The sequence below is a fragment of the Acinetobacter sp. ANC 3832 genome, from assembly GCF_002135415.1.
Classification (GTDB): domain Bacteria; phylum Pseudomonadota; class Gammaproteobacteria; order Pseudomonadales; family Moraxellaceae; genus Acinetobacter.
In genome coordinates this window covers 1-115,343 of record NZ_NEGJ01000009.1, presented here as the reverse complement: position 1 = coordinate 115,343, position 115,343 = coordinate 1, and the positions used below count along the sequence as shown (strand labels likewise).

The 115,343-nt window shown below is 36.4% G+C and carries 101 protein-coding genes, 3 tRNA genes and 2 pseudogenes (1 of these 106 running past the window's edge); 54 read left to right on the top strand and 52 right to left on the bottom strand.

Features of this window, described 5'->3' with window-relative positions:
• Positions 1–262 carry the 5' portion of a chromate transporter gene (locus B9T35_RS13055; protein ID WP_086191546.1) on the bottom strand. The gene continues 260 nt to the left of window position 1, outside the view, so 262 of the gene's 522 nt are visible here — the first part of the coding sequence; its start codon is at positions 260–262; its stop codon lies off the left edge, out of view.
• A gap of 4 nt (positions 263–266) precedes the next feature.
• The gene (locus B9T35_RS13050; protein ID WP_086191545.1) at positions 267–848 is read right to left on the bottom strand and encodes a chromate transporter; all 582 of its coding nucleotides are present in this window, start codon (positions 846–848) and stop codon (positions 267–269) included.
• A 139-nt stretch (positions 849–987) separates the two neighbouring features.
• Here B9T35_RS13050 and B9T35_RS13045 point away from each other — a divergent pair, with 139 nt between their 5' ends.
• The 4 genes from B9T35_RS13045 to B9T35_RS13030 all read left to right on the top strand — a co-directional run bounded on the left by B9T35_RS13045 (position 988) and on the right by B9T35_RS13030 (position 5,585).
• Positions 988–1,872: a LysR family transcriptional regulator gene (locus B9T35_RS13045; protein ID WP_086191544.1), complete on the top strand. Its 885-nt coding sequence runs from the start codon at positions 988–990 to the stop codon at positions 1,870–1,872.
• Positions 1,873–2,064: 192 nt separating this feature from the next.
• Positions 2,065–3,051 carry a hypothetical protein gene (locus B9T35_RS13040; RefSeq protein WP_086191543.1) on the top strand — a complete coding sequence of 329 codons (987 nt, stop codon included), beginning with the start codon at positions 2,065–2,067 and terminating at the stop codon, positions 3,049–3,051.
• Positions 3,052–3,184: 133 nt separating this feature from the next.
• Entirely contained in the window at positions 3,185–3,709 is a 525-nt protein-coding gene (locus B9T35_RS13035; protein ID WP_086191542.1) for a hypothetical protein, read from the top strand.
• A gap of 502 nt (positions 3,710–4,211) precedes the next feature.
• Positions 4,212–5,585, top strand: a complete 1,374-nt coding sequence (locus B9T35_RS13030; protein ID WP_086191541.1) for a putative phage abortive infection protein — start codon at positions 4,212–4,214, stop codon at positions 5,583–5,585.
• Between the two features lie 55 nt (positions 5,586–5,640).
• Here the strand turns inward: B9T35_RS13030 and gatB are convergent, their stop codons facing one another.
• From gatB to gatC, 3 genes are read right to left on the bottom strand one after another with little or no spacing between them, the layout of a single operon-like run.
• Complete coding sequence (gatB, locus tag B9T35_RS13025; protein ID WP_086191540.1) at positions 5,641–7,092, bottom strand: Asp-tRNA(Asn)/Glu-tRNA(Gln) amidotransferase subunit GatB; 1,452 nt, start codon at positions 7,090–7,092, stop codon at positions 5,641–5,643.
• A complete protein-coding gene (gene gatA / locus B9T35_RS13020; RefSeq protein WP_086191539.1) occupies positions 7,092–8,570 on the bottom strand; it encodes an Asp-tRNA(Asn)/Glu-tRNA(Gln) amidotransferase subunit GatA in 1,479 nt (492 codons plus the stop codon). The genes gatB and gatA overlap by 1 nt, the downstream gene beginning before the upstream one ends.
• Before the next feature lie 51 nt (positions 8,571–8,621).
• A complete protein-coding gene (gene gatC, locus B9T35_RS13015; protein ID WP_086191538.1) occupies positions 8,622–8,936 on the bottom strand; it encodes an Asp-tRNA(Asn)/Glu-tRNA(Gln) amidotransferase subunit GatC in 315 nt (104 codons plus the stop codon).
• A 133-nt stretch (positions 8,937–9,069) separates the two neighbouring features.
• Between gatC and B9T35_RS13010 the strand changes: the two genes are divergently transcribed.
• The 6 genes from B9T35_RS13010 to B9T35_RS18435 all read left to right on the top strand — a co-directional run bounded on the left by B9T35_RS13010 (position 9,070) and on the right by B9T35_RS18435 (position 13,820).
• Positions 9,070–10,110 (top strand): rod shape-determining protein, encoded by a 1,041-nt coding sequence (locus tag B9T35_RS13010; RefSeq protein WP_086191537.1) that lies wholly within the window; start codon positions 9,070–9,072, stop codon positions 10,108–10,110.
• Positions 10,111–10,125: 15 nt separating this feature from the next.
• Complete coding sequence (gene mreC / locus B9T35_RS13005) at positions 10,126–10,983, top strand: rod shape-determining protein MreC (protein WP_086191536.1); 858 nt, start codon at positions 10,126–10,128, stop codon at positions 10,981–10,983.
• On the top strand, positions 10,970–11,467 hold the full coding sequence (gene mreD, locus B9T35_RS13000; protein WP_086191535.1) for a rod shape-determining protein MreD: 498 nt from the start codon (positions 10,970–10,972) through the stop codon (positions 11,465–11,467). Before mreC ends, mreD begins: the two co-directional genes overlap by 14 nt.
• Positions 11,455–12,021: a Maf-like protein gene (locus tag B9T35_RS12995; RefSeq protein WP_086191534.1), complete on the top strand. Its 567-nt coding sequence runs from the start codon at positions 11,455–11,457 to the stop codon at positions 12,019–12,021. Before mreD ends, B9T35_RS12995 begins: the two co-directional genes overlap by 13 nt.
• A 38-nt stretch (positions 12,022–12,059) precedes the next feature.
• Positions 12,060–13,514: a ribonuclease G gene (rng, locus tag B9T35_RS12990; RefSeq protein WP_086191533.1), complete on the top strand. Its 1,455-nt coding sequence runs from the start codon at positions 12,060–12,062 to the stop codon at positions 13,512–13,514.
• Positions 13,515–13,646: 132 nt separating this feature from the next.
• Complete coding sequence (locus B9T35_RS18435; protein WP_171264281.1) at positions 13,647–13,820, top strand: PA1571 family protein; 174 nt, start codon at positions 13,647–13,649, stop codon at positions 13,818–13,820.
• A gap of 52 nt (positions 13,821–13,872) precedes the next feature.
• On the opposite strand, the gene B9T35_RS12985 is transcribed toward B9T35_RS18435, so the two are convergent.
• On the bottom strand, positions 13,873–15,258 hold the full coding sequence (locus B9T35_RS12985; protein ID WP_086191532.1) for a WS/DGAT/MGAT family O-acyltransferase: 1,386 nt from the start codon (positions 15,256–15,258) through the stop codon (positions 13,873–13,875).
• Positions 15,259–15,431: 173 nt separating this feature from the next.
• Positions 15,432–16,166 carry a phosphoadenylyl-sulfate reductase gene (locus tag B9T35_RS12980; protein WP_086191531.1) on the bottom strand — a complete coding sequence of 245 codons (735 nt, stop codon included), beginning with the start codon at positions 16,164–16,166 and terminating at the stop codon, positions 15,432–15,434.
• 193 nt (positions 16,167–16,359) lie between these two features.
• Between B9T35_RS12980 and thrH the strand changes: the two genes are divergently transcribed.
• Positions 16,360–16,977 carry a bifunctional phosphoserine phosphatase/homoserine phosphotransferase ThrH gene (gene thrH, locus B9T35_RS12975; protein ID WP_086191530.1) on the top strand — a complete coding sequence of 206 codons (618 nt, stop codon included), beginning with the start codon at positions 16,360–16,362 and terminating at the stop codon, positions 16,975–16,977.
• Between the two features lie 103 nt (positions 16,978–17,080).
• The gene (ppk1, locus tag B9T35_RS12970) at positions 17,081–19,159 is read left to right on the top strand and encodes a polyphosphate kinase 1 (protein ID WP_086191529.1); all 2,079 of its coding nucleotides are present in this window, start codon (positions 17,081–17,083) and stop codon (positions 19,157–19,159) included.
• Between the two features lie 212 nt (positions 19,160–19,371).
• Here ppk1 and B9T35_RS12965 read toward each other — a convergent pair whose 3' ends face one another.
• The 5 genes from B9T35_RS12965 to rubA all read right to left on the bottom strand — a co-directional run bounded on the left by B9T35_RS12965 (position 19,372) and on the right by rubA (position 23,837).
• Positions 19,372–20,037 (bottom strand): response regulator transcription factor, encoded by a 666-nt coding sequence (locus tag B9T35_RS12965; protein WP_086191528.1) that lies wholly within the window; start codon positions 20,035–20,037, stop codon positions 19,372–19,374.
• A gap of 459 nt (positions 20,038–20,496) precedes the next feature.
• Positions 20,497–21,396: a LysR family transcriptional regulator OxyR gene (oxyR, locus tag B9T35_RS12960; protein ID WP_086191527.1), complete on the bottom strand. Its 900-nt coding sequence runs from the start codon at positions 21,394–21,396 to the stop codon at positions 20,497–20,499.
• A gap of 13 nt (positions 21,397–21,409) precedes the next feature.
• Entirely contained in the window at positions 21,410–22,348 is a 939-nt protein-coding gene (gene estB / locus B9T35_RS12955; protein WP_086191526.1) for an esterase EstB, read from the bottom strand.
• A gap of 56 nt (positions 22,349–22,404) precedes the next feature.
• Positions 22,405–23,598: an NAD(P)/FAD-dependent oxidoreductase gene (locus B9T35_RS12950; RefSeq protein WP_086191525.1), complete on the bottom strand. Its 1,194-nt coding sequence runs from the start codon at positions 23,596–23,598 to the stop codon at positions 22,405–22,407.
• Between the two features lie 74 nt (positions 23,599–23,672).
• Positions 23,673–23,837, bottom strand: coding sequence for a rubredoxin RubA (gene rubA, locus B9T35_RS12945; protein ID WP_086191524.1), 165 nt, complete (start codon positions 23,835–23,837; stop codon positions 23,673–23,675).
• Between the two features lie 554 nt (positions 23,838–24,391).
• Here rubA and B9T35_RS12940 point away from each other — a divergent pair.
• Complete coding sequence (locus tag B9T35_RS12940) at positions 24,392–24,931, top strand: adenine phosphoribosyltransferase (protein ID WP_086191523.1); 540 nt, start codon at positions 24,392–24,394, stop codon at positions 24,929–24,931.
• Positions 24,932–25,040: 109 nt separating this feature from the next.
• Here B9T35_RS12940 and B9T35_RS12935 read toward each other — a convergent pair whose 3' ends face one another.
• Positions 25,041–25,544 (bottom strand): YqiA/YcfP family alpha/beta fold hydrolase, encoded by a 504-nt coding sequence (locus B9T35_RS12935; protein WP_086191522.1) that lies wholly within the window; start codon positions 25,542–25,544, stop codon positions 25,041–25,043.
• Between the two features lie 130 nt (positions 25,545–25,674).
• Complete coding sequence (locus B9T35_RS12930; protein WP_139842031.1) at positions 25,675–26,436, bottom strand: hypothetical protein; 762 nt, start codon at positions 26,434–26,436, stop codon at positions 25,675–25,677.
• Positions 26,437–26,536: 100 nt separating this feature from the next.
• On the opposite strand from B9T35_RS12930, the gene lysS reads away from it, so the two are divergent.
• The gene (lysS, locus tag B9T35_RS12925; protein ID WP_086191602.1) at positions 26,537–28,066 is read left to right on the top strand and encodes a lysine--tRNA ligase; all 1,530 of its coding nucleotides are present in this window, start codon (positions 26,537–26,539) and stop codon (positions 28,064–28,066) included.
• A 156-nt stretch (positions 28,067–28,222) separates the two neighbouring features.
• Positions 28,223–29,695 carry a capsule assembly Wzi family protein gene (locus B9T35_RS12920; RefSeq protein ID WP_086191520.1) on the top strand — a complete coding sequence of 491 codons (1,473 nt, stop codon included), beginning with the start codon at positions 28,223–28,225 and terminating at the stop codon, positions 29,693–29,695.
• Between the two features lie 334 nt (positions 29,696–30,029).
• On the opposite strand, the gene B9T35_RS12915 is transcribed toward B9T35_RS12920, so the two are convergent.
• The gene (locus B9T35_RS12915; protein WP_086191519.1) at positions 30,030–30,476 is read right to left on the bottom strand and encodes a GNAT family N-acetyltransferase; all 447 of its coding nucleotides are present in this window, start codon (positions 30,474–30,476) and stop codon (positions 30,030–30,032) included.
• Positions 30,477–30,620: 144 nt separating this feature from the next.
• Between B9T35_RS12915 and cysD the strand changes: the two genes are divergently transcribed.
• The 3 genes from cysD to B9T35_RS12895 all read left to right on the top strand — a co-directional run bounded on the left by cysD (position 30,621) and on the right by B9T35_RS12895 (position 36,121).
• Complete coding sequence (gene cysD / locus B9T35_RS12910) at positions 30,621–31,535, top strand: sulfate adenylyltransferase subunit CysD (protein WP_086191518.1); 915 nt, start codon at positions 30,621–30,623, stop codon at positions 31,533–31,535.
• A gap of 144 nt (positions 31,536–31,679) precedes the next feature.
• Positions 31,680–33,296, top strand: a complete 1,617-nt coding sequence (gene cysN, locus B9T35_RS12905) for a sulfate adenylyltransferase subunit CysN (protein WP_086191517.1) — start codon at positions 31,680–31,682, stop codon at positions 33,294–33,296.
• Positions 33,297–33,922: 626 nt separating this feature from the next.
• Entirely contained in the window at positions 33,923–36,121 is a 2,199-nt protein-coding gene (locus B9T35_RS12895) for a TonB-dependent siderophore receptor (RefSeq protein ID WP_086191516.1), read from the top strand.
• A gap of 183 nt (positions 36,122–36,304) precedes the next feature.
• Here the strand turns inward: B9T35_RS12895 and B9T35_RS12890 are convergent, their stop codons facing one another.
• The 3 genes from B9T35_RS12890 to B9T35_RS12880 all read right to left on the bottom strand — a co-directional run bounded on the left by B9T35_RS12890 (position 36,305) and on the right by B9T35_RS12880 (position 38,682).
• Positions 36,305–37,165, bottom strand: a complete 861-nt coding sequence (locus B9T35_RS12890; protein WP_086191515.1) for a DMT family transporter — start codon at positions 37,163–37,165, stop codon at positions 36,305–36,307.
• Between the two features lie 53 nt (positions 37,166–37,218).
• Positions 37,219–37,809, bottom strand: a complete 591-nt coding sequence (locus B9T35_RS12885; RefSeq protein ID WP_086191514.1) for a TetR/AcrR family transcriptional regulator — start codon at positions 37,807–37,809, stop codon at positions 37,219–37,221.
• A 318-nt stretch (positions 37,810–38,127) separates the two neighbouring features.
• Positions 38,128–38,682, bottom strand: coding sequence for a DUF2239 family protein (locus tag B9T35_RS12880; protein ID WP_086191513.1), 555 nt, complete (start codon positions 38,680–38,682; stop codon positions 38,128–38,130).
• Between the two features lie 242 nt (positions 38,683–38,924).
• On the opposite strand from B9T35_RS12880, the gene B9T35_RS12875 reads away from it, so the two are divergent.
• Together B9T35_RS12875 and B9T35_RS12870 are read left to right on the top strand one after the other, a co-directional pair.
• On the top strand, positions 38,925–39,917 hold the full coding sequence (locus B9T35_RS12875; protein WP_086191512.1) for an NAD(P)H-quinone oxidoreductase: 993 nt from the start codon (positions 38,925–38,927) through the stop codon (positions 39,915–39,917).
• Positions 39,918–40,093: 176 nt separating this feature from the next.
• Positions 40,094–41,047: a D-cysteine desulfhydrase family protein gene (locus B9T35_RS12870; protein ID WP_086191511.1), complete on the top strand. Its 954-nt coding sequence runs from the start codon at positions 40,094–40,096 to the stop codon at positions 41,045–41,047.
• Between the two features lie 147 nt (positions 41,048–41,194).
• On the opposite strand, the gene B9T35_RS12865 is transcribed toward B9T35_RS12870, so the two are convergent.
• Both B9T35_RS12865 and B9T35_RS12860 read right to left on the bottom strand, forming a co-directional pair.
• The gene (locus B9T35_RS12865; protein ID WP_086191510.1) at positions 41,195–42,205 is read right to left on the bottom strand and encodes a zinc-binding alcohol dehydrogenase family protein; all 1,011 of its coding nucleotides are present in this window, start codon (positions 42,203–42,205) and stop codon (positions 41,195–41,197) included.
• A 162-nt stretch (positions 42,206–42,367) separates the two neighbouring features.
• Positions 42,368–42,655 carry a hypothetical protein gene (locus B9T35_RS12860; protein ID WP_086191509.1) on the bottom strand — a complete coding sequence of 96 codons (288 nt, stop codon included), beginning with the start codon at positions 42,653–42,655 and terminating at the stop codon, positions 42,368–42,370.
• Positions 42,656–42,800: 145 nt separating this feature from the next.
• Between B9T35_RS12860 and B9T35_RS12855 the strand changes: the two genes are divergently transcribed.
• From B9T35_RS12855 to B9T35_RS12815, 9 genes and pseudogenes are all read left to right on the top strand, one after another.
• Positions 42,801–43,307 carry a hypothetical protein gene (locus B9T35_RS12855; RefSeq protein ID WP_086191508.1) on the top strand — a complete coding sequence of 169 codons (507 nt, stop codon included), beginning with the start codon at positions 42,801–42,803 and terminating at the stop codon, positions 43,305–43,307.
• 469 nt (positions 43,308–43,776) lie between these two features.
• Positions 43,777–43,920: pseudogene (tatA, locus tag B9T35_RS12850) on the top strand (twin-arginine translocase TatA/TatE family subunit); the annotation flags it as partial.
• A 31-nt stretch (positions 43,921–43,951) separates the two neighbouring features.
• A complete protein-coding gene (gene tatB, locus B9T35_RS12845) occupies positions 43,952–44,332 on the top strand; it encodes a Sec-independent protein translocase protein TatB (RefSeq protein WP_086191506.1) in 381 nt (126 codons plus the stop codon).
• A 12-nt stretch (positions 44,333–44,344) separates the two neighbouring features.
• Positions 44,345–45,088: a twin-arginine translocase subunit TatC gene (tatC, locus tag B9T35_RS12840; protein ID WP_086191505.1), complete on the top strand. Its 744-nt coding sequence runs from the start codon at positions 44,345–44,347 to the stop codon at positions 45,086–45,088.
• A gap of 139 nt (positions 45,089–45,227) precedes the next feature.
• Positions 45,228–45,551, top strand: a complete 324-nt coding sequence (locus tag B9T35_RS12835) for a hypothetical protein (protein WP_086191504.1) — start codon at positions 45,228–45,230, stop codon at positions 45,549–45,551.
• Positions 45,552–45,648: 97 nt separating this feature from the next.
• A complete protein-coding gene (locus B9T35_RS12830; RefSeq protein ID WP_086191503.1) occupies positions 45,649–47,439 on the top strand; it encodes a cholesterol oxidase substrate-binding domain-containing protein in 1,791 nt (596 codons plus the stop codon).
• Between the two features lie 174 nt (positions 47,440–47,613).
• A complete protein-coding gene (locus B9T35_RS12825; protein ID WP_086191502.1) occupies positions 47,614–48,882 on the top strand; it encodes an HlyD family secretion protein in 1,269 nt (422 codons plus the stop codon).
• An 11-nt stretch (positions 48,883–48,893) separates the two neighbouring features.
• Positions 48,894–51,026: a peptidase domain-containing ABC transporter gene (locus B9T35_RS12820; RefSeq protein ID WP_086191501.1), complete on the top strand. Its 2,133-nt coding sequence runs from the start codon at positions 48,894–48,896 to the stop codon at positions 51,024–51,026.
• Positions 51,027–51,064: 38 nt separating this feature from the next.
• Positions 51,065–52,582: a TolC family protein gene (locus tag B9T35_RS12815; protein WP_171264279.1), complete on the top strand. Its 1,518-nt coding sequence runs from the start codon at positions 51,065–51,067 to the stop codon at positions 52,580–52,582.
• A gap of 90 nt (positions 52,583–52,672) precedes the next feature.
• Here B9T35_RS12815 and B9T35_RS12810 read toward each other — a convergent pair whose 3' ends face one another.
• The 3 genes from B9T35_RS12810 to B9T35_RS12800 all read right to left on the bottom strand — a co-directional run bounded on the left by B9T35_RS12810 (position 52,673) and on the right by B9T35_RS12800 (position 56,808).
• On the bottom strand, positions 52,673–54,010 hold the full coding sequence (locus B9T35_RS12810) for a CitMHS family transporter (RefSeq protein ID WP_086191499.1): 1,338 nt from the start codon (positions 54,008–54,010) through the stop codon (positions 52,673–52,675).
• 358 nt (positions 54,011–54,368) lie between these two features.
• Positions 54,369–55,691, bottom strand: a complete 1,323-nt coding sequence (locus B9T35_RS12805) for a hemolysin family protein (protein ID WP_086191498.1) — start codon at positions 55,689–55,691, stop codon at positions 54,369–54,371.
• A gap of 127 nt (positions 55,692–55,818) precedes the next feature.
• Positions 55,819–56,808, bottom strand: coding sequence for a LysR family transcriptional regulator (locus tag B9T35_RS12800; RefSeq protein WP_086191497.1), 990 nt, complete (start codon positions 56,806–56,808; stop codon positions 55,819–55,821).
• Positions 56,809–57,435: 627 nt separating this feature from the next.
• Here B9T35_RS12800 and B9T35_RS12795 point away from each other — a divergent pair.
• On the top strand, positions 57,436–59,037 hold the full coding sequence (locus B9T35_RS12795) for an isocitrate lyase (RefSeq protein ID WP_086191496.1): 1,602 nt from the start codon (positions 57,436–57,438) through the stop codon (positions 59,035–59,037).
• A gap of 191 nt (positions 59,038–59,228) precedes the next feature.
• Here the strand turns inward: B9T35_RS12795 and B9T35_RS12790 are convergent, their stop codons facing one another.
• Positions 59,229–59,720, bottom strand: a complete 492-nt coding sequence (locus tag B9T35_RS12790; RefSeq protein ID WP_086191495.1) for a copper resistance protein NlpE — start codon at positions 59,718–59,720, stop codon at positions 59,229–59,231.
• A gap of 159 nt (positions 59,721–59,879) precedes the next feature.
• Between B9T35_RS12790 and B9T35_RS12785 the strand changes: the two genes are divergently transcribed.
• Positions 59,880–60,236: a hypothetical protein gene (locus B9T35_RS12785; protein WP_086191494.1), complete on the top strand. Its 357-nt coding sequence runs from the start codon at positions 59,880–59,882 to the stop codon at positions 60,234–60,236.
• Positions 60,237–60,445: 209 nt separating this feature from the next.
• The gene (locus tag B9T35_RS12780; protein ID WP_228147148.1) at positions 60,446–61,000 is read left to right on the top strand and encodes a 1-acyl-sn-glycerol-3-phosphate acyltransferase; all 555 of its coding nucleotides are present in this window, start codon (positions 60,446–60,448) and stop codon (positions 60,998–61,000) included.
• A gap of 143 nt (positions 61,001–61,143) precedes the next feature.
• Here B9T35_RS12780 and B9T35_RS12775 read toward each other — a convergent pair whose 3' ends face one another.
• The 5 genes from B9T35_RS12775 to trpS form a co-directional block, all read right to left on the bottom strand.
• The gene (locus B9T35_RS12775; protein WP_086191601.1) at positions 61,144–61,515 is read right to left on the bottom strand and encodes a hypothetical protein; all 372 of its coding nucleotides are present in this window, start codon (positions 61,513–61,515) and stop codon (positions 61,144–61,146) included.
• A gap of 210 nt (positions 61,516–61,725) precedes the next feature.
• The gene (locus tag B9T35_RS12770) at positions 61,726–62,457 is read right to left on the bottom strand and encodes a sulfite exporter TauE/SafE family protein (RefSeq protein WP_086191600.1); all 732 of its coding nucleotides are present in this window, start codon (positions 62,455–62,457) and stop codon (positions 61,726–61,728) included.
• 233 nt (positions 62,458–62,690) lie between these two features.
• Entirely contained in the window at positions 62,691–64,400 is a 1,710-nt protein-coding gene (locus B9T35_RS12765; RefSeq protein ID WP_086191492.1) for a flotillin family protein, read from the bottom strand.
• A gap of 35 nt (positions 64,401–64,435) precedes the next feature.
• The gene (locus B9T35_RS12760) at positions 64,436–65,092 is read right to left on the bottom strand and encodes a YqiJ family protein (protein ID WP_086191491.1); all 657 of its coding nucleotides are present in this window, start codon (positions 65,090–65,092) and stop codon (positions 64,436–64,438) included.
• A gap of 644 nt (positions 65,093–65,736) precedes the next feature.
• Positions 65,737–66,750 (bottom strand): tryptophan--tRNA ligase, encoded by a 1,014-nt coding sequence (gene trpS / locus B9T35_RS12755; RefSeq protein WP_086191490.1) that lies wholly within the window; start codon positions 66,748–66,750, stop codon positions 65,737–65,739.
• Positions 66,751–66,948: 198 nt separating this feature from the next.
• Between trpS and B9T35_RS12750 the strand changes: the two genes are divergently transcribed.
• Together B9T35_RS12750 and B9T35_RS12745 are read left to right on the top strand one after the other, a co-directional pair.
• Complete coding sequence (locus B9T35_RS12750) at positions 66,949–67,869, top strand: DUF808 domain-containing protein (protein WP_086191489.1); 921 nt, start codon at positions 66,949–66,951, stop codon at positions 67,867–67,869.
• Between the two features lie 53 nt (positions 67,870–67,922).
• Positions 67,923–68,825 (top strand): neutral zinc metallopeptidase, encoded by a 903-nt coding sequence (locus B9T35_RS12745; protein WP_086191488.1) that lies wholly within the window; start codon positions 67,923–67,925, stop codon positions 68,823–68,825.
• 65 nt (positions 68,826–68,890) lie between these two features.
• Here B9T35_RS12745 and B9T35_RS12740 read toward each other — a convergent pair whose 3' ends face one another.
• Positions 68,891–69,436 (bottom strand): hypothetical protein, encoded by a 546-nt coding sequence (locus B9T35_RS12740; RefSeq protein WP_086191487.1) that lies wholly within the window; start codon positions 69,434–69,436, stop codon positions 68,891–68,893.
• A gap of 318 nt (positions 69,437–69,754) precedes the next feature.
• Here B9T35_RS12740 and B9T35_RS12735 point away from each other — a divergent pair, with 318 nt between their 5' ends.
• Positions 69,755–71,254, top strand: a complete 1,500-nt coding sequence (locus B9T35_RS12735) for a cation:proton antiporter (protein WP_086191486.1) — start codon at positions 69,755–69,757, stop codon at positions 71,252–71,254.
• 231 nt (positions 71,255–71,485) lie between these two features.
• On the opposite strand, the gene B9T35_RS12730 is transcribed toward B9T35_RS12735, so the two are convergent.
• The 3 genes from B9T35_RS12730 to B9T35_RS12720 form a co-directional block, all read right to left on the bottom strand.
• Positions 71,486–72,364 carry a histone deacetylase gene (locus B9T35_RS12730; RefSeq protein WP_086191485.1) on the bottom strand — a complete coding sequence of 293 codons (879 nt, stop codon included), beginning with the start codon at positions 72,362–72,364 and terminating at the stop codon, positions 71,486–71,488.
• A 15-nt stretch (positions 72,365–72,379) separates the two neighbouring features.
• Positions 72,380–73,351: a hypothetical protein gene (locus B9T35_RS12725; RefSeq protein WP_086191484.1), complete on the bottom strand. Its 972-nt coding sequence runs from the start codon at positions 73,349–73,351 to the stop codon at positions 72,380–72,382.
• Between the two features lie 273 nt (positions 73,352–73,624).
• A complete protein-coding gene (locus tag B9T35_RS12720; RefSeq protein WP_086191483.1) occupies positions 73,625–74,596 on the bottom strand; it encodes an alpha/beta fold hydrolase in 972 nt (323 codons plus the stop codon).
• 109 nt (positions 74,597–74,705) lie between these two features.
• Between B9T35_RS12720 and B9T35_RS12715 the strand changes: the two genes are divergently transcribed.
• Complete coding sequence (locus B9T35_RS12715; RefSeq protein ID WP_086191482.1) at positions 74,706–75,047, top strand: MGMT family protein; 342 nt, start codon at positions 74,706–74,708, stop codon at positions 75,045–75,047.
• Between the two features lie 147 nt (positions 75,048–75,194).
• On the opposite strand, the gene B9T35_RS12710 is transcribed toward B9T35_RS12715, so the two are convergent.
• Complete coding sequence (locus B9T35_RS12710; RefSeq protein ID WP_086191481.1) at positions 75,195–75,635, bottom strand: universal stress protein; 441 nt, start codon at positions 75,633–75,635, stop codon at positions 75,195–75,197.
• A 361-nt stretch (positions 75,636–75,996) separates the two neighbouring features.
• Here B9T35_RS12710 and B9T35_RS12705 point away from each other — a divergent pair, with 361 nt between their 5' ends.
• The gene (locus tag B9T35_RS12705) at positions 75,997–76,743 is read left to right on the top strand and encodes a hypothetical protein (protein ID WP_086191480.1); all 747 of its coding nucleotides are present in this window, start codon (positions 75,997–75,999) and stop codon (positions 76,741–76,743) included.
• Positions 76,744–76,802: 59 nt separating this feature from the next.
• Positions 76,803–78,251 carry a KAP family P-loop NTPase fold protein gene (locus B9T35_RS12700; RefSeq protein ID WP_086191479.1) on the top strand — a complete coding sequence of 483 codons (1,449 nt, stop codon included), beginning with the start codon at positions 76,803–76,805 and terminating at the stop codon, positions 78,249–78,251.
• On the opposite strand, the gene B9T35_RS12695 is transcribed toward B9T35_RS12700, so the two are convergent.
• From B9T35_RS12695 to yhbY, 7 genes are all read right to left on the bottom strand, one after another.
• On the bottom strand, positions 78,246–78,866 hold the full coding sequence (locus B9T35_RS12695) for a CatB-related O-acetyltransferase (protein WP_086191599.1): 621 nt from the start codon (positions 78,864–78,866) through the stop codon (positions 78,246–78,248). The genes B9T35_RS12700 and B9T35_RS12695 overlap by 6 nt on opposite strands.
• 65 nt (positions 78,867–78,931) lie before the next feature.
• Positions 78,932–79,804: a class I SAM-dependent methyltransferase gene (locus B9T35_RS12690; protein ID WP_086191478.1), complete on the bottom strand. Its 873-nt coding sequence runs from the start codon at positions 79,802–79,804 to the stop codon at positions 78,932–78,934.
• A gap of 317 nt (positions 79,805–80,121) precedes the next feature.
• Complete coding sequence (gene greA / locus B9T35_RS12685; RefSeq protein WP_086191477.1) at positions 80,122–80,598, bottom strand: transcription elongation factor GreA; 477 nt, start codon at positions 80,596–80,598, stop codon at positions 80,122–80,124.
• 93 nt (positions 80,599–80,691) lie between these two features.
• Positions 80,692–83,922: a carbamoyl-phosphate synthase large subunit gene (gene carB / locus B9T35_RS12680; RefSeq protein WP_086191476.1), complete on the bottom strand. Its 3,231-nt coding sequence runs from the start codon at positions 83,920–83,922 to the stop codon at positions 80,692–80,694.
• A gap of 14 nt (positions 83,923–83,936) precedes the next feature.
• Positions 83,937–85,076 carry a glutamine-hydrolyzing carbamoyl-phosphate synthase small subunit gene (gene carA, locus B9T35_RS12675; RefSeq protein WP_086191475.1) on the bottom strand — a complete coding sequence of 380 codons (1,140 nt, stop codon included), beginning with the start codon at positions 85,074–85,076 and terminating at the stop codon, positions 83,937–83,939.
• Between the two features lie 832 nt (positions 85,077–85,908).
• Positions 85,909–86,448 carry a DOMON-like domain-containing protein gene (locus tag B9T35_RS12670; protein ID WP_086191474.1) on the bottom strand — a complete coding sequence of 180 codons (540 nt, stop codon included), beginning with the start codon at positions 86,446–86,448 and terminating at the stop codon, positions 85,909–85,911.
• 21 nt (positions 86,449–86,469) lie between these two features.
• Entirely contained in the window at positions 86,470–86,793 is a 324-nt protein-coding gene (gene yhbY / locus B9T35_RS12665; protein WP_086191473.1) for a ribosome assembly RNA-binding protein YhbY, read from the bottom strand.
• A 197-nt stretch (positions 86,794–86,990) separates the two neighbouring features.
• Here yhbY and rlmE point away from each other — a divergent pair, with 197 nt between their 5' ends.
• From rlmE to B9T35_RS12645, 4 genes are all read left to right on the top strand, one after another.
• On the top strand, positions 86,991–87,641 hold the full coding sequence (gene rlmE / locus B9T35_RS12660) for a 23S rRNA (uridine(2552)-2'-O)-methyltransferase RlmE (RefSeq protein ID WP_086191472.1): 651 nt from the start codon (positions 86,991–86,993) through the stop codon (positions 87,639–87,641).
• A gap of 132 nt (positions 87,642–87,773) precedes the next feature.
• A complete protein-coding gene (gene ftsH, locus B9T35_RS12655) occupies positions 87,774–89,663 on the top strand; it encodes an ATP-dependent zinc metalloprotease FtsH (protein WP_086191471.1) in 1,890 nt (629 codons plus the stop codon).
• Between the two features lie 158 nt (positions 89,664–89,821).
• Positions 89,822–90,673: a dihydropteroate synthase gene (gene folP, locus B9T35_RS12650; RefSeq protein WP_086191470.1), complete on the top strand. Its 852-nt coding sequence runs from the start codon at positions 89,822–89,824 to the stop codon at positions 90,671–90,673.
• A gap of 278 nt (positions 90,674–90,951) precedes the next feature.
• The gene (locus B9T35_RS12645) at positions 90,952–91,272 is read left to right on the top strand and encodes a DUF5713 family protein (protein ID WP_086191469.1); all 321 of its coding nucleotides are present in this window, start codon (positions 90,952–90,954) and stop codon (positions 91,270–91,272) included.
• A 421-nt stretch (positions 91,273–91,693) separates the two neighbouring features.
• On the opposite strand, the gene B9T35_RS12635 is transcribed toward B9T35_RS12645, so the two are convergent.
• Positions 91,694–91,779: transfer RNA gene (locus tag B9T35_RS12635), tRNA-Leu, on the bottom strand.
• 204 nt (positions 91,780–91,983) lie between these two features.
• Between B9T35_RS12635 and B9T35_RS12630 the strand changes: the two genes are divergently transcribed.
• Positions 91,984–93,750 (top strand): alkaline phosphatase D family protein, encoded by a 1,767-nt coding sequence (locus B9T35_RS12630; protein ID WP_086191467.1) that lies wholly within the window; start codon positions 91,984–91,986, stop codon positions 93,748–93,750.
• 68 nt (positions 93,751–93,818) lie between these two features.
• Here the strand turns inward: B9T35_RS12630 and B9T35_RS12625 are convergent, their stop codons facing one another.
• The 3 genes from B9T35_RS12625 to B9T35_RS12615 form a co-directional block, all read right to left on the bottom strand.
• A complete protein-coding gene (locus B9T35_RS12625; protein ID WP_086191466.1) occupies positions 93,819–94,550 on the bottom strand; it encodes a hypothetical protein in 732 nt (243 codons plus the stop codon).
• 117 nt (positions 94,551–94,667) lie between these two features.
• Positions 94,668–94,753: transfer RNA gene (locus B9T35_RS12620), tRNA-Leu, on the bottom strand.
• Positions 94,754–94,764: 11 nt separating this feature from the next.
• A tRNA-Cys gene (locus B9T35_RS12615) sits at positions 94,765–94,838 on the bottom strand.
• Positions 94,839–94,990: 152 nt separating this feature from the next.
• Between B9T35_RS12615 and folD the strand changes: the two genes are divergently transcribed.
• Both folD and B9T35_RS12605 read left to right on the top strand, forming a co-directional pair.
• Positions 94,991–95,839 carry a bifunctional methylenetetrahydrofolate dehydrogenase/methenyltetrahydrofolate cyclohydrolase FolD gene (folD, locus tag B9T35_RS12610; RefSeq protein WP_086191465.1) on the top strand — a complete coding sequence of 283 codons (849 nt, stop codon included), beginning with the start codon at positions 94,991–94,993 and terminating at the stop codon, positions 95,837–95,839.
• A gap of 81 nt (positions 95,840–95,920) precedes the next feature.
• On the top strand, positions 95,921–96,601 hold the full coding sequence (locus B9T35_RS12605) for a class I SAM-dependent methyltransferase (RefSeq protein WP_086191464.1): 681 nt from the start codon (positions 95,921–95,923) through the stop codon (positions 96,599–96,601).
• A gap of 46 nt (positions 96,602–96,647) precedes the next feature.
• Here the strand turns inward: B9T35_RS12605 and B9T35_RS12600 are convergent, their stop codons facing one another.
• Both B9T35_RS12600 and B9T35_RS12595 read right to left on the bottom strand, forming a co-directional pair.
• Complete coding sequence (locus B9T35_RS12600; RefSeq protein ID WP_086191463.1) at positions 96,648–97,076, bottom strand: hypothetical protein; 429 nt, start codon at positions 97,074–97,076, stop codon at positions 96,648–96,650.
• 137 nt (positions 97,077–97,213) lie between these two features.
• A complete protein-coding gene (locus B9T35_RS12595) occupies positions 97,214–98,533 on the bottom strand; it encodes an MFS transporter (RefSeq protein WP_086191462.1) in 1,320 nt (439 codons plus the stop codon).
• 438 nt (positions 98,534–98,971) lie between these two features.
• On the opposite strand from B9T35_RS12595, the gene B9T35_RS12590 reads away from it, so the two are divergent.
• Both B9T35_RS12590 and glpD read left to right on the top strand, forming a co-directional pair.
• A complete protein-coding gene (locus tag B9T35_RS12590) occupies positions 98,972–99,727 on the top strand; it encodes a DeoR/GlpR family DNA-binding transcription regulator (protein WP_086191461.1) in 756 nt (251 codons plus the stop codon).
• Between the two features lie 169 nt (positions 99,728–99,896).
• On the top strand, positions 99,897–101,426 hold the full coding sequence (gene glpD / locus B9T35_RS12585) for a glycerol-3-phosphate dehydrogenase (RefSeq protein WP_086191460.1): 1,530 nt from the start codon (positions 99,897–99,899) through the stop codon (positions 101,424–101,426).
• A gap of 110 nt (positions 101,427–101,536) precedes the next feature.
• On the opposite strand, the gene B9T35_RS12580 is transcribed toward glpD, so the two are convergent.
• The 3 genes from B9T35_RS12580 to B9T35_RS12570 form a co-directional block, all read right to left on the bottom strand.
• A complete protein-coding gene (locus B9T35_RS12580; RefSeq protein WP_086191459.1) occupies positions 101,537–102,247 on the bottom strand; it encodes a hypothetical protein in 711 nt (236 codons plus the stop codon).
• A gap of 84 nt (positions 102,248–102,331) precedes the next feature.
• Positions 102,332–103,054: a hypothetical protein gene (locus B9T35_RS12575; protein ID WP_086191458.1), complete on the bottom strand. Its 723-nt coding sequence runs from the start codon at positions 103,052–103,054 to the stop codon at positions 102,332–102,334.
• Between the two features lie 118 nt (positions 103,055–103,172).
• Positions 103,173–105,002, bottom strand: coding sequence for a phosphoenolpyruvate carboxykinase (GTP) (locus tag B9T35_RS12570; protein ID WP_086191457.1), 1,830 nt, complete (start codon positions 105,000–105,002; stop codon positions 103,173–103,175).
• Between the two features lie 406 nt (positions 105,003–105,408).
• On the opposite strand from B9T35_RS12570, the gene B9T35_RS12565 reads away from it, so the two are divergent.
• The 4 genes from B9T35_RS12565 (at position 105,409) to groL (ending at position 109,369) form a co-directional block, all read left to right on the top strand.
• Positions 105,409–106,347, top strand: a complete 939-nt coding sequence (locus tag B9T35_RS12565; protein ID WP_086191456.1) for a diacylglycerol/lipid kinase family protein — start codon at positions 105,409–105,411, stop codon at positions 106,345–106,347.
• Positions 106,328–107,089, top strand: a complete 762-nt coding sequence (locus B9T35_RS12560) for a metallophosphoesterase family protein (protein WP_086191455.1) — start codon at positions 106,328–106,330, stop codon at positions 107,087–107,089. Before B9T35_RS12565 ends, B9T35_RS12560 begins: the two co-directional genes overlap by 20 nt.
• Positions 107,090–107,292: 203 nt before the next feature.
• Positions 107,293–107,583, top strand: coding sequence for a co-chaperone GroES (locus tag B9T35_RS12555; protein ID WP_086191454.1), 291 nt, complete (start codon positions 107,293–107,295; stop codon positions 107,581–107,583).
• 151 nt (positions 107,584–107,734) lie between these two features.
• Positions 107,735–109,369 (top strand): chaperonin GroEL, encoded by a 1,635-nt coding sequence (groL, locus tag B9T35_RS12550; RefSeq protein ID WP_086191453.1) that lies wholly within the window; start codon positions 107,735–107,737, stop codon positions 109,367–109,369.
• 366 nt (positions 109,370–109,735) lie between these two features.
• Here the strand turns inward: groL and B9T35_RS12540 are convergent, their stop codons facing one another.
• Positions 109,736–110,107: a hypothetical protein gene (locus B9T35_RS12540; protein ID WP_086191451.1), complete on the bottom strand. Its 372-nt coding sequence runs from the start codon at positions 110,105–110,107 to the stop codon at positions 109,736–109,738.
• A 537-nt stretch (positions 110,108–110,644) separates the two neighbouring features.
• Here B9T35_RS12540 and B9T35_RS18705 point away from each other — a divergent pair.
• Positions 110,645–112,570, top strand: coding sequence for a YadA-like family protein (locus tag B9T35_RS18705; protein WP_228147145.1), 1,926 nt, complete (start codon positions 110,645–110,647; stop codon positions 112,568–112,570).
• A gap of 315 nt (positions 112,571–112,885) precedes the next feature.
• Positions 112,886–113,577, top strand: a pseudogene (locus tag B9T35_RS12530) (IS1 family transposase).
• Between the two features lie 211 nt (positions 113,578–113,788).
• Here the strand turns inward: B9T35_RS12530 and B9T35_RS12525 are convergent.
• On the bottom strand, positions 113,789–114,163 hold the full coding sequence (locus B9T35_RS12525; protein WP_086191450.1) for a diacylglycerol kinase: 375 nt from the start codon (positions 114,161–114,163) through the stop codon (positions 113,789–113,791).
• Positions 114,164–114,328: 165 nt separating this feature from the next.
• Here B9T35_RS12525 and B9T35_RS12520 point away from each other — a divergent pair.
• Positions 114,329–115,343, top strand: a 1,015-nt coding sequence (locus tag B9T35_RS12520) for an MBL fold metallo-hydrolase (protein WP_228147144.1), incomplete at its 3' end; no start/stop codon positions are given.

The window sequence follows — 115,343 nt, the reverse complement described above, 5'->3', positions numbered from 1 at the left end:
ATGGTCCAAACTTCGCTAAAGAGGTGACCAGTAAACCCATTGGTCCTGCGACATGCCAGCCGACCAAGGGCACAATCATCATATTCGGTCCCGGAGCGGCTTGTGCCATGGCAAACATGGAGCTGAATTGCTCAGCTGTCATCCATTGATGTACAGTCACGACCTGATATTGCATCTCGGGTAAAATGGCATTACCACCCCCAAAAGCCAACAATGAAAGTTGAGTAAAAACAAGAGCTAGGGCAACGAGAAGATAAAGCATGTTTTTACTCCTGTGTTTTTTTAGGTTGTTGAGCCATAAGAATCATCATGTTTATGCCCATTAAAATCACTAAAGTCAGTGCCAATGGCAGCTTAATCAACAACATAAAAATGATGGTTAATGCGATAGTGAAGTAGGTCAGCTTTTTTTTCATAATCGGTTTAAGCATTTTTAGACCCGTCGCAAATAACAAACCTGCTGCTGCAGCAGCTAAACCCTCAATCATATGTTTTACAGTTGGAATTGACTGAAATTGTGCATAAAGTTGATATAAGCTAATCACGATAATAGTTGGTGCTAGCATTAATCCAAAGACGGCACTGATTGCGCCTTTAATACCTTGAAAATCATAACCAATTGCTACTGCCATGTTGACAATATTACCGCCAGGGAGGATTTGGCAAACGCCCAATAAATTGGTAAATTCTTCAGCATTAAGCCACTTTTGATCTTCAACAATTAAGCGATGCGCTAAAGGTAATACCCCGCCAAAACCCATTAAGCCAAGTTTCATAAAACCTGAAAATAAAGCTTTGCAATCTGGAATATCTTGTAAGTGTTCCATTGGAATTGCTTCAGTATTCATGCTTCGCCTCATATATGTTTTGCTTGGATGAAAATCGTGTGTTTGATTAAATCTTGAGGCGAGTATGCGCTTGTTTAGATATGTTGAAAAATGCTATTTTTGCTGTGATCCATATCAATAAAGTATGAGTAAGGCAGGAATGATTGATATTCATAAATTGAATGCTTTTGTGGTTGTAGTAGAGGAAAGCAATATTTCCCGTGCTGCTGTCCGTTTAAATATGCAACAACCGCCTTTAACTCGAATGATCAAAAGTTTAGAAGATGAGTTAAAGGCGACTTTACTTAAACGGTTACCTCGTGGAGTTGAGGTAACGGAAGCAGGCAAGGCTTTGTACCAAGAAGCATTAACGATCTTGGCTCATGCTCAAGCAATTCCGAAGCGAGTGCAAAATATCGCGCAAGGTTTAGAAGGGCAGATGAGTATTGGATTCACCAACTCTGTGGGTCTACATCCATTTTTACCTGCATTATTACGTAATTTTCGTGAAGCCTTTTCTGCAGTTTCTATTCATTTGGAAGAGGATGGCAGTAGCTCTCTGATTGACTCTATTATTAATGAAAAGAATGATATTGTTTTTCTACGTAAACCTGCACCCATCGGTTTGGGTTTAACCAGTTTACATGTGTTAGATGAGCCTTTAATTGTGGCTTTACCGAATAACCATCCACTGGCAGTGCAACAAGATGCCATTCATATCTTAGATTTAGAGCCCTATGATTTTGTGTTATATCGCCGTTTAGCAGGTCAGGATTTGTTTGATAATATTTTGGCCAGTTGTTATCAGGCGGGATTTAGTCCGAAAATTGTGCAGGAAGCACCACGTCTAACGTCTAGTTTAAATTTGATTGCAGCAGGCATTGGCTTATCGATTGTTCCTGAGGCGATTCGAGATTTTTGGAATAAGCAAATTATCTATAAAACTTTACATGCAGATACGCCGTGTATAGCCCCAATTTATGCGGTGTATAAACAGGATTTTGATCACATTCGTTTAAGTCATATTTTGAATTTATTGAAATAGTTTAAAGCAAGAAATGTTGTTTAATTCATGCTTTTGACTCTAAGTGTTTTTTAATTGGTGTTTATTGTGGATTTTAAATAATCAGTCATATTTGTCTATGATTAAATAAACAATAAAATCAATATTTTGACTCTGTTCTTTTACTTGTTTTTCATATATTTTCAGAGCTTCAAAAGAATAGAGAATAGAGCTGTGAATTTAAAAACATTCATCCTGATTGGTGGGATTGGCATTGCTTTACATGGTTGTACGAGCCTTGATCATTTGAATGTAGATTCATTTAAAAGTTATGCTTCGCCTCAAGAATTAATTACACAAAAAAAGCTAAATGGTCAAAATGGGGATGCACAAGAATACGTTTATTCTTGGGGGGCGCATGGAGGTGATAAAGAGGTTCAATCTTTATATCCTAAAAAATATTTAAGTGCTTATTGTGCCGCCAAAGGGGGTAAGTTTTCTCCAGTATATAAAAGTTCAATGAGTTTGGTTAAAGATCATTGGGCGAAGAAATTATTGGCAACCTATAGCAGTGTGAAACTAGGTATAGGTGCTTACCGATGTGTACAGAGTGATGGACAGAATTGGATCGTGTCTATTGAGCCTGTTGCAGAGCGAAAATTAGATGAGGCCAATGAAACGCGTGTGGTGAAACTTCAGACTCGAATTATGAGTTTAGATGAAAGTAAAAAATTCTATGAAAATATTGGTTCGGCAAATAATGTTGTCGCTAAAAAGAAGAATAACAATAACCAAGTGGTTAAAGCAGTTACAGCTCCAGTTGTAGAAAAAGTAGTCCCTTTAAAAAATATTGAAGCCAAAAAAGAGACAAAACAAATTCCAGAATTACCGATTAAACAACCTGAGAAAGTGATTGAAACTCCTCAGCAACAACAGCTAAAAGCTTATGTGGTTGCACGTAGAGATTTAGCCAATGGTAAAAATCAGGTCAATGCCTGTAATAATGCGCAATATGCTTATAATCTTGGAAAGTTGCAAAATGCAGGTGGAACCAATGTTTATGCTGAATCAGGTGTACTTGTTGCGCGTTGTTTAATCAATGTTCCAAGTTATAGCAGTCGTTTTGCGAATCCTAAGGTGCGTGCAAAAACGATTTTACAAAGTTTAGCGAGTAATCAAAATCATGCTGGGGCGAAGCATTTGTTGAGCCAGATAAAGTAAATCTAGTGGGATGATTTTGAGTTTTACTCACGTTTAAGTTTCAACTTTGAGATATTCAGTTTACAGAGTCATAACACGTGAATAGTGGGGATGTGTGGTACAAAGAATTTGATTTTGTATGAGTATTCTCCTTATGTCACACCGTATTTCTGTTGTTCTTCGCCAAAGGTTTTCATTGATGAGCCGTTCTGTATTGATGGCTGTGACCTTATTGGGGGCTATGCAATTCGCCAATGCAGGGCAGGCAGTCAATCAGCTCAGTGAATGTTTGGTGAAATCGACCACCGAAGCAGATAAAACCACAGTATTGCAATGGACGTTTACTGCATTGGCACAGCATCCTGAATTGAAAGCTTTTAGCAATGTAACGCCTGAGCAAAAAACCGCTTTAGATAAAAATTTAGCGCAGACGTTACAGCGGATTTTAACGGAACAGTGTTCTACACAAGCGCAAGCTGTGATTAAAGCTGATGGTTTACAAGCTGTTGGTGAGAGTTTTCAGGAGCTTGGTAGTATTACAGGTGAGGAAATTTTGAAAACTCCTGAGATTAAACAGCAGTTAAATGGTGTGGTCAAATATATCGATTTAAATAAGTTGGTAGTGACTTTTTTAACGCCTGATCTTTGGAATAAATTAGGTGTGGTGAGAGGGGAGTGATCCCTCTTGTTTGATTTACAGATTATTAATCTAAAGCAGGTGTTTTGATACAAATACGCTTATAAGTAAACAGCATTGACGCATCTGCTTGAACGGTTTTATCAGGTGGATGGCATTCGTCATAAAAAAGTGCAAACGGGTGGTTTAGGTTTGTCGATTGTGAAGTTGCATGGTGGTTGAGAATAAAGATGAGGGGGGTGTTTAGAGTGGTTTTGGTTGTTTGATTTTTGAAGTAATTTAATAATCATTGATGATTGTAATATGGTAATAGAACCGATAAGAGGAGCGAGGCTTTTGATTTTGGATTGGAAGAGGCTGAAAAATTGAAGAAACTATAAGGAAAATTGGAGTGATTTTTGATTTTAGGGTGATGAATTTAAATATTGAGGATAAAAGAATCAGGTGTTTGAGTGTTTTCTAAGTATTCGTGATAGTTGTGTTTCATTTATAGTGTTAATTAATTTCGTTATAATTAATTTTTCGTATAATCAAATGACTTACTATGTATTTAAATTTAGTATTGCTAGTTTGTGGCGTTATAGTTTTTATCTTTTTTCTTTGGTTAGCTGAGGCTAAGTGGAATTTATTATATAAATTAATTGAAAGTTTGAAAGAGTTTTGTGAAAATTGCAAAAAAAAGACAAAACTAGAAATCAATATTTGTACCATAGTTTGTGGGGTGGTTTTTGGCTTTATAGTTGTTTTTTCAGGATTTATTTTATGGAATAACTTATATTTGCCTTATTTAGATCAAACTGTTAATTTTCAAAATGGCTCGTTAGTCTTAAAAGAATATCCACAATTAAACTCCGAATCAAAGCAGGGGGAAAAAGAAACTAATCCAATCGGAGATTGGGGAACATTTGGTGATTTTATTGGAGGAACACTAAATCCAATCATTGGTTTTTTTAGTATTTTACTTTTATTTGCTACATGGCGTGTCACTTCGAAAACTTTGGAAGTGAGTAGAACAGAATTGAGAAATAGTAATGAAGTTTTACAAGTGCAACAGTTTGATACTGTATTTTGGGGAATGTTACAGCATTTAAAAAACTTAGAAGCACAATTGGTATTTGTACCTAATGAAAAGGATCAACACGGACAAGAGAAATTCTCAAACTTAGATAACTTATATATAGACATTTTTCTAAGAAATGAAGAACAAGATATTACTGATAAAAGAAAATTAATTTTAATAAATGCTGATGTTTCTCAATATTTTATGTGCATGTTCCAAATTTTCAAGAATATTGATGAAAAAATTGATGATAATAAAACTGATCTAAAAAAATCATATACCAATATATTGAGAGCAAATATACCAATCAAAATTCTTCAACTATTATCGGTTAATTGTTACGATGAATTTCCTAAATATAAAAAATATCTAGAAGATTTTAATTTTTTAGAGCATATGCCATTCTATAGCTTAATTAATGAAAAGAATATAAATTTTATCTTGCTAAAGACTTTATTTAAATATGAATTAAAGGTTCTAGATAAATCTGATTACTTTAAAGAATTTAATAATCATACTGCTCTAGCTTTAATTTTTCCTTTAAAAATTGAAAAGGAAAAATGTTTTATTTTTAAATATTTTTTAATGTTTTATAGAAATGATATAGAAATTCCGTATAAAGATAGGAACGGAGGAAATATAACTTTTATCGTAAAAATAGATTTTAAAAACGAAAAAATTATATTTGAAACTAAAGGTAATAAAGTTATACAAAGTAATAATACCTTTGGTAGTGTATTGTATGATGGACAGCCGAAAGAGGCTGAATTTTTTTTAACACAGAAAGGTGTAGAAATAGTTCTTGTAGTTAACAGCGTATCAATTATCAGAGATGTTATCAATCCTTATTCTAACTAATAAGATAGCCCTAAAAAACCCGCTCTAAAGCGGGTTTTTTTTAAGAAAGATCAGATTAACTAATCAATTTCTTCATTAACTCATTCACTTGAGCAGGGTTGGCTTTTCCTTTAGACGCTTTCATCACTTGACCAACAAGACCATTAAAGGCTTTTTCTTTACCTGCTTTAAACTCTTCAACCATCTTCTCGTTGGCAGCAAGAACTTCCTTAATAATTGCTTCAATCGCACCTGTATCAGTTTCCTGTTTCAAGCCTTTTTCCGCAATAATTTCGTCCGCAGTTTTGCCTTCATCCCACATAAAGCCGAACACTTGCTTCGCAATTTTACCGCTAATGGTATTGTCCACAATACGAGCAACCATGCCACCCAATTGCTCAGCAGAAACAGGCGAATTTTGAAGTTCTAAACTAGCTTTATTTAAAGCGGCAGAGAATTCACCCATCACCCAGTTTGCAGCCAATTTTGCTTGCTTCGCACCACCCGCAGCAACCACAACCGCTTCATAAAAATCAGCCATTTCACGTGACAATGTCAAAACATGCGAATCATATTCAGACAATTGATGCTCTGAAACAAAACGAGCACGACGCGCGACTGGAAGCTCAGGAAGTTCCGCACGGATACGTTCAATTTGCTCATCTGTAATAATCACAGGAAGCAAGTCTGGGTCAGGGAAGTAACGATAATCGTTGGCTTCTTCCTTAGAACGCATTGAACGTGTTTCCATTTTCACAGGATCGAACAAACGTGTTTCTTGTTTGATTGAACCACCATTTTCCAAAATATCCATTTGGCGTTCAATTTCAACATTAATCGCTTGCTCAATGAAACGGAAAGAGTTGATGTTTTTCAATTCACAACGTGTACCAAACTCATTGCCCGGACGACGTAAAGACACGTTACAGTCACAACGGAATGAACCTTCCGCCATGTTACCGTCAGAAATGCCCAACCAACGTACCAATGTGTGAATGGTTTTCACATAAGCAACTGCTTCTTCAACGGAACGCATGTCAGGTTCAGAAACAATCTCAAGCAAAGGCGTACATGCACGGTTTAAATCGATACCTGTCATGCCTGCAACAGCACCATGAATCGATTTACCTGCATCTTCCTCTAAGTGTGCACGTGTAACGCCTATGCGCTTCACAGAGCCATCTTCAAGCTGAATATCGACATGACCTAAGCCAACAATCGGATTGTCCATTTGGCTGATTTGGTAGCCTTTCGGAGAGTCTGGATAAAAATAGTTTTTACGTGCAAACACAGAGGCTTGATCGATATAAGCATCAATCCCTAAACCGAAACGAACCGCTAAATCGACAACGGCTTGGTTCAGTACTGGTAAAACACCCGGCATTGCCAAATCAACAAGACTGGCTTGCGTATTTGGGTCTTGACCAAATTCAGTCGAAGAACCTGAGAAAATTTTAGTCTTGGTTTGTAGTTGTGTATGGATTTCTAAACCAATCACCACTTCCCAACCATCAATAAGCTTCGCCATTATGCTTTCTCCTCAGCAATTGCCGCACGTTTGGTATGCCAATCGGTTGCTTGTTGGTACTGATGTACCACAGACAATAATTGAGATTCTGACCAATAGTTACCAATGAGCTGTAAGCCAACAGGTAAGTTGTTTGAATCAAAACCAACAGGCGCATTAATTGCAGGTAGACCTGCCAAGTTAACTGCGATGGTGTAGATATCACCCAAGTACATTTCAACAGGATCTAAAGACGCACCAATTTTATAAGCAGTGGTCGGTGCTGATGGAGCAGCAATTACATCGACATTTTCAAATGCTTTTAAGAAGTCTTGTTGAATTAAACGACGTACTTTTTGTGCTTTCACATAATACGCATCGTAATAACCCGCAGATAACGCATAGGTACCAATCAAGATACGACGTTGAACTTCTGCACCAAAACCTTCTGAACGTGAACGTTTATAAAGGTCTTCTAAATCAACAGGATTTTCACAACGGTAGCCATAACGAACGCCGTCATAACGTGACAAGTTTGAAGATGCTTCAGCAGGGGCAATCAAGTAATAGGTTGGTACATAGCTTTCAACCATGTCGAGATCAATCTCAACTAGAATTGCGCCCATGTCTTGTAATTTTTTCAATGATTCTTCAACACGTGCTTTAACTTCAGCATCTAAGCCTACAACGTTAAAGTATTGTTTCGGAATACCAATGCGTAAGCCTTTAACCGCTGTGTTATTCAACTGAGCAACATAGTTATCAACTTCTTTATTAACTGAAGTTGAATCTTTTTGGTCATGACCTGCAATCACATCCATCAGGTAAGCACAATCTTCAGCAGAACGTGCCAATGGCCCGCCTTGATCGAGTGATGATGCATACGCAATCATACCGAAACGAGACACACGGCCATACGTTGGTTTTAAGCCTGTAAGACCACAAAAAGATGCAGGTTGACGAATTGAACCTCCTGTATCTGTACCTGTTGCAAAAGGTGCAAGATCAGCAGCCACAGCCGCAGCAGAACCACCAGAAGATCCACCCGGAACATGACTTAAGTTCCACGGGTTTGCCGTTGCGCCGTAATAAGAATTTTCAGAGGTTGATCCCATGGCAAATTCGTCCATGTTCACTTTACCTAAAGTTACTAAGCCTGCTTGTTTTGCTTTAGCGACCACTGTTGCATCATAAGGCGAGATAAAATTATCCAGCATTTTTGAACCCGCAGAGGTACGAATACCTTGCGTACAGAAAATATCTTTATGTGCAAGTGGTACACCTGTTAAAGCGCCTGACATGCCAGATTTGAGTAAGCCATCTGCGGCATCTGCTTGGAGGAGTGCTTGTTCGGCAGTAACTGTTACATAAGATTTAACTTGTGCATCAATTTTTGCAATACGGTCTAAATAATGTTGCGTCAATTCACGTGAAGAAAACTGAGCAGTTTTTAGACCTTCAGCCATTTCACGAATCGATAAACGGTGTAAATCAGTCATGAGTACAATTCTTTACGATTAAATTTAAAAATAGGTTCAACTGATTGTAAATTATTCAATCACACGAGGGACAAGGTACAAACCATCCTGAACAGCAGGAGCAATCGCTTGATATTCTTCGCGATGATTACTTTCAGTCACCACGTCTTGGCGTAATGGTTGTGGATGGTCGAAAGGGCTCTTTAATGGCTCAATACCATCGGTATCAATGCCTTTTAAGCTTTCCATCATTCCTAAGATTTTATTTAAACTTTGAGCATATTCAGCAGATTGCGTTTCATTCAATGACAATCGAGCAAGATTGGCAATGCCCGAAACAGTTTGTGCATTTAAGTCTGCAGGATGCTGAGCATCTGATGTTGTCATGATGTCTTACCTAATCAGTATTAAAAAATTTCAAAATATCATGCGTTATAATAAGCGATTGACTTGTTCAAAGCATCACATTTAGTTAAAGTTGCCATCTTGCGTCCACATAAAGTTTAACTGAGAACGACCCGTGATTCTAAAACGACTAATTGGCTTGTTTTCGCCAGATCTTGCCATTGATTTAGGCACTGCTAATACACTTATTTATGCACCAGGACGGGGCATTATATTAAATGAACCGACAGTTGTGGCGATTCGTCACAGTGGTTCACAGAAAATTGTTGCTGCTGTAGGTTTAGATGCTAAGCGCATGCTTGGCCGTACACCAGCAAATATTTCTGCAATCCGTCCAATGAAAGATGGCGTAATCGCAGATTTTGAAGTCACTGAAACCATGTTAAATCAATTTATTGGTAAAGTGCACGAAAAACGTTTATTCCCACCTGCACCCCGTGTTGTGGTCTGTGTACCTTGCAAATCAACTTTAGTTGAACGTCGTGCCATTCGTGAAGCTGTGTTTAATGCAGGTGCACGTGATGTACGCTTAATTGAAGAGCCTATGGCTGCTGCAATTGGTGCGGGTATGCCAGTAGAACAAGCATGTGGTTCAATGGTTGTTGATGTTGGTGGCGGTACCACTGAAATTGCGATTATTTCACTTCAAGGTTGTGTCTACGCAGACTCATTACGTATTGGTGGCGATGTATTTGATGAGCAAATCATTAATTATGTGCGTAAAGCACATGGTTGCGTGATTGGTGAAACCACTGCTGAAATTATTAAAAAAGAAGTGGGTATGGCTCTTCCAGATGGCACAACTTTAGAAATTGAAGTTCGTGGTCGTAATTTGGCTGAAGGTGTACCTCGTGCAATTACTGTCACTTCAGATGAAATTTGCCAAGCAATTTCAGATCCATTACAAAGCATTGTTTCTGCTGTGAAATCTGCATTAGAGCAAACACCTCCTGAATTGTCATCTGATATTGCCGAACGCGGTATTGTATTGACAGGCGGTGGTGCATTGTTACGTAACCTTGATAAATTGCTTGCACAAGAAACGGGCTTGCCTGTGGTTGTTGCTGAAGATCCTTTAACTTGCGTTACTCGCGGTGGCGGTAAAGTATTAGAGTTCTTTGATAATCCTAACCACGATATGCTTTTTGTAGGCTAAGCTAAGGACGAGGCGGTGCAACCGAATCTCTTTTCAAGACAACCGCCATCTTTTCGCTCTTTCATCATTGCAGTGATCACATGTTTTGTTGTGCTTTTTTTCAACTGGCGCATGCCGCATGTGATTCAACCTGCAAGAGATGTCTTGTACGCAGCATATAATCCAATATATGCCCTTGCAAGCTATCCTGTATTGTCGAAAGAATGGCTGAATCAACAAACCAAATCTGAAGCACAGCTTCGTCGTGAAAATACGGCAATGCAAGCTGAACTGCTACAGGCTCAAGTGCGTCTGCAAAAACTTTCTGAACTTTCTGCTGAAAATACGCGTTTACGCGGACTTTTAGACACGCCATTGATTATAGATGGACGAATGGAAATTGCAGAAGTGATTGGTACAGATGCCGATCCTTTACGCCATATTATTGTGATTAATCGCGGTTCTTATAGTCATTTAAAAGTGGGGCAAACTGTTTTAGATGATAAAGGTGTGATGGGTCAACTGATCAGTGTATATCCGCACAGTAGTCGAGTCATGTTGCTGTCAGATAAAGAACATTCATTGTCTGTGCGACTTGAAAACTCAGGTATGCGCGCTATTGTTTCAGGCACAGGTGATTTGGGTCGTCTGAAAATGGAATATGTACCGACCAGCGCCAATATTAAAGTGGGTGATAAAGTATATAGTTCAGGTTTAGGGCAACATTTCCCTGCAGGCTATTTGGTGGGTATGGTGTCGAAAGTCATGCGTCACAATACAGGTGAGTTTGCACAGATTGATGTCAAACCTGCCGCACAATTGGCGGGTGGGCATCATGTCGTTGTATTATTTTCCGATTCTTTAGCGATGGAGCAGCCAAATGTTGATCGCTAAAAAATTATCTTCGGAAAAGCAACGTAAAGATCCATTGATCGTGATTATAATTTCAATCGTGATTGGTTCGATTTTAATGGTATATCCTTTGTCATACCCAATTGCTGGTTGGCGACCCCTTTTTATGATGATGATCATGTTGTTTTGGGTGTTGTGTCAGCCAACATGGTGTGGAGTATGGTTTGCATTTATCATGGGGTTATTTACAGACTTATTGCTTGATGCTCCTTTGGGTTTGAATGCCTTGAGCTATGTCACGATTGCTTTCTTTACACGTTATTTTATTCGTGAAAGAAGGGTGCTCACCTTTAGTAATTTATGGGTGATTGCTTCATTGGCGATTTTTGCACATCTGGTGATTATCTTAATGGCGCAAGTGATGGCAGGCGTTCATTTCTCTATCACAAGGCATTGGCAACCTTTACTGACCAGTATTTTATCTTGGCCAGTTCTTTATTATTTTTTAAGAAAATGGCGAATTTAATACTAGCTTCTAGCTCTCCTCGACGCAAAGAACTGCTTCAGCAGTTGGGATTAGATTTTGATATCTATAGTCCTGATATTGATGAATCAGTTCTAGAGGGTGAGCTTGTAGAAGCCTATGTTAAGCGATTGGCTGAGGTGAAGGCACAGGTTGTTTTAGTGACTCATCCTCAAGCCACGATTATTGCTGCAGATACCAGCTTGGCTTTAGATGATAAAATTATCGGCAAGCCTAAAAATAAACAACACGCTTTTGAAATTTGGTCTATGCTATCCAATCGAAAGCATGATGTGCTCACAGGCGTTTGTGTTGCGCACGCTACAAAAACAATCAGCACGGTGGTTCGAACTCAAGTCGAATTTCAAAAACTCAGCCTCAATGACATGGAAGATTATTGGGCGACTGGAGAACCACTGGGAAAAGCAGGCGCGTATGCGATTCAAGGCATTGCTGCACAATACATCCCTCGAATTGAAGGGAGTTATAGCAATGTAGTAGGTTTACCTTTATATGAAACAATACAGTTATTAAAAGCGGTTAAGGCACTAAATTAACCACTGAAAAGAATTTTTATAATGTTTTGAGTTTTGTTATGTCTGACGAGTTATTGATTAACGTCACGCCTATGGAGTGTCGGGTTGCGTTAATCCAAAATGGCACGGTCAACGAGTTGTTTATTGAGCGTACTGTAAAACGTGGTTTAGTCGGCAATGTTTATAAAGGCAAAGTTGTCCGTGTTCTGCCCGGTATGCAGGCTGCTTTTGTAGATATTGGATTATCTCGCACAGCCTTTTTACATATCAATGATATGGTTTGGCCAAAAAACCAGCCAGTTCCTAATGTTTTTGAATTGTTGCAACCTGGGCAAATTCTGACTGTGCAAGTGATGAAAGACATGTTGGGCACGAAGGGTGCACGTTTAAGTACAGATCTTTCCATTCCTTCGCGTTATTTGGTTCTGATGCCGTTTGGTAGTCACATTGGTGTATCGCAGCGTATAGAGTCGGAACAAGAGCGTGATCGCTTACGTTCTATGATTGAACGTATTCAAGCTGAGCATAAATTACCCGGATCAGTGATTGTTCGTACTGCTGCTGAAGGCATTGAGGAAGCTGCCATTGCTCAAGATATGGCGTATTTGGCTAAACTTTGGGAATATATTCAACGTAAGCAAAAAAATATCATTGTACCTTCATTAATTTTTGAAGAGCTTCCATTACCGCAACGAGTGATTCGTGATTTAGCCAATAATGAAACAGCTAAAATTTCGGTAGATTCTCGTGAAATTCATGCCAAATTAAAAGAATTTGTGGATGAGTTTGTTCCGAATATGCAGAATCGTTTGATTCACTATCCGGGTGAACGGCCAATCTTTGACCTCTATAATGTTGAAGAAGATATTCAAAAGGCTTTGCAAACACGTGTTGCATTAAAGTCGGGTGGGTATTTGATGATTGATCAGACCGAAGCGATGACTACTATTGATGTGAATACAGGTTCATATGTGGGTGGGCGATCATTAGAAGATACGGTATTTAAAACCAATATGGAGGCAACTCAAGTCATTGCTCGTCAATTAAGACTACGCAACTTGGGTGGCATCATTATTATCGACTTTATTGATATGCAGGAAGCAGCGCATCGAAATGAAGTCATGTGTCAGTTTGACAAAATGCTTGAACGCGATCATGCAAAGACCAAAATCACCCAAGTTTCAGAGTTGGGTTTGGTTGAAATGACACGTAAAAGAACACGTGAATCACTTGAGCATTTGTTATGTGAATCATGTCCGACTTGTCAAGGACGCGGATATGTGAAAACAGCGGAGTCAGTATGTTACGAAATTTTTCGAGAAATTTTAAGATATGCTCGTGCTTATGAATCACAGACTGGCTTTACTGTTGTTGCCCATCCATCTGTTATCGATCGCCTATTAACAGCAGAAGCCCCAGCTGTCGCGGATTTAGAGCATTTTATTAGTCGAGTGGTGAAATTCCAAGTCGAAAATTTATATACACAAGAGCAATACGATATCATTCTGAGTTGAAATTGTAACAGAATATCGTTAAACACTTGTTACATCTGAAATTTTACTTTTATTCGCGATTTTACAATACTAATTACAACAAGTAGCCAAAGACAATCTCCCTGTATAAAGTCTTAGCAAGTGAGGTCAAGAATGAATATAAGTGAACAAGTAATCAATAGCGGTTTAAGTCATGTATTAGACGGTAAAAAGAAAAATACATGCGTCATGCTTGATGATAGCGGTAAAGAAGTACAAATTACGAAAGATATGGTGGTTTCAGTATGTCATCAACTTTTGAATAAATGTCGTAATGTAAAAAATTAAGGGACTGTTTTAAAGTCCCCTAATTGATAAAATTGAGCCTATTTTATAGGCTTTATTTGTTTTTAACCGTTGCAGTTTCAGCATCTTTTGTTGCAATGAGTTTTTCAAAACGTTGAATTTCAGTCTCTAAATGAGTCAGTAAGTTCTGCATTTTTGGCAAAGTATTACGACAACCTGTTAAGCCCACTTCAAGTTTATCTAAATAACTGGTCATGGTGATGTTCAGCGCTTGTCCGTCCAATACAATGGATGCAGGGTAGAGTGCATCCAATCTTGCACCATTCCAATACAATGGTTCTTTTGGTCCCGGAACATTCGAGATAATCACATTAAAAGCTTGGCGTTTTGGCATGATGCCCGATGCGATATTTAGTCCTGCTGGCCCATAAACAAACGCACTGTAATTTAAAATTTGATTTGCACTCATGCGTTTAAAGCGATTTTTCGAATTTTGAACACTACGCTTAATAATCTCTAAGCGTTCTATCGGGTCTTCTTTGTGTGTACCTAAGTTGGCAAGAATCATAGTGATTCGATTACTGACTTCAGAATCATCATCGCGGACTGATGCAGGTACCATTGCAATCAGTGGCTTTTTCGGCAATGCATCTTGTGTGATTAAATATTCACGTAATGCACCAGAACATACTGCAAGCACCACGTCATTAATGGTTACACCCAAAGCCTTTGAAATATCACGGAAACGGTCCAAATCAAAAGATTGAGCTGCAAAACGTCGAGAAGAACTCACACGTTGGTTGAATAAACTACTCGGTGCTTGAAAACTCGAAACATAATCAGGGTTTTTGCCCATCTCTTTAAAGACGGTTTGAAACAATTCTTGCGTAACTTTAGGGGTAGCTTCAAGTTGCCCCTTAATCGTGGTTAGAATTTTCTTAATTTTGCTGGCTTTGGTTTCTTTTAAGCGTTTGGCACGAGGACCTTCAACACACCAAGGTGGCACAATGCTTTTATCTTCAAGATTTTTAGAAAGCGATTTTTCAACTAAGCGCATGCCTGCAATACCATCCACCATAGCATGATGGATTTTAAAGTACATGGCAAAACGATTGCCTTCAATGCCTTCAATAATATGGCAAGTCCATAACGGTTTAGCACGGTCAATTAAACTACTGTGTTCTTGTGAAATATAGACCAATAATTCACGAATACGCCCTGGATGAGGGAGGGCAATATGGCGGAAATGATGATCAATATCGAACTCCTCATCTTCATCCCAAAACAGACCACTTAGACGATTGTTAAATGGTGCGATTGGTTTTGATTTTGAACTACGAATATCTGCAACAAGATCTTGAATAAAAGTCGAAGGTGCGTGTTCAGGAATTTGAAATAAAAAAAGACCACCAACATGCATTGGCTGTTGGCGTTTTTCTAATGTAAGAAAGATTAAATCAATTGGGTGTAATGGGCGCATGGTTTTGGTTTGCCTCACTGCAAAATCAACAACAGCTCATGTATGAGTGCTGGCTTTTTAGAATTATAAATCTGAATCTTAAGTATAGTGCTTTTTGTAGAAAAAAATCTAAAAAAATAATGAATTGATAGTTTAGAAAAAAGCCAAAGAATATCAATGGCTTTATTTTACTATTATTTTTTTAAGTTTCCTGCATGTAAGCCACATTCTTTATGTGTAGCTTCTTCCCACCACCAACGACCTTCACGTTCATGTTGATTTGGCAAAACTGGACGAGTGCAGGGTTCACAACCAATTGAAACAAAACCTTTTTCATGTAGTGCATTGTATGGCACTTCCATCATACGAATATAGCTCCATACCTCGTCGCTTGACCAGTTTGCCAGTGGATTGTATTTAATCAATTGCTTGCCTTCACCAGAAAAGCCTACATCCGCTTGAATCACTGGGATTTCATCACGTGTTCCTGGGCTTTGATCTTTACGTTGCCCTGTAATCCAACCGTCTAAAGTGGCAAGTTTTTTACGTAAAGGTTGTACTTTACGAATCCCACAGCATTCCTGATGACCATCTTCAAAAAAACTAAACAAACCTTTATTTTTCACAAATGTTTGTACGGCTTCTGATTCAGGAAAACAAATTTCAATCTCAATATTATAATGTTTGCGAACTTTTTCAATAAATTGATAGGTTTCCGAATGCAAACGTCCTGTGTCTAAGCTAAACACACGAAATGGTTTGCCTAAGTGAGATGCCATATCAATTAAAACGACATCTTCTGCACCAGAAAAGGAAAGTGCAATTTCACCTTCTTGGTTTAAGGCTAAAGCTAAAATTTCAGAAGGCGACTGATCTGCATATTCAGCAGCAAGCGCATCTATAATATCAACGGTTGGTATGGCAGTCATTTCTGCTCCTGGCAACTAGCTTGGAAGCTATTTATATATTGAAATTCATCGTATTTTAAAGTAAATGAAATATTCTGCTTAGCACTTAAAAATAGATACTTATGAATAATATTGATTTAAAAATCTACAGCTACAAAAGTAATTCTTAATGCTATGATAGTGCAAATTTTTTCACCAACATTCGGGAGAACCCATGGAAATCGTTTGTCTAGATCTTGAGGGTGTATTGGTTCCAGAAATCTGGATCAATTTTGCAAAAAAAACAGGTATTAAAGAATTAGAAGCAACCACTCGTGATATTCCAGACTATGATGTGTTAATGACACAACGTCTGAATATTTTAAAAGAACATGGCTTAGGTTTGAATGATATTCAAGCTGTGATTGCAGATATGGGACCCTTTCCTGGTGCAAAAGAATTTGTAGAATGGATTCGTACGCATTTTCAGTTGATTATTCTTTCTGATACTTTTTATGAATTTGCTCATCCTTTAATGAAACAATTGGGCTGGCCAACCATTTTTTGCCATAAGTTAGAAACTGATGATAATGGTATGATCACGGCGTATAAATTACGTCAGCCTGATCAAAAACGTGAAGCGGTAAAAGCTTTACATGGTTTGAATTACCGTGTGATTGCAGCAGGCGATTCGTATAATGATACAACGATGCTTGGTGAAGCAGATGCAGGCTTCTTGTTTGATGCCCCTGCTAATGTGATTGCAGAATTTCCACAATTCCCACCAATTCATGGTTATGAAGCATTAAAGCAAGCAATTCGTAATGCTTCTGTACGAGATATTCCTGCTTAACAATTCGATTAAAAAAAAGCGCATTCTGTTGCGCTTTTTTTTATGAAATTGTCACAAATTTGAAGCATACTTGCGTCATATCACTTGAATGCAGGTTAGTTGCATGAATACCGCAGTTAGCAATACACCCATAGAATATACTTATAACGAACGATACATTAATCGTGAGCTTTCAATTTTAGATTTTCATTTACGTGTACTTGAGCAGGCTGTAGATCCATTACATCCACTGTTAGAGCGTATGAATTTTTTATTAATTTTTTCTCGAAACATGGATGAATTTTTTGAAATTCGTGTTGCAGGTGTGATGGAGGAGTTGACACTGGGGAATGAAAGCCGTACTCCAGATGGTTTGACACCAAAACAAGTATTAGAAGAAATTTCTAAAACAACGCATGAAGCAATAGAACGTCAATATCGTATTTTAAATGAAGAAATTTTTCCAAAGTTGCGTGAAGCAGATATTTGTTTTTTACGCCGTGGAGAGTTAACGCCTGCTCAGTCTGTTTGGATTAAAAAATATTTCCAAGAACAGGTTGCACCCGTTTTAACTCCAATCAGTTTAGATCCTGCTCATCCATTTCCTCGATTAGTAAATAAAAGTTTAAATTTTATTGTGACTTTAGAAGGTAAAGATGCTTTTGGTCGTCAAATCGATTTAGCAGTCGTTCCTGCGCCACGTTCATTACCGCGTGTTGTTCGCTTACCAGATGAATTAACAGGTGGAAAAGAACACTTTGTAATGTTATCTGCAATCATTCATGAACATGTATCAGATTTATTCCCAGGGATGACGGCAACAGGTTGCTATCAATTCCGTGTTACCCGTAATGCCGATTTAGCACTCAATGAAGATGTTGAAGATTTAGCAAAAGCATTAAAAGGTGAATTAAGTTCACGCCGTTTTGGTCGTGCAGTTCGTTTGGAAGTTACTGAAAATTGTCCAAAACATATTTATGAATATCTTTTAGATGAGTTCGATTTAGAAGAAGAGCAATTGTATCGTGTTGATGGCCCAGTGAATTTAGCACGTTTAGTTTCGAATTTTAAACGCCCCCATCTTCGTTATGACTCTCATGTGCCAGCAATTCCAAAAGTACTGAAAAAGACTGAGAATATTTTTTCTGCGATGCAAAAGCAGGATATTTTACTACACCATCCATTTGAATCTTTTGCACCAGTCATTAATCTATTGCGTGAAGCTGCACGAGATCCGCAAGTACTTGCGATTAAGCAGACTTTATATCGTAGTGGTGCAGATTCTGAAATTGTACAAGTATTGGCGGAAGCAGCACGTAATGGCAAAGAAGTTACAGCTGTCATTGAGTTACGTGCTCGCTTTGATGAAGAATCCAATATTGCAGTAGCAAACGTTCTTCAAGAAGCGGGTGCGGTAGTTGTTTACGGCATTGTCGGTTATAAAACCCATGCTAAAATGATTTTGGTTGTACGCCGTGAGAATAATAAATTAGTTCGTTATGTACATTTAGGTACAGGTAACTATCACGCAACCAATGCACGAATCTATACAGATTATGGTTTGCTCACAACTGAAAAAGAGCTATGCGAAGATGTGCATCGTATCTTCCAAGAACTAACAGGTATGGGGAAAATGGCGAAGCTTAAAAAGCTTTTACATGCACCTTTTACTTTACATGCACAATTGATTGCTTTCATTGAAGATGAAATTGCCAATGCCAAAGCAGGCAAACCTGCGCAAATTATTGTGAAGGTTAATGCGTTAACTGAAGTGCAACTGATTAATAAATTATATGAAGCTTCACAGGCAGGTGTGCAAATTGATTTGATTATTCGTTCGATTTGTTGCTTACGTCCAGGGCTACCTAACTTATCTGAAAATATTCGTGTTCGTTCAATTGTCGGACGTTTCCTTGAGCATACACGTGTTTACTATTTTAGTAATGCAGGTAATCCACGTATTTACTGTTCGAGTGCGGATTGGATGGATCGTAATCTATTTAATCGTGTCGAAGTCTGTTTCCCAATTGAAGATCCAGCATTGAAAAAACGTATCTATCAACAAGGTTTGGTCAACTACCTTCAAGATAATCAAAGAGCTTGGTTGTTACAAGGTGATGGGACTTGGATGCGTGTGAAGATGAAAGAAGGGGAAGAACCCCATAATGCTCAGCAGATATTATTAAACACGATTGTTGGCTAATCATTGTGATTTGAATTTCTGAGTTTTCCAAATTTGGGGAGCTCAGAGGGGTTAAATGTATATACAAATTGGATTTTTTTGAATTAAATAAAATATTATAATAAAAAGTAAATGAATAAAATTTAGTAAAATAAGAGTTGAGATAACTGAATTATAATAGTATTTAATTTTAAATCATGTGTTTAAATAAAAGTAAATTAGAAATAAAAACCTCAAATATGATAATGAGGACTTTTTGAAGATGCGCTCTTTTGAGCAAGTTTTTGATAAATATGTTTAATATCACCATCAATATGATGTTTCGATAACGAAAATTGCGTAGAAATTTCTTTATTGCTAAAACCTTGAGAGACTAACGTCAGTATTTTAATTTCATGGGCAGATAAAGTGTGTTGATGATTCATTTGATTTGAATCTTGTGAATTAATCGAATCAGACTGGTCTAGAAAATTTAAGATTTTTTCAGCAATAAAAGGGCTAATCGGCGCTCCACCTCGGAAGATATTCCGAATAGCTAAAGTGACTTCTAAATCATCTCGTTCTTTTAAAACATAGCCAGTTGCACCCATTTTTAAAGCATTGAGAACTGTATCTTCAGTACTCCATGCAGAGATAATGAGAATTGACGTTTGAGGATTATTTTGCTTTAAAAGGGAAATTAACTCTATGCCATTACCATCAGGTAGACCTAAATCAAGCAAAGTAAAATGAGGTGAATTTAATGCAATTCTTAATTTTGCATCTTGAATGCTTGCAGAAATTAAGATCTGATTTATTGAATATCCTAAAGATAAAAGGATTCCTTTTAATCTGATTTGAATCAGTGGGTCATCTTCTACAATAAGCACAGGTATGGCTAGGGTAATTTCATCAGGCATGGTCTTTCTCACAACATATATAATTTTATTTTATAGGATTACATTGTAATACTTGACCACATTTCTCAATCCCTAAAACTGGGTATATTTATACATAAAATTAAATTTAAGTCTTTGTTAGAATTGGTAAAAATAATTATTTTAATTTTAATTATATAAAATTGTTGTTTTTCATAGTACTTGTTGGTTTTAATTTACCAAGTAGTATAATATTGTTGTACCATTTGGGGTGATAATCAATCAATTTTATCTGAATAAAATCATGAATATATCAATTTGTCCTGTAAAATATTTGGTTTTTTGTGATTGATATTGTGTTATTGATTAATAAGAGTACTATTTTATGTTGATCTTATTAGAAGTAAAATTAAAAAATTAGATTAAACATACAAAGTCAGTCCAATGTATAAAGAAAAAAAAGAGTCTGATGACTCCTTTTTTTTCTTTGAATTTATTGATTTACTTTGATGTGATTTTTTGCAAAATTTGCAGTAATACATCAAACTCACTTTGTAGTGGTGTACTTTTTCGTGTAACCAAAGCCAATACGCGAGATGGTGCATTCTCAATTGGTTTGATAATCAATTGCTCATTGTTTTTCAACATATTGGTGTGAATCGCAATTTCAGGCAATAGCGTATAACCTAAATTCGAACTCACCATTTCAACCAATGTCGGCAAAGAGCTGGCTTTTAAACGATGATCATTTTTACGCTCACCAATTGGGCAAACACTCAATGTATGATCACGTAAGCAATGACCTTCTTCCAAAAGCATTAAATGAGACAAATCTAGATCTTCTAAACTTTTCGCATTCACAGCATGATGATCTGCTTTGTTACATACTAGATATAAGCTTTCTTTTGAAACTTCAGCCACTTTCAATCCGCGTGTGTCAAATGGTAGTGCCAACATAATCATGTCTAAATTACCATGCTCAAGTTTTTCTACTATTTTTTCACTTTGCGCTTCATGTAAATGCAATTGAATTTTCGGAAGTTGTTTGTGAACCTCATCTAACAACCGCGACAAAATAAAGGGCGCAATGGTTGGAATAATGCCTAGATGTAAATCACCAGTTAACGGCTCACTCATTTCACGGCTTAAACGCATTAAGTCCTGAGCATCAGCGAGCAGAACACGGGCTCGGGCAACTACTTGTTCGCCTAAAGGGGTTAAACGTACATTTTGGCGATCACGTTCAACGAGTACGCCTCCCAATAAACGTTCAAGCTCCATGATCCCACCCGAAAGTGTAGATTGTGTTACGAATGAACGGCGCGCTGCTTCAGTAAAGTGCAACGTCTCAGACAGTGTCACTAAATATGACAGCTGTCTTAGGGATGGTAATGCAGCCATAGTGTCCTAATGTTTATGATTTAAAGTGGTGAGCAAATAATCCACTAAGTTGAGGAATGAAGTGCGGAGGGATATCATGCCCCATTCCTTCAATTAATTCAAACTTAGCGCCAGATATTGCTTTTGCAACAGCTTTACCATGACTTGGTGGGAGCAAACGATCTTTAGAGCCATGAACAACTAAAGTTGGCTTTTGGATTTGTTTGTCCAGTTGTAGCAATGAGCCTGTACATAATATTGCTAAAAACTGCTGAAGTACACCCGCAGGATGATAACTACGTTGATATAATCTACGCGCAATTTGCATTGCTTCCATTTGGTTGACATAACCAGGGGAACCAATAATCTGAAATAATTTTAAAGAATGATTAATAATGCCTTGCTCATCACGGGATTCAGGCTTACCAATCAAGCTAAAAAGTTGCTTTGGAAAAGGTGGAGGTAACAGAGGTTGATTGTTACTGGTAAAGAGTAAACCGACTTTATCAATTTTCTCTGGATATTTTGCAGAGAGAATTTGAGCAATCATCCCACCCATTGATGCACCAATAATATGGGTTTTTTCTAAACCTAAGCGATCAATGAGTAAGGCGACATCTTCTGCCATATCATAAAGATTATAAGGTGCTCCATCATTTGGGAGGCCTAATGCAAAACGTCCCATCAGTTTATAGGAATTTAGGCGCGGTCCTTTATGGCGAACTTTTGATGACAAGCCAATATCACGATTATCAAAACGAATAACGCGAAAGCCTTGATCAATCAGTGATTTACAAAAAAAATCAGGCCAAAACAGCATTTGAGCACCCAAGCCCATAATTAAGAGAATGGTTGGATTTTCAGGTTTTCCACCAGATTCAACATGGAGTTGAATCCCATTGCCTAAATCAACTTTGGTCTCTTGCATAAAGGATGCATAAGGTGATGTTTGAAACTGAAGTGCGCTATTCATTATTATTTTCCTAAAAAAGGATATTTTGTAGAAAAAATATCCTTTGCATTAAAACCTTAAACAGATACAGGAATCAAGTCCGGAACCAATTTGGTAAGAACTAGACGTTGTTTTCCTGCTGTTGCACCAAGTAAGACAAAACCTCTCAGTGCTCCTTCGGCATCATTGGCTTTAGATAACATACCGTCTTCAAACTCTTCTGTATCCCATGTTACATCCACACCAATAGGTGTCGGGAGTACAGTCAATGGCGCAGCAGGTGTTTTTACAGCTACGGGCATCGCAGGGTAATGTACAGCGGTTGTTTGACCGCTTAATGTTTTTGCCAAAGCACGGGCTTGTTGCATGAGAGGCATCACATAAGGCAATAACATGCCGTTTACTTCTGCACAGTCACCAATTGCATAAATGTCAGTTTGGTTAGTTTCTAATAAACCATTGGTGATAATACCGCGACTGGTTTCGATATGAGCTGTTTTAGCCAAAGCAAGATTTGGCTGTAATCCAATTGCAGACAATACGAGATCTGCCACTAAGCTTTGACCATTTGCTAGAGTGACAATGTAACCACGCTCTGCATGCTTTGATATTTTTTCTACAGTTGTACCCAATGCAAATTGAATACCTGCTTGTTCTAAATTTTCTTGGAAAGCTTGTGCAACATGTGTCGGTAGTAAACGACCCAAAGGTTGTGTTGCTAAGTCAATAACCGTAACTTGATGCCCTGTGTTTTGTAAGTCATTGGCAAATTCACAACCAATTAAACCGGCACCCAGAATCACAACACGCTTGTCTTCGCATTCATTTGAAGTACATGTTGCTAAGTTTTCACGGAAGCTACGATAGTCGATTAAAGAGTTCACCACATGCACATCGTCACTGCCATCACCTGCAATGGCAAGACGAATTGGATTTGCACCCACAGCAAGGATTAGTTTTGAATAGCCTTGTGTAGAAATTTCGCCATTTTTTTCGATGACCAGTTGATGGCGATCTGCTTGGATTTCTTTGACCCAAGTGTGTGCTTCAATTTTCATATTGAGTTGAGCACTCATTTTTTCTGCATCACCTAAGCTAATTTGTTCAGGCGCTTTTTTCCCAACTAAAGCATTGGATAACGTTGGTTTTGCATAATTCACCGCATCATCTGCGCAAATCATGACGAGTTCTTGCTCAGTATTTAATTTACGAAATTCTCGTGCAAGGGTATAACCCGCCATTCCAGAACCAATGATGATGATCGGTTGCATACGATTCTCCAGTATTTTTTAATATTTAAAAGGCGTAAAAAAAGACCATGTTGACATGGTCTTTCATTCTAATTTTAGATTTCTACCATTTCAAAGTCTGCTTTTGAAACACCACAGTCTGGGCATGTCCAATCATCAGGAATATCTTCCCATTTGGTACCTGCTGCGATGCCATCTTGTGGCCAACCTTCTGCTTCGTCATAAATCCATCCACATACGATGCACTGAAATTTTCTCATTCGACTCTCCAAACTCTGACACAGATTTATTCAATAATAATGTCAGAAAAATTCTTTCCACTAAATATGGTGCTATTGATTATGTCTTTAATAGTTACATATTCAACTAAATTTTTACGCAGTTCTATAACTAAAGTAAAGTAATTATCGGAGTTTAACCAACTAAACATAAAGCTGAATGGCTGAGTGTGACAAAAGCAGTGTTGATTAGGCTAATTTAGTTCTTTTTTATTAGACAATAGAATAAGTTGGCTTGAAAAAAACAGTCAATAAATCATTCAATTTAAAATTGGAATCTAATTCAGATGAAATTAAGCTTGGTTTATCAGAGATAAGACTTATTTGACTAAAGTCTAGCTGTGAATTTGAATATTCGTATGTAAAATATGCTCGCCTATAAATATACCCAATATTTAATATAAAAATGGTGCTAATAAATTCAATATCTTACGAGAGTTAATTGACCTCAGAATATTTACTGGCTGTTAAAATAGTCAATTAAGCGTTAAAATTCACACAATTCTTATCTTATACAGCTCTCCCTCCTTATGAATATGTCTACTGCATTGTGGTCGCACATCCGTACTGTCCAAGATTTTCCAAAAGCAGGTATTTGTTTTTATGACTTAACGCCATTGTTTATGACAAAACTTGAAGCATTAACAGATGCACTCATCGCAAGTATTCCTGTTGAAAAATTAGCAGAAGTAGACAGTTTTGTGGCTGTAGAAGCACGTGGTTTTGTATTGGCAAGTTTATTGGCACAACGCACAGGTAAAGGGCTTTTATTGGTGCGCAAGGCAGGTAAATTACCACCTCCAGTGGTTGGTGTTGGCTATAGTCTTGAATACGGCTTAGATCGCTTGGAAATGTCAGCAGATATTAAAGCGCAAAAAGTGATTATTGTAGATGATGTATTGGCGACTGGCGGTACTTTAAAAGCAGTGAAGCAGTTAATGAATAAGTGTCACCATACTATTTTAGGTGCAAGTGTTTTCCTAGACTTACCAGATTTACATTCAGATTTAGGGATGAATATTTGGTCAGTATTGGATGAAACATCTAAGCCTGTCGTTTCAGAAGTTGCTGAGTGATTTAACATCATTGAGTTATTTTGGCTGAAAAGAAAGAGCCTTGTATTTACAAGGCTTTTTTATGAAAATTTTTTAGATGAAGTCATGGTTTCATCAATTTAGTCTCATGTTAGCTCAAAAAAGTATGTTCCATATATTCAATTAAGCGATTTAAATTTTGCGGATGCTCCAGTCGATGATGACCACCTTGCATGGTTTCGACTTGCATATAAGATTCTAATTGCGCCACAGTTGCATACATATCTAGAACTTCATCACCCAGTTCAATATAGGCAATTTGAGGTACATCATGCTCAAGATCATGCTCGTTAATCGGTTGATAGTCATTTCTAAAATCAGGGTTCAGACTTGGATTGGCAATAATCGCGGGTATCCGATGAAGTTGGGACATCTTTAATGCCCAATAGCCACCTAAACTGTGACCAATCAGTAGGTCAGGTTTAAATTTTTCAATGATGTCATGATAAAAACTTTCGACTGTTTTATAGTTTAAATTACGATAATCGATATCGATACAATATTTTTTGACAGCCTCTATGGCATGGTATTTTGTTGATTCTTTAGATGAATCTAAACCATGTAAAAAGAGAATTTTAGATTTGCATAGGTTCATTGTTATAACATTCATACTGTCTTTAATCACAAAGATAGAAGGAGTTGCAGTAATTTCATGCGCAACAACCAGATAGCACCATTCTACGGAGCTCTGAATTTTATCGAACTTAGCTTTTGGTCTTAGAGACTTAAGTAACAGGATTAGAATCGTTGTTCGTATTTTTTGAATTGCATTGAATCATGATGGGTTGAAGTACAGAAAAAGAAGCTGGAGTCCCATATTTATTATAAGAATAAAATCTTATTTTTTTGAATTGAGCATTAAGTATTTCAATCATTTTTGAATTGGGCAAAGGGCTATATTTGATTTGATAAATTGAGCCTTCAGTATTTACAAAGAGTTGTGCATTCAATTGTAAATTACTTTGAGCATTAGGCTTTAATTTACTTTGATTTGTTGTTGAACTTTCATCTAAATGGCAAAAAGGTTCGAGCTGTTGTTGTAAATTTGAAAAATCGGTTTTTGAAGCGTAATGGAAGCCTTTTGGAAATTTAATGATCAGGGTGTATTTTCCATAATAAAAATGAGTTTTTTGCATTTTCTGTTCATCTTGATTGAGTGTGATATTTTTTGAATCAAGATTAATTTGGGGTAATTGAGCCAAAGTGAATTGTCGAGCCAAAGCAAGAGCACGATTATTCAAAATGCTAAGTTCAGAATTTGGATTGAGTAATTTAACCTGTATTTGTTGAGAGTTTTGATTCGGTGTAATTTCAATTTGCCAAACATATCCCTTTGAATCTAAGTTGCTTGTTTCTATTTTAATGGGCAAGTCTTTACGTGTATGACCAAGCACACTCATTTGTTCAGCGTATAGTGATAGAGCAGTTAAATAGAAAACTGTAAGAATGAAGAGTCGCGCTATTCCATGCCGATACTTTTTAAGCATTTTTAGTTTTTACTTATGGGTTTGAATTGTATTCATGCGCATTATGTTGTAAATCTGCTATGCTATGCAACTTCCATTTTTTATTACAATCGAGGCAGAGATGACGCAACATAACGCTCAATCGACTTCTGAACAACCCATTTCCGAAAACGATTTAATCGCACAGCGTCATGCCAAGTTAAAACAAATAGAAGAAAAGGCGAAGGAAACCGGTGTAAGCCCGTGGCCAAATAGCTTTAAACGTGAACACTACGCTCAAGATTTACAAGACCAATTTGAAAATCAATCTAAAGAAGAAATTGAAGCGGGTGAACGTGTCTACGTCAAAGTTGCTGGCCGTGTGATGTTGAACCGTGGTTCATTTATCGTGATTCAGGATATGACAGGTCGTATTCAGTTATATGTTGCACGTAAAGAACTTGCACCTGATGTTTTAGAATCAATCAAAAGTCTTGATCTTGGCGATATTATTGCTGTTGAAGGTTATATTGGTCGCTCAGGTAAAGGTGATCTTTATGTTCATATTGAACATTTTGAATTACTGACTAAATCACTTCGTCCATTACCAGATAAATTCCATGGTTTGAACGATACAGAAGTTAAATACCGTAAACGTTATTTAGATTTAATCGTAAACGAAGAAACACGTAAAACTTTTGAAATTCGTGCAAAAGTAGTGTCAGGCATTCGTAATTATTTGATTAATGAGCGTTTCATGGAAGTTGAAACACCAATGATGCATGTGATTCCAGGTGGTGCATCTGCGCGTCCATTTGAAACACATCATAATGCATTGGATATGCCTTTATATTTGCGTATCGCACCAGAACTTTATTTAAAGCGTTTGGTTGTGGGCGGTTTTGAACGTGTATTCGAAATTAACCGTAACTTCCGTAATGAAGGTGTTTCAACACGTCATAATCCTGAATTCACCATGATTGAATTCTATCAAGCCTATGCCGATTACAAAGACTTAATGGCTTTGACTGAAAACATGCTTGAGAAATTAGCCATCGATATTCTTGGTTCTACAGATGTGCCTTATCAAGGTGAAGTGTATAGCTTTAAAGGTCCATTTAAAAAGATTTCAATGTTCGATGCAATTTTGGAAAATAATCCAGAATTTACAGCAGAGAATGTTGCTGATCGTGACTTTTTGGCGAATTTCGTTAAAGAAACACTAAAAGAACAAGTAAAACCTGGTTTTGGTTTAGGTCGCCTGCAAACGATTGTATTTGAAGAAACTGTTGAAACGACGTTGCGTCAACCAACATTCATTACAGAATATCCTGCTGAGACTTCTCCATTAGCACGTCGTAATGATGATAATCCACATATTACAGACCGTTTTGAATTCTTCATTGGTGGTCGTGAATTGGCGAATGGCTTCTCTGAGTTAAATGACCCAATTGACCAAGCTGAACGCTTCCAAGCGCAAGTTGAAGAAAAAGATGCAGGTGATGATGAAGCAATGCATTATGATGCAGAGTTTGTTGAAGCATTAGAATATGGTTTACCTCCAACTGCGGGTGAAGGTATTGGTATTGATCGTTTAGTCATGCTTTTTGCTGATGCAGCGAGTATTCGTGATGTGATTTTATTTCCACATATGCGCCGTAAAGACGTTTAATTTAAATGATTGAATAGATTTATCAAACAGCTACCCGACAAAGGTGGCTGTTTTTATTTCTAAGATTTAAACTTGTAATAACACAGTTTCACCATTGAAAAAAAATCTTAAAAAATTTAAGGTGGGGTGGTGAATAAATGAGAGAAAATAAAGCATATGTTTTTTAAAAAGTCACTTTATGCTGCGATGTTAGCAACCTTATCGCTTCCTGTTTTTGCACAAGGTTTGGTTTTAAATGACCAAGATCTTCGTACGGATTTAAATTGGTTAAACCAACAGGGTGTGATTCAGATCAGCACATCAACATGGCCGATGAGTGGCGATGAAATACAGCGTGCTTTATCTTCTGCGAAAGTCTCCAATAATACCCAACAGAAAGTGATTGATTCTGTCCAAACTGCATTAAAAGTAGAGAGTAAAACTGCAAAAGTAGGTTTATTTGCAGAAACTGATCAAAAAAATATTCCGCAAGCATTTGGGGATAGTCAAAAAGCGCAGTATGTCGGTTCACTTGAATTGAATGCAGGTGGTGAAAATTGGGATGCTAAATTACGTGTAAACGCAGAAAAAGATCCGCATATTCGTAGTGATCATGATGTGAATGTAGAAGGTTCTTATATTGCGGGAAAATTGTGGAACCAATGGATTGTTGCAGGTCAAATTCCAACCTATTGGGGGCCTGGCCATGACGGTAGCTTAATTCGTGGAGATGCGAGTCGTCCTGTATATGGTTTTACGGCTCAGCGCGCTGAACAGAAAGCATTTGAAACAAAATGGTTATCGTGGATTGGACCTTGGCAATATCAAGCATTTGCAGGTCAATTGAATGATTATACTGCTGTACCAGATACTCGTTTGATGGGAATTCGTTTAACTGCTCAGCCTTTACCTTACCTTGAGTTGGGTGCTTCTCGTACTTTCCAAATTGATGGCGAAGGGCAACCAGGAAGTTTTAAAGCATATTGGAATGCTTTTACAGGTAAAGACAATGAATGTGCTGATGCAACTTGTAGTGGTGTCGGTAATCCATCGAACCAATTGGCTGGATTTGATGCACGTTTAAACTTGCAACCTTTACTTGCAGTTCCTGTCAGCTTGTACGGGCAATATGTTGGTGAAGATGAAGCAGGCTACTTGCCTTCAAAAAAAATGTATTTAGCTGGTGCAGATTACTCATCTAGCTTTAAAAATATGCCTTATCAGATTTATGCAGAATGGGCAGATACACGTACCAATGGTGATGTCAGTGCGATTTCATATAACCATCATATTTATACAGATGGTTATTACCAACAAGGTTTCCCGTTGGGTCATGCCATGGGGGGTGATGGTCAAATGGTTTCTGTAGGTGGTGATATTCGTGTCGATGTAATGAATCGTTTAGGTGGTCGTGTTATTTTTGCAGATGTGAACCAATCGGCTGATCGTTTTGCAGATCATCAGATTAATCTAGCTTTCCCTGAGCAAGATAAAATTAAAGCTTTGGATTTAACGTGGACGCATTATATTAAACCGACTATTCCATTAAAAATTAATGGTTGGGTGAGTGATTCTGATAAGCATGGCAATGATGCAGGGGCATCTATCGGGGTAGAAATACCACTTGATAAAAATATGTTTAAATTCTAAGAGAAGATTTATAGAGCAGGCATATACCTGAAATCAGGTATATGCCTGCTCGTTTTGATTCGTTAAGATGTATTTACTTCTTGAACTGACCTTGTTGAAGAAGTTATTCCTACACTTATAAAATATAAAAGCTGAGGTTGTGCTTTTGTGTCTTATAAAGCTTATCTGTTTTGGATAAGCTTTTTTTATGAACAAATAAATAATAGACCTTCAATTTATGAGTATTCATTGATACTTTAAAAGTATGCGTTGCCTAAATAGATATCTGATCTAACGATTCACTGGTCTTTATTAATTCCTTAGCGAATCAATTAAAAGCTTCGCTATAAAAAATTTAATGAAGCATTTTTTTATATTGAATAAAACCCGTTTGAGTGGCAATTCGATCATATAACAATTGAGCGGTTTGGTTACTTTCATGGGTAAGCCAATACACACGATCAAATTTCTCTTTACAGATAGCATAACTATGTTCAATGAGTTGGGGTGCTAAACCTTGATTACGATAAGAATCTTTCACATATAAATCTTGCAAGTAGCAGTACGGCAATGACGTCCACATACTCATATGTGGAATTAAATGAACAAAGCCAACAATCTTATTATTCACTTGAATCGCAAAACCAAACATATCTGTTTGCTTGGGATTAGTAATACGCTCCCATGAAAGTTTGGTTTGATCATCGCTGAAGGTAGATTGGTAAAATGTCAGGTAGCCTTGCCACAGGGGACACCATTGCTCAAATGAAATGTCTGATAACGCAATAATTCTTGTTGTCATATTTTGATCTTATAGGTTTGGTATATGATGTTTTTATATATGAATATAAAAAAACAAGCAAAAGAAAAGACTTACAAATCACTATAATGAATATAAATTTTCATATGTGTAATAAGTACACGTTTTTGTGAGCTGGTGCTGTCAATGTCATTAAATGAACAAAGACTTACTCATCTTAAACAGCTTGAAGCTGAGAGTATTCATATTATTCGTGAAGTCGCTGCCGAGTTCGAAAACCCGGTGATGCTTTATTCTATTGGTAAAGATTCAGCCGTGATGCTCCATCTTGCCATGAAAGCGTTTTATCCTGCCAAACTTCCTTTCCCACTATTGCATGTCGATACAGGTTGGAAGTTTAAGGAAATGATCAAATTCCGTGACAACATGGCAAAAACCCATGGTTTCGATTTGATCGTACATCAAAATAAAGAAGGTAAAGATGCAGGGATCAATCCATTTGATCACGGCAGTTCTAAATATACCGACATTATGAAAACACAGGGCTTAAAGCAGGCACTGGATAAATATAAATTTGATGCTGCTTTTGGTGGTGCACGCCGTGATGAAGAAAAATCACGTGCTAAAGAACGTGTTTATTCGTTCCGTGATACCAAACACCGTTGGGACCCGAAAAACCAACGTCCTGAACTTTGGAATCTTTACAACGGTAAAGTAAACAAAGGCGAAAGTATTCGTGTATTCCCATTATCAAACTGGACTGAGCTTGATATTTGGCAATATATTTACTTGGAAAGCATTCCATTAGTGCCTTTATATTTGGCTGCAGAACGTCCTGTGGTTGAACGTAGCGGTACGTTAATTATGGTTGATGATGAACGCATGCCTTTAAAAGAAGGTGAAGTTCCACAAATGAAATCGGTACGTTTCCGTACTTTGGGTTGTTATCCACTTACAGGCGCGGTTGAATCAACTGCTGATACCTTGCCTGAAATTATCCAAGAAATGCTTTTGGCAACAAGCTCAGAGCGTCAAGGTCGTATGATTGATCATGATGAAGCTGGCTCGATGGAAAAGAAAAAGCAAGAGGGTTATTTCTAAAAAATCTCCCGCTAACCCCTTTTTGCGAAAGAAGGGGAGCTTCCGAGAAGAACGGAGCAAAGTCCTCCTTGAGTTAAAGGAGGACTTAGGTGGATTTTAAGATTAAAAAATACCGATTTCTAAAGAATTTGTGGAGTTTGAGCGATGTCTCATCAATCAGAACTGATTAGCCAAGATATTTTGGGCTATTTGAAACAACATGAAAATAAAGACCTTCTACGTTTCCTGACCTGCGGTAATGTGGATGATGGTAAATCGACTTTAATCGGTCGCTTACTTTATGATTCAAAATTGATTTATGAAGATCAATTACAAGCGGTTACCCGTGATTCGAAAAAAGTAGGAACAACAGGTGATGCACCTGACTTAGCGCTTCTTGTCGATGGCTTACAAGCGGAACGTGAACAGGGTATTACTATTGATGTCGCGTATCGTTATTTCTCTACTGAAAAGCGTAAGTTCATCATTGCCGATACCCCTGGGCATGAGCAATATACCCGTAACATGGCAACAGGTGCATCAACTTGTGACCTTGCGATTATTTTGATTGATGCACGTTATGGTGTTCAAACTCAGACACGTCGTCATACCTATATTGCAAGTTTATTGGGTATTAAGAACATTATTGTTGCGATCAACAAAATGGACTTGGTTGAATTTTCTGAAGCACGCTTTAATGAAATTCAAGCTGAATATGCGCAATTCGTCAGTCAATTGGGTGACCGTAAGCCAAGCAATATCATCTATACGCCAATCTCTGCATTGAATGGCGATAACGTGGTGAATGTATCTGAAAATATGCCGTGGTATACAGGTCAAACCTTGATGGGTTCACTTGAATCTGTACAGATTAACCGTGATACAGCGAAACATGATTTCCGCTTCCCCGTGCAATATGTGAATCGTCCTAACCTCGATTTCCGTGGTTTTGCAGGAACAGTTGCACTCGGTGAAATTAATGTCGGCGATAAAATTATTGCTTTACCATCAGGTAAATCTTCAACGGTTAAAGAAATTGTGACCTTTGATGGCAACCTTGAGCATGCATTTGCAGGTCAAGCGGTAACACTGACATTGAACGATGAAATTGATGTTTCTCGTGGCAATATGTTGGTTCGTGCAGACCAAGGTGTACCAACCATTTCACGTGCTGTCAAAGCAAGTGTGGTATGGATGGCGGATCAACCGCTTGTGATTGGTAAGTTGTATAACTTAAAAGTGGGTACGCAAACTGTTCCTGCTAAGGTCACTGCCATTAATTACCGTACAAATGTGAATACACTTGAGCAAATGCAAGTGGATCATCTTGATCTGAATGCGATTGCCAATGTCACTGTTGAGTTTGATGCACCTGTTGTATTTGACCGTTATCAAGACAGTCGTTTCACAGGGTCATTTATCTTCATTGATCGTTTAAATAATGTGACGATTGGTGCAGGCATGGTGGAAGAATCTGTTGAGTGGTCTGCGCATAGCAACCCTGTAACAGCAGAAGACCGTGCGGCACGTTTGGGTCAAAAACCTGCGTCGATTACAGTATCTGCAAAAGCTTTGGAAAATGCGCAAGCGCTTGAAAGTTTGTTGATTCAACAAGGTATTGTTGCGATTGCGAAAGCAGATTTAGATGTTGCACAAGTGGCATTGCTTCGTGAAACAGGTATTGCGGTGATTACTTCTGTGACTGAAGGTACAGATGTGACCTTTACGCAAGATGCTGTTGAAGAGTTGGCTGAGAAGATTGTGGAGTTGGTTCGTCTTTAAGAGATTGGATTGATTTAGAAAACCCGTCTTAATGGCGGGTTTTTATTATGATAAAAACTCTGAGTTTGATTGTTGAATATTAATGAAACTGGAAATAGAGAATATTAATGTTGAATTTTATATCGCTTCTATGGCTTTGGGTATTTTAGAAGGAAGGAAGCAAAGCGTTATTCATTCCGAAAGTGGTGGTGTTTGGTCTTCAGGTAGACCTATGTTTTCATAGCAAGTTCAAAACTCTCTTATCCTTAGCGATTCATTGAAGTATGCCGTGGGATGTTTTGATGAAATTAATATGTGGGTAGGTTTTGAAAATAGTGATGAAAAACAATTTGAAAGGATTAATAAGTTGATCCAGATCTATCTAGAATGCTTAAAATTACAGAGTGTTATTAATAATGATAATCAATATCACTATGTTCTTCATTATGATATTATTCCACTGAATTGATATGTTTAAAGTTTAAGTGTGGGGCACTTTTTTGAAACTATTGTAATTACATAGTTGTGTAATTTAATAAAAATACTTCAAGAAAAATCTTCTTATGATGAGGATTATATACAAAGAATATATCAATTCATTTTGGAAATTTTCTGTAATAGCTCATTATCTTATTGGTTGATTTTATATGTCTAGTTTTCTGATTTCTAAGAAGAATACACTTTATTTAGCAATGCAAATTGCTTTTTTTACATCTATTCCCATGTTTACCCAATTAACTTATGCAGTAGAAAATAATCAGGATGGTACAGATCAAACAACTGGTCAGCAATTACCAGTAATCACTTTGACTGCTGATTCTCGTCCTGAAGCTGTTACTGAAAAATCAGGAAGTTATACAACCCAAAGTACAAATACAGCAACGAAAATAGGGTTATCTTTACGCGAAACACCTCAAGCAGTAAAAGTTTATACCCGCGAATATTTAGATGATCGAAATATTGAATCGTTTCAAGATTTAATGAATGCCGTCACAGGTGTTACAGCATCACGAACTGATGAAAGACAAAGTTATTTTGCACGAGGTTTTCAAATTGATTATTTTCTTATCGATGGAATACCCACGACGTTATCTTTATCTGAAGGAGATCTTGATTTAGGTATTTTTGATCGTGTTGAGGTTGTAAAAGGTGCAAATGGTTTGATGACAGGAGCAGGAAATCCTGCGGTTGGACTCAATTTAGTTCGTAAACATGCAAATGCAAAAGAATTAACAGCTAATGTGACTGCATCAGCTGGCTCATGGAATAGTTATTCATCATCAGCTGATATTTCCTCTGCATTGAATGAAGATGGCTCATTAAGGGGGCGTGCTTATGTTAAACATTCAAATGAAGATTCATTCATGGATTTTTACTCAAAAGAACGTAATATCGCTTATGCTGCAATTGATTATGATTTTTCAGATAGCACGACTTTGTCATTGGCTGCAAATTATCAACAATTAGAACGCAAGGGAATCCGTTGGGGAGGATTACCTGCATTTTATACTGACGGAACACGTACAGATTTTAGTAAGTCTTTAACTGTAAGTTCAGATTGGACATATTGGAATGTAGATTCAACAGCATTATTTGCATCCATTAAGCAAAAGCTTTATAACGATGTTGCATTAAATGTTGCTTATAGTTACCGTCGAGATGATACAGATACAGCATTGCTATATGTTGCAGGAAAAGTTGATAAAGCGACCAATAAAAGTGTAGGTGCTGTTTCAGTTTATTCTTCTGATGTGCGAAATGATGAGAACAATGTTGACGTTTATATTTCTGCACCATTTACAATAGCTGGACGTGACCAAGAAATCGTATTGGGAGGGTCTTGGAATAAAAAAGAATTACTTAAAAATAATTACGGAACGATACAGGGTGCAGATAAAGACTTAAATATAAATACACCAAATCAACTCGATTTTTCTAATATCAATACTCAGTTGTTAACACCGATTACTAATCCTAAAAAACTTGCATTAAATCAAACAACTCAAAATGCTGCTTATATTGCAGCTAAGTTTCAGATATTAGACCCTTTAAAGGTCGTTGCAGGTGCTCGTTTATCTAAATGGGAGTTTGAAGCATCTGATCATGTTGGGAATCGTGAGTTTGACAATGAACTGACTCCATATATAGGCGTGGTTTATGATTTTGCTAAGGATCACTCTTGGTATGCTAGCCATACAAGTATTTTTAAACCACAAAGCCGTCGTAATGAGCAAGGTGATTATTTAGATCCGATGGAAGGAAAAAATTATGAAACTGGGATTAAAAGTGAGTTTTTTGGTGGTCATCTAAATACGGCATTATCTGTATTTAGAATTGAGCAAACTAATTTTGCTGAATTAATCACAGATAGTTATGTTCATGTGAATGGAAACATGACAACGGAACAGGCTTATAAAGCAATTGATGGTGTTGTAAGTAAAGGTTTTGAATTCGAAGCAGATGGTGAAATTAATGATAATTGGGGTATTAACTTCGGTGTAGCCAATTTTGAAGCCAAAGATGCAAAAGGTGAAAAGGTAGCAACAACAAGTTCTCGAACAACGTCGAACCTATTTGTTAAGTACAAAATGAATGATCAATTGAATGCAGGTGTCGGTTTAAACTATCGTAGTAAAACTTATTCAGGTACGGGGCTGAATCGTATTGAGCAAGATGATCTTTGGCTTGCAAGTTTAATGTTAGGATATAAAATTGATCAAAATTTTGGTGTTCAGTTAAATGTCGATAATTTATTTGATAAAGAATATTTTGATGGAATTGGAGCAAATAGTATGAACTATGCGGCACCTCGTAATGCAACTTTGACTTTGAGATATAATTTCTAAGTAGATAAATTAGAGCTGAATATAGTCTGTTAAGAGGTGGAAATTCATCTGTATTTTTGCAGTCTTCTTTGGGTAATTATTCAGTTGATTTAGATAAGTAGTCATGACTTCTTTAGTTTTTCCTCAGAGGTGAAATTAAAGAAGTTTTGCAGAAAGTATTGTATTTAGATTATTGATCATTTCTCAAATAACTGTTGTTGGCTTTCTATAAACCAAATAAACTCCGCTCAAAATCGCTATAATTCCTGCATAGTCCAAAGGTGACAGCTCTGTTCTGAAAACTAGAAAATCTAAAATCAATGTAACTAAAGGCACAAGATAAAATAAACTGGTGGTATTCACCAAATTACCTGACTGCAATAAGCGATAGAAAATCAATTGAGCAACAACAGAAATGACAATGCCTTGATATAAAGTCGGAATCCAAAAACCAATATTCATTTCAAAATGGAACGGTTGAAACGGAATAATGAACAGAAAAATAATCAGTGATAATACATATTGCAAAGGTAGAATCTGCCACGGTTTTTCTGCAATTTTTCGCTGTAACATTGCACCAGTGGTAATACAAAACAGACAAAATAATGATGCAAAGGTTGCCCATAAAGACAGTTGATTGACAAAAATATTGTGATAAACCAATAAAATAATGCCCGCAAAACTCAATACCAAACCTGTTAACTTCAATTGAGAATAGGTTTTTTCAGTCACAAAAAAAGTGATGATGGGTTGTAATGCTAGAATAGTTGCAAGCAGACCGGGAGCAATGCCAAGTTTTAAGGACAAATAATAAAATAGGGTATAACCGCTAATCAAAAATAAACCTGATAGTGCAACATATTTCCACGAGGTATTTTGCGGTAAAAAGGGCAATTTTTTCCACACACAAAATGCAAGAATCAACGCAGTTGCAATCAAAAAGCGGAAAAATAAAAAAGGAATAATATCGGAATGCTGTAAACCCCATTTGGTAAAAATGGCGGCACTGCCCCAGAGAAGCACAAATAAACCAATACTGATCAGCGTAGTGTATTTTGCATTCATCTACTTTGTCCTGAAAAAAACATCATGATTTCCTAATCTGCATATTGTTTGAATTATGATGAGGTGCTGTGATTAAGCTGATCTTGAATTAGATTTTCAGCCATCTGTTTAGCTAAAATCAGTTTTTGGCTCGAACTTTCTAAACCTGCACGTGCAATAGAACCTTCTAAAAGAAAAGAAAGGATACTGGCGATATATTGCACTTGTTGCGGATCTGAAAATATATGCTGTAAATGCTCAGATAAAATTTGCTCAACTTCATCTTTATGAAGCTTAACGGCATGGCGTTCTTCACTATGTGCAGGAAATTCGGCAGCAGCATTGAGTAAACCACAACCACGAAAACCATTTTCATATGCATCTTCAGCGTGATCACGATAAGCATCAAATACGGCTAAAACCTTCTCTAAGGGTGTTTTAACTTTGCTTAAGCGTAATTGATACAGCGCAAGCCATTCAGCATGTCTAGATTCAATATAGGCATTTACCAAATCCGCTTTAGACGGGAAGTTGTTATATAGGGACATTTTCGCAACTTCGGCTTTGTCCGTAATCATGTTAATGCCCGTTTGATTAATCCCTTGGTTGTAAAACAAACTTTTAGCAGCTTCTAGAATTTTCTCTTTTGCAGTTTTACTACTCATGGCGATAAATTAATTTATTAGGTAGATCGGTATATATAATCATATATAAAATTGATAAAAACAAGCGCAGTTTAATTTTTCCTTTTATGAGGAATGAATTGAATGAGCTAATAATTTGAATAAATTTAATTTAAATAAGGATTTAGGTAGATAAAATGACGTGTATAAAGTCTTTCTTTTTCTTCATTAAAGGGCAATAAAAAGTCTTAGGTAAGAAGCTTATATTTTGATGATTATGGTTTGAGCTAAAATTTAAATCATATGAATAGATAGGTATAAGATCAAAATCAAAGAACATCTGATTTTGATCTTATACTTTTAGCTTGAAAATACATGTTGAGATAAAGTCAGGACATAGGTTTTTAAATCTGTAGGATAATGCTCAATCAACTGCAAAAATTGATCTTTATTGCCTTGATACAAGGCTCTGGTTGCTTCCTCATAATTGGGCATATTGCCTAACATTGCAGACATAAAACGATCTGTCGCTTGCTTGGCAAGCATGATATTCGATTTAGACAAAGGATTATTCAACTCTTGATCAATCAGCTTACGAATGACTGCCGAAGCACTTGAACTTTGTTGATCTAACCAATCCCAATGTTTTTGTAGCAAGGTAATTTCACGAGAAATGACGCCTAATTTAGGACGTCCTACTTTTTTAATCGCTTCGGGTTCAGCATAACGCAACTCTAAGTCAGTATCTGAGCCTGATAGATCCACATCTAATTGCTGTCCAGTTTGATCGTTAAAAATCAAAATATTGGCATGTGTATCTGTAGTGTTTTTTATTGCCAAAGCGACATTCAACAGCGTATCTGTTATGAAATGTTGATCGCCTGAAAAAGCAGTATAGGTATTTGGGATATTCATTTTCTTTAAACTCTATGTTTATTTTTATACGGGTAAAATTAATCCGCAAAATAATATTATCAGGGTAAAATTAAAATAACAAACAAAAAATAATCAATATTAGGACCTATTCAACGAAGTATTTGAATTAAAAAATAATTTAATTTGCTCATACATAAGTCCACTGTTCTTCAATCGCACCTTCCTTTATGTTCAAATACAAACAGAAATATTGAAAAGTAACGTAAAAGGAAATTTCATCTATGTCACAAGTACAGATGCAACAGGTCATTATCACTGAAGTGGGTGGCCCAGAAAAATTAGCCTATGAAAGTGTCGCTATTCCAACGGCACAAGCAGATGAAGTTTTGGTGAAAGTCCATGCTTTTGGCATTAACCGTCCAGATATTTTGCAACGTCAAGGTTTATATCCAATGCCCAAAGGTGTTACACCTGTACCAGGTTTGGAAGTGGCGGGGATTGTTGAAGCTGTGGGTGCTGATGTCACCAAATTTAAAGTCGGTGATCAAGTTTGTGGCTTAACCAATGGTGGTGGCTATGCTGAATATTGTGTTGTACCTGAAAGCCAAACTTTAAATATCCCTCAAGGCGTAAGCTTTACGCAAGCTGCGGCTATCCCTGAAACATTCTTTACTGTTTGGGCAAATGTATTTCAAATGGCAAAAGCCAAAGCAGGGGAAACCCTTCTTGTACATGGTGGAACCAGCGGTATTGGTACGACAGTGCTAATGTTATGTAAATCTTTGGGTTTAAAAACATTTGCAACTGTAGGTTCTGATGAAAAAGTTCAGGCAATTGCACATTTAACTGATGCAATTAATTATAAAACGCAAAATTTTGAAACTGTCATTAATGAAAAAACTGAGAATGCTGGGGTAGATATCATCTTGGATATGGTTGGTGCACCTTATTTAGATCAAAATTTGAATTTGCTACGTCGTGATGGTCGCTTGGTTTATATCGCTTTTCTAGGCGGTGCTAAAGCCAAAGACGTGAAATTGGGTCAGATTATGATGAAACGATTGACCATTACGGGTTCAACCATGCGTGCACGTACTACTTCTGAAAAAGCTGAAATTGCACAAGGTTTACAAGACACCGTTGCACCGCTTTGGGCAAAAGGTGAATGTTTACCAATGATTTATAAAACATTTAAATTTGATCAAATTGTCGATGCTCATATTGCAATGGACATTGGTGATCATGTCGGAAAAATTGTGGTAGAAGTGATTTAATGTATTCAAAATAAAATTTCTGTTAACCGTAAAGATTAGATCGCAAGATTAAAAAGGCCTAATCTTTACCTTAAATTTTTTAATTTTATCTCAAGTAAATTTTAGCAATATGATCTTAAAAAATCCGTGAAGAATCGTTATATTGTGATTTAAGAATCAATTGTGTTGTATTTAAAATGGAAAAAAAGTTATTAAGCATATGGAATACTCCATTAGAACAAATGCCACGTTTAGCTGTTGCATTGGGCTTAAATGCAGATGATTTATGGATTAAACGTGATGATTTGACTGGATTAGGAGGCGGAGGCAATAAAATACGAAAACTGGAATATACATGTGCTCAAGCTTTAGAAAATCAAGCAACGACAATAATAACGGTAGGTGCAGCACAGAGTAATCATGCACGATTAACTGCGGCAGCAGGTGCAAAATTAGGCTTAAACGTAGAATTAATATTGGTTGGTGAACAACCGACACAAGTCATGGGCAATGTTGTTTTAGATGGTTTATTTGGTGCACAATTACATTGGTTAGGTAATGCAGATGATGCCAAATTGGAGCAAGCGACAAAGCAACGGATTGATGTTTTAGCAGCACAAGGTATTAAGGCATTCTTTATTCCCTTTGGTGGCACGAGTGCTATATCTGCTTTTGGTTATGTAGATTGTGCTGAAGAATTAAAACAACAATTAACGTATTTGGATCATGTGGTTGTGGCTCTGGGTTCGGGTGGAACAATGGCAGGTTTAGTGCATGGCTTGGGTGCAGAAAAGGTCTATGGTGTTCATACGGGCGCAGTGAATGATCCTGAAGTACGTGTACGTCTACTTTTATCAGAGATGCAAGAAGAGTCTTTTCAACAAAATTTACGCATTCGAATGGATCAAGTTGGTACTGGTTATGGCTTTTTAACAAAAGAAGTTGAAGAAGCATTGGCTTTAATTGCGCAATATGAAGGGATTGTTCTAGATCCTATTTATACTGGGCGTGCATTTGCTGGACTTATTGCTGCAGTGAGAGATGGTACCATTCAAAAAGGTCAGCGGACAGTTTTCCTTCATTCAGGTGGTTTACCAGGATTTTTTGGTCATCCTGAAACATTAAGCTATGCCTCATCTTTAGCTAAATAGATTTTTGCTTTAAATAGCATATGGGAATTTGAGTATTCAAAATAATAAGCTATTAAATAAGTGATTTAAGTAGATTATATACGTGTAAGTAACCCCTTTATGTGATTTAAAAAAGGGGTTATGAAAAGACGTATGTAAGGAAAAAGATTAAAACCCTTCCAAAACAATCTTACCAATACTTTTGCCACTTTCAATAAAAGCATGTGCTTTGGTGATGTTCTCAGCATTAATAACACCGAATGTTTTAGACAGTGTTGTCTTAATTTTTCCTTCATCGACCAATTCTGCAATCTTATCCAAAATTTCGCCTTGTCTACTCATATCAGTCGTTTGATAAACAGAACGAGTAAACATTGACTCCCAATGAATAGAAACTGATTTTGCTTTAAACCCATTAATCACAAAATTTTCAGGATCATCAATTAAGCCAAAGTGACCTTGTGGCGCAATTAAATTCTCAATGTTTTTGGTATAGTTTTCTGTACCTGTCACAGCGAAAATGTAAGAGGGTAAACCAATCTTCAAATCCAGCACTTGCTGTTCTAAAGGTTGACGGTGATCGACAATATAATCTGCACCAATTTGTTCTAACCAAGCTTTAGATTCAGGGCGTGAAGCAGTGGCAATGACTTTAAAATCAGTCAACGCTTTAAGCAGTTGTACGGTGATTGAGCCAACACCACCTGCTGCACCAATCACTAAAATCGTGGCATTTTGATTGCTTGCATCTTGGACTTTTAAACGGTCAAATAACATTTCCCATGCGGTGATGGATGTTAGTGGCATTGCGGCTGCTTCAGCATGATTTAATGTAGTGGGTTTATGCCCAACAATTCGTTCATCCACCAATTGGTATTCAGCATAAGAACCATCCCGATTGATGGTACCTGCATAAAAAACTTGATCACCCACTTTAAAGTTTTGTACATTTTCCCCGACGGCTTGTACTGTACCAACCGCATCACGACCTAAAATTTTCCAATCATTATTGCTTTCAGGTGTACGTAATCGAACTTTAATATCCACAGGATTGATTGAAATCGCATGTACGGCAATCAATAAATCACGATCTTTGGCAATCGGTTGTGCAAGCTCAACATCAGTAAAAACATTAGGGTGAGTGATGGGACAGGGTTTTTTATAGGCAACAACTTTCATGGCTTTATCCTTAAAATCCAACTTATTATGAGTAGATCATAGAGATAATCTAAAGCAACGCAAAAAGCTATTGTACGAATGTTTAAGGATGTAAGTTGATGTTTGAATACTTGTATCGATTGCTCAGGTATTTTAAATATTATATTTTTATTATTCAGTAACTTAATATAACATTTTTAACAAGATAAAGCGAATGGGCATGCTAAAGAGTCGCCACCAAGTAAATAATGGATAGGTGAAAAAGTTTTCATGATGGAAAGTGTTGTTAAATGTGCGACGTTTAGATTGCTGGTCTGCGGAAGGAATTAAAATAAAAGATAAAATGAAAAGTATGACTGCAATTATCAGTAAGAAAGGCTGTTGCTGTTGAGCAAAATAATAATAAATAAGATATAAACTTGAATAGAAGCTGATACATGCCAAAATTGCAGGAAGTGAAAAGTTCGTCATTGGTGACCTTATCCTATACATTTTATTGGGTGAGTTGTTGTTATTTTGAGGGTGAAATTTTAGCACAGAATTTTATCTCTGTTTTAAAGCGCAAATTATGCGAAAATAGAACATCTTTATATTTGCTCTTATTTTTAGGACTCCCATGACAGAACAACCTCAGTCAGCTTTAAGCGATATCGAAATTTTAGACATCTTACAGTCAATGAAAAATGACGAATTAAACACTGAAGCAAACGAGATGATTCGTAGTGGGGGCAAAGCAGGTCGTCAGGAAGCACATAAACAAGCTTTGGTTGCTTTACACAATAGCTTTGAAGATAAGTTTGTAGAAGCGGTGGCTTTAGCATTGAATTTAAATGAAGGTCAGGCAAAAAAAATTCGCTATAAAAAAGATCGTATTCGTATTTTAAAAGTACGTGGCATTGACTATATGGCTATTGATGGCGCAGAAACTGCACAAGTTTTGTCTCAAGTTGCACAAGCGATTGTTCGTGAAGATGCGATTGTGACTAAAGATTTGCACAATATTTTTCCATTCTGGAAAGAAGGGTGGCCGATGGTTCAGTTTGACAATGCATATACTATTTTAGAAGATGATATTACGATTCATTACCAAGCAACTTTAGATGCTTTACTTCGCTTGAGATAAGTTATTTAGGATTTTGTAGAACAGATTAAGTTAAGCTTTTAGCTTCTAATTGGTGTTTACTGGTAACTTAGGGCCTCTTTTATTTGTACTTTGATTGATATTATTTCAATTGGATACAATACAAATAAAAGAGGCTTTTTACATCGGCTTTTATTTCAGTTATTGATCAAAATATTGAGAGATCAATCGCTTACTGAATTGAAAGAAAAAGCATTTTAATCTTCCTATAAGTATTGTCATAGATATGAATATACTTTGTCCATATTTAATACATTGAATTCTATGGTTAAATTTTAATTGTTTAATTTTAACGATATAAATCACTTAAAATTATAAAGAAATTCATAAAATTTGATCATCACTCTAAGCGCATATTGAAAATAATATTAAGAATTGTTAAACAATATTGGTTCGATAAAAAAAAAGCTCTGTTATAGTTTGATCAAATTAAAATGAAGAGAAATTAAAAATGATGGGTTTATCTATAGGACATATTATTCTTTTTGCGATTATTATTTTGATTGTTTTCGGTACGTCAAAATTAAAAAACTTTGGTAAAGATGTTGGAGGTGCTGTCAAAGACTTTAAACAAGCAGTAAAAGAAGACAATAAAAATAATGAAATAAAATAAAGTTGAATTGAAAATGTTTGATGTAGGCTTTAGTGAAATTTTATTTTTAGGAATTATTACAGTTATTGTTTTAGGCCCAGAAAAATTGCCTGAAGCAATTCGTTATATTACTAAATTAAAATTAAAAATTACCAGTTTAAAAGCAAGTTTAAATCAGACTTTAGAAAAAGAGTTTGAACTTAATCAGCTTAAAAATGAATTGAATAATGAAATTATACAGGTAAAAAACCTAGAAAAAAGAATGCAAGACTACTTTTTAAAGCTAGAAAATGAAACGATAAAACTAGATATAAAAAGATATTATCCAATAGAAAAAATAAACATAAAAGCACCATATCAGCATGATTTTTTCATTGAAAATTTAATGCATTGGTCTTGTTTTAATTTAAAGTAGATGATTATTCAGATGCAAAAAATACAGAATAATGGGGCATTGGGTCTAAGCAAATTTAATTTTTACTTTTCTGAATTACGAAGAAATTTAATTTATATAATTTTATTTTTTATTTTTGTTTTTATGTGTTTAGCTCCTTTTTCAAAAAAAATATATAACAATCTTGCAGATCCATTACAAAAAATCCTTCCACCAAATGCCCATATGATTGCGACAGATATCACATCGACATTTGTTGCACCATTCAAATTAGTATTTTTTGTGACAGTAACTATTCTTATTCCTTTTATCTTTTTAAGAATATATTTTTTTTTAAGAGAAGCACTATACTTAAAAGAAAAGAAAGTCATTTTTATTTTTTGTAGCATGAGTACCTTATTATTTTATTTTGGAATTTTATTAGGCTATTTTTATATTTTACCCACGGTGCTTAGTTTTTTTGTGAGTATTGCTCCAGATACTGTTATTCCTATGACAGATATTAATCAATATCTCATATTTTGTATAAAATTTTTTTTAGTTCTTGGTTTTATTTTTCAGCTCCCTCTAGTTATTGTAATTTTAATATATTTTAATTTTATAAATGTTGAAAATTTAATTAATAAGAGGTCTTATGCACTTGTTTTAAGCTTTTTTATTGCCATGTTTATAACACCTCCAGATATATTTTCTATGGCTATAGCAGGTATATGTATCTATATTTTATTTGAGCTAGGGTTGCTTATTTCTAGAATAATGCTGAAGTATAAAGAATAAGTGCTAAGGCATTATCAAAAGATAACAATATTGTCAGACACTTCTTTAAGTCTTGTCATTTTAAATCTATATATTAAGTTTTACTTAACAATAGTGTTAGGTTTTTATAGTAATAAATTTAAATAAAGAGGTAACTATTATGAGCTTAGTTGAATTAAAACAGGAAGAAATTGAAGAAGTATCTGGTGCTGGAACTTTTTTAGGTGACAGTATTATCAATGCGGTTAATGGTTTTAATCAAATTTTAAATTCAAAACTAATTTCATCTGTGGGTGTAGTTTTTAGTGGTGTTGGACTGGGTTTAGTGCATCAAGTTGCTGACTCAACAGGTTTGGTTGGTTCAAAAGTAGGTATTGCAATTGGTCGCGCTTTAGGTGGTGATGTGGCTGAAACTCAAAACCACTATGAAAAAGAAAATGGTGAAGGTCAATACACAATTTTACCTAAATTTATATTCAAATAATTGTATGTTTTTTAGTTGAATCTTTATAAATAAACATGGAAGTAGTGCGCTACTTCTATGTTTAATAAAAATAAATATTAAGAATATAGGGCCTATTATGAAAACGAACTCTGATCAAAACGTAGATGTTTCTAAACGTGACTTTATAAAAATGATGGGTGGTTTAGCCACTGTTGGTGTTGTATCAACTTGGATCCCAACGCAGAAAGCAGAAGCTTGGTTTTTTCCTATACAGGAAAGATTGAATAGCTTCCCTTCAGATATTAGTTTATTTAAGCAACTTTATGAAAACTGGTCAGGAGAATCTCACTATGAAAATGCGTGGACTGCTGTTCCTCGTAATCAAGAGCAAATATTAAGAATCATTAATTGGGCAGTCGATAACGGTTATAAAGTACGTCCTAAAGGGATGTCTCATAACTGGTCACCATTAATGCTAGATGATCATGACCAAATCACAAAAGTGTTATTGGTTGATATGCCGTCTTATATTAATAAAATATCAATTGATTCCAATGGGGTCGCCACTGCTGAAGCGGGCATTCAAATGCAAGCTTTAATGACAGCAATGGAAAATAAAGGTAGAGGCTTTGTTGCAACACCTGCACCTGGGGATTTAACCCTTGGCGGTGTTTTAGCTATTGATGGTCACGGAACTTCAGTACCTGCAATTGGTGAAACAAAATTGCAAGGTCAAACGTATGGTTCAGTGAGTAATTTAGTTATTTCGATTACAGCTGCCGTATATGACCCCCAATATAATAAATATGTAGCGAAAACTTTTTATCGCAATGAACCTGAAATTAGTGCTTTTTTGGTGAATTTGGGACGCGCATTTGTCTTATCAGCTCAATTGCAGACAGCGCCAAATCAATTTTTACGTTGCCAGAGTTTCTTAGATATTCATCAGCAAGAATTATTTGCACGTAATAAAGATTCAGGTCGAACTTTTTCAAAATTGCTTGACCAATCTGGTCGAGTGGAAGCAATTTGGTATCCATTTACGGATTATCCATGGGTGAAAGTTTGGAGTGTTACACCTAAGCGTCCATTGACCTCAAAAATGACCTACCAACCCTTTAACTACTGGTTCTCAGATAATTTAATTAAGCCACTAACTGACTTAATACAGAAAATTATTGTGAATAATAGTCGCTATTTAACTCCGACTTTTGGAAAATTACAGTTTGATATTACTAAGTTAGGATTACAAGGTTCAGCTTTATCTGATGTAACAACCATTCTTACAGGTGGTTTGGCTTCAACGCAGATTCATGATATTTGGGGTCCATCAAAAAATCTATTGCTATATGTGAAACCAACAACATTAAGGGTTACAGCAAATGGTTATGCGGTGATTACCAGTCGAGCGAATGTACAAAATGTAATTGCTGATTTCTGTGAAATCTATTCAAGCAAGCTCACGCAATATCAGAATTTGAATAAATTTCCAATGAATGGTCCTGTTGAAATTCGTGTTACTGGCTTGGACAATGCTCAAGACTCAATTGTGCCGAATGCACAGACAGCAGCATTGTCTGCGATTAAACCATGCCCAGATCATCCTGAGTGGGATTGTGCTGTTTGGTTTGATATTTTGACTTTGCCATGTACGCCTTTTGCTGCTGATTTTTATACTGAGATTGAAGGGTGGATGTGTTCACGTTATCAGGGAGATTCACTGATTCGCCCTGAATGGTCTAAAGGTTGGGGATATACCTCAACAAAGGCTTGGGACAATACGAGTTATTTTGAACAAGAAATTCCTCGAGTTCATGCTAAAGGTCAGCCTGAATCATTAACCATTCAAGCTGCTACTAATGTTCTTAAAAAGTATGATCCAAAGGCTTTATTTACTTCACCTTTGTTAGATCGCTTACTGAAATAACAAAATCGATTTTAATCATCTCTTAATTAATTTCTAGAAATACATGCTTTTTGAAAGCGATTAAGGGGTGATGATTCAATTCGTAAAAAAACTAACATGCACATTAAAGATAAAAGAAGATCAAAATTTCAGATCATAACGCTATAACGACACAACATAATTACACATGATTTTATGAATAAAAAATTATTTAGAGATAAAGCGGTAGATGCACAAAAATCAAAATGGATCGGAGAGGTTATCCTCATTAGCCCATTTTCTTTTACTGTGATGACGATTGGTGTTGCCATTTTTACCATTATTATTGTGCTTTTTCTTTTTTTGGGTAGCTATACAAAAAAGACCACAGTACAAGGTCAACTTATGCCTGATACAGGTTTGATTCGTGTTTATGCGGTTGATGGTGGCACAATCAATAAGAAATTTATACAGGAAGGTCAAACGGTTAAAATGGGTGATCCTTTGTATCAATTGCAAATGACGCGATTTAGCAATTCAGGTAATTATAATGAATCACTTGCACAGCAAATACAGGTAAAAAAACAAACTTTAGCGACTGAAAAAGATCAGTTAAAAAATCTACATCAAAATAATTACGAACAAACCATATCTGAAATTCAATCGTTAAAATTAGAATTGGCAAAAGTGGACGGATTGATTCAAGAGCAAAAGCAACGCTTGGCTTTGGCACTCGAAAATATGAATCGTTATCAACAATTAAAAGAAAAAGATTATATTTCTGTTGAAGAATTTCAAACCAAACAAGATATTTATTTTAATCAAAAGCTCACGCTACAAAGTTATGAACGTGATCGAATTGCAAAGAAATCTGAGCTCGCCAATAAAGAACTTATTTTACAAAGTTTACAAAGTAAATTGAACAATGAATTGAATAATGTAGATCGACAATTGGCTTCCAACCAACAAGAACTCATTGAAAATAAAGCACGCGATAGTTTGTTGATCAAAGCCAATGCTTCTGGTGTTGTTACCTCATTAAATGCAGAAGTAGGTCAACAAGTTTCATCTACAACACCTTTATTAAATATTGTTCCAGCCCATTCTCAACTTGAGGCACATCTCTATATTCCCAGTTCGGCAATTGGTTTTGTGAAATTAAATCAGTCTATTCGACTACGTTTTCAAGCCTATCCTTATCAACGCTTTGGGCAGGCTCAGGGCAATATTAGCTCTATTTCAGAAACCACAATGAATACGCAAGAACTGACCAATTTAGGCGAGTTTAATAACAGTTTAGCATTGAATAAAAATGAAGCTGTATATTTGGTAAAAGTGAAACTCCAACAGCAAAGTATGAAGGCCTATGGTGAGAATAAGCGCTTGAAAGTTGGTATGACTTTTGATGCGGATGTATTACAAGAGAAACGTAAATTATATGAATGGGTACTTGAGCCTTTATACAGTATTACTGGCAAATTATAAGAAGAAGAATCATGCAAATATTAGATAAAATTTCATTTGGGTTCTCTCGTCAAGTTCCAACAATTTTGCAAACTGAGGCAACTGAGTGTGGTTTGGCTTGTATTGCGATGGTTGCACATTATTATGGTTTTGAATCTGATTTAATCACATTAAGACGACGTTTTTCTATTTCACAAAAGGGCAGTAATTTAAGTCAACTGATTCAAATTAGTAATCAAGTAAAATTGGTCACTCGTCCTCTCAAATTAGAATTAGAAGATTTAAATCAACTCAGAACCCCTTGTATTTTACATTGGGATTTTAACCATTTTGTAGTTTTGCAGAAAATGTCAGGGAATAAGGCAACGATTTCAGATCCTGCCTTTGGTAAACGTGTTTTAAGTCTAGATGAAATATCAGAGCATTTTACTGGAGTTGCTTTAGAATTATGGCCAGATACTGAATTTGAAAAAAAAGAAGAAAAAAATAAGATTCAATTAAGAAGCCTTATTGGGCATATTCGAGGGTTATGGAAATCTTTAGGGCAAATTCTGATATTGGCTTTGGCATTAGAAGTCTTTTCGCTGACCAGTCCATTTTTTATGCAATGGGTCATTGATCATGTCATTGTCTCGGCTGATCGAGATTTATTAACAGTCTTGGCGATTGGTTTTGCACTGCTCATGTTCTTACAGCAGTTTATTAGTCTTTTAAGATCATGGATTATGATGTACATGAGCACGCATTTGAATGTGCAATGGCGAGCGAATGTATTCAATCATTTGATTAATGTACCTGTTTCATATTTTGAACGACGTTCTTTAGGCGATATTGTTTCGCGTTTTGGTTCAATTGATAGTATTCAGCGCACACTAACATCAACTTTTTTGTCTGCAATTTTAGATGGGCTCATGACAGTTTTCACACTGATATTGATGTTCATTTATAGCCCCAAATTAGCATGGATTGCCATTGGAACCATGTGCCTTTATGCTTTAATTCGTTGGATTTGGTATGCGCCATTAAAGCGTGCGACTGAAGCGCAAATTATTCATGCAGCGAAGCAAAGTAGCCATTTTATGGAAACGGTACGTGGTGCTAAAACCATTAAGCTTTTCCAGAGACAAGATGTAAGACGTTCGACATGGCTGAATCTATTGGTTAATCAAGTCAATGCAGATTTAAGTTCTCAGAAATTAGGTATTGGTTTTTCATTAGCCAATGGCGCTTTATTCGGTTTAGAAAATATTCTCATTATCTGGCTTGGTGCGAGTTTGGTTTTAGATGGAAATTTTACTGTCGGCGTACTGATGGCATTTGTGGCTTATAAAAATCAGTTTGATGGTCGAGTCGCAGGCTTAATTGATAAATATATTGAATTGAAAATGCTGCAAATTGATGTAGAACGACTTTCTGATATTGCATTAACTGAGCCAGAAAAACTCTATGGTGAAGTTGAAATTACGAATATTGAAAATGTTGAGAACGCAATTGAAGTTAAAAATCTATATTTTAAATATTCTGAAAATGACCCTTATATTCTTAAAAATGTCAGTTTCACCATTCCATTGAACCAGTCTGTTGCCATTGTTGGACCAACAGGATGTGGGAAAACAACTTTATTACATGTATTGCTGGGCGTATTTCGGCAAAATGAAGGTGAAATATCCATCATGGGGCGGGATATTGATAAGTTGGGGCTAAATGCAATTCGAAATCAAATTGCAACAGTTTTACAGGATGATATTTTATTCGCAGGTTCAATTGCAGAAAATATTTGTTTCTTTGATGCCAGTCCTCAGCAAGAGTGGCTACAAGAATGTGCTGATCTAGCTGCGATTCATCAAGACATTTTGAAAATGCCCATGGGTTATCAAACCTTAGTCGGTGAGATTGGAAACATACTTTCAGGTGGGCAAAAGCAACGTATCTTGTTGGCTAGGGCTTTGTATAAAAAGCCAAAAATTTTATTCATGGATGAAGCAACCAGTCATTTAGATATACAAAAAGAACATGAAGTAAATGAAAAAATTAAAGGTCTGAATATTACTCGAATTCTCATCGCTCATCGGCCTGAAACGATTGCTTCTGCCGAACGTGTGATTGCATTCCAAGATGGTGTCATTGTGCAAGATATCTTGTTAAAGGATCTGCAAACAGTATGAGAATACATCAAAAAAAAATCATATTCGGAATAGTATTCATGACGTTATTGTTGAATAAGGCTGTATATGCGGATATTCCACAACCAAGTGCATGGTCAAATTTATTCAACAAAAAGAAAAATACAGCGAACCTATTTAATATTTTAGTTGAAGAACAAAAACAGAAAGAGATAAAAGACACAAAGCAAACTAATCCAAAAGTTGTGCAAGTTTTAAATCAGACTAGTCTGCCTAAAATACAAAAAGAGAGAAGCCAATTAGGTACGATTAATTGTTTGAGCCAAACGAAATTAGATCAAGAACATGTTTTAGAGTTAATGTTTGCTATAGAGAAAGCGGTTTGTCATCATCCAGAAGCGAATAATGCTTGGATACAAACTAAAATTCAAGCAGCTCAAGTTGGCATTAGCAAAGCAAGTTATTACCCACAGGTAAATACAACAATAAATTATGATTGGGGCAAAGATAATTACCAGGTTAATAACCGTGAAGATCTTAGCTATGACACCAATACACGTCGTTATGGGATTGCTGTACAAGCCAATTGGTTGCTTTATGATTTTGGTGCACGACAACATCAAGTTGCTGCATCTGAAAAGTTATTGGCAATGTCATTTGCCCAACAAAATACTGTATTACAAGATATTATTCTAAAAACCATCATGGCATATTATGCAGTTATTCAGGTGGAATTGAAGCTTGATAATCTACAACAGTTGGTTGTTTTGGCAGAACAGAATTATGATATTGCACATGCACGTTATAAAGCAGGTGCAGGCATTAAATCTGATGAATTACAGATGCTGGCTAATTTATCGAAAGCGAAAGCAGATCAAATTAAGTTTATAGGAGATTTAAAAATAGCCAAAGGTAATTTAGCAGCATTGATGGGCGAGCCTGCTTATCAAGACTTTAAAATTAACAGCCAGCTAAAAATACCTAATGTATTAAATTTAAAATCAATTCAAGATCTGATTGCTGAATCGATACAGCTCAATCCAAAATTTAAAGCTGCACAATTGGCAATTGATGCTGCAACTGAAAAAGTAAAATCAGTTAAAAAAAGCAATTATCCTGCCTTGTCATTAATCACCAATTATAATAATTCAGAACAGATGGGAGAAAGTCCTTTTGCCAATAATACCCAACGTATTCAGGCAGGTGTTCAGCTCAGTATTCCTTTGTTTGATGGTTTTAATCAAAAGAATCAAGTTATATTGGCAAATGAAACCGTTAAATTAAAACAAAGTGAGCAAGATTTATTAAAACAAGAAGTGAGTACTGAAATTTGGAAAAATTATAATGAATTACAAGCTGTACATGAAAATATTAAAGCTTTATCTGTATTAAATCAAAGTGCTGAAGAGGCTTATGTTGTTGCTCAAGGGCGCTATAAAGCGGGAGTAGGTAATATGCTAGAAATGATTAATGCACAAAATTTGCTTGTTGAAGCAAAAATGAATTATGCAACATCAGTCACTAATTTTTTGGTTGTTCGGTATCAGTTATTGGCCAATATTGGCAATTTAAATGTATGGGCTGATGAACCTATTTAAAGTTGAGATATTTGAAGTTTGTTGAAATTGTTTAGAGTGAAAAATGGCTTTAATCGAAAAGATTAAAGCCATAGATTTATTTTATACAATTTATAGCGTTGAATAGAATGGGAATACGCCAAAAATAATCGCCGCAACAAGCATAACAAAGCAAGTCAATAGCGCCCATTTAATGGTAAATTTTTGATGTTGTCCTAACTCAATCCCTGCTAATCCACATAATAAATAAGTAGAAGGAACTAATGGAGAAAGCAAATGTACAGGTTGACCTACAATAGAAGCACGTGCCATTTCTACAGGGGTAATGCCATAGTGTGCCGCTGCATCTGAAAGAATAGGGAGAACACCATAATAGAAAGCATCATTCGACATAAAGAAAGTCAAAGGCATACTTAAAACAGCAGTAATTGGTGCTAAGAATGGCCCCATACTTTCTGGAATGATCGCAACTAATTCTTTAGACATCGCATCGACCATACCAGTGCCTGCCAAAATACCTGTAAAGATACCAGCAGCGAAGATAATCCCGACGACGTTTAGGGCGCTACCTGCGTGATGTGCAACAAGACTTTTTTGCATATCAAGATCTTTATAGTTCACAACAAGTGCAATACACAGTGCAATCATAAAGAGGATGGGTAAAGGCAAGACACCTTTAATTAAACAGATCATTAGTACAACAGTGAGTAAACCATTGAACCATCTTAAATGTGCACGATTTGCATCTGGATTAGATGAAATTTGAATATTATCGCCATGACTGACATCTAACTCAATAATGCCTAAGCGATTGCGCTCTTTGCGACCATACATATAACCGACAAAGTATAACCATGCAATTGAGCACAGCATTGGAATAACCATTGGAACGAATACATCACTTGGGTCGACATGGAGCGCACTTGCAGCACGTGCAGTCGGTCCGCCCCAAGGGGTTAAGTTCATGATACCGCTGGCAAGCATCATTAAACATGCCATCACCAGTGGGCTCATGCCTAAGCGTTTATAAAGAGGAAGCATTGCTGCAACACAGATCATATATGTAGTAGAACCATCACCATCTAAAGAGACAATAAGGGTTAATGTGATTGTCCCTAAAGTCACTTTAAGGGGGTCACCTTTCACTAATTTTAAAATCCATTTTACCGATGGATCAAATAACCCTGTATCAATCATAATGGCGAAATAAAGAATGGCAAAAAGAAGCATGACACCTGTTGGTGCGAGCTTTTTAACGCCATCTAACATCATTTCCCCAAGTCCACTGAGTTGAATATGACTCAAGCTATCAACGAAGAATCCGAGACCGTAAGCAATTAAAGCAAAAAGAACTGGAACAAGTGTGAGCGCTACTAGAGCACTAAGACGTCTGGTCATGATTAAGTACATAAAGCACAAAATCATCCCTAGACCTAATACGGTCAGCATGGGTCAATCCTTTGTTTGAAGTAATGTTTTTCTGATATTTCCTAGGTGTGATGCTATTCTTTTTTTAAGAAAAATTAAATAAGTTAAAAGAAATAAGATTTATAATACTATTTTTTTAATAAATAGTACTTACAAAACAGTATCTTGAAAAAATGTGATTTATATTTAATTTTTAATCAAAAAGTTCACTATACTTTTAAGGTATTGTTTTATATCTATTTTATATTTATTGATTTTTTTAATATTTAATCTAATCAAAATAAGTATTTAGCAGATTTATTAAGCATCTACGTTCATTTGAGATTTTAAAACAGTTTTTTATTTGAAATAAAGCCCTATCAAGAGGATAGGGCAGAGCTTATTCTTCAATTATAGTTGGTTCTTCGGGTCTTTCTAACAGTCGTGTCACCAATAATTGGTCAATTTTAAAATGATCTACGTCAACCACTTCAAATTTATAACCGCCAAAAATAACCGTATCCGCAGGACGTGGAATTTTACGAAGTTGGAACATCATGAAACCAGCCAATGTTTCATAGTTATCATCATCAGGCATTTCGTCAATTTCAAGCGCATGTTTCATATCCTCAATTGGGGTGCTTCCCTCAATTAACCATGAGTTATTGTCACGCTTAATAATTTGTAGCTCTTCATCTAGTGGTGTTACCCAATCGCCCATGACTGTAATCATGATGTCAGACAGTGTAATGACACCCACCACTAAAGCATATTCATTAATTACAACGGCAAATTTTTCTTTGGTTGAGCGAAAACGATCTAAGAGTTCAGATAAGGTCAAAGAATCTGGAATCGTGAGTACAGTACGAATGGTAGATTCATTTAATTGAGTAAATTTTTGATTATTGAGAATACGAACAAGAATATCTTTGGCATCAACATAACCAATCACTTGATCAATATTATCATTACAGACTAAATATTTAGAATAAGGGAATTCAGCTAACTTTTGACGAATACTGTCCTCAGGTTCTTTCAGGGTAAAGTAGACTACATTTTCACGAGTTGTCATACTCGATGGAACATTACGTTCTTCTAGTTCAAATACGTTTTCAATAAAATGATGTTCTTGTTTCTGTAATACGCCTGCTTGTGCACCTGCATCCATGACCGCAGAAATATCAGCAAAAGTAATATTGTCATCTCGAATCGTATTTACTTTAAAGAGTCGGAACAATAAGTTGGCAATCGCATTAATAATCCAAGCCAAAGGCTTACAAACCGTAATGAAAATTTGAATTGGATTAATAACAGAAACAGCAATTTTTTCTGGTGCAATCATAGCCAAACGTTTTGGCATTAAATCAGCAAAAAGAATAAATAACGATGTCACGAGGGTAAATGAGAGTGCAAAGCTGATGGTTTCAGTCCAAGGACCTGTATAAAAACCTGCAATTAATGTGACGAAATATGGACGAAAAGCGGCTTCACCGAGAATACCACCTAAAATTGCAACAGCATTTAACCCGATTTGCGACGCTGCAAAAAAATCTGCAGATTGTGCTTGAAGGTCTAATACTTTTTGTGCGCGTTCATCACCTGATTCAGCAAGGATTTTCAATTTTACTTTGCGAGCACCTGCGAGGGCAATTTCCGTTAAGGAAAGAAAACCTGCACCGGCGATCAATATGACAATGATCACGATATTCTGAAAGAGACTCACGTATCACCTGTGGTTTGTCATTATTATGAGATATTTTTAACACAAAACAACTTAAGGTAATCATTTATTATTACCTTAAGCATGAACAGTATAAGCTTGAAATTTGAAGAATTTAAGAAATATTCTCTTAATATTGAGAAAAATGTGAATTGGTGGTTAAAAATTCACGATTTTCTTCTTCAACCATTTGGCGGGCAACATACAAAATAAGTTGACGTAACCAACGGTGAGCAGGGTGATGATGTAATAAAGGGCACCATGCCATTTTCAATTCAAATTCTGGAATATAAAAAGGAGGATCTTTAATCACCAAATTTTGACTTTTTGCTTGAAGACGTGCAATACGAGATGGCAAGGTTGCAATCAAATCAACATTCGATGCAAGAAGTGCTGGCATTTGATAATGGCGGGTAAAGACTGAAATCTTACGTTTTTGACCAATACGCTCTAAAGCTTGATCAATCCATCCTAATCCCGCTTGTTTCTCTGGATTAACACCAAAGCCAACGCCCATACCTGTTTTAGATACCCAAATATGTTGCGCATCTAAATAACTTTTTAAATTGAGATTGGTCACAGCAGGGTGTTTCTGATTGAGTAAGCAAGAAAAGCTATCTCGCCATACTAATACTTGATGGAAGCTTTGTGGGATTTCATTAAAGCGATTAATCGCTAAATCAACTTTGCCTTGTTCCATGTCACGATAAGACACATCACTTGGTGTTAAAAAGTCGAGTACAACATTGGGTGCTTCAGAACGTAACGCTTTTACCAGACGCGGAATCAATGTTGCTTCAGCGTAATCAGACGTCATAATACGGAAAACACGATTCGATGTATAAGGTCGAAACTCTGTACGAGGTTCTAAAATCATCGATAAATCTGAAAGTGCATCACGGATACGGGGTTGAAGTTCCAACGCACGTTCAGTCGGTGTCATACCTTCAGAAGAACGAATCAGAAGTGGATCATTAAATAAGTTACGCAGACGACGTAAAATATTACTCATCGCAGGTTGGGTGACACCCAATTGTTCTGCGGCACGAGTCACATTTTTTTCACGTAAGAGTACGTCAAGGTAAATTAATAGGTTTAGGTCAACCCGCTCCAGATTCATAAAATAAATACCGAAAATAAAATTCTGAAATCATTTTGAATTATGCCATAAGCAAATGCCTTTGTGTTAAAAACATGCTTTTGCGTGATAGTGGTAAAATCTATAATCTGAGTAATTGAATTTGTTGGAGTATTTATCTTGGTGATGAAGGTAGTAAGCCCTTTTTACTTTGAAAATTTGATTGAGATGAACAATCACATTTTATCTTGCTCTTATCTAAACTATTCAACTGTTTAGAATAATTAATAAACACTGATTGATTCACTATTTTATTTAATAAATTATTAAAAAATGTACAAGAAAAGTATATTTCATTGTTCTTTCACCTTGCTCAGACTTAAGTCTAATATGGTTTAAATTAAAAAACAGGTGTTTTTGTATCCAGATCTAATTTTTTAATTATGTTTAAAATCAATATTTTATATATTTTTAAGATAATTATAATACGACTTTGATCTACATATTTTTTAAATAAATACCGAAAATTAACGCAGACTATTGGATTAATTATTTGACTCCATCTAAGCTGTGTCCATAACAACGAAGTGCTCTAAATCTGAACAAATAAATAGTGAGAAGATTTAGTCCTTCAACTGATGAAATCCTAATATTATTACAGGAAATATCATGACTCAATATCAAACAGCAGTAGATGCAATCCGTGAATTAAAAGCAAAATTCGGTAGCACATGGCGTGACATTAGCCCAGAAGATGCTGCACGTATGCAAATGCAAAACCAATTTAAAACTGGTTTGGATATTGCTAAATATACAGCTGAAATTATGCGTCGTGATATGGCTGAGTATGATGCTGACTCTAGCAAATACACTCAATCATTAGGTTGCTGGCATGGTTTTATCGCACAACAAAAAATGATTGCGAACAAAAAATATTTCGGTACAACTGACAAGCGTTACATCTACCTTTCTGGTTGGATGGTTGCAGCTCTTCGTTCTGAATTCGGTCCTTTACCTGACCAATCTATGCACGAAAAAACGTCTGTACCTGCTTTAATCGAAGAAATTTATACTTTCCTTCGTCAAGCTGATGCGAAAGAATTGAATGATTTGTTCCGTGCGCTTAAAAAAGCAAACGAAGCGGGCGATACAGCTAAAGCTGCTGAAATCACTGCTCAAATCGACGGTTTCCAAACTCACGTTGTGCCAATTATTGCGGACATCGATGCTGGTTTCGGTAACGAAGAAGCGACTTATTTACTTGCTAAGAAAATGATCGAAGCGGGTGCTTGTGCACTACAAATCGAAAACCAAGTTTCTGATGCGAAACAATGTGGTCACCAAGCAGGTAAAGTAACTGTTCCACATGAAGACTTCATCTCTAAAATTCATGCATTACGTTATGCATTCTTAGAAATGGGTGTTGATGACGGTATCATCGTTGCTCGTACTGACTCTGAAGGTGCTGACTTAACTCAAAAAATCCCAGTGGTTAAAGAGCCAGGTGACATCGCTTCTCAGTACATCGGTTTCTTAGACACAGTTGAAATTGACATTGCTGATGCTCAAGAAGACGAAATCTTGATCAAACGTAATGGTAAATTACACCGTCCTAAGCGTTTAGCTTCTGGTTTGTATCAGTTCCGTCCTGACACACAAATTGACCGTGTTGTACTTGACTGCGTATCTAGCTTACAAAACGGTGCTGACTTACTTTGGATCGAAACTGCGACTCCAAACGTAGACGAAATCGCTCACATGGTTAATCGTGTGAAAGAAACAATTCCAAATGCTAAGCTTGTTTATAACAACAGCCCATCATTCAACTGGACTTTAAACTTCCGTCAACAGTCTTATGACCGTTTCGTTGCTGAAGGTAAAGACGTTTCTGCTTATGACCGTGCTAAATTAATGAGCGCTGAGTATGACGAAACTGAATTAGCTGCTGATGCTGACGAAAAAGTACGTACATTCCAAGCGGATGCTTCTCGTGAAGCGGGTGTATTCCATCACTTGATCACACTTCCGACTTACCACACAGCTGCTCTTTCTACACATGAGCTTGCTAAAGGTTACTTCGGCGATCAAGGTATGCTTGCTTATGTTGCTGGCGTACAACGTAAAGAAATCCGCGGTACAATCGCATGTGTTAAACACCAAGCAATGGCTGGTTCTGACATCGGTGATGATCACAAAGAAATCTTCTCTGGTGACAATGCTCTTAAAGCGCATGATGATGCTAAAAACACAATGAACCAATTCGGTGGTTAATCCCTCCAATTGATTTAAGAGAAAACCCTGCGAAAGCAGGGTTTTTTATGTAACGTTAGAAAGTTGATTTCACAAGGTAGCTTGTATAAGTATCAATAAACTTTCTATGTTTCTTCTTGATGGAGCGTTTAAAAGTTCTTAAGTGAGATATCTATTGCACTTGAAGCTTATCAAGTAAAGATTTTGAAAAATTAATGGAGTTCTTTACTGAGCTTGTAGTTTAAATTGGTGTCAATTTTTGCCCCAGTTTCACGGTCACGTGCTTCCAAAAAATTCTCGCCTACAAAAAACTTACGCTGTTCTGAGGCTTTGTCTAAAGTAATAATTGTACCTGTTGTATCAAATTCAAATTTTCCTTCAGTTTTAAATTTTTTACCATCGCCTTTGCCTTTGTATTCTTCAGTCAATGTATAGGTATGGTCAGGTTTAAGCTCTAACTTAGTTTCTATTCCTTCACAGTCTGCGCAAGGAAATAAGCCTTTGTACTCTCCAGCCCAATCTAAACTATTTTGAGCATTATGTGCTGAATCAGTACTGTTTATTGGAGCAGAAGCAGGGGGGGGGGAAGTTATTGTCTGAGTTTGCTGTATAGATTGAATATCTTCAGAGGCTTTAGGTGTCGGTTTAGAGCAAGCGACTAAGGTAATACTGGAAAGTGCCAGTACAGAAAGCATTTTTTTCATATTTGTACCCAATTATTGATGAATAAAGAAAAGATCACTGACTTTGAAAATAAACAATAATATTGAAAATGGACATGTGAATAGTGTAATAAATTGCTTAAAATTGTGGGATTGTTATATTCTTTTTATAAAGATATTTATATATTGGAAGTGAAAATAATGAAACATTTGGCTGAGTACGTGGCTGTTATTGATCGGGTTAATTCTCAAGGACATTCACAAACAAGCCATCACCTACATATTATTCAGCAAACACAGACACATGAACATCAGCAAGAGCAGAATATTCAAGTGCTTAAAGAAAAAATAGTGTATGAATTTTCAGATGGTACTATCATTGAAAAAAGGGTAGAACAAGACAATGAATGCCTAGAAATAGAGGCATGTTTAGAAAGTTGGATTAACTATCAAGTACTGTATCATTCAAATGAGTTGATTACGCCACAACGAATTCATTTTGATAATCATTGTAGAGAAATGCACTGGATTAAGTACTTTCATCCTTTAAATAATTAGCATATGAAAATCATACTAAAAACATCTAACTATTGAATTTTATTTAAAAATTTTCGCTTACAAATATTTTATACATTTATATATTAATTGATCTTTTATTCATCTGGTTTCGCTTTCTTATTTCATCGACATTGCTACAATTCGCGCGAAATTTTTATATTGCGGTGCATTTTGTGTTCGAAAAATTAGCTGAACAAAGTTTGGGGTTAATGGGTTGGCAGATTGATAATCACTGGGATCTGGATATTGACCAATGTGTCATGATTGCCGCACCACATACCAGTAATTGGGATGCTTTATATGCACGTCTTGCCTTAAAAGCATTGGGTGTACATGTGCGAATTACCATTAAAGATAGTTATATGAAACTTCCTTTTGGTCCATTCGTTCGTGCGATGGGGGGTATAGGAATTGATCGTCGCCCGAAAAAAGACGGGGCTGAAAGACCAAGTATGGTTGAGTTGATGAGTGATTTATTTAAAACGCACCCTAAACTCGTGATGCTAGTGACTCCAGAAGGTACTCGTACGAAACAGGAAAAGTGGAAAACTGGTTTTTATCATGTTGCGGTGACTGCAGGTGTACCCATTGCTTTGGCTTATATGGATTATGATAAGAAAAAAACAGGGATAGGAAAAATTGTTTATCCTACTGGAGATTATGAAAAAGATATGGCGGAAATTATGGCATTTTATGCACAAATTAATCCGAAATTTCCAGAATTATTCAGTGTTGATACACGCTATCATTCAAATGAAAGCTAAATTTTAAATCATGTTTTTAATTCGATATCATGCATCTTTTTTATGCTTATAAATTGAATTAAAAGGCTATACATAAAAAGTCTATTTTAGAAAAAAGATAAGGCATTTACCTTGTCTTTTTTCTATTTGATAACGAGATATTTTTATTCTTGGATGTTCGCTTCAGTTTGAATACCACCTAAAGATTCACAGGAAGCTTTATAAATATCATATTGTTGTTGAATAACTTCATTCAAAGGAATTTTAAACAACACATCACCTGATTTGTAGCTTTCTAGATAAGTTGTTGCTTTATCCTTACTCGCAGATAAAGCATGCTCATGATAATTGGTGATAGGGCTATGTACCAATTCCGTACTTTCGATATTTTTACATTCGAAGTGGTTGAGCATCGTTTCTGCTGTTTTAATTTCACTAGATATGCCTAAGCTACATCCTGTTAAGGTTAAAACTGATGTGATTAAAAAAATTCTAACTAAAGGAGCTGAGCTACTGAATAAAGATGAAAATTTCATCATGGACATTACAAAAAATAAGTGGGTGCATTCTATGCCTCTTCATCTCATTTAAATAGAAGTTCACTTTTAAATAAGGACTTTTTATTGATTAAGTGTTGAAGCGCTGATCAATTAAAATCAGAGCGTTTATGAATGGGTACTTACATCTGTATTCATAACAACTTTGTTTCTCCCTTATAAAGAGAAATAAAGGTTTTCTGTAAAAATTTAATGAAAATAACTACTCAACAAGAAGCAACCTGATGCAAAGAGTAGGCTCAGAACCAGATGTTTAAATTGTTTTTCTGAGATTTTATAAAAAAGTTGAGCTCCTAATATTGCAGGAATACTCACACTTAAAATTAAAACACCCATATAACTTAAATGAGATTGATTAATCGTTCCTTGAAATAAATAAATTGAAATAGTGAATAGCTGAATGGCAAAATTAAAATGTCTTAAAATATAGCGTTGTTGCTGTTTCGGTAAGTTTTTCAACATGACCCACGCAGATGGTGCTGCACCACAAAAGCCACCTAATCCACCTAAAACTCCGCCGATAAAACCAATGCATCCATCTGGAAATTTTCCTAATTTCTGTAAGCGAGGAAACTCAGGTGCAAAGTACATGATGGGGCACCACAGTACGAGAAAGATGCCTAAAATAATTTTAAAAGTGCCTGCTTGAATGATATGAAGCAAATAGGTTCCAAGCGGTACACCCATTAAACCTGCGATTAAATATGGAAGTACCAACGAGAAAGGTAACTGATGTTTTTGTTCTTTGCTTAAAGCAATAATATGGCTCCAGAGAGAAGCAAAAACGACAAGTGGGGCAGCGAGTTGTGGCGGAAGTACCCAAATCCAAAATGACATTGCAATTAAGGCAAAAGCGAATCCCGTTAATCCTTGTACGAAACCTGCAATCATTGCACCTAAAATAAAAATCAGCCAAGTCATCATTGCGTTATATTCATTGATATTGGAAGTAAGAAGTGGATAAGCACATTTGAATATAAAAGTAATAAAAGAGCTTCTATTTTAGAATATTCAAGCGATGAGAATTTGTATATTTTATGCTTTTTATTTCACTTAATTTAAGATCAATATCATATTTTAAATTATGTCTTATAAAAAAGCCTCTAATTTTAGAGGCTTTTTTATTGAATTTTTAATATGCTAGCTAGGTTAGTCTAGTTCGATTTTGGCTTTAAAGATTGTGTTAAGCCATTAATATCACCGCCATTAATACCGAGCTCACTCATGAGGCTATCAATTAATGGCGCTTGTGAACGATAACGAAGCGCACTATTCACCACTTGGTCTGAAAGTGCAACTTGACCTTGCTCAGCATTTTCACCGTTTGTAATTGATGCACCACTTAAGCCACCTAATCCATTGACTTGTAAAATTTTAATGTCATCAATGTTTTCCATTGGTTTAACACTTTCACGAATAATTTCAGGTAAATATTTGAGTAAAGCTAAACGAATTTGCATTTCAACTTGTTCAGTAGAAAGAATATTATTTGCTTCATTGACAGCATGCGTTCCTGCTGCATCCACTTGGTATTGTTTTTCTTGTGCTTGAGCAAGCAAAATTTTAGCATCTGCTTCACCTTTTGCTTTTAAGCGCACTTTTTCGGCTTCAGCTTCAGCACCAATACGAACAGCTTCAGCATCATCTGCCGCAGCAAGTTTAGAGGCTTCAGCCGCAACAGTAATTGCAATCGCATCGGTTTCTGCAATCTGTTTTGCACCGACCAATTCAACAGCTTTTAAACGCTCTGCACGTTGCGTTTCACGTACAGTGGTGACTTCCTCTTCCGCTTTTACAGCAGTCGCACGTGCTTGGTCAGCCAAGGCTTTGGCTTCAGATTCTGCACGAGATTTTTCTGCAATGGCAATTGCACGATCTTGCTCAGCCAATTCAATGGTTTTCTTCTGTTCGACTTGTGCTTTTTGAATGGCTTGTGCTTTAAGAATATTTTCATTTTCAATATCACGATCAGCAGCAATACGTTTCAACTGAACTTCACGATCAGATGCAATTTTTGCTTCACCTGCTTCACGTTGTTTTTCAGATTCTTGTGTTGCAATTTCTGCTTGTTGTTCTGCACGACGAATGGACAGTTCACGAATTTGCTCCATCTTCGAATACTCTTCTTCACGAGTAATTTTCAGACGTGCTTGTTCGGTTTCAAGGTTTTTTGTTTTGATTGCAAGATCAGCATCTTGCTCAAGACCATTCCTCTTTTTACGGCGATCTTCAATGGTTTCAGTCAGCTTGGTTAAACCTTCAGCATCAAAAATATTTTGTGGATTGAAGAATTTAAAATCGGTTTGATCAAGTCCTGTTAAAGAGACGGTTTCTAATTCAAGACCATTTTTAAACAGTTCTTCAGATACGGCTTGTTGTACTTTTTGTACAAAATCTACGCGTTTTTCATGCAGTTCTTCCATTGCCATTTCAGCAGCAACGGAACGTAATGAGTCAACAAATTTACCTTCAACCAATGACTTTAACTCATTGGGTTGCATGGTTTTTTGACCTAAAGTTTGAGCAGCAGTCGCAATAGATTCAGCTGTTGGTTTTACTCGAACATAAAATTCAGCGGCAACATCAACACGCATACGATCTTTGGTAATTAAGGCTTGATCAGCAGCACGTTTTACTTCTAAACGAAGCGTGTTCATATTGACAGGAATAACTTCATGTAAAACAGGGAGAACGATTGCACCACCACCCAGAATGACTTTTTCGCCACCAAATCCAGTACGAACAAATGAAACTTCTTTACTTGAACGTTTATAAAGACGGGCAACAATGACCCCAATCACTATCAAGGCAATTAAAACAATGCCAGCAAGAATGAGTATCTGATACAAAGAGGAATTCAACATCTTATTTTCTCTTGTTTAGGTTGATTTATGAGGATTTAATTTATTGATAATGCGATGGCTTGAAAGCCAATTTTTGTTCTTTGAGTCAAAATAACATCTTGACCCTGTAAAAAAATAATATCTGTTTCAGGTTCAACTAAAATGTAATGCATTTGCCCAAATTGATCTTTAACTTTGGCTTGAGCAGGGTAGTTGGGTTTTGCTTCACCTAAAATAATTTGCGCTGTACGGCCAATTAATTCATCACTATGAATGGCTGTTGTTTCATCTTGAGGTAAAATTTTGGCAATACCTGCTGCACAAATTCTCACGATGGGCATGCATAAAAATAAACAAGCAGGCGCAATAATCCAAAGTGGGAAGTAGCTTTGTGTGAGATTAAAAATGATGGCTTGAACGATAAAACCAAATAATGAATACACAGTGAGAAAAATAATCAGCCAAACCAGTACAGGCACTCTGCCTAAATACAACCAATCTAAAAATTGTACAAACACATTGGGATCAGCATCAATATCTATATGATGTGAGTGTTGTGCTTCAACCAGTTGATCTGGAACAAATTGATCGAGAAAACCTTGTGATGTAGAGCCAATAAGGAGTAAAAGACATTCAAAGATGCCCAATAGCAACATCACACACAGACTAACGCTAAAAAAAAGATTGGATGGATGTATAAATAAATCCCACATGTTTCATGCTCTTCTAAATTCTTGTCACTGTTTTTAATATAGGTTTTAAGTTGTTGGTCATCGATTTAAATCAAAAAAGATGAAATACTGATTCAATAATTCTATTAATCATTTGATTTTATATGCCACAGCTCATTTTAGCAACAGTAAGTTTATGATTAGTAATTTAAAATCAATATGTTAATTTTTTTATTGAAAAGTAGAAATATTCTATAAAAGTATCTTTTTGAGATTGTCTATAAAGCCCTTTAATTTACTCATTAATAAGAAAGTAAATAATTGATGAACCGATAGAGAGATACCTGTTTATTATCAAAGCAAGAACTTATTTTCCAGTTCTCATGGAGTTGAATTAAAATAGTTTTGATAAATTCTGAGCAAAAAAAATACGCAATGATTGGGGTGATCATTGCGTATAACAACGAATCTGTTCACACAGTTTCGGTTAAGGAGAATGTTATGAACTAGGGGTGTGTTCATAACCATGAGTTAATATTAATAATTCATGGCTTTTTATTCATTGGTATTCGCGTAATCAAGTGTTAAATCTCGTAAAAACTGTATGCTTTTAAATAAAAGTTGAGTAAAAAAAAGCCTTTCATTTTGAAAGACTTTTTATTGATCAATTAAATTTTAATGTTTCATTAAAAATGAAAAACACCTAAACCTTGTTTAATTTCATCAAGCGTATTTTGAGTGATGATACGGCATTTATCGGTACCAGTTTTCAAAATGTCCATGATGTAATCTGGATCTTTCGCAAGCTCGATACGACGTTCACGAATTGGCCCAATCAGTTCTTTTAATACACCTTCAAGGCGTTTTTTCACTGTACCGTCGCCCAAACCGCCACGACGATAATGAGCTTTTAACTCTTCAACTTCTTCTTTGTTTGGATCAAACGCATCAAGATAAGTAAATACAATATTGCCTTCAACCTGACCTGGATCTTCAATACGAAGATGATTCGGATCGGTATACATAGCATTAACAGCTTTCTTAATATCTTTATCTGTCGCATCTAGAATAATCGTATTACCCAAAGATTTTGACATTTTTGCTTTACCATCAAAACCAGGTAAACGGCTCATATTAGAAAGTAAAACTTTGCATTCAGGCAGTACATCATGACCAATTTGACGATTCAAACGACGCACAATTTCATTGGTCTGTTCAATCATTGGAATTTGGTCATCACCCACTGGAACAACACTGGCTTTAAATGCAGTAATGTCCGCAGCTTGAGCGACAGGGTAGCACAGAAAGCCTGCAGGAATATCACGCTCAAAACCACGAAGCTGAATTTCAGCTTTAATGGTTGGATTACGTTCTAAGCGAGAAACAGTGACGAAGTTTAAATACAGCATTGTCAGTTCATTTAACGCAGGAAGGCATGATTGAACACAAATTGTTGTTTTTGTTGGATCAATGCCGACAGCTAAATAATCTGTTGCAACTTCAATAATGTTACGACGAACTTTTTCAAAGTTATCCGCATTGTCTGTCAATGCCTGAGCATCAGCCAATAAAAGGTGCTGATGATGTGAATCTTGTAAACCTACACGTGAGCGTAAAGAACCTACAAAATGTCCTAAATGAAGTTGTCCAGTTGGACGGTCGCCCGTTAAAATGACAGGACGATTGTCTTGATTACTCATTATTTATTCCACAGCCGCTAGAGACGACATCAGTTGTTTCTACGAATGAGACACATTGTACGGTATAATTTTTTTTAATGTCAGCGAAAAAATAAAGCTTTTTCAAAATATAATATTTTTCAAAACAACGAAGAGAATGTATAAAGCATCATTCAATTTATTTAAAATGTATCAATAAAAGAAATTAGGATAAGAAATATGGCAAGCAGTTTATTAATATTATTAGATGATATTGCAGCAGTGCTTGATGATGTTGCAGTGATGAGCAAAATGGCTGCCAAAAAAACTGCAGGTGTTTTAGGAGATGATCTAGCTTTAAATGCTCAACAAGTCAGTGGGGTTCGTTCAGACCGAGAACTACCTGTGGTATGGGCGGTTGCTAAAGGTTCATTTATTAATAAATTGATTTTAGTTCCATTGGCGCTACTGATTAGTGTGGTTGCTCCATGGCTGATTAATCCTTTATTGATGATTGGTGGTCTTTTCTTATGTTATGAAGGCGTTGAAAAAGTTTTACATAGTTTGCACCATAAAAAAGCCAAAACTGAAGAAGAAGCTTCTATAGAATTGGAGGTCATAGAAACAGACTTAGCAACATTTGAAAAAGATAAAGTGAAAGGGGCTGTGCGAACAGATTTTATTTTATCGGCTGAAATCGTTGTCATTTCTTTAGGTACCGTTGCAACTGCAGCTTTTGGTATAAAAGTGATGGTTTTGTCTGTGATTGCCATTTTAATGACTATAGGTGTTTATGGTTTTGTTGCGATGATTGTTAAAATTGATGACCTAGGCCTATATTTAACGAAACAAGCATCAAGCGCAAAGCAAACCATTGGTCGTGGTTTATTGGCTTTTGCTCCAAAACTCATGAAAACTTTGACCATTGTAGGAACAATTGCAATGTTTTTAGTGGGTGGCGGGATCATCACGCATGCAGTTTCATCTTTACATCATCTGACTGAAGAAGCGGTTGATCATGTTGAACTGATTCCAAGTGTGGGTAATATTATTGGTGCAATTACGCCAACACTCATCAATATGTTGATTGGTATTATTGCAGGCTTGGCAGTAGTTTTAGTGATGAAATTGATTCAAACTGTACGTGCAAAAGCGGCATAATGTTTTAAATCACGTTAAAATAAAATAACTGAATTAAAAATAAGGATAAGACTATGCGTTGGAAAGGACGTCGGGTAAGTGACAATGTCGAAGACCGTCGCGGAGGCGGTGGAGCTAAAGCGGGTGGTATTAGTATTCTTGGGCTAGTGATTGCATTTATCGCTTGGAAGTTTTTTGGGGTTGATCCTCAAATGGCGTATCAAGCCACTAAGCAAGTCACGTCAGGAAGCCAAAGTCAATCTGCTAGTGCGATTCAGAATCCAACGCCACAACAACAAGAAGCTTCACAGTTTGTGGGTACTGTTTTGGCAGATACTGAAGATACGTGGACACAAATTTTCCAACAACAAGGTGCAACATATACGCCACCAAAGTTGGTCATGTTTAGTGGTGCAGTAGAGTCAGGTTGTGGTACTGCTGAATCTGCAATGGGGCCTTTTTATTGTCCTGCGGATCAAAAAGTGTATATTGATACTGAGTTTTTTAAAGATATGCGCACGCAAATGGGCATTTCAGGTGAACAGAATAAAACTGAGTTGACGACTCAAGATGAAGCAGGTGATTTTGCTCAAGCTTATGTCGTAGCACATGAAGTTGGGCATCACGTACAGAATTTATTGGGTATTTCTTCGCAAGTCCAAAAAGCACGTCAACAAGCCACTCAAGCACAGGGGAATCAACTGTCTGTTCGCTTAGAGTTACAAGCAGATTGTTTCGCAGGTGTATGGGCAAATCATACCCAACAACGAACTCAGTTCTTAGATCAGGGTGATGTTGAAGAGGCGATGGATGCAGCCCAAAAAATTGGCGATGATTATTTACAGAAAAAAGCTAGAGGTACAGTCGTACCCGATAGCTTTACTCATGGTACCAGCCAACAACGGATGCAGTGGTTTCAAACAGGTTTGAAAACAGGTGATGTGAATCAATGTGATACTTTTAAGGCATCTATTTAAATGAATGATGCTGATCTCAAAAAGTTTCATTATTAGTTTAAGAAGAGAGCATGAAGCTCTCTTTTTTATTTATTTAAAAAGCTTTTAAAATTTCGAATCATTCTGAAACAGACATATAAGGCAAACAAGCTAAACAAAGCTAAGGTAAAAAGTTGATATTTTAATTGCTGAATATCTACTTGGTAAAATGCTTGAATTTGTGGGCCGGTGAATTGGAAAGATTGTGGTTTTAAGTCTTGAGTATTGGTATAACGGATATTTTGGATATAGACATGTTGTTTAAATGCCAGTAAATCAATTTGATCAATTCTACGAAATTGGGTTTGATTGTTTTGATCAGTACATAAAGTAGCAAGATAGTGTTCGCAATTAATTTTTGCAATAAACCCTTGGTTGGGAATTAGCACATAAAGTAATTGATCGGGTTTTTGGTTATTACTCAAAAGTCTGTATTCAGTGGTTTGATTAGAACTTAAGCTGAATTTTTTCGGCTGAACCTGTTGTGCTTGGAGAAATTCTTGGGTCTTAACAATACATGTCCATAACAACATGAAGCTAATGATAAAAATAATGGCTGCATAAATATATCGAAAGGTTATTTTTACATTCATGAGTGAGCCAAAATTGAATAGATGTTCGCTATGCTAAAAGATTTTGACCAAAAATTGAAATAATTTGCATTAACTTAGAGACCTTCCATAGTGAGTAGAGATTTTGAATCAATATTCGAATCTTTTTATTTTTTCCTAGATGGATAAATAAAAAGCGTAATACACGAAGCTAAATGAGTTTTATGTTAAATAATTTATCTTTTTCACATGTAAATGTGGTTTTTTTTGTAGAATTATAAAGTTTTTAAATGGTTTTCTTTTTTATATTCAGTTTAGAAATGCTTATTCATTTTAATTAGAAATCAAATTAGGGTCCGCATGGGTAATTATTTTTTCCTTCAGGTTTTTACAGTCGTTTTTGCATTATCCATTGCGACCACAATATTTAATAAACGTATTCTCGGTTTTCCTCAAGCCATCGGTGTACCGTTAGTATCTGCAATTTTTGTCTTTATTTTGCAGTGGGGCGCAAGTCTATTAAATGGCAATCAATTTATTTCCATTAATATTCACAATATTGAAGAAGCTGTACGACATATCGATTTCTATGATTTTTTGGTCAATGGTGTTATTTGTTTTATTTTGACCTCATCGGCACTTAAATTTAAGGTGTCAGATTTAAAAGTATTTTGGAAACCGATTAGCATATTAGCGACAATTGCACTTTTACTGTGTGCAGGTTTCTTTGCAGGAATGGTGTTTGGATTTCAATATTTAATTGGGAGCCCTGTTCCAATTCTGGTTCTACTGCTCTTGGGCTCTGCCTTAGGTGCCACAGATCCAATTGGGATTAAAGGTGTTTTAAGCTCAGTACGTGCACCACATCATCTGATTGTTAAACTAGAAGGAGAATCTCTGTTTAATGATGCAATGTGTATCGCCGTTTTTATGACACTGTTAAATGTATTAGAAGGCGAACACTTCAGTTTATTGGCAACATTACAAACTTTACTGTATGAAATTGTGGTGGCAGTCATTATTGGCTGGGCATTCGGTTTAGGTATTTTACGTTTACTTCGCGGTAAACATGAAATGGAATCGTTAATTCTCACGACAGCTCTATTGGCTTGTGGTTCTTATCTGGTTGCATTATTTGCGCATGCATCAGCGCCGATTGCCTGTGTGATTGGTGGTTTGATCGTTGGAAATAAATGGAAAGAAATTTTAGCAGATCGTGAAATTCGTGAAGTAAATCATTTTTGGCATACTGTAGAAGGCATTATTAATTCATTCCTCTTTACGCTCATCGGTCTTGAAATTTTTATTTTAGATTTGAGTAGCAGTTTAATCTTAGGCGGTATTTTTGCCTTCTTTGCCCTGCATTTATCACGATTTGCAGCCAACTTTCTTTCATTCGCATTTTTCCCAAGTTTTCGTCAAAAAAGCTATAACGGTAGTTTAGCGATTCTTTCTTGGGGCGGAGTACGAGGCGGTATTTCACTGGCATTGATTCTTGCTGTTGCTAATGTTCCTGAATTACGTCCATATAGCAGTATCTTAATTGGTTATACTTTTATTAGTGTGTTGTTGTCTGGAATCGTTTGTGGTTTGGGTTTACCTGCCGTGATGAATGCATTTTATTACAATCCAGATGAGCAAAAAGAAGGTTTTAAAGGTTGGTATCAACGAATGTGCAATAGGATGAATCGTAAAGGTTTCAAGTATATTGTCGGTGAAGATACTTATGGCAATGAAACAATTACCATTTATAACCCTGAAGCATTGGTCGATAAGAAATCTGATGATGGTGTGGCTGCGGTACATCATCCAGATAAAGCACAAGAAGTGAAACGTTTAGAAAATCCAAATAATTTTTAATATTCGATTGCTTTTAATATCGAATAGTCTCTATCGTTAAGTCAGTATTTTGCGTAAAGCCTTTTTTATTCCTACTTATTCGTTCATGGATATTTGAAGTGAAAAGGCTTTTTAGACATCTTATTTGGATAAAGCTGAACAAGCCTGTTATGTTTCTCTTTAAATAAAAAATGAAATATCGTTATCCAAGAAGTCGATTCATTTAGCAGGAGCATATTTTAAAAGAATCTATTATTGCTTCGCTTTTTTGAAATAGACTTCATTGGCTGCTTTAAACGTATTAACATGTAAAGGCACTAAATCATCTAATTTTTGATAACCACCTGCCAATACAAACATGATCGGGATTTGATATTTTTTCGCTAATTTAAACACCATTAAATCACGTTGATAGAGTAGATCTGTGGTAAACCATTTTGAACCAAAACGGTCATTTTGGTGACAATCCATACCAGCTTGATAAATAATTAAATCCGCTTGCCAGTCAAGCGCATGTTCAAAACCTTCGATAACCGCTTCAGCATATTCATCAAAAGAGCCTTTTTTGTTGTGAATATGGCGTGTCATACTACGTTCATGCGTCGCACAACCAAAAGCCAAAGCATAGATACTAAAATTATAAAGATTCTCTAATTGTTGGGTATATTCCGCCGTACCATTGCCACCATGTTGATCACAATCTAAGACAAAAATTTTCTTATTTGGATATTGTTTGGCAATAAGTGCTAAGCCATTAAACGTACAGTAGGCATTGCCACGTTCATAAACGGCATGATGAAAGCCTTGCGCAATATTGGCCGAAATCCCTTTTTTAAAGGCTATTTCACTGGCAACCAATTGTCCTGCTTGAATTGAAAGAATCGCTTCACGGAATTGCGGGCTCCAATTTTTAAAGCCTTGAATGGTCGCTAAAGGTTTTTTCCCATGCATAAAAGCTTTCACATAGGCAGGATCATGAATTGAATACAAAATTTTAGGATCAATACTTTCAGGATCGACTAAATCTGCGATTTGATCTTGTTCTAAAACTTCCGCAACAGCTGTTAATTTTTCCATGCTATTGGTATGCGTTGTTGCAAAATAACGAGGAGAATAACAAGCTTGTAGCATAACGAAATCCCGAATTTAAATTTGTTCTAACGCAACGATTCTCAATTGATCCAATTGTGTCGTATCTGGGCTAAATAAGCCATTGTCTATTTGTTGCTTAAAATGTGAGGTAAATGCTCGGGCTCTATTTTTTGGTGAAACAGAGAGGGTTGTTAGCCTTAAAAACCAAAATCCATCCACTTCAGAAAGAGGAATAATTGATCCTTTATATAGCTTATTGGCTTGTTTTTGAATGTTTTCTTCATCGTAATAGACGGAAAATAAACTGCCCAATGGAATACGAATACCATTCATAATTAAAGGAACAAGGTTGATACAAGAATGATCATCACCCATTTTCAGTTTTTCCATTAAAATGGGTTCATTGTTTTCATTCACAAAGATGTTGATTAAACCTTGTCTTAATAAACGCCGATGTGCAATTTTAAGGAAAAAGTTTTCAGCCATCGGGCAAGAGCCTACTTTTGGTTTTTCAATTAAGCTTTTAAGCTCGATATAGTCTGTTATATCATGATTTTTTCGTAGAATAATATCTTCTAAAAAGTCACAAATCAGTTTGCTTTCTTCATGCTCGACTTTATTGCGTATATCTCTTAATTGAGATTGGAAAAGAACTTCTGCTTTTAGTGCTTCTACAAAACTATCTTCAGTCGGATTACTCTTTAAAAATATTTGTATGTGTGGATTGAGATCCAGATCACGCCAACTTTCTAATTCAATGTCATAAGATTTGGCATGATTTAAAATAAGCCTTAAGTTTTTAGTATCATAATCATCAAAAATACGGAAATCTTTAAAATCTGACTCTTTATTTTCTTGGTTGATAAATTCAGCAATAACTCGAGTGGCTTGAGTAAACCCACAACCGCGTCTTTCTGTTTGATGGCTAAAATGTTCATTGAGCATTTCAGTTAAATTTTTTGAAAGTGGTATAAGCTGGGTTCGAAAACAACGTAGAACGTCATGTTCTGATATAGCATTTGTCATTGATTATTCCCCAATTTAATCATTTTTATATATTACAGTAGATGTTTTGCAGAAAGCTGTGATTAATAATGCAAGTATTTTAGTAATATGAACTTGATAGATCACCATAATAAAAAATGAGGAATAAAACAAATAATCTAGAATAAATAAATCAATAATTTCAGTTTGATAAGTAATTTTAAATTATCGATGTATTAAAAGTTTGAGATATATAAGGTCATAAAAAAGCCAAGTGAATAATCACTTGGCTTTTAAATAAAAAAATAGGCTGAATTATTTATGTTTATTCAAAAAGTCTAAATATGGCTGCACCAATAATTGCTCTTGTTCCATAATCGGCATATGACCTACACCTTTGAGAATAATCGGATCTTGCGCATTTTTAAGCAGACCTTTTAATTCTGCTGCGGCTTCTACATTAATAATTTGATCTTTTTCACCCCAAACGATCAACACAGGCTGATCAACTGAACGTGCTGCTAAAGCAAAAGTATCTGGCGTATACATTTTTGCCATAACGATGAGTTGCTCAACCAATTTACTGGTATTGGCAGATTGAGAAATCATCATTTTTTCTTGAGATTCTTTCAGCTCTTTAGGAATAAATGGCGGTAAACTGGTTGCAATTTTTAATAATCGATCTAAATCACCTGGTTTAGCCACAATCATATTTCTTAAAGTAGTTGGATCTTTCAGATAAGGTGTATTGGCTGCTTTAAATACACCAGCACTATCAATTAAAAATAATGATTTAGTATCAACAGGATATTGCGCCGTATAGAGTAGAGCAATTGATCCCCCCATAGAGTGTCCTGCAATATGTAGATTCTTTTCAAATTGACCCGCTTCAGCAAAACGGCGTAATTTTTCAGTCATATTGGGAATGGAATAATCAAACTCATTTGGAACTTTACTATCACCTTGACCTGGAAGGTCTGGAATAATCACATGATAATAAGGTGTTAAATATCGCGCTAAACGATTCCAATTATCACGACTGCCTGCTAAGCCATGCACAAGCATTAACGTCGGTTTGTCTGCTGGTCCTCCTTCACTATATGCCCAATCAATATCAGCGACTTTTAAACGTTTAGATTGTAAACCTGCCCAAGCACGTTCTTGTTGCAATACACTTTGGATATCAATAGTCGCTGCAGCCATCGCCGTTGAAGAGAGACTTGCTACACCTGTGGTACCGAATGCAATTGCTGCTGAAAGCAATAGTTTTGAAAAAGTCCTTTTCATTTGAAATACTCTTGTTGTTTTTTAATGTTTATGGTTTAAATAAGGTAAATTAAAATAGTCATAAATACATTTGCTGAAAATACCTGTTCTATATTAATCGAGTCAATAGATGCAAGCTAAACAAACGTTCTCTTCAGATGAGTTGGCACGACAAATTTTAGAAGTGATTGCCCTTATCCCTTATGGGAAAGTGGCAAGTTATGGACAAGTCGCAAAAATGGCAGGTTTACCGAAACATGCTCGCTTGGTGGGTTATGTGCTGAAAAATTTGGATGATGATGTCAAAATTCCTTGGTTTCGTGTGATTAACTCACAAGGAAAAATTAGCCTAAGTAAATTGAATGAAAAAGGTGAAAACATTCAAAAGTTAAAACTTTTGGATGAAGGCATTGATATATTAAATGACAAGGTGAATATGAAAGTTTATACGTGGAATAATGACATGTATTGAAGTACTTTAATCCGTATAAAATTAAAATATCATCATCAGATAGAAATAGACTCCTTGCATAGAGCCTTTTATTTGTCTCTTTTAATAAGAAACATAAAAGACAATAAATACTGATGCAAGAAGCCCAATCAATCTATTTAAAATAAATTATTGCTTAATAACTACTACAGGAATTTGAAGCTCAGTTAAAAGACTCTGTGCCACACTTCCCATAATCATTTTCTTTAAACCACTACGACCGTGAGAGCTAATCACCAATGCATCACTGCCAAGTTCATCTGCAGCTTTAGCAATGGTACGAGGAATGCTTTCACCTTCAAGAAGTTTTGTTTCAACATCTAAACCTGCTTCTGCAAATTTAGTTTTTGCTGTATTTAAATTATCTTGAATGAAGTTTTTTGCACGTTCAATCAGTTGATTGCTTGGACCACTCGCTAAATATTCTGCTGCGATATATGGGTCTAAAGTCATCACTTGAACCACAGTCACTTTGCTATTAAATGCTTTAGCAAGTTCAACAACATGATTTATAACATTAAGTGAAGTTTCTGAACCATCTACAGGCACTAAAATATTTTGATAAGCCATGTGTATTTCTCCTTATTGTTTCGACAGAAATGAAAATTGAAAAGCTAAAAAAGACAAGGACTAATTACAGTCTATTCTTTGATCATAACCTTTATTTTGTGAAAATAAAACCTAGTAAATACATAAGGATATATGGCATTTTAAAGTTTGATTATAGTTGAATGATTCATGCTGATTTATGTTTTAATATGTTGATTATGAAGAGGAATATTCAATATTTTAGTGATGTATCCACTACTTCTTTGTTTGCCTTCTTTAAGGAGAGATTAAAAGGCTTTATGCATAATGTTTAATATCTGAATAATCCGTGTATATTTTTACAATCTTTAGCACTTTTAAAATATATGCTGAGTTAAATCTTATGAAAAAAATTATTTTTATGGTAGTGGTCATTTTCATTATTAGTCAAAATGCCTTAGCTACAGAAAAGATAATGGCTAAGCCACTCATAAAATTCACATTAGCTAAAAATGTCATCAATAAAATTTGTAGCTCTCTCACTCATGGATGTGGTCAAGATGATGCAAATATTTGGCAAATAAAAAATTCAAAAGACCAGATCTATTATTTGATTGATGAAACACCACAATTGATTAAATTACAAAAAATTGTTTCAGATTATAAAATTATTGATCAATGGGATTTTAAAGACTATCAACACAGTCAGAAGGGAACTGGTGATGAAGATTTAGCCGAAGGTGGTTTGAGGATTTTCCCTGCTTTTTATCCTTTAAATAAAAATGATGATGCCATTGCTGTGTTAAATACGTGGTTTACCTCATATTCAGGTGGTGGAAGAGGAGAGGAAGTTGCAGATTTTGTTCAATTACAGCCAAAGGGAAAGTATCGGCTTGCTGTGAAAAGTATTCCATTTTATTCGTATGAAATGATCCGAGCTTGTTTTTCTGAAAAGGATTATAAAAATTCACCACATTGCCATGATGAAAGTGGTTCAACTTTCTCTATCCAGTTTAAGGATGTTGGAAAACCTTTTTACCAATGGATATTAAATTATACCAATTTTAGTTGGGATGCTTTTAAGCCTGAGAAAGATAAAAGTATCGAAAAAAGCAGGGAGGTTGTAGTGCCGTTTAGGCATTCAAAATGACTTTTAAAGATTGAGTAAAATAGTCCATAATAGTTTTAACATGATGATAATGAAAACAAATGACTAATCAAACTCAATTGAATTGGCAACGTACAAATTTAGATAATATTGAAAATGCATGGGATGGTGATTTGTGGGATCGGAAGCGCTTAGGTATTCAACTCACGAATTATGTTGATCGCTTAAATTGCGGTGCAGTTCTAGCCTTAGATGCACGTTGGGGGGAAGGAAAGACTTGGTTTGTTCGTCATTGGAAAAAGCATTTAGAAACTGAAAATCATAATGTGATCTATTTAGATGCCTTTGCAAATGACTATTTGGAAGATCCTTTTTTAGTAATTTCTTCGGAGATTACAGCATGTTTATCTAAAGATGATGATATTGACGCTAGCCATATTAGTGCTTTTAAAGAAAAAGCTGCAGCGGCATATCATGCTTTATTGCCAAGTTTACCTAAAGTTTTGCTGACATTAGGGCTTAATTTAATCAGTGGAGGTATATTAGGAGTAGTAGCTCAGGATATTCATAAAGCAGGTGAAAAGGTCATTGAGTCTGTAACAGATGTAATGGGCGATAAAATTAAAGAAAGTATAGAAGAAAAAATTGAGTCACATGAAGCTGATAAAAATACATTATTGGCTTTTAAGCAGGAGTTGGCTCAACTCGCACAGGAATTGGATCAACCTTTAGTTTTTATTATTGATGAATTGGATCGTTGTCGTCCTGATTTTGCCATTCGTTTAATTGAAAGAATTAAGCACTTTTTTGATATTCCTAAAATTGTTTTTATTTTAGTGATGGATAAGATACAACTTTCAAATATCATTTGCCATAGTTATGGCTATAGGGGTTTTCAAGGAGAAGAGTATCTGGATAAGTTTATTGATTTTACAGTGCATTTATCAAATATGGGTGTGGAAAAAGAATTCGAAAATATAGTTAGAGAACAGCTTTTTAAAATTGGGGAGTTGTCGGATATAGAAGAAATAAATGCGTTCTACTTTTTAGCTTTAAGTATTCAATTATTAAATAAGTGCAATGCTAGGGAATTCACTAAAAAGATCAATCAATATGCTTTATTAAGGACAAGAAATCTTCAGAATAATTTTTTCCTATACCTATGTATTTTTATTCTTAAAAAAGAAACAACTATTGATGATATAATCAGTTTTCTGGAATTGATTTCTTCAAAATTGATGAGATATTTATACTTAGATAAATATGAAATCATTAAAAAATTTAATTTATCAGATTTTAATATGGGGCGAGATCTAAAGAAAGAGACGGATTCATTCTTTATCAATTTTGCTTTAAGAGAAGATTATGATATTTCATATTTTGTACATGAATTCTTATTTCTATATAGAAATATTAAAACTCAATCAAATAATTTACGCTTTCAGGAGCAGGAATTATTAGAGTTTTTTAAAAAATATTCTGTTTGTAATATCGATAATTCAAAAGAATTTATTCATGCATGGCATGAATATATTCAAACTGGTTTATGAAAATTCAACATAATTACTAAATTTATCTATATCATCACTCTGCAATTCTTCACGCATCTTTAAAAACTGCTTTTCATCCATTTCATAAAGTTTGAGGGAAAGCAGTTTTTCTATATCTGCTTCTGAAAAACGATACTTGATGACTTTTGCAGGAACACCTCCTACAACGGTATAAGGCGGAACATCTTTGGTCACGACAGCACCTGTAGCCACTACAGCACCTTCGCCTAAAGTCACGCCTTGCATAATCATGGCACGACTACCAATCCAACAACCATCGGCAATGACTGTATCACCCGCAGGTAAAAAACTACGTGTATCAAAAGGAAATGCTGAAATCCAATCAGTTCTGTGTAATTGATTGCCACCCATCATAATCACACATTCAGCACCGAAACAGACAAAATTACCAATATGAAGCTGATCTATCGGCTTTTCGACTGTTGCAGGTTTGTTGTGTAAGTAACGCACCACACACCGCTCAAAACCTTGATCCCAATACGCTGAATAATATGAATAATTGCCTTTAATGTGAATATTCGGGTTTTTCACTGTTTTAGAAATAAACTCGAATTCACACCAATGCTTAACTGGAGAATTGATGGCATCAGACATATTAAACATACAAACCAAGGGGGAGAGCTATTCTATACCAAATCATGCATGAGGCTATGAAAAGACTACATAATACGCAGATGTAACAAGTGTGTGGCTACTGTGTGGCGAATATGATCTTGTCGATCTTTAAAGTAACGCTCAGTAATGGCATTACCCGATAAATCTTCTAAGACTTCATAACCCATTTTAAGCACTGTTTGATGTAAATCTTGTGAGTTGAAAGCACCGATGAGAGGTTCTTTTAATAACCGTGTAAATTGAGATACGGCAAAACTTCCGTATTTTTCAATGCCTTTGAGTTGTTTAAAATCAATAGAATAATCCATTACAACTTCACTTGATGGTGCTGCAAAAGAAGCAATATTTTCTAGCGTCGCCAACGTGGTTTGTGGCGTTAAATAATGTGTTGTACCTAACCATGAAAAAAATCCTGCTTGATCTTGTTTATAGCTACTCCGTGCTAAAGCATCAAATAAACGTTCTTTTTCAAAATCAATTGCGACAAATTCTACATTACTTGGCACTGCACCAAACTTTTGGAGTTTCGCTTGCTTAGCTTTTTGAGTATCTGGATGGTCGACTTCAAAGATTTTAAGTTGAGGATATTTCTCTGCTAAACGCAATACAAATGAATCTAAGCCTGCGCCGACTAAAACATATTGTTGAATATTATTTTCAATGGCTTGTAAAAGCAGGTCTTCAGTAAATCGAGAGCGTGCAACCACTTGTGCTGTCAGTAAACCCAAACTACGGTTCATCAGATTTGAATTCATCACGTTAGTCAGTACTGAAATAGACAGTAATTTACGCCAAACAACACCTGTTAGTTCTAATGCATAAAGGTCTGAAAAAATAGGTTCTTGTGAATGTAAATAATGATTGGCTCTTAATGCCGCTGCAGCTTCAGCAGTTTTACTTGAACGTCCAGCTTTCATATCACATATCCCATATATTGCATTTTTATTCTTTAGTGAGTTTAGCCTATTTAAATCAGCATACAATTGCCAAAATTTTAATTTATTTATCAGAAAATACATATTTTGCTAAAGTGACATTCAGGAGCTTTATTGGATATTAAATATTACTATTCACAAGCTATTTATTTTTTTCATTGAGAGAAAAATTTCAAAGCTTATGTAAGGAATTTGTTGAAAACACAGTGAAAAGGGTCGGTTGGTTTAAAAGTAAATATAAAATAGAATAATAAAAAACCCCTCTTGTGAGGGGTTTAAACAAGTGAGAATCTTAAAAATTAAAGATATTCAACTTTCACAATTTCGTATTCGACTTCACCTTGTGGTGTCGTAATTTTCGCTTCATCGCCTTCGCTTTTACCTAAAAGACCACGTGCAATTGGAGAGTTCACAGAGATCTTATTGATCTTAAAGTCTGCTTCATCATCACCTACAATTTTGTAGGTTTTCTTTTCTTCAGTCTCTAGGTTTTCAATGGTGACAGTGACACCAAAAACCACACGACCCGTTTTTTCAAGCGATTTGACATCAATCTCTTGTACAGCACCCAATTTACCTTCGATATCTTGGATACGACCTTCACAGAAGCCTTGTTGCTCGCGAGCAGCATGGTATTCTGCATTTTCTTTCAAATCCCCGTGTTCACGTGCTTCAGCAATCGCTGCAATAATACGTGGACGATCAACAGATTTTAACTGTTGTAATTCTTTCTCTAAGGCAATTTTGCCTTCTGGTGTCATAGGATAACGTTGCATTGTTGTCCCTCAAGTTGTTAGGTATTAAAAAATACACTTTAGAAATGAAAAAATCCCGCTACCGATAGGTAACGGGACTTATCGGAAAACGAATTAACCTGCTGTTAAATCTTGCAAGCGATATACATCCATTGGTAATTGAATAGCTAACGCTTGGCACACAGCATCCGCACCATTCAAAGTGGTTGTGTAATACACTTTACCTTGAAGTGCAGAGCGACGAATCGAGAACGAATCTTGCTGTGCTTGTTTACCTTCTGATGTATTGATAATGAGGTGAATCTCGCCATTTTTCAAGCGGTCTACAATATGTGGACGACCTTCGGTGACTTTATTTACACGCTCACACTCAATACCTGCTTCAGTGATCACTTTATGTGTACCATCTGTCGCAACCAGTTTGAAACCATAATCTACAAGCTGTTGGGCAATACGTGCAACATGTGGTTTATCTGATTCACGAACAGATAAGAATGCATGTTTCACTTCACCTTCAGTTGGTTTACCCGGTAAACGATCATTCGAGCCTAACACAGCTTTATAGAATGCTTCACCAAAAGATTTACCAACACCCATAACTTCACCCGTAGATTTCATCTCTGGGCCAAGAATTGGATCAACACCTGGGAATTTGTTGAATGGGAATACAGCTTCTTTTACTGCAAAGTGAGTCGGGATAATTTCTTTAGTAAATCCTTGAGATTCTAAAGATTGACCCGCCATACAACGTGCAGCAACTTTCGCTAAAGATTCGCCAATACATTTAGAAACAAATGGCACAGTACGTGACGCACGTGGATTCACTTCTAAAATATAAACGTCTGTCCCTTTTACAGCAAACTGTACATTCATCAAACCAATAACACCAAGCTCTTTCGCCATAGCCACAGTTTGACGACGCATTTCATCCTGAACTTCTTGTGAAAGAGAGTAAGGAGGAATTGAACAAGCTGAGTCACCAGAGTGAATACCTGCTTGCTCAATATGCTGCATAATACCGCCAATGACAACTTCTTTACCATCAGATACACAGTCAACATCGACTTCAATGGCATCGTCAAGGAAACGGTCAAGTAGAACAGGTGCTTCATTTGATGCTTGAACGGCATCACGTAGGTAGCGTTTCAGTTCTTCGTCATTATAGACGATTTCCATCGCACGACCACCCAGTACATACGAAGGACGTACTACAAGTGGGTAACCTACTTTAGACGCTTCAGCCATACCTTCTTCAGCAGATTTAACAATGCTGTTGTTTGGTTGACGAAGTTGTAGACGTTGAACCATTTGTTGGAAACGTTCACGGTCTTCTGCACGGTCAATTGCGTCAGGAGATGTACCGATAATCGGCGCACCCGCTTCTTCTAAAGCACGAGCCAATTTCAAAGGTGTTTGACCACCGTACTGTACGATAATACCTTTAGGCTTCTCAATACGTACGATTTCTAAAACATCTTCTAAAGTAATCGGTTCGAAGTACAAACGATCAGAAGTGTCATAGTCAGTTGAAACCGTTTCAGGGTTACAATTCACCATGATGGTTTCGTAGCCGTCTTCACGCATTGCAAGCGCAGCGTGTACACAGCAATAATCGAACTCGATCCCTTGACCAATACGGTTAGGACCGCCACCGATCACCATGATCTTATCTTTAGTCGATGGGTTCGCTTCACATTCTTCATCGTAAGTTGAATACATGTAAGCAGTATCAGATTCAAACTCTGCTGCACACGTATCTACACGTTTGTAAACTGGCATTACGCCCAAGTTCCAACGGTGTTTACGGAATTGTTTTTGTGAAATGCCCATCAAATCTGCAATACGAAGATCAGATAAACCTTTACGTTTGAATGCACGGATATTATCTGCATTCAAATCACCAAAACCTAAAGTTTTGATTTGTTCTTCTGACTTGATGATATCTTCGATTTGAATCAAGAACCATCTGTCGATGTTCGTTGCAGCAAAGACTTCATCTAAGCTAAAGCCGTGACGGAAAGCATCTGCGATATACCAAATACGCTCAGGACCCGGAACTTTAAGTTCTTGCAGGATCTTTTCTTTCGCGCCATCAGCACCCACTTCGATTTTTTCATCAAAGCCACATGCACCAACTTCAAGACCACGAAGCGCTTTTTGTAAAGATTCTTGGAAGTTACGACCAATGGCCATGACTTCACCCACAGATTTCATCTGTGTGGTCAAAACTGCGTCAGCTTGTGGGAATTTCTCAAAGTTAAAACGAGGGATTTTTGTTACAACATAATCGATTGCAGGTTCGAAAGAAGCTGGGGTTGTGCCGCCTGTGATGTCGTTTTTCAACTCATCAAGGGTATAACCAACAGCCAGTTTCGCAGCGATACGCGCAATTGGGAAACCTGTTGCTTTTGATGCAAGTGCAGATGAACGTGAAACACGTGGATTCATCTCAATCACAACCATACGACCGTCTTTCGGGTTAATACCGAATTGAACGTTCGAACCACCAGTTTCTACACCAATTTCACGAAGTACTGCTAAAGATGCATTACGAAGAAGTTGAAATTCTTTATCTGTCAATGTTTGTGCAGGAGCAACAGTGATTGAGTCACCTGTATGCACGCCCATTGGGTCAAAGTTTTCAATGGTACATACAATGATACAGTTGTCGTTTTTATCACGAACAACTTCCATCTCGTATTCTTTCCAACCAATCAATGATTCATCAATTAGAAGTTGGTGAGTAGGAGAGAGATCAAAACCGCGTTCACAAATTTCAATAAATTCGTCACGGTTATAAGCAATACCACCACCAGAACCACCCATCGTAAATGATGGACGAATGATAGAAGGGAAGCCTAATTTTGCTTGAATCTCAAATGCTTCTTCCATAGTGCTAGCAACAGCAGCACGTGGACATTCAAGACCAATACGACGCATCGCATCATCAAACAGTTTGCGGTCTTCAGCCATTTCAATGGCTTCTTTACTCGCACCGATCAATTCAACGTTGAATTTTTCTAAGATTCCGTGCTCATCAAGTGCAAGCGCACAGTTCAGCGCCGTTTGACCGCCCATGGTCGGTAAAATTGCGTCTGGGCGTTCTTTTTCAATGATTTGAGCAACAGTTTGCCAAGTAATCGGCTCGATATATGTTGCATCGGCCATACTTGGGTCAGTCATAATGGTGGCTGGATTAGAGTTCACCAAAATAACACGATAGCCTTCTTCACGAAGTGCTTTACACGCTTGAGCACCTGAGTAATCGAACTCACATGCTTGACCGATGACAATCGGACCTGCACCAATAATTAAGATGCTTTTAATGTCTGTACGTTTAGCCATGATCGCTTCCTTAATTACTTCTTAGATGCTTCAATAAGTTCGATGAAATGATCGAACAATGGGGCACAGTCATGTGGACCAGGACTCGCTTCAGGGTGACCTTGGAAGCTGAATGCTGGTTTATCTGTACGATGAATCCCTTGTAGGGTTTGATCGAACAATGACTTATGTGTCGCTTTTAAAGTAGCGGGCAAAGTATCTGCATCTACAGCGAAACCGTGGTTCTGAGAAGTAATCATCACTGTACCCGTTTCAAGGTTTTGTACAGGATGGTTTGCACCGTGATGACCATGTGGCATTTTTACAGTTTTAGCACCTGAAGCAAGCGCTAGAATCTGGTGACCTAAACAAATACCGAAAACAGGTAAGTTGGTTGTGTCTACAATTGTTTTTACAGCTTCAATGGCATAATCACATGCGGCAGGATCACCAGGACCATTGGATAAGAATACGCCATCTGGATTCAAAGCAAGTACATCAGCAGCAGAGGTTTGTGCAGGAACCACAGTTAATTTACAACCGCGGTCAGCAAGCATACGTAAGATGTTGGTTTTGACACCATAATCGTATGCAACAACATGGAATTTAAGTTCAGGTTGGGAGAAACCTTTTCCAAGTGTCCAAGAGCCTTCAGTCCATTCAAAACCTTCAGGGTCACAACATTCTTTTGCAAGGTCTAAACCATCTAAACCCCCAAAAGCACGAGCTTTCGCTAAAGCTTCTTCTTCAGTGATGTTTTCACCTGCAAGGATACAACCATTTTGCGCGCCTTTATCTCGCAAAATTCGCGTCAATTTACGTGTATCAATATCAGCAATCGCTACGACATTATGTTGTTTTAAATAGTCGGCTAATGATTGATTTGCACGGAAATTACTATGCAACAATGGCAAATCACGAATGATTAAACCATTTGCCCAAACTTTATGAATACGACCTGACTCAGCGTCTTCTTCATTACAACCTGTATTACCAATATGCGGGTAAGTTAAGGTCACAAGTTGTTGCGCGTAACTTGGGTCAGTCAAAATTTCTTGATAGCCTGTCATGGCAGTGTTAAAAACGACTTCGCCAGTCGTATTTCCCGTTGCGCCGATCGAAATACCTTTAAAGATAGTTCCGTCTGCGAGGGCTAAAATTGCTGGGGTGCTCAAACCAAAGCTCCTGAAATTTAGGCTGTAAAAAAGCGAGAAGACGAAAAAAAAGGAAGGCTATTTTGAAACCCACCCTCCTATGTCTGCTCGCTTGAACTTAACAGAGTATTATACGGATGAAGGGTCACTAAGTCCATGTCAAATACAAAGAATATGTAAGATTAATGCTTTGCATTCCAAAATAATCCTTTTTTTAAAAATATTCATGATTTATTAATTGGTCATTATTTCAAATACATAATTTTATTTAATTTTAAATATTGGAAATAAATGATGTTATTCATGGCACTAGGGTGTAATTTTTATCCATAGTTTTACCAAGTGTTAAAAAATATTGAGAATTTTCGAACTTGATTAAAAATTATTCTCAGTAAAATACAACGTCTAAAAAATATTACTAATAAAAGGATCTGTTTACGTGAACTATTTTGAACTAAGTTTAAAGAGGGTAGAGTGGGGTTTAAATTTTTTAGAAATAATTTTTGATAAGCTGATTTGTTCTCAATAAATTTTGCATGAAGTTTTTGTTTTACTCTAAAAAATAAACAAATTGCTTAGATTTGTAGAGAGTATCTAATTTATAGAATCGAAGTTCAGATAGAAATGTATAAGATAAAATTGGGAATTTAGTTTGATGTGAATCGTTATTCGATTAGCTTAATTAAGTTGTTTGATAATAAGAAGGATTAATTTTCGATTAGAAAGAGTTTTTGAATTTTTTTTGAAATTGTAAATGGTTTGCGGAATTTAGAATTCGATGATTAAAGAGCAGAACAGAAAATATTAAACAAATAAAACTAAAAGCAAAAGCATGGACTCTTGCTTTTACTTTCTAAGCAATATGCAACCAATCACGTTTATTGTGAAAGTCAGCATGCGGACTACTATGCTGCATTGCATAATAACGTTCGCCATCAGTGGTTTTTAGAACAGCAGATAATCCTAAAAATAAATTTGCCCACTTCAGTTTATGTGTTGCCATAAAATCAGTTAAATCCAGACTCACACTTAAACCATAATGCGTCCGTTTTAATTGATTCAGTTCAATATCATAAGCGGGTTGAGGAGGCATATCTTCAGGATAACGATACTCTTCGAATTGATAAACCTGCCAAGCTTGTGAAGGGGAGAGATTAATTTCACGATAAAAATCTTCACCTTGAACACCGATGAAGATTTCAAAGCAGGTTTTTTCCCACAAAAAATCTTGACGCGGATGCGCTGTAACCAAATCTGGATATTGAATGAGTTGATTCGGATCACGAATCCAATAACCAACATTCAAGGTATTTGCACCAATTTGTTCAATCGCTGCCACTAACGAAATAGACTGAAAGCGGCGATCAAAATCACTAAGTTCGTAACTTGCCATACTAAATGTGCTGACTCTGAGTTATTTTGCTGAATTAGCGAAACGAACGAGATTAGAAAGTTTTTGGTTCTGTTTTGCTGCGCGTTTGTAAAGCAATACAATTTTACCAATCGTTTGAACACTTTCAGATTCAGTCGCTTTTGCAATTTCAGCAATAATAGCAACACGTGCTTCGCGGTCTTCACCAGCCACTTTAACTTTGATCAGTTCATGATCTTCTAAAGCACGTTTGATTTCTTCAGTGACGTTTTCAGTTAAGCCTTGTCCACCGATCATAACTACAGGATTAAGCGCATGTCCGATTTGACGTAAACGTTTACGTTCTTGGATAGATAAAGCCGCCATAAAGATAACCTAATTTTAAAAACGACTTAGTATAGCAAATGCCAAGTTCAAACGCTGTAAAAACTATAGAAATAATCGATGGTACTTATTTGAAAAAAACAGAGATCTCTGAGTGAATTTAGATACAGATGTATACTGCAATGAGAACAATTTTCACGTACAATTAACAGCTAGATATTTATTTGTATTAGAGAGATATGGCTACACGCATCACCAACCAAAAGTTATCTAAAAGTAGTCGTGATTGGATGAGAGAGCACTTAGATGATCCTTACGTAAAAAGGGCTCAGAAAGAAGGCTATCGCGCGCGTGCGGCTTATAAACTGCTTGAAATGCAAGAAAAATATAAAATTATTAAACCAGGTATGACAGTGGTTGATTTGGGTGCTGCACCTGGAAGTTGGTCGCAAATTGCAGGTAAACTCGTGGGTTCTAAGGGTTTATTAATCGCAACTGATATTTTAGAAATGGATGCTTTACCCGATGTAACCTTCATGCAAGGTGACTTCCGTGAAGAAGAAGTTTTCGAAAAATTGTTAAATATTTTAAATGGACGCCAAGTAGACGTTGTAATTTCAGATATGGCCCCCAATACATCAGGTAATAAGGCAGTAGATCAGCCTCGTCAAATTTACTTGTGCGAACTGGCATTAGATTTTGCAAATAAGGTTCTAGGACCAAAAGGGCAATTTGTGGTAAAAGTTTTCCAAGGTACAGGTTTTGATGAGTTTCGTAAGCAGGTTGTTGATAGCTTTGAGGTTCTAAAAACGTCAAAACCGTTGGCATCACGTGCCCGTTCAAAAGAAGTATTCTTAATTGGACAGGGACGTAAAAAAGCTTTACGTTAAAGTTTGCTTGCCAAGCTCTTAAAAATTGTGCATTTTGTACAATTTTAAATTATTACAAGCTGTTTACTAGCTTTTGGTTAGGGTCACCCAATTATGGGCATGATCAAATTAGATTGATATGGGAATAAAGCTTTGAGCGATATCTTCAAAAATGCTGTGTTGTGGCTCGTGATACTGGGTGTGCTGATTCTTATCTTCAGTAACATCAGTGACCGTAATAAGCCAGCTGCAATGAACTATTCCGAGTTTGTTGCTGCGGTGAATGCTGGGCAAATTAAGCAAGTCATCATTGATGGCGAAAGAATAAGTGGCGAAAAAACAAACGGTTCAGATTTTGAAAGTATTCGCCCAGCGGTTCAAGATCCTGAACTCATGCCAAACCTTATTAAAAATAAGGTAATTGTTGAAGGAACTGCACCGCAACGTCAAGGTTTGTTGATGCAACTTCTTATCGCAAGCTTCCCTGTGCTTTTAATCATTTTGTTATTCATGTTCTTTATGCGCAACATGGGTGGCGGTGCAGGTGGTAAAAACGGTCCGATGAGTTTTGGTAAGTCAAAAGCAAAAATGCTTTCAGAAGACCAAATTAAAGTAACATTTGCAGATGTTGCGGGCTGTGATGAAGCGAAGCAAGAAGTTGTTGAAATTGTAGATTTTCTGAAAGACCCATCAAAATTTAAGCGTCTGGGTGCAAGTATTCCTAAAGGCGTATTGATGGTTGGTCCTCCAGGTACGGGTAAAACTTTACTTGCGAAAGCCATTGCTGGTGAAGCAAAAGTACCGTTCTTTAGCATTTCAGGTTCTGACTTTGTAGAAATGTTTGTGGGTGTGGGTGCTTCCCGTGTCCGTGATATGTTTGAACAAGCGAAACGCCATGCGCCATGTATCATCTTTATTGATGAGATTGATGCAGTGGGTCGTCATCGTGGTTCAGGTACAGGTGGTGGTCACGATGAGCGTGAGCAAACCTTGAACCAAATGTTGGTTGAAATGGATGGTTTTGAAGGTAATGAAGGTATTATTGTCATTGCTGCAACAAACCGTGCAGATGTTCTTGATAAAGCTTTACTTCGTCCGGGACGTTTTGACCGCCAAGTGATGGTTGGTTTACCAGACATTAAAGGCCGTGAACAGATTTTAAATGTACACATGAAGAAATTACCTTCTGTAACAGGTGTGGATGTTAAAGTTCTTGCACGTGGTACACCAGGCTTCTCAGGTGCACAATTGGCAAATCTTGTAAATGAAGCAGCATTATTTGCTGCACGTCGTAACAAGAACACAGTCGATATGCATGATTTTGAAGATGCAAAAGACAAGTTGTACATGGGTCCTGAACGTAAATCGATGGTGATTCGTGAAGAAGAACGTCGTGCTACAGCTTATCATGAAGCGGGTCATGCGATTGTTGCTGAGACTTTGCCAGGTACGGACCCAGTACATAAAGTAACCATTATGCCGCGCGGTTGGGCATTGGGTGTAACTTGGCAGTTACCTGAACATGATCAAACAAGCCATTATAAAGATAAGATGTTGAATGAACTTTCTATTCTTTTTGGTGGTCGTATTGCAGAAGAAGTATTCATTAACCAAATGTCTACTGGTGCATCGAATGACTTCGAACGTGCAACTAAAACAGCACGTGCGATGGTGACCAAATACGGTATGTCTGAAAAGATGGGCGTAATGGTTTATGAAGATGAAAATGCACAAGGCTTCTTTGGTAATGTTGGTAGCCGTACTATTTCTGAAGCAACGCAACAACAAGTTGATGAGGAAGTTCGTCGTATTCTTGATCAGCAATATAAAGTTGCGCGTGAGATCTTAGAAAATAGCAAAGATATTGCCCATGCAATGGTTAAAGCGTTGATGGAATGGGAAACGATTGATCGTGATCAAATCCGTGACATTATGGAAGGTCGTGAGCCACAACCACCTAAAGTTTATATTGCAGAAGATCCAGTGATTGATGCAGTATCTACTGAAGGTCCATCGACTCCTCCACCATTACCAGTAAGTTAATTTTTGCAGTGTGATAAAAATCTAAAAGTTATAAAGTATCGAAAAGAGTCTCAAAAGAGGCTCTTTTTTTATGCTAAATTTCTTTAGATCTGAAAAAATAAACTTAGAAATTTTAAGAATTGATACACTCACTTCATATTTAAATAGGGAATTTCAAAATGCGCTTAATACCATTACCGAAGCAAATTTTAAAATGTGGGCGTTTGAGTTTAGATTTATCTAAGCCGCATGTGATGGGAATTCTAAATGTGACACCTGATTCATTTAGTGATGGTGGAGCACATAATGAAAAAGATCAGGCTGTTCAACATGCCTTGCAAATGATTGAGGATGGCGCAACGGTTATAGATATTGGTGGGGAATCAACACGTCCGGGCGCGTCACCTGTTTCGATTGAAGAAGAGATTCGTCGAGTGGTTCCAGTAGTTGAAGCACTTTCACAATATGATGTTGTGCTTTCAATTGATACATCTGAACCACAAGTGATTCGTGAAGCCGTTAAAGCAGGTGCGCATATTTGGAATGATGTACGTGCGCTAACTCGACCACATGCATTGGCAACAGCTGCTGCGTTGAACATTCCAATTATGATTATGCATATGCGTGGTGAGCCTACGACAATGAATAATTTAGATCAATATGATGATGTTACTTTAGAAGTTATTGTCGAACTTCAAAAGCGAGTGGATGATGCACTTGCAGCAGGTGTGAAAGCTGAAAATATTATGATTGATCCGGGGTTTGGGTTTGCGAAAAATGCACAGCAAAACTTAAAGCTACTCCAAGAGTTTTATAAGTTAAATGAAATGGGTTATCCAATTCTTTCAGCTTTATCACGGAAGCGTTTTATTGGTGAGGCTTTAAATGGTGCTGATGCACAACATCGAGCAGTGGGGAGTGTTGCAGCGCATTTAATGAGTATTCAGCAGGGTGCATGCATGGTGCGTGCGCATGATGTAAAAGCAACTCATGATGCTATTTTGATGTGGCAAGCAATGCAACAAGCTTAAGAAAAAGAGACTGAATCAGTATGAGTATCTTATTCGTCGTTGTATAAGGTATCTCATAATAAAAACCTGTATAAAGCTCTATAATTTCATATAGGTTTTTATTTTTTATTTAAATTTTATGAAACAGTGAGTTATATTGTTTTTAATCTTCAAAATAAAGCTCAATAACTGCTTAGCTTCATCTATTATTGAGAATTAATTGCTATAACTGTTTGGCTATTTGTATACTTTATGTTATATAAGCTCGCTTAGTGCAATACTTATTTATGTAGGTTTATATGTTTAATGACTTACTTCTCCCAATGTTTGATGATGAGTATTATCCTGATATTCTGGTTGCTGAAGTTAAGCAACACATTGAACTATTTGCAAAGAAAATTGCAAATGCAAAAGCAAGTTTTTCTGAAGATGAAATTTATCGTTTAGCTGATGCGACGGTCGTTGAAATCAATGAAATGAAACCACAGTTTGAAGATCTTGATTCTTCACTGGATGATACTGCAGCGGATTATATTGCGGAAGCAATGATGATGGTGGTGCAGGATAAAGGTTACATGGAAATTGAGATGGAAGGTTTGGTATCCAATAGAGAGTGGTAAGTCACTCTCTATTTTTTTGTAATTTTAATCTTAAAATTTGATAACTTTTCTCTATTTTCGGTTTGAATTCATCTGACTCATACGTTCTGTTATTTAATATTCGCTGTATTGAATATAACAGTGCCCGTATAGACACTACATGATCTAGATTAGATAAGGGCTGTGATATCGGAATGTGAATAAAATAGGGCATTGCCGAATCATTTTGTGGTTCAAAACTTAGGGCAAATTGATTAAAGCTGTCTAAATGATATTTCAAGGGAATGTCATTTATGTTTAGGTTTTTAGAGTCGATCATTTTCATTATAATTTTATCGAAATAGTTTCTTTTATTATTATAAGTTTTATGAAGGAAATTTAGAAATAAAAAAACCAGCATATTGCTGGAATTTTTATTGCACCATTTTAAAAAGTATTAAAATGGTGCCCGAGGCCAGACTCGAACTGGCACGCTTTGTGGGCGGGGGATTTTAAATCCCCTGTGTCTACCGATTTCACCACTCGGGCATGAGCGCAATAATAAAGGAGTGACTTTCTCTTGGCAAGGTTATTTGTGACGATTTGCTTTCTTTTCAATCAATTCATGTGTTTAAGTTTAAAAATAACCCACTTTTTTGTGATTAGGATTAAATTTCATCATTTATTCATCCAAGTGAGATCAAAATTACATATCTTTTCCTTATGTTGGGTCGGAATAAAAAGGAAAAGACTATGTCATTTAAAATTTCACGCCGTGAACTTATTCAAAAGTCATTAGCAGGTTTTGGGGCTTTATCATTACCTGTGGGTTTAACTGCATGTGGTGGTGATTCGAAAGATACATCAGTGCCAATGGTACAAGTAGAATTTAAACATGGTATTGCCAGTGGTGATCCACTAAAAGATAAAGTGATTTTATGGACTCGACTCACACCGCAAGATCTAACAGCACGATTGGAAGTGATTTGGGAAGTTGCAACAGATGATAAATTTATTCAAATCATTAACTCAGGGAAAGTGCAGACAGTACAAGCTCAAGACTTTACAGTGAAGATTGATGCGGATAAGTTGAAGTCGAATCAAACTTATTATTATCGTTTCCGCTATGGCAATGTAACGTCTCCAATTGGTCGAGCCAAAACATTGCCTGAAACAACAACGTCTGTGAAATTTGCTGTGTGTTCTTGCTCAAATTATCCTGCGGGTTATTTCTATGTATATAAAGAAATGGCCAAGCAAGATGTAGATGTTGTGATTCATTTGGGTGACTATATTTATGAATATGGCCAAGATGGTTATGCAACTGAAGATGCTGTGAAATTAGGACGTACTTTGCCACTAGATAATAATAAAGAAATTATTAAACTCGATGATTATCGTAAACGCTATGCTTTATATCGGACAGATGTAGACTTACAAGCGGTGCATCAACGTCATCCATTTATTGTAATTTGGGATGATCATGAGCTTGCGAATGATGCTTGGAAAAATGGTGCAGAGAATCATCAAGCCAATGAAGGAAATTTTATCGACCGAAAGTTAGCAGCATTACAGGCATATTTTGAATGGATGCCGATTCGTCCTGTGGCTGAAAATGACCATTTGAATATTTATCGTCAGTTTAATTTTGGGTCATTGGTTCAGCTGACCATGTTAGATACTCGAATTCTAGCGCGCGACCAACAATTGGATTATGCAAACTATATCACTGCACAGGGCTTAGACATTCAGCGTTTTCAAGCCGATTTAACCAGTCCTACTCGTACATTGATGGGGTATGCGCAACGAGAGTGGTTACAAGGTAAATTAGCGCAATCTACAGCGACTTGGAATGTACTGGGACAACAGGTGTTGATGGCGAAGATGCTAATTCCTGCTGAATTGCTAATGTCGTTGTCTGCAATTACCAGTGGTAATGCGACTGCTGATACTTTGGCAAAAATGAATACGCAAATTACTGAGCTTGTAACATTAAAGATTCGCTTACTGAAAGGAGATCCGACTTTAACAGTTGCTGAAAAAGCACGGATTAGTACCGTAGCACCTTATAATTTGGATGCTTGGGATGGTTATTATGCTGAACGTGAAATTTTGTATGGCACATTAAAAAGCTTAAAGAAGAAAGTTGTTGTATTGGCAGGGGATACGCATAACGCATGGTCTGCGGATTTACATAGCCAATCAGGAGATTTTGTTGGAGTGGAGCTTGCAACGAGTTCTGTGTCATCGCCAGGTATGGAAAAGTATTTAAATATTCCATTGGCGCAATTACAGCAATTCGAAATGGCATTCTCTACATTGATTGATGAATTGACTTATACCAATTTAAATCAGCGTGGTTATTTGACTGTGAGTTTTACAGAGCAAAAAATGCAAGCAGACTGGATATTTGTAAATACGATTAAGGATAAACAATATGCAGTGGATAATAGTCGTGCTCATCAATTGGTCTTAGATACGAATTTGACTGATGTAAAATCAACATTAAAAAGTGCTTAACTCTTAATATTCTAGGCTTATCTTTTTAGTTGTATCGTTAATTCTGACCGAGCCATCGTGCTCGGTTTTTACATTAAACTGTCCATATAGGCATCTAAGTCTACAAATTTATAAGTTCTGCATAATTCATTTTCATATTGGATGAGCTGAACGTGTAACTCTGAAATTTGAGCTAATTGTTTTTTAAAGACGGCATATTCAGTTGATTTTTTCGGCGTTAAGCTAAGTCTTACTTTTAATTTTACTGCTTGTTTATATGACCAAAAGCAAACTCTACGGATTTGTTGAAGATTGTAATAATCTGTATCTTTGGTGTGTTCACGGAACATATTTTCTTTATAAAAACGGACAAATCCAAAACTGATCGCAAGGAAGAATAATACAGCTTGTAAAAGGAAACTCTGAATAAAAGCAAAATTGACTGCTTGTAGTAAAATAACCACAGCAATTTTTAAAGGGCTGTTGCTCAATTGTTGGTATAAATGTACGGAGCTGTGTTTAATTTGTTTAATAATGATTGGAACAATCAACATAAAAAATAACATGATCGCCAAGACAGCAATAGCACTGGCTTGAAAAGTATCAAATCGTGGGAAACGTTGTTCGATAAAAAGACTAAGGCTTATCGAAATACTCACGAAAATCATCGCAGCAAGTATCCAGGGAATCAATTCTTTCAGTTCATCTAACATACCTTTGGTTTTGATTTGACTATAAAACAAATAATTTCTCTTAAAGGCTTGAGGGTATTCAGCCTGTAATTGTTGTAGATAGAGAGAAACTTGTTTGTTATTGATCATATTGAGAAGGTCAGGAAGTGGATGATGTATTGTAATCAAAAAGAAGAGGAATTTCAGGCATAAAAAAACCAGCATTAAGCTGGTAATTTTATTGCACCATTTTAAGAAGTATTAAAATGGTGCCCGAGGCCAGACTCGAACTGGCACGCTTTGTGGGCGGGGGATTTTAAATCCCCTGTGTCTACCGATTTCACCACTCGGGCATTAACAAGATTGGAGGCGGAGGTCGGAATCGAACCGGCGTACACGGAGTTGCAGTCCGCTGCATGACCACTCTGCCACCCCGCCATCTCTTGGTGATGCACATATTAGCAATCTTTGAAAAAAAAACAATACTATTCATGGTGTATATGCACATAAAATCGGCATATAGAATAAATTTGCCTAAATTATCATGTATTATTTGCAAAATTGATTCATATCTACTCTGGAGATGTGCCGTGGCATTAGTTTTAGATGGTCGTGCATTGGCAAAACAAATTGAAATTGACTTGCTAACACGTGTAGAAGCGTTAAAAGCAAAAACAGGTCGCACCCCAATTCTTGCGACTATTTTGGTCGGTGATGATGGCGCATCTGCGACTTATGTTCGTATGAAAGGCAATGCTTGCCGTCGTGTAGGCATGGATTCATTAAAAGTTGAGTTAGGTAAAGAAACCACAACTGAGCAACTTTTGGCTGAAATTGAAAAATTGAATGCCAACCCAGATGTACACGGTATTCTTCTACAACATCCAGTTCCGGAGCAAATTGATGAACGTGCATGTTTTGATGCTATTTCATTGGCGAAAGATGTAGATGGCGTAACTTGCCTTGGTTTTGGTCGTATGGCAATGGGTGAAGCCGCTTATGGCTCTGCTACTCCAGCAGGCATTATGACCATCCTAAAAGAGAATAATATTCAAATTGCAGGACAGCATGCAGTTGTAGTGGGACGTTCTGCAATTTTGGGTAAACCCATGGCAATGATGTTGCTTCAAGCAAATGCAACAGTGACGATTTGTCATTCACGTACAAAAAATCTTGCTGAGTTGGTGAAACAAGCAGACATCGTTGTGGGTGCTGTCGGTAAAGCTGAATTGATTCAAAAAGATTGGATTAAGCAAGGTGCTGTTGTTGTTGATGCGGGTTTCCATCCACGTGATGGCGGCGGTGTCGGTGATATTCAATTGGTGGGCATTGAAGAGATTGCTTCTGCTTACACGCCTGTTCCAGGTGGTGTGGGGCCAATGACAATTACCACGTTGATTCGTCAAACGGTTGAAGCTGCTGAAAAAGCGCTAGGTTAATTCAACTATCTTCTTAGCCTTTTTCTTTTAAAGGAAGAGGTTAGGAGATTTTCAACAATTTAAAATGAATTAAAAAATCAAATGAGTTGTGCATTTCAATTGGCTAAAGCTCCGAAAAACTTACTTCAAGCCTTACATGAAGTCATTCCAAATTGTGAGCTTTTAGCACAACAGCTTCCTGAAACGCCAATTTCACTGTGGTTGATTCCCCCCGTATTTCCAACCGATCGTTTGGATGATGAAGTCATTCGTCGTATTTGGAATGATACGCCGTATTGGATCTTTCGTTGGGCTTCAGGGCTTGCAATGGCACAGTGGTTGCTTGCAGAGTCACACCACGTGAAAGATAAGGTTGTACTCGACTTTGGCGCGGGTTCGGGTGTGGTTGCGATTGCAGCTAAACTGGCAGGTGCGAAGCGTGTGATCTGTTGTGATATAGATCAAGTCAGTTTAGATGCATGTCGTGAAAATGCCTTGCTGAATGATGTAGAGCTTGAGTATTTAGATGATCTTTATGCTTTAGAGCGCAAAGGCGAGCAGGTGGATGTGTTACTTGCAGCAGATGTACTTTATGACCAATGCAATCGTTTCTTTTTAGACGAATTTTTAAAATTTGCACCAGAAGTGTGGGTGGCAGATAGTCGTGTGAAGAATTTTAGTCATCCTAAATATCAAAAACTAGATGAACGAAGTGCAACGACTTGGCCAGACTTAGATGAATCGAAAGAATTTCGGAATGTCAGTTTTTATAAGACGCTATAATTAGCGTCTTATATATGGTTTTTATATCTTAAATTCGTATTCTAAATTAAGAGCAGGTATAGCGAACCACATGCAAGGTGCTTGGGCGCGTTTCTAGAGATTGACGTGTTGCGTAATCTTCACTATTGGTCAAACTTGGTGTATTGGATAAACCAAATGAAGTCCGTGAATGCCCAAGTTGAATACCTGCTTGATCTTGCTCAGCCTTCTGTGGGTTCATAATTTCATTGATGCTTAACACTGAAATTTTGTAGGTTTTATTGGCACCTAAAACTTTTTGACAAGCACGTTGTAACTTGTCTGCATCCAATTGGCGGTCAGAGCGTCCTGCAAGGGTATATGCTAAAGTTGCGCTATTATCACTTTTATTTTCAATCTGATAGCCCGTTACACCGTTGTATTGCCTAGGTGTGGTTTGACATGCCACTAAGCCCAATACGATGCATCCTAACCCTAATATTTTCATATTTTTCATTTTTGAAAGTTCCAGTGCTATTGTTTATTTGAGTATGCCATAGCTGGATATTTTTAACGATGCTGGATGTGCTCGAATTTTAGAACACAGTTTCTCGAATTAGCATTCGAGAAACTGTGTGATGACATTAATTTGACTTAATTATCCGTAATAAGACTATGTTTTTTGGTATCTTTCATAAATATATAAGTAATCAGTGAAAGACCAATCATGAAGGTAATGTAATAAAAGAAATAATTTTCATGACCTGCATTTTTAAAGCTTAACGCAACCAATTCAGCTGTACCACCAAATAAAGTATTGGCAATGGCATACGGTAAAGCCACACCTAAGGCACGAATGTGTGCAGGGAATAGTTCCGCTTTTACGACTGCATTAATTGCCGTATAACCCGTTACAATGACCATACCACTCATACATAACATGAATGCAGTGGTTGGATTGGTGGTTGAACCTAAACCGTTAAAAATTGGAATAGTAAATAGAACACCCAATACACCAAAAGTGATCATAATCGGTTTACGACCAATTTTATCCGATAGTGCACCAACGGCAGGTTGTAATAACATGAAGACAAAAATAGCCGCAGTGGTAATTTCCGTTGCTGTAGTTTTTTCAAAACCTGAAGTATTGACTAAATATTTTTGCAAATAAGTTGTGAAGGTATTAAAAGCAAGCGTACCACCTGCAGTCAACATAATCACGGTAAAGGCTTGTTTTGGATATTTCGTGAATAGAGCCAATGCGCCAGATTTGGGGCCACCATTTTTTGCTTGTTCTTGGGCTTCTTTTGAAGATTGAGTTTCAACCAATCCACGACGAATCCAAAATACAACTACAGCCAATAATGCACCAATAAGGAATGGGATGCGCCATCCCCATTCTGAAAGCTGACCTTCAGTCAGTGTGCGTTGTAAAATAATAAGGACACAAAGGGCAAGTAATTGTCCTGAAATAAGCGTTACATATTGGAAACTCGAGAAGAAACCACGGTGGTTTTTACCCGCCATTTCAGTCAAGTATGTTGCGCTTGAACCATATTCACCACCAACACTTAAACCTTGTAGCAAACGTGCAAAGAGGAGTAATGCAGGTGCAAGCATGCCTACAGATGAATAGGTTGGAGCACAAGCAATGATGAGTGAACCGACACACATCAAAGATACGGACAGCGTTAAACCTGATTTACGACCTTTACGATCTGCATAAATCCCCATGACCCATGCGCCAATGGGACGCATTAAAAAGCCCAATGCAAATACAGCCGCTGCTTGTAATAATTTTACAGTGTCATCACCATCGGGGAAGAATTGTGGCGCGAAATATAAAGTGAAAGCTGCGTAAACGTACCAATCGTACCATTCGACTAAGTTACCTGCAGAGCCACCGAGGATAGATTTAAAACGAGTTTTATTATCAAGTTGAGAAGGATCAATTTGAGGAGATGAATTTGACACAACAATTCTCCAGAAGAATGTTGGCAAAATATATTCTTTAAATTCTCTATGTAGAAAATCTAATCAGGAAACTTAAAAAATATAATTTGAAAAGTAATGAAGGGAGAAACAAAAAATTACAAAGATCTTATACGCTCGCATCTAAAGCACTTTTATTAGACTTTGGTCTTAATGGGTGTGTGGAAATGTTGGTGTAGATGGAGTTAATAATCTAAAGTTTAAATAAAGTATAGATAAGCAATTGTTTGTTATATTTATAAGCACGATTTATAACGATATTTATTAAATTTATATTGAAAATTCAATTGGTTGAAAAGTATTCTTTAGCATAGGTGTGAAAGTTCAAAATGATTTAGCCATACGACTATTGACGGAATCAGATACAACTCATACATTAAATGTTCGATTTCGAAAATAAAATATCATAAGAGAAATAACATGAGCTTGGTCATGCGACAACAACAGATTCTTGAAAGGGTTAAAGTCCGTGGATATATCAGTATTGATGAATTGGCACAGCATTTTAACGTGACGCCTCAAACTGTTCGTAGAGACATTAATCAACTTGCAGAAGCGGGTTTGTTAAAACGTTATCACGGCGGCGCTGCCATAGGTTCGAGTGTGACTAATACAGAATATACGATGCGTGTAAGTCATCATTCGGAAGCTAAACAAAGAATTGCGCATGCTGTGGCTTTAGCCATACCTAATCATGCCTCAATTTTTATTAATATTGGAACAACCACAGAAGCGATCGCACAAGCTTTATTACAGCACGAAGGTTTGAAAGTGATTACCAATAATCTGAATGTGGCAAGAATTTTAAGTGCGAAAGAAAATTTTGAAGTCTTGATTGCCAGTGGTCGGGTGCGACCAGATGGTGGTGTTATTGGGCAAGCAACATCGGAGTTTTTTAGGCAGTTCAAGGTAGATTATGCCTTGATTGGCATTAGTGGGATTGATGAAGAGGGAACATTGCTTGATTTTGATTATCAAGAAGTGAGCGTTTCTCAAGTTATTATTCGGCACTCTAAACATGTTTTTCTTGCAGCGGATCATAGTAAGTTTGGTCGAAATGCAATGATGCGATTAGGAGAATTATCTGAAATTGAATGTGTTTTTACTGATGAAAGCCCGAATGAAAAATATATGCAGTTAATAGAAAAGAGTAATGTTTCAATCGTTATTGTTTGAATGTTAATCCTCAATTTTTTGCTGATTTAAATAGATTTAAGTATGAAGCAGACTCAATTTGTAAAAAGGCATAAATATGTAAATTATTTTGCTCTGTCATAGAAGTTTAATAATGAATCGGTTAGTATTTTCTAAAACGAAAATAAACGAAAAATATTGGTGATCGTACATGACTAATCTATCAGAAAAAAATATTTGTTATGATCTTGCTGTTATTGGTGGTGGGATTAATGGTCTTGGTATTGCTACAGATGCGACAGGTCGAGGCTTATCTGTATTTCTATGTGAAAAAGATGATCTTGCGAGCCATACTTCATCTGCAAGTAGTAAATTGATTCATGGTGGATTACGTTATCTTGAACATAAAGAATTTCGTTTGGTTCGAGAAGCTTTAGCTGAGCGTGAAGTTTTACTGGCGAAAGCCCCACATATTATTCGCCCTATGCGTTTTATTATGCCACACCGTCCACATTTACGTCCTGCTTGGCTGATTCGTACAGGTCTGTTCTTTTATGATCATTTAGGAAAACGCGAAAAACTTGCAGGCTCACAGACGATTCAATTTCAAGCAGACAATAGTCCATTAAAAGAAGAAATTACGCGAGGTTTTGAATATTCAGATTGTGCAGTAGATGATGCTCGTTTGGTTGTGTTGAATGCAATGCAAGCCCGAGAAAATGGTGCCAAAATTGTGACACAAACACGTTGTAAGTCTGCAAAAAGAGTTGATGGAATTTGGCTTATTGAGTTGGAGAATGAGCAAGGGATATATCAGATTCAGGCAAAAGTTTTGGTGAATGCAGCAGGACCGTGGGTGGCTCAGTTTATTCAGCAAGATTTAAAGCTGAAATCTCCTTATGGCATACGTTTGATCCAAGGTAGTCACATCATTGTAGCGAAAATGTATGAGGGTGATAAAGCCTTCATTATGCAAAATGATGATCAGCGAATTGTTTTTGCCATTCCATATTTAAATCAATATACCTTAATTGGTACGACAGACCGTGAATATACAGGTGATCCAAATCAGGTTGAGATCACACAGCAGGAAATTGAATATCTGCTTGATGTTGCAAATGATCATTTTAAAGTTCAACTCATACAGACTGATATTATCAGCACTTTTTCAGGTGTGCGTCCTTTGTGTGATGATGAGTCAGATAATCCATCGGCAGTAACGCGTGACTATACTTTGGCTTTGACTCAGGATATGGAGAGTGAAGCACCATTATTGTCTGTGTTTGGTGGGAAGTTGACGACCTATCGTAAATTGGCTGAATCTGCAATGGCGCAATTGCATCCGTTTTTTTCAGAAATGAAGCCATATTGGACTGAAAGGAGTTTATTGCCTGGTGCGGAAGAATTAGTTTCTGTGGATAATTTAGCGGAACAAGTTATGCAGAAAATAAAAGGTGTTTCTGTTGAGTTGGCCAATCGTTGGGCGCATGCTTATGGAACGCGAGTATGGAAATTCCTTGGTCATTCCATATCTATTCATGAATTAGGGCAAGATTTTGGGCATGGTTTATATGCACAAGAAGTCGATTATCTTGTTGATCAGGAATGGGTGATTGTAAGTGAGGATATTTTGAAACGTAGAACCAAAATTTATTTAGAGTTTGTCGAAAGTGAAGTTCAAATTTTAGATGAATATTTAATAAGCTTGCATGAACGTCGTTTACGGAAAGATGTCGCATAATAAAAAAAGTGAATGCTATTTATCTTACTTGCATAAAATCTGTTTATTTTTGCTCGGAAGATAAATAAATGTATAGTGCTTATAAATAAGATATTTACTGATATTTGAAATCAAGTCCAATCAAAAGTGTATAAAACACGTTTAGTTTCAGGTTGATAAAACATTAAAATATCATCTGCACCGTGATTGCAATATTCCCAGCCAGATGCCGAAGCAATGAAGTAGTAGCGTAAACCAGTCTGATCATAGACATGGGTCACTTCATCATCTGTATCTTTATTTATTATTTTAAGTTCAAAATGATCGCTGATCGGGTGATTCCAGTTTCCATAGCTAGCATCACCACCCAACTGATTTAATAAAACAGTAGGCTCATCATTTTCATATGTCACATCTGATCCTGAAATGACTTTTCCAGTCGTTAAAAAGCGTTGTTTTACTTGTGAATAGTCTAGATGCATTTCTTGGCTATGTTTTCGTAAATCTGCATCGCATTCAGCATTTTCTAAAGCAAAGTATTCTCGATTTCCTAGCCATTCATATTGGTTTTTATCGTTCAGTTGCATAACAAACCAATTTTCATTCGCAAACTCGTTGGCGAATTGAGTGGTTTCACTACCGATATAGCATTCGTATGGCTCAATTGGATTCACTAAATGAATTTTGCCACGCCATTCGGGATTCACCGCTGATAAATCAATCGAAACTAATGGAAGCAGATGTTTAGCTAAAAATGCACTATCAGGTGCGAAAACATCTTCATTTTCAGGTAATGGCGTGAGGTAGGGTTGCGGTTCGGTGATATTTTGAATTTGATCCATTTGATGAAGATTCTCATTTTATTTTGAAATGTTAATTGAATATGAGTAAGTGTGAGTTCTTTGTTTTAATGGCATAAATAGAATTTAAGTCCAATCAAACGTAAATAAAACACGTTTAGTTTCAGGCTGATAATACATCAAGATATCATCCGCACCACTCGTACAATATTGCCAGCCTGATGCACAGGTAATGAAGTAATAGCGATTTCCTTGTTTATCATAAATATGGACTTCTTCATGATCAGTCCTTTCTTCGATAATCTGTAAATCAAAATATTGATCTAAAGGGCTCATGTAGTTACTTACACTAAATTCGCCACCGATCCAATTAAGTAAAGTATTCGGCTCAGCATATTGATTTATAAAATGATCTGTCGAGGTCATTTTCCCTGTTTCGTTAAATCGGGCTTTAACTTCTAAATAATCTTTGTGCATTTGATCACTATGCGGTTGCATTTGATTAAAGCAAATTTCTGCATGATTTGCATTTTCAAGAATAAAATAACGTTTTTCACCGAGCCATTGATAATGATTGTTTTCATCCAGTTGTAGAATAAAATAATTTTCAGCGGCGAATTGATTGTAGAACGCTTTAGTATAAGAGCCAATATAGCAATCAGCAGGCTCAATTGGATTGATCAAATGAATTTTGCCACGCCATTCAGGGTTCATCGCAGCTAAATCAATCGAAACAAGAGGAAGTAGGTGTTTAGCTAAAAATGCACTATCAGGTGCGAAAACATCTTCATTTTCAGGTAATAGCTTGAGGTAGGGTTGTGATTCGGTGATATTTTGAATTTGATTCATTATTGTTTTATGAGGTTTGGTTGATTCATTGATTAAAGCATAAAAAAGACCGCATTAAGCGGTCTTTTTAAATTTGCCTTAATCCTTCTTTTTAAAGAGGGGAATCATCAAAGACAGATTAAGCAGATTTAACAGCAGCAATCAATTCAGCTTGGCGTGTTTTAAGCGCAGCTGGTAAACGATCACCTAATTTATCAAATAACTCAGTGTGGCTTTCAAGTTCTTTGATCCATTGCGCTTTATCTTGTTCAGTCACAAGGTCAAATTGTGCTTTTGTAAAGTCAGAACCTGTCCAGTTTAACTGTTCATAAGTTGGAACTAAGCCAATTGGTGTTTCAGTTGCTTCAGCACGACCTTCACAACGGTCAATCATCCACTCAAGAACACGCATGTTCTGACCGAAACCAGGCCATACGAAGTTGCCTTCAGCATCACGACGGAACCAGTTTACATTGAAGATTTTTGGAAGTTTGTTACCCGCAGCTTCAGCTCTAGCACCAACTTCTTCACCAAGTTCTAACCAATGGCTAAAATAGTCAGCCATGTTATAACCAGCAAATGGAAGCATAGCAAATGGGTCACGGCGAACGATGCCTTGTTGACCTACTGCAGCAGCAGTTGTTTCAGAACCCATAGTTGCTGCTTTATAAACGCCATCAACCCAGTCAAATGCTTCAGAAACTAAAGGAACAGTATCTGCGCGACGACCACCGAAGATGAACGCTGAAATTGGAACACCCGCTGGATTTTCCCAGTCAGCATCAATAGAAGGGCACTGACCCGCTGCAACTGTGAAACGAGCATTTGGATGTGCTGCTTTTTCACCAGCAACGTGTGGCTGACCTTTCCAGTTGGTTAGGTTCGCAGGCGCTTCTTTAGTTAGGCCTTCCCACCAAACTTCACCGTTGTCAGTTACAGCAACGTTTGTATAGATCACATCTTTGGTCAATGTTGCCATACAGTTTGGATTAGTCTTCGTATTTGTACCAGGCGCTACACCAAAGAAACCAGCTTCAGGGTTAATTGCATATAAGCGACCATCTTCACCTGGTTTAATCCAAGCGATGTCATCACCTACAGTTTCAATTTTCCAACCTTCATAACCTGCTGGTGGAATCAACATTGCAAAGTTGGTTTTACCACAAGCAGAAGGGAATGCAGCTGCGATGTAGTGTTTTTCACCTTGCGGGCTTGTTACACCAAGGATCAGCATGTGTTCAGCTAACCAACCTTGTTGACGACCCATAGACGATGCAATACGTAACGCTAGGCATTTTTTACCCAACAATGCATTACCGCCATAACCAGAACCGAATGACCAAATTTCACGTGTTTCTGGATAATGAACGATATATTTTTCTGGGTTACAAGGCCAAGCAACATCTTTTTGATTTGCTTCAAGCGGTGCACCAACAGTGTGTACACAAGGGATATATTCACCATCTGTACCGAGTACGTCATAAACAGCTTTGCCCATACGAGCCATTTTAGACATGCTGACTGCAACATAAGGAGAATCTGTTAATTCGATACCGATATGTGCAATGTGGCTACCCAATGGGCCCATAGAGAATGGAACAACGTACATTGTACGCCCAGCCATTGAGCCATCAAATAAACCACTTAAACGAGTACGCATTTCAGCTGGAGCTTCCCAGTTGTTTGTCGCACCAGCATCTTCTTGTTTTTCAGAACAGATGTATGTACGACCTTCAACACGAGCAACGTCGGAAGGATCAGAATTCGCTAAAAAAGAACCAGGATGTTTGTCCTGATTTAATGCTTGCATGGTGCCGTTAGCGATCATCAAGTTAATATAACGTTGATATTCTTCTTCGCTTCCGTCACACCATTCAATTTTTGCAGGTTTAGTTAATTTAGCAATTTCTTCAACCCATGCAATGAGCTTAGGGTGACGAACGAATTCTGGTGCGTTCACTTGGGTCATGGTGAGGCCTATCTAAAATATGTACATTTTTATGTACAAATAACAACCTGAATGAAGGGATACAACATTCAGATTTAAGTATGAAAAAAGTGGCTGTATTAAAGCATAAAATCATAAAAAAAATAAGACTAAAGGCGTAAAAGATATTTGCGCCCCATAGTGGTATAAGCTATTGTTATTTAATGTTTTGATTGTGGTATTGTGACGTAATTCAAAGTATCATTTAAAATGATGTATATTATTTATTTAAAAAATATTGTTTTAAATTAGTATCTTGTTGTTTAAGAATCATTCTATTTTATCATTGGTTTAATAAATCAAGTCAATTCAAAAATTACATAAAGGATATATTATTCGTCTGAAATTTCAGCGAAATTAGAGTAATTACTTCAAAATAAACAACATTATGAGCGCTCAATTAAAACCTCTATCTATGGTTTATAATGAAAAATCAGGCTTTCATGCAAGTAAAAAAGAGGCAGTCTATGAACAATTGATGACAATTTGGACAGAACAAGGCTTTGAAATACAAGTTTTTGATATTGCTTCTGAGCCAAATATTCAGATTTTGATGCAAAAAATTTTAAAACGTCATCAACAATATACTGAAAAAGGGGTAGTTGTTGCGGCAGGCGGCGATGGAACTTTAAATGCAGTTGCCTCACAATTGGTACATCAAGATATTCCAATGGGAATTTTACCTTTGGGTACATTTAATTATGTGGCTAGAGTTTTAAACATCCCTTTAGATTTGTTGGAAGCAGCAAAAGTGATTGGAACAGGTGAACCACGTGCTTCACATGTGGCTTGTATTAATGATCAAATATATTTGAATAATGCTAGTTTGGGCTTATATCCTTTATTTATTAAAAGGCGCGAAGAATACAATAAAAGATTTGGACGTTTCCCTTTAAATGCCTATACCTCAGGTTTGGATGTGCTTATTCGTGATCGTAAAGAATTAAAATTAGAAGTGGAGGTAGATGGTCATCGTTATCCTGTTAAAACCCCCCTTATTTTCTTTGGCAATAATCAATTACAACTTGCAGAAATGAAACTCAAAATAGCCAAATGTGCAGAAGTGGGGCAGGTTGCAGGTGTGGTGATTGCGAAGGGTGATAAAACCACTTTATTTAAGACACTCTTTCAGACCATTCGCGGACAACTTGAACAAGCCTCCGATGTATATAGTTTCAGTGCAGATCATGTGAAAGTATATTCGCAAAGACCTAAACTGACCGTTGCGATTGATGGTGAAATTGTTGAACTGAATACGCCATTAAATATTCATGTTGAAAAAAATGCGTTAAATATTATGGTGCCTTATGTTGATTCATCTGTCTGATTTGCATTTTGGAACAGAAAAAATTGAATGTATCACTGCGATTCAGCGCTTTTGTGAGAAACATCAACCTGAAATTGTTGTGGTCAGTGGTGATTTAACCCAAAGGGCGAAACTAAAAGAGTTTTATGCATGTAAGCAATTTTTAGAATCGTTAAATACGCCGTATTTTCTTGTGCCTGGAAACCATGATATTCCTTTGTATCATGTATGGAATCGGACCTTTAGAACATTTGCTTTGTATCAATTGTTTTTTGGCAGTTTGGAAAAAACCTTAGTCACTGAGCATTTCTATTTAATTGGTATTAATAGTATTCGACGTCGTTACCACACCCGTGGGCACGTTTCACTAGAGCAAATTCACAGAGTGAATCAACAACTGATTCAAGCGCCGAACAATAAATTAAACATTATTGTGAGTCATCAACCTTTTTATTCTTCTGAAGATAATCATCATTTAAAAGATTGCCCCACTTTAGGAAAACTTGCCTTAGCAGAGTGGGGGCAACATCATTTATATGCTTTATTGCATGGGCATTTACATTTAGTGGCTGTGTATGATTTGAATCAGGAATTTGCTTTAAATCTAGGGCATCCCGTTTATGAGGTACATGCAGGTACAGCAACCTCACATCGCTTACATAAAAAAATGCCGAATAGCTTCAATGTAATTTTAAATGATGGCACTTTTCAGCATTATTTTTTTGATGAGCAGTTACAGGATTTTGTTTTAAAAATCGCCTAATTGATCGAAATTGAATAAATGAATGCATAAGTTGGATAAAAAACACACATAATTGGAAATATTTTTTAGTTTTGCCCTTGAAGCGTTTTTTTCCATCCCCACAAAAGTGTCATAGAAATTATTTTTAATAGATGATGATTTAGGGAATAAAACCGTCATCATTTTTAACCAATATAAAGACACTTAGTCTGATGGAGTTTTCAATGAGCAACATTCGTCCTTTACATGATAACGTTGTTATTCGCCGTGTTGAGAAGGAAACTAAAACTGCGGGTGGTCTTATTTTAAGTACTTCAGCAGCTGAACAACCTGCTCAAGGTGAAATTCTTGCTGTAGGTAACGGTAAAGTTACGGACAATGGTGTACGTGCTTTAGATGTTAAAGTTGGCGATAACGTATTGTTCGGTGCATATGCTGGAACAAAAGTAAAAGTTGATGGTGAAGAACTTCTTGTAATGAAAGAATCTGACATTTTAGCTGTTCTTGTAGACTAAGCCAAAACGTAAATAGGACATCTTGCATCAGTGATTTAAAACCTCTTGTTTGTCTCCTTGAAGAAAAATGAAAAGGTGCTATGCAAGAAGTCTATGAAATACGACTTGTATCAATCAGATTGTTAAAATTTAAAAATATTTGGAGTTAAACATGTCAGCTAAAGACGTAAAATTCGGCGATTCAGCACGTTCAAAAATGATTGCTGGTGTAAATACACTTGCTGATGCAGTAAAAGTAACTTTAGGTCCTAAAGGTCGTAACGTTGTTATTGACCGTTCTTTCGGTGCGCCACACATCACTAAAGATGGTGTAACTGTTGCGAAAGAAATTACGTTAAAAGATAAATTTGAAAACATGGGCGCTCAATTGGTTCGTGAAGTATCTTCAAAAACCAACGACATCGCTGGTGATGGTACTACGACTGCAACTGTATTGGCTCAAGCAATTTTAAACGAAGGTATTAAATCAGTGACTGCGGGTATGAACCCAATGGACTTGAAACGTGGTATCGACCTTGCAGTACGTGCAGTTGTTGAAAATATTAAAGCAACAGCTAAACCTGCTTCTGATACCAAAGCAATTGAACAAGTGGGTTCAATTTCTGCAAACTCAGATACAACTGTTGGTAAATTGATTGCGCAAGCAATGGAACGCGTTGGTAAAGAAGGCGTGATCACTGTTGAAGAAGGTTCAGGCTTCGAAGATTCACTTGATGTTGTTGAAGGTATGCAGTTTGACCGTGGTTATATCAGCCCGTACTTTGCAAACAAACAAGATACTTTAACGGCTGAACTTGAAAACCCATTCATTCTTCTTGTTGATAAAAAAATTGGTAATATCCGTGAATTAATTACAGTATTAGAAGCTGTTGCTAAAACTGGTAAACCACTTTTAATTATTGCCGAAGATGTTGAAGGCGAAGCGTTGGCTACACTTGTTGTAAACAACATGCGCGGTATTATTAAAGTATGTGCAGTTAAAGCACCTGGTTTTGGTGATCGTCGTAAAGCAATGCTTCAAGACATCGCAATCTTAACTGGCGCGACTGTTATTTCTGAAGAAGTAGGGATGTCTTTAGAAACAGCATCATTACAAGATTTGGGTACAGCACACAAAATTACTGTTTCTAAAGAAAACACTGTGATTGTTGATGGTGCAGGTAATGCAGATCAAATTGCTGAACGTGTTACTCAAATTCGCGCACAAATTGAAGAATCAACATCTGAGTACGATAAAGAAAAACTTCAGGAACGCGTTGCTAAATTAGCAGGCGGTGTTGCTGTGATCAAAATTGGTGCTGCAACTGAAGTTGAAATGAAAGAGAAAAAAGACCGTGTAGATGATGCGCTTCACGCGACTCGTGCTGCGGTTGAAGAAGGTGTTGTTGCGGGTGGTGGTGTTGCACTTGTACGTGCTGCAGCAGTACTTGATGGTGTTACAGGTATCAATGACGACCAAAATGCAGGTATCAACATTTTACGTCGTGCAATTGAAGCACCTTTACGTCAAATTGTTGCAAATGCAGGTGATGAGCCTTCAGTTGTGATTAATGCTGTGAAAAATGGTGAAGGTAACTTCGGTTATAACGCTGCTACTTCTGAATATGGCGATATGTTAGAAATGGGTATTCTTGACCCAGCTAAAGTAACGCGTTCTGCACTTGAGCATGCTGCATCTGTAGCAGGTTTAATGTTGACAACTGAATGTATGATTACAGACATTCCAGAAGATAAAGCTGCTATGCCAGATATGGGCGGCATGGGTGGAATGGGCGGCATGATGTAAGCCAAGACATCATCTTGTTTAAAAACCCCTCGCTTTTAGCGGGGGTTTTTTAATGCTAGGTAAAACTAAGTTGCTTATATATAGAGATTTATTTAACATAATTTTTATGTTGTAATAAAAAGTATACTTTTTGTTGGTCTTTTTTTTTAAATGGTTTATGATTTCATCAAGTGATAATTTAACTTACTAAAAATATGGAAAAGATAAATCTAGGTATATTTAATGGGAAGCATGAAGATTCGGAATGTATGGTTATTAAAAAGCAGGAGCTTAAAAATTTGTACAAAAAAATTCGAGAGTGTGAAGAAATGATAGAACATTATAAAAAAGAGAATCAATATTATTTAAGTCTCTTAGCAAAATTACCTATTGAATAAGTTCATCTATTAGATCGCTGATAATCTTTTTTTGAGTATTGGTTAGGCGGCGAAATTTAAGAAAATAGTCCATATCAGCAGAGTTAAAACCTGAAGATGAAATTAGAGAGTTATTTGTATCGCCAAATCTTAACCATTGATTAGAAACATTTAACCAAATAGCGAGAACCGCGAGTTTATCTTGGTTGGGTATCGCTTTTCCCAATAGCCAATTATTTGCAGATTGTACGCTTATTGATTGCCCATCGTAACGATTGTTAAATTCATTCGCAATATACGTTGGGCTAATTGGATGATTTGCATCAGCTAAGGCTTTGTTTAAGCGATTAGCAAATAACTTTTTTTCCTGTTGATTACTCATAACTTAAAACAAAATTTGATTTCTGACTATTCTATACTTTTTTTTTAAATTTTCGTTTGTTTAATTGTATATTTTTTTATTATTTATTGAATGTTAATGTGTGAAAAATCATCTTTTCTATGTATGTAAGTAATGTATTTTTTTATGTTCAAGTATTTGAAAGTTATGTTTTTTTTATTTAATTTACATATATATTATAATTAAAAAAATAATTCACATATATATAATATAAGTAAAACAACTCAAGTTTTTAACTATAATTATTTGATTATATTTTAATCAATTGAAATTTTATAATTACCTGTTTTTAATTAAATTTTAATTAAATCACAAGTTTATTTTAAGTATTGATTGTATTTTTAATCAAATATTGATTGATATTGTTGTTTCTTTTTGTATATGATTAGCACAGTGTCGCAGAGTAGCGGCGGGGTAAGGATGGTGGACTTCCCTAATAACCACGCATTCATCTCAGTTTCGCTGGTTTACATGATCCTAGGGTGAGCCAGTTTTTTTATAAGAATTGCAGGAATTTATATGAAATTTCAAAAAACACTTTTAGCAGCAAGTTTGGCAGTAGTAGCAGTTACAGCAAATGCCCAAAACGCAAAGCCAGTTTCTGTAACAGAAGGATTGGTAAATACTAATCCAATTTATGGTGGTAATGGCTCAACTATCGTAGGAAGCGTTGATGCTCCTGTACATGGTTATCATGCAACAAACTCACCACAAGCTGACTTAGATATCGATTGGTTACCTACAATTAATGTAGTTACTAATGGTGCTGGTCGTGAGATTGCTTTAGATTTAGGGACAAATGCAGTAGTTGGAAATACTCAACCAGGTCAAGCTGTAAAGTATGACGTGTTTAAGTATAAAACTGCTGATGGTACTACTGTATACCAGTTTGAAAACCCAACTACAGGTGCAAAAATCCCAGGTACTTATGTTGCTGATGCAACTGGTAATCTAACTGCTTATACTGGTGGTTCGAAAATTGATGTAAATACTTTAACAAAAGGTGGACAGGTTTCAGGTCTTACAGGTGGTCAACTGACTACTGGATATGAAAACCGTCAAGTAAATGGTGAGCATGTTATTTATGGTTACCAAGGTGGTACATCAGTAAATGCTGGTTCTATTGACGGTACTCTAGTTGCACCTGAAGGCTCTTCAACTGAAGAATATTTAACTGGTACACTAGGTCAGCAACAAACTGCTTCGAATGATATTCGTTATGTACAACAAGGTATCCTCGCAAATACGGGTACTGGTCCAGCTGTTGATCCATCTAAAAACATTTATGGTGTAAGTGCTCGTGACAACAATAATGTTGTAATGATGACTGGTAATGGTATTGCACTTGCAGATCTTTCAAATAAAGGTGTTTTACAAACTGACGGTAGTGTTGCAACACGTGAGTTAATTAAAAGTAAAGTAAGTGGTACTCAAAAAACACGTGAATATGATGTAGGTGGTAAACGTATTCTAGAAGTTTATAATAACGATGAAGGTCGTGAGTTAGCTTCTAAATACTATGAAATTACTGGTAACGGTACTGGTTTAGTTGAATATGCTGGTACAACTCCTGTAGCTGGTACGCATACTAAAACTGGTACTGCACAGTATGATGATGGTACTTTCCAAATTTCAAAAGTACATAATACTGTTACTAATAAAAATGTAACTTATAGTGAAGCTGTATTTACTGCAGACCAATCTCGTGTACAAGCTGGTATTACTACTCCAGGTGCAGCAACGACTAACGTTGATACTACATTTGAAGAAACAGCACCTAAAATTCAAACTGAACAAAAAGTTTCTACTGGTGTAATTGGTAAAAATGAAGATCAGTCTAATAAATATGGCGTAGACGTTAATAAAACTGTAACTGGTACAGATGGTAAAGTGACTACTACTGGTACAACTATTACCGCTGATGGTGTAAAAACTACTGGTTATATCGATGCTGCTGATTTCCGTATCAATGGTCAAAGTATTACTGCTTCTTTAGATGAAGCTGTTAAAAATGCAACAGATGGTATTAACCAATCAGTTGCTAATATTGATGGTAAAATCGAAGGCTTTAAAACAACTGTAAATACTCAAGTTACTGCTATTGATACTAAAGTAACTGAAGTTGATACACGTTTAACTGCACAAGTTGGACAGTTAAATAGCCGTGTTGATCAATTAAACAATCGTGTTGATGACGTTGAGAAAACTTCTTACCGTGGTATCGCAATTGCTTTAGCTGCTCAACAACAAGTTCCTAACATCGGTGCTGGTCAGTTTGCAGTATTTGGTGGTGTTGGTCACTATGAAGGCGAATCAGCAGGAGCTGTTGGTTTAGCTAGCGTATTTGCTGATGGTCGTACTTCTGTAAGTGCTGCTCTTGGTTTTGCTGGTGACGGTGAAGTTGGTGGTCGTGTAGGTCTAGCTTACGTATTTGGCGGTAAATAAGGTTATTTCCGTTAAAGGTTAAACACAAAAAATCCCCGCTTTTAGCGGGGATTTTTTATTTTTGCTTTAAAGATAAATTTTCTATCGATAGTGGGTATCTTACATAGAGCCTTTTAATTTAATCCTAGAGTAGAAAAAATAAAGAGGTTGTTAATACTTAGACAAAATGTCGAGTGGGTTAGTATTTAAAAGTTATAGATAACTTTATTCTAATAATAAAATTCTATTCCTTATTTGGGGATGAGACTTGAATATTAAGTAGTGTTTCAAAAAGTATGCCGAAAAGAACAGGCTGAATTTTGATAAAATAGAGAAATGCAAATAACTCTACAAATCAAATGCCCAACCTGCCTGAGTGACAATATAAAGAAAAATGGATGGGAAACAAAACTATTAATGCAAAGGCTGTAAACGTCAATTTATTGGTGACCACCATGCTCTAAGCTATCAAGGATGCAACTCGGGTATGACCAGTAAGATATTGCATTTAATGGTAAGAGGCAGTGGTGTAAGAGATATCGCAGAAATTGAGCGAATCAGTATAGGTAAAGTTTTACGAACTTGAAGTCAATCGAGTTATTAAATTCAAACTAAGCAGAGTGATTATGAATCCCTTGAGGTGGGTGATTTTTGGACATTTGTAGGTAACAAACAAAATAAACAATGATTGATTTACGCTTATCATCGAGATATAGGTAAAATTGTAGCTTATGTTTGGGGAAAGTGAGATTTAGCCACATTCCAACGGCTTAAAGCTCAACTCAAAACATTAGGAGTTCAATACACTCGAATTTCCAGCGATCATTGGAATAGTTTTGTCACAGCTTTTAAGCATTGTAAGTAAGCAATTGGTAAGTTTTTTACTGTGGATATTAGGAAATAACTGCAAAATAAGATATCGAATGAGACGAGGGTTTAGGAGCTGTTGTAACTTTTCGAAAAAATTGGAAAACCATTTTAAAGCTTTCGATTTAACCTTCTTTTATATCAATAATGGATTCGTGTAATGTCAGCATAATTTTTGAAACACCCCCCGATTTTTTTGAAAAACAACTGTAATTTACAAGTACAACTCATGCAGTTATTGATGGGGTTAACTGTTGATCTTGAACATATCCAATAAATATCATTTTAATTGAAAGCACAGATAAATCTCAAAACCTATTTCTATCTCTTCTATGAAAGAGAGGATAGAAACAGGTTTATGTAAGAACTTTATTACTTGAACAAAATAATTACCCATGTAAAAAAGATAATGGCTTGAGCAACGAATTGGGCTGCACTTCCCATGTCTTTTGCATTTTTTGAAAGTGGGTGTAAATCTAGCGAAACTCGATCTACAACTGCTTCAAGTGCAGAATTAAATAACTCAACAATAATTGCCAATAAGCAAACAGCCACCATTACAGCTTGTTCTATATTGCTAACATTTAGAAAAAAAGTAATAGGAATCAGAATAATATTGATCCAAACAACTTGACGAAAAGCCGCTTCGTGTTGATATGCTGCTTTAAATCCAGCCAAAGAATAGCCAGTTGCATTTAGAATACGTTTAAAACCCGTTTTTCCTTTAAAAGGAGAATAATCGCTCATAACTTAAAATTTATGTAATTTTATGGCAAAATAGCACAATAAACTTAAAAGACAATGAATTAAATTATTTTAAGACAAACATAATTAAACTGAATAGAAATGATGAATATTTATATGAAAAATATGAAAGTAATTTTTTGGGCACTAGTATCAATGTGTATGGGAATGCAAAGTGTTCAGGCGACTGAAACAAGTTCAATGAATGATCAAGCATCCGTGGGGTTTTACAAATATCCATTTGGTAAGTATAAAATTACAGCATTATCGGATGGTACGCTTCCTTTGAGTGCGAGCATTTTTAGCCATAATGTATCAGAAGAGGAAAGACAGCAACTATTTAACCGTTTAACAATCCATTCAGATGCTTTAGCGACTTCTGTGAATGCTTTCCTTATTGATGATGGGCAATCTGTGATGTTAGTCGATAGTGGGGGTGCAAGTTGCTTTGGTCAAACCTTAGGTGCGACAGCTAAAAATATTGAACTTGCAGGTTATAAGTTAACAAGTATTAAAACCGTGTTTCTAACGCATTTACATCCTGATCATGTCTGTGGCATTAGCAAAGAGGGTAAAGCTATTTTTCCTTATGCAACAGTTTATGTGCATGAGAATGAAGCGAATTATTGGTTAAATCCAAATACGGTTAATTCATTGCCAGCGGATAAACAACAAAAATTTAAAGATACTGTTGCGAAGATTGAGCAAGCCATAGAGCCTTATAAAAAAACGTTAAGTTTTAAAACATTTAAAGATGGTTCAATCATTAATGATGTAGAAGTGATTAGTAGTGCAGGGCATACACCAGGTCATCATAGTTTTAAATTGATTGATGCGAATAAGCAATTGATTTTTCTAGGTGATGTAGTCCATTCATCAACTTTACAATTTGAACAGCCGAAACTTGCGGTTGATTTTGATGTAGATCCAATTCAAGCAGCAGATACTCGAATAAAACTTTTTGCAAAATATGCCAAACCCAATATAACCATTGCTGCCCCACATTTACCTTTCCCAGGGATTGGACAAATTCAAACCATTGAGGGCTTGAAATATAAGTGGGTTGCGATAGGCTCAACTCCTGTGACTCCTGTGACTCCTGTGACTCCTGTGACTCCTGTGACTCCTGTGACTCCTGTGACTCCTGTGACTCCTGTGACTCCTGTGACTCCTGTGACTCCTG

Excerpts from the sequence above, each read along its gene's own strand:
- B9T35_RS12800 (WP_086191497.1), bottom strand. The coding sequence starts at position 56,808 with ATGAATCTGGAGCGGGTTGACCTAAACCTATTAATTTACCTTGACGTA.
- B9T35_RS12875 (WP_086191512.1), top strand. The coding sequence starts at position 38,925 with ATGTCACAAGTACAGATGCAACAGGTCATTATCACTGAAGTGGGTGGC.
- B9T35_RS13030 (WP_086191541.1), top strand. The coding sequence starts at position 4,212 with ATGTATTTAAATTTAGTATTGCTAGTTTGTGGCGTTATAGTTTTTATC.
- tatB (WP_086191506.1), top strand. The coding sequence starts at position 43,952 with ATGTTTGATGTAGGCTTTAGTGAAATTTTATTTTTAGGAATTATTACA.
- B9T35_RS12525 (WP_086191450.1), bottom strand. The coding sequence starts at position 114,163 with ATGAGCGATTATTCTCCTTTTAAAGGAAAAACGGGTTTTAAACGTATT.
- B9T35_RS12775 (WP_086191601.1), bottom strand. The coding sequence starts at position 61,515 with ATGAAATTTTCATCTTTATTCAGTAGCTCAGCTCCTTTAGTTAGAATT.
- B9T35_RS12835 (WP_086191504.1), top strand. The coding sequence starts at position 45,228 with ATGAGCTTAGTTGAATTAAAACAGGAAGAAATTGAAGAAGTATCTGGT.
- B9T35_RS12785 (WP_086191494.1), top strand. The coding sequence starts at position 59,880 with ATGAAACATTTGGCTGAGTACGTGGCTGTTATTGATCGGGTTAATTCT.
- rubA (WP_086191524.1), bottom strand. The coding sequence starts at position 23,837 with ATGAGAAAATTTCAGTGCATCGTATGTGGATGGATTTATGACGAAGCA.
- B9T35_RS13050 (WP_086191545.1), bottom strand. The coding sequence starts at position 848 with ATGAATACTGAAGCAATTCCAATGGAACACTTACAAGATATTCCAGAT.
- B9T35_RS12885 (WP_086191514.1), bottom strand. The coding sequence starts at position 37,809 with ATGAGTAGTAAAACTGCAAAAGAGAAAATTCTAGAAGCTGCTAAAAGT.
- trpS (WP_086191490.1), bottom strand. The coding sequence starts at position 66,750 with ATGAGTAATCAAGACAATCGTCCTGTCATTTTAACGGGCGACCGTCCA.
- B9T35_RS12810 (WP_086191499.1), bottom strand. The coding sequence starts at position 54,010 with ATGCTGACCGTATTAGGTCTAGGGATGATTTTGTGCTTTATGTACTTA.
- B9T35_RS12580 (WP_086191459.1), bottom strand. The coding sequence starts at position 102,247 with ATGGATCAAATTCAAAATATCACCGAACCGCAACCCTACCTCACGCCA.
- thrH (WP_086191530.1), top strand. The coding sequence starts at position 16,360 with ATGGAAATCGTTTGTCTAGATCTTGAGGGTGTATTGGTTCCAGAAATC.
- B9T35_RS18705 (WP_228147145.1), top strand. The coding sequence starts at position 110,645 with ATGAAATTTCAAAAAACACTTTTAGCAGCAAGTTTGGCAGTAGTAGCA.
- gatC (WP_086191538.1), bottom strand. The coding sequence starts at position 8,936 with ATGACAACATCAGATGCTCAGCATCCTGCAGACTTAAATGCACAAACT.
- B9T35_RS12825 (WP_086191502.1), top strand. The coding sequence starts at position 47,614 with ATGAATAAAAAATTATTTAGAGATAAAGCGGTAGATGCACAAAAATCA.
- B9T35_RS12920 (WP_086191520.1), top strand. The coding sequence starts at position 28,223 with ATGTTTTTTAAAAAGTCACTTTATGCTGCGATGTTAGCAACCTTATCG.
- cysN (WP_086191517.1), top strand. The coding sequence starts at position 31,680 with ATGTCTCATCAATCAGAACTGATTAGCCAAGATATTTTGGGCTATTTG.
- gatB (WP_086191540.1), bottom strand. The coding sequence starts at position 7,092 with ATGGCGAAGCTTATTGATGGTTGGGAAGTGGTGATTGGTTTAGAAATC.
- B9T35_RS12860 (WP_086191509.1), bottom strand. The coding sequence starts at position 42,655 with ATGACGAACTTTTCACTTCCTGCAATTTTGGCATGTATCAGCTTCTAT.
- B9T35_RS13035 (WP_086191542.1), top strand. The coding sequence starts at position 3,185 with ATGTCACACCGTATTTCTGTTGTTCTTCGCCAAAGGTTTTCATTGATG.
- B9T35_RS12730 (WP_086191485.1), bottom strand. The coding sequence starts at position 72,364 with ATGCTACAAGCTTGTTATTCTCCTCGTTATTTTGCAACAACGCATACC.
- B9T35_RS12930 (WP_139842031.1), bottom strand. The coding sequence starts at position 26,436 with ATGCTTAAAAAGTATCGGCATGGAATAGCGCGACTCTTCATTCTTACA.
- B9T35_RS12995 (WP_086191534.1), top strand. The coding sequence starts at position 11,455 with ATGGCGAATTTAATACTAGCTTCTAGCTCTCCTCGACGCAAAGAACTG.
- glpD (WP_086191460.1), top strand. The coding sequence starts at position 99,897 with ATGACTAATCTATCAGAAAAAAATATTTGTTATGATCTTGCTGTTATT.
- mreD (WP_086191535.1), top strand. The coding sequence starts at position 10,970 with ATGTTGATCGCTAAAAAATTATCTTCGGAAAAGCAACGTAAAGATCCA.
- lysS (WP_086191602.1), top strand. The coding sequence starts at position 26,537 with ATGACGCAACATAACGCTCAATCGACTTCTGAACAACCCATTTCCGAA.
- B9T35_RS12830 (WP_086191503.1), top strand. The coding sequence starts at position 45,649 with ATGAAAACGAACTCTGATCAAAACGTAGATGTTTCTAAACGTGACTTT.
- B9T35_RS12605 (WP_086191464.1), top strand. The coding sequence starts at position 95,921 with ATGAGTTGTGCATTTCAATTGGCTAAAGCTCCGAAAAACTTACTTCAA.
- B9T35_RS12870 (WP_086191511.1), top strand. The coding sequence starts at position 40,094 with ATGGAAAAAAAGTTATTAAGCATATGGAATACTCCATTAGAACAAATG.
- B9T35_RS12795 (WP_086191496.1), top strand. The coding sequence starts at position 57,436 with ATGACTCAATATCAAACAGCAGTAGATGCAATCCGTGAATTAAAAGCA.
- B9T35_RS12950 (WP_086191525.1), bottom strand. The coding sequence starts at position 23,598 with ATGCAACCGATCATCATCATTGGTTCTGGAATGGCGGGTTATACCCTT.
- rng (WP_086191533.1), top strand. The coding sequence starts at position 12,060 with ATGTCTGACGAGTTATTGATTAACGTCACGCCTATGGAGTGTCGGGTT.
- B9T35_RS12570 (WP_086191457.1), bottom strand. The coding sequence starts at position 105,002 with ATGACCCAAGTGAACGCACCAGAATTCGTTCGTCACCCTAAGCTCATT.
- B9T35_RS12625 (WP_086191466.1), bottom strand. The coding sequence starts at position 94,550 with ATGATCAATAACAAACAAGTTTCTCTCTATCTACAACAATTACAGGCT.
- B9T35_RS12965 (WP_086191528.1), bottom strand. The coding sequence starts at position 20,037 with ATGCCTGATGAAATTACCCTAGCCATACCTGTGCTTATTGTAGAAGAT.
- B9T35_RS12695 (WP_086191599.1), bottom strand. The coding sequence starts at position 78,866 with ATGTCTGATGCCATCAATTCTCCAGTTAAGCATTGGTGTGAATTCGAG.
- B9T35_RS12555 (WP_086191454.1), top strand. The coding sequence starts at position 107,293 with ATGAGCAACATTCGTCCTTTACATGATAACGTTGTTATTCGCCGTGTT.
- estB (WP_086191526.1), bottom strand. The coding sequence starts at position 22,348 with ATGAATAGCGCACTTCAGTTTCAAACATCACCTTATGCATCCTTTATG.
- B9T35_RS12890 (WP_086191515.1), bottom strand. The coding sequence starts at position 37,165 with ATGAATGCAAAATACACTACGCTGATCAGTATTGGTTTATTTGTGCTT.
- groL (WP_086191453.1), top strand. The coding sequence starts at position 107,735 with ATGTCAGCTAAAGACGTAAAATTCGGCGATTCAGCACGTTCAAAAATG.
- B9T35_RS12815 (WP_171264279.1), top strand. The coding sequence starts at position 51,065 with ATGACGTTATTGTTGAATAAGGCTGTATATGCGGATATTCCACAACCA.
- B9T35_RS12670 (WP_086191474.1), bottom strand. The coding sequence starts at position 86,448 with ATGGCAAGTTACGAACTTAGTGATTTTGATCGCCGCTTTCAGTCTATT.
- cysD (WP_086191518.1), top strand. The coding sequence starts at position 30,621 with ATGTCATTAAATGAACAAAGACTTACTCATCTTAAACAGCTTGAAGCT.
- B9T35_RS12735 (WP_086191486.1), top strand. The coding sequence starts at position 69,755 with ATGGGTAATTATTTTTTCCTTCAGGTTTTTACAGTCGTTTTTGCATTA.
- B9T35_RS12770 (WP_086191600.1), bottom strand. The coding sequence starts at position 62,457 with ATGACTTGGCTGATTTTTATTTTAGGTGCAATGATTGCAGGTTTCGTA.
- B9T35_RS12690 (WP_086191478.1), bottom strand. The coding sequence starts at position 79,804 with ATGAAAGCTGGACGTTCAAGTAAAACTGCTGAAGCTGCAGCGGCATTA.
- B9T35_RS12645 (WP_086191469.1), top strand. The coding sequence starts at position 90,952 with ATGTTTAATGACTTACTTCTCCCAATGTTTGATGATGAGTATTATCCT.
- carB (WP_086191476.1), bottom strand. The coding sequence starts at position 83,922 with ATGGCTAAACGTACAGACATTAAAAGCATCTTAATTATTGGTGCAGGT.
- ppk1 (WP_086191529.1), top strand. The coding sequence starts at position 17,081 with ATGAATACCGCAGTTAGCAATACACCCATAGAATATACTTATAACGAA.
- B9T35_RS12865 (WP_086191510.1), bottom strand. The coding sequence starts at position 42,205 with ATGAAAGTTGTTGCCTATAAAAAACCCTGTCCCATCACTCACCCTAAT.
- B9T35_RS12600 (WP_086191463.1), bottom strand. The coding sequence starts at position 97,076 with ATGAAAAATATGAAAATATTAGGGTTAGGATGCATCGTATTGGGCTTA.
- B9T35_RS12765 (WP_086191492.1), bottom strand. The coding sequence starts at position 64,400 with ATGTTGAATTCCTCTTTGTATCAGATACTCATTCTTGCTGGCATTGTT.
- B9T35_RS12750 (WP_086191489.1), top strand. The coding sequence starts at position 66,949 with ATGGCAAGCAGTTTATTAATATTATTAGATGATATTGCAGCAGTGCTT.
- B9T35_RS12915 (WP_086191519.1), bottom strand. The coding sequence starts at position 30,476 with ATGACAACAAGAATTATTGCGTTATCAGACATTTCATTTGAGCAATGG.
- B9T35_RS12630 (WP_086191467.1), top strand. The coding sequence starts at position 91,984 with ATGTCATTTAAAATTTCACGCCGTGAACTTATTCAAAAGTCATTAGCA.
- B9T35_RS12705 (WP_086191480.1), top strand. The coding sequence starts at position 75,997 with ATGAAAAAAATTATTTTTATGGTAGTGGTCATTTTCATTATTAGTCAA.
- B9T35_RS12935 (WP_086191522.1), bottom strand. The coding sequence starts at position 25,544 with ATGAACCTATGCAAATCTAAAATTCTCTTTTTACATGGTTTAGATTCA.
- B9T35_RS12710 (WP_086191481.1), bottom strand. The coding sequence starts at position 75,635 with ATGGCTTATCAAAATATTTTAGTGCCTGTAGATGGTTCAGAAACTTCA.
- gatA (WP_086191539.1), bottom strand. The coding sequence starts at position 8,570 with ATGACTGATTTACACCGTTTATCGATTCGTGAAATGGCTGAAGGTCTA.
- B9T35_RS18435 (WP_171264281.1), top strand. The coding sequence starts at position 13,647 with ATGAATATAAGTGAACAAGTAATCAATAGCGGTTTAAGTCATGTATTA.
- B9T35_RS12980 (WP_086191531.1), bottom strand. The coding sequence starts at position 16,166 with ATGACTGCCATACCAACCGTTGATATTATAGATGCGCTTGCTGCTGAA.
- B9T35_RS12575 (WP_086191458.1), bottom strand. The coding sequence starts at position 103,054 with ATGAATCAAATTCAAAATATCACCGAATCACAACCCTACCTCAAGCTA.
- B9T35_RS12985 (WP_086191532.1), bottom strand. The coding sequence starts at position 15,258 with ATGCGCCCATTACACCCAATTGATTTAATCTTTCTTACATTAGAAAAA.
- tatC (WP_086191505.1), top strand. The coding sequence starts at position 44,345 with ATGCAAAAAATACAGAATAATGGGGCATTGGGTCTAAGCAAATTTAAT.
- B9T35_RS12560 (WP_086191455.1), top strand. The coding sequence starts at position 106,328 with ATGTTGATTCATCTGTCTGATTTGCATTTTGGAACAGAAAAAATTGAA.
- B9T35_RS12940 (WP_086191523.1), top strand. The coding sequence starts at position 24,392 with ATGTCTACTGCATTGTGGTCGCACATCCGTACTGTCCAAGATTTTCCA.
- B9T35_RS12855 (WP_086191508.1), top strand. The coding sequence starts at position 42,801 with ATGACAGAACAACCTCAGTCAGCTTTAAGCGATATCGAAATTTTAGAC.
- B9T35_RS12725 (WP_086191484.1), bottom strand. The coding sequence starts at position 73,351 with ATGACAAATGCTATATCAGAACATGACGTTCTACGTTGTTTTCGAACC.
- B9T35_RS12790 (WP_086191495.1), bottom strand. The coding sequence starts at position 59,720 with ATGAAAAAAATGCTTTCTGTACTGGCACTTTCCAGTATTACCTTAGTC.
- B9T35_RS12780 (WP_228147148.1), top strand. The coding sequence starts at position 60,446 with ATGGGTTGGCAGATTGATAATCACTGGGATCTGGATATTGACCAATGT.
- B9T35_RS12700 (WP_086191479.1), top strand. The coding sequence starts at position 76,803 with ATGACTAATCAAACTCAATTGAATTGGCAACGTACAAATTTAGATAAT.
- B9T35_RS12540 (WP_086191451.1), bottom strand. The coding sequence starts at position 110,107 with ATGAGTAATCAACAGGAAAAAAAGTTATTTGCTAATCGCTTAAACAAA.
- greA (WP_086191477.1), bottom strand. The coding sequence starts at position 80,598 with ATGCAACGTTATCCTATGACACCAGAAGGCAAAATTGCCTTAGAGAAA.
- yhbY (WP_086191473.1), bottom strand. The coding sequence starts at position 86,793 with ATGGCGGCTTTATCTATCCAAGAACGTAAACGTTTACGTCAAATCGGA.
- B9T35_RS12565 (WP_086191456.1), top strand. The coding sequence starts at position 105,409 with ATGAGCGCTCAATTAAAACCTCTATCTATGGTTTATAATGAAAAATCA.
- B9T35_RS12715 (WP_086191482.1), top strand. The coding sequence starts at position 74,706 with ATGCAAGCTAAACAAACGTTCTCTTCAGATGAGTTGGCACGACAAATT.
- rlmE (WP_086191472.1), top strand. The coding sequence starts at position 86,991 with ATGGCTACACGCATCACCAACCAAAAGTTATCTAAAAGTAGTCGTGAT.
- B9T35_RS12745 (WP_086191488.1), top strand. The coding sequence starts at position 67,923 with ATGCGTTGGAAAGGACGTCGGGTAAGTGACAATGTCGAAGACCGTCGC.
- B9T35_RS12895 (WP_086191516.1), top strand. The coding sequence starts at position 33,923 with ATGTCTAGTTTTCTGATTTCTAAGAAGAATACACTTTATTTAGCAATG.
- B9T35_RS12740 (WP_086191487.1), bottom strand. The coding sequence starts at position 69,436 with ATGAATGTAAAAATAACCTTTCGATATATTTATGCAGCCATTATTTTT.
- B9T35_RS12590 (WP_086191461.1), top strand. The coding sequence starts at position 98,972 with ATGAGCTTGGTCATGCGACAACAACAGATTCTTGAAAGGGTTAAAGTC.
- oxyR (WP_086191527.1), bottom strand. The coding sequence starts at position 21,396 with ATGGCTGCATTACCATCCCTAAGACAGCTGTCATATTTAGTGACACTG.
- B9T35_RS12760 (WP_086191491.1), bottom strand. The coding sequence starts at position 65,092 with ATGTGGGATTTATTTATACATCCATCCAATCTTTTTTTTAGCGTTAGT.
- B9T35_RS12880 (WP_086191513.1), bottom strand. The coding sequence starts at position 38,682 with ATGAATATCCCAAATACCTATACTGCTTTTTCAGGCGATCAACATTTC.
- folP (WP_086191470.1), top strand. The coding sequence starts at position 89,822 with ATGCGCTTAATACCATTACCGAAGCAAATTTTAAAATGTGGGCGTTTG.
- B9T35_RS12720 (WP_086191483.1), bottom strand. The coding sequence starts at position 74,596 with ATGAAAAGGACTTTTTCAAAACTATTGCTTTCAGCAGCAATTGCATTC.
- B9T35_RS13045 (WP_086191544.1), top strand. The coding sequence starts at position 988 with ATGATTGATATTCATAAATTGAATGCTTTTGTGGTTGTAGTAGAGGAA.
- B9T35_RS12820 (WP_086191501.1), top strand. The coding sequence starts at position 48,894 with ATGCAAATATTAGATAAAATTTCATTTGGGTTCTCTCGTCAAGTTCCA.